102 protein-coding genes, 3 tRNA genes and 4 pseudogenes (1 of these 109 running past the window's edge) are annotated in these 115343 nt (G+C 54.8%); 69 read left to right on the top strand and 40 right to left on the bottom strand.

Going from position 1 to position 115343, the window contains the following annotated elements; translation table 11 throughout:
* Positions 1-278 carry the final stretch of a hypothetical protein gene (locus ACI5GA_RS08775; RefSeq protein WP_421422572.1) on the top strand. It extends 559 nt beyond the left edge of the window, so only the last 278 of its 837 coding nucleotides appear in the window; its start codon lies off the left edge, out of view; its stop codon occupies positions 276-278.
* 683 nt (positions 279-961) lie between these two features.
* Here the strand turns inward: ACI5GA_RS08775 and ACI5GA_RS08770 are convergent.
* The gene (locus ACI5GA_RS08770; protein WP_421422571.1) at positions 962-1267 is read right to left on the bottom strand and encodes a hypothetical protein; all 306 of its coding nucleotides are present in this window, start codon (positions 1265-1267) and stop codon (positions 962-964) included.
* A 261-nt stretch (positions 1268-1528) separates the two neighbouring features.
* On the opposite strand from ACI5GA_RS08770, the gene ACI5GA_RS08765 reads away from it, so the two are divergent.
* Positions 1529-1945, top strand: coding sequence for a GNAT family N-acetyltransferase (locus ACI5GA_RS08765; protein WP_421422570.1), 417 nt, complete (start codon positions 1529-1531; stop codon positions 1943-1945).
* A 99-nt stretch (positions 1946-2044) separates the two neighbouring features.
* Here ACI5GA_RS08765 and ACI5GA_RS08760 read toward each other — a convergent pair whose 3' ends face one another.
* Together ACI5GA_RS08760 and ACI5GA_RS08755 are read right to left on the bottom strand one after the other, a co-directional pair.
* Positions 2045-4660 carry an NERD domain-containing protein gene (locus ACI5GA_RS08760; protein WP_421422569.1) on the bottom strand — a complete coding sequence of 872 codons (2616 nt, stop codon included), beginning with the start codon at positions 4658-4660 and terminating at the stop codon, positions 2045-2047.
* A gap of 91 nt (positions 4661-4751) precedes the next feature.
* The gene (locus ACI5GA_RS08755) at positions 4752-5429 is read right to left on the bottom strand and encodes a DUF5710 domain-containing protein (protein WP_421422568.1); all 678 of its coding nucleotides are present in this window, start codon (positions 5427-5429) and stop codon (positions 4752-4754) included.
* Between the two features lie 693 nt (positions 5430-6122).
* Here ACI5GA_RS08755 and ACI5GA_RS08750 point away from each other — a divergent pair.
* Complete coding sequence (locus ACI5GA_RS08750; protein WP_421422567.1) at positions 6123-8279, top strand: AAA family ATPase; 2157 nt, start codon at positions 6123-6125, stop codon at positions 8277-8279.
* Positions 8280-8522: 243 nt separating this feature from the next.
* On the opposite strand, the gene ACI5GA_RS08745 is transcribed toward ACI5GA_RS08750, so the two are convergent.
* Positions 8523-9146, bottom strand: coding sequence for a hypothetical protein (locus tag ACI5GA_RS08745; RefSeq protein ID WP_421422566.1), 624 nt, complete (start codon positions 9144-9146; stop codon positions 8523-8525).
* 496 nt (positions 9147-9642) lie between these two features.
* The gene (locus ACI5GA_RS08740) at positions 9643-10542 is read right to left on the bottom strand and encodes a hypothetical protein (protein WP_421422565.1); all 900 of its coding nucleotides are present in this window, start codon (positions 10540-10542) and stop codon (positions 9643-9645) included.
* A 142-nt stretch (positions 10543-10684) separates the two neighbouring features.
* Between ACI5GA_RS08740 and ACI5GA_RS08735 the strand changes: the two genes are divergently transcribed.
* Entirely contained in the window at positions 10685-10930 is a 246-nt protein-coding gene (locus ACI5GA_RS08735; RefSeq protein ID WP_421425456.1) for a helix-turn-helix domain-containing protein, read from the top strand.
* A 173-nt stretch (positions 10931-11103) separates the two neighbouring features.
* On the opposite strand, the gene ACI5GA_RS08730 is transcribed toward ACI5GA_RS08735, so the two are convergent.
* The 3 genes from ACI5GA_RS08730 to ACI5GA_RS08720 are packed head-to-tail and all read right to left on the bottom strand — an operon-like array spanning position 11104 to position 12408.
* Complete coding sequence (locus ACI5GA_RS08730) at positions 11104-11472, bottom strand: hypothetical protein (protein ID WP_421422564.1); 369 nt, start codon at positions 11470-11472, stop codon at positions 11104-11106.
* Between the two features lie 8 nt (positions 11473-11480).
* Complete coding sequence (locus ACI5GA_RS08725; protein WP_421422563.1) at positions 11481-11930, bottom strand: hypothetical protein; 450 nt, start codon at positions 11928-11930, stop codon at positions 11481-11483.
* The gene (locus tag ACI5GA_RS08720) at positions 11917-12408 is read right to left on the bottom strand and encodes a hypothetical protein (protein WP_421422562.1); all 492 of its coding nucleotides are present in this window, start codon (positions 12406-12408) and stop codon (positions 11917-11919) included. Before ACI5GA_RS08720 ends, ACI5GA_RS08725 begins: the two co-directional genes overlap by 14 nt.
* 123 nt (positions 12409-12531) lie before the next feature.
* On the opposite strand from ACI5GA_RS08720, the gene ACI5GA_RS08715 reads away from it, so the two are divergent.
* Together ACI5GA_RS08715 and ACI5GA_RS08710 are read left to right on the top strand one after the other, a co-directional pair.
* Positions 12532-12828: a helix-turn-helix domain-containing protein gene (locus ACI5GA_RS08715; RefSeq protein ID WP_421422561.1), complete on the top strand. Its 297-nt coding sequence runs from the start codon at positions 12532-12534 to the stop codon at positions 12826-12828.
* Between the two features lie 222 nt (positions 12829-13050).
* Entirely contained in the window at positions 13051-13338 is a 288-nt protein-coding gene (locus ACI5GA_RS08710) for a hypothetical protein (RefSeq protein WP_421422560.1), read from the top strand.
* A gap of 383 nt (positions 13339-13721) precedes the next feature.
* On the opposite strand, the pseudogene ACI5GA_RS08705 reads toward ACI5GA_RS08710, so the two are convergent.
* A pseudogene (locus tag ACI5GA_RS08705) lies at positions 13722-13937 on the bottom strand (DUF5710 domain-containing protein); the annotation flags it as partial.
* A 472-nt stretch (positions 13938-14409) separates the two neighbouring features.
* On the opposite strand from ACI5GA_RS08705, the gene ACI5GA_RS08700 reads away from it, so the two are divergent.
* Entirely contained in the window at positions 14410-14772 is a 363-nt protein-coding gene (locus tag ACI5GA_RS08700; protein ID WP_421422559.1) for a hypothetical protein, read from the top strand.
* Between the two features lie 343 nt (positions 14773-15115).
* On the opposite strand, the gene ACI5GA_RS08695 is transcribed toward ACI5GA_RS08700, so the two are convergent.
* The 4 genes from ACI5GA_RS08695 to ACI5GA_RS08680 all read right to left on the bottom strand — a co-directional run bounded on the left by ACI5GA_RS08695 (position 15116) and on the right by ACI5GA_RS08680 (position 19647).
* Positions 15116-15424 carry a hypothetical protein gene (locus ACI5GA_RS08695; RefSeq protein WP_421422558.1) on the bottom strand — a complete coding sequence of 103 codons (309 nt, stop codon included), beginning with the start codon at positions 15422-15424 and terminating at the stop codon, positions 15116-15118.
* Between the two features lie 332 nt (positions 15425-15756).
* Positions 15757-16467, bottom strand: coding sequence for a hypothetical protein (locus ACI5GA_RS08690; protein WP_421422557.1), 711 nt, complete (start codon positions 16465-16467; stop codon positions 15757-15759).
* Positions 16468-16819: 352 nt separating this feature from the next.
* The gene (locus tag ACI5GA_RS08685; protein ID WP_421422556.1) at positions 16820-17803 is read right to left on the bottom strand and encodes an HlyD family efflux transporter periplasmic adaptor subunit; all 984 of its coding nucleotides are present in this window, start codon (positions 17801-17803) and stop codon (positions 16820-16822) included.
* Positions 17804-18945: 1142 nt separating this feature from the next.
* A complete protein-coding gene (locus ACI5GA_RS08680) occupies positions 18946-19647 on the bottom strand; it encodes a Crp/Fnr family transcriptional regulator (RefSeq protein WP_421422555.1) in 702 nt (233 codons plus the stop codon).
* 167 nt (positions 19648-19814) lie between these two features.
* Between ACI5GA_RS08680 and ACI5GA_RS08675 the strand changes: the two genes are divergently transcribed.
* From ACI5GA_RS08675 to dld, 11 genes are all read left to right on the top strand, one after another.
* A complete protein-coding gene (locus ACI5GA_RS08675; RefSeq protein ID WP_421422554.1) occupies positions 19815-20594 on the top strand; it encodes a hypothetical protein in 780 nt (259 codons plus the stop codon).
* 391 nt (positions 20595-20985) lie between these two features.
* Entirely contained in the window at positions 20986-21696 is a 711-nt protein-coding gene (locus ACI5GA_RS08670; protein WP_421422553.1) for an XdhC family protein, read from the top strand.
* A gap of 250 nt (positions 21697-21946) precedes the next feature.
* Positions 21947-23650, top strand: a complete 1704-nt coding sequence (locus ACI5GA_RS08665; protein ID WP_421422552.1) for a hypothetical protein — start codon at positions 21947-21949, stop codon at positions 23648-23650.
* A 151-nt stretch (positions 23651-23801) separates the two neighbouring features.
* On the top strand, positions 23802-24245 hold the full coding sequence (locus tag ACI5GA_RS08660) for a response regulator (RefSeq protein WP_421422551.1): 444 nt from the start codon (positions 23802-23804) through the stop codon (positions 24243-24245).
* A gap of 311 nt (positions 24246-24556) precedes the next feature.
* Positions 24557-25345, top strand: coding sequence for a hypothetical protein (locus tag ACI5GA_RS08655; protein WP_421422550.1), 789 nt, complete (start codon positions 24557-24559; stop codon positions 25343-25345).
* Positions 25326-25736, top strand: coding sequence for a hypothetical protein (locus ACI5GA_RS08650; RefSeq protein WP_421422549.1), 411 nt, complete (start codon positions 25326-25328; stop codon positions 25734-25736). Before ACI5GA_RS08655 ends, ACI5GA_RS08650 begins: the two co-directional genes overlap by 20 nt.
* Positions 25737-28157: 2421 nt before the next feature.
* On the top strand, positions 28158-29114 hold the full coding sequence (locus tag ACI5GA_RS08645) for a LysR family transcriptional regulator (protein WP_421422548.1): 957 nt from the start codon (positions 28158-28160) through the stop codon (positions 29112-29114).
* A 647-nt stretch (positions 29115-29761) separates the two neighbouring features.
* A complete protein-coding gene (locus tag ACI5GA_RS08640; protein WP_421422547.1) occupies positions 29762-30040 on the top strand; it encodes a YtcA family lipoprotein in 279 nt (92 codons plus the stop codon).
* Positions 30041-30054: 14 nt separating this feature from the next.
* On the top strand, positions 30055-31107 hold the full coding sequence (gene mdtN / locus ACI5GA_RS08635) for a multidrug transporter subunit MdtN (RefSeq protein WP_421422546.1): 1053 nt from the start codon (positions 30055-30057) through the stop codon (positions 31105-31107).
* 119 nt (positions 31108-31226) lie between these two features.
* Positions 31227-33110 carry an FUSC family protein gene (locus ACI5GA_RS08630; RefSeq protein WP_421422545.1) on the top strand — a complete coding sequence of 628 codons (1884 nt, stop codon included), beginning with the start codon at positions 31227-31229 and terminating at the stop codon, positions 33108-33110.
* Between the two features lie 513 nt (positions 33111-33623).
* Positions 33624-35390, top strand: a complete 1767-nt coding sequence (gene dld / locus ACI5GA_RS08625; RefSeq protein ID WP_421422544.1) for a D-lactate dehydrogenase — start codon at positions 33624-33626, stop codon at positions 35388-35390.
* 185 nt (positions 35391-35575) lie between these two features.
* Here the strand turns inward: dld and ACI5GA_RS08620 are convergent, their stop codons facing one another.
* Positions 35576-36280 (bottom strand): Crp/Fnr family transcriptional regulator, encoded by a 705-nt coding sequence (locus tag ACI5GA_RS08620; RefSeq protein WP_421422543.1) that lies wholly within the window; start codon positions 36278-36280, stop codon positions 35576-35578.
* A 168-nt stretch (positions 36281-36448) separates the two neighbouring features.
* Between ACI5GA_RS08620 and ACI5GA_RS08615 the strand changes: the two genes are divergently transcribed.
* The 9 genes and pseudogenes from ACI5GA_RS08615 to tnpC all read left to right on the top strand — a co-directional run bounded on the left by ACI5GA_RS08615 (position 36449) and on the right by tnpC (position 44656).
* Positions 36449-37354 carry a hypothetical protein gene (locus ACI5GA_RS08615; RefSeq protein ID WP_421422542.1) on the top strand — a complete coding sequence of 302 codons (906 nt, stop codon included), beginning with the start codon at positions 36449-36451 and terminating at the stop codon, positions 37352-37354.
* Positions 37355-37575: 221 nt separating this feature from the next.
* Positions 37576-38028 carry a (2Fe-2S)-binding protein gene (locus ACI5GA_RS08610; RefSeq protein WP_421422541.1) on the top strand — a complete coding sequence of 151 codons (453 nt, stop codon included), beginning with the start codon at positions 37576-37578 and terminating at the stop codon, positions 38026-38028.
* Between the two features lie 10 nt (positions 38029-38038).
* Entirely contained in the window at positions 38039-40231 is a 2193-nt protein-coding gene (locus tag ACI5GA_RS08605) for a molybdopterin cofactor-binding domain-containing protein (RefSeq protein ID WP_421422540.1), read from the top strand.
* 10 nt (positions 40232-40241) lie between these two features.
* Entirely contained in the window at positions 40242-41459 is a 1218-nt protein-coding gene (locus tag ACI5GA_RS08600) for a c-type cytochrome (RefSeq protein WP_421422539.1), read from the top strand.
* 65 nt (positions 41460-41524) lie between these two features.
* Positions 41525-41661, top strand: a pseudogene (locus ACI5GA_RS08595) (short-chain dehydrogenase); the annotation flags it as partial.
* A gap of 245 nt (positions 41662-41906) precedes the next feature.
* The gene (locus ACI5GA_RS08590) at positions 41907-42131 is read left to right on the top strand and encodes a DUF6555 family protein (protein ID WP_421422538.1); all 225 of its coding nucleotides are present in this window, start codon (positions 41907-41909) and stop codon (positions 42129-42131) included.
* A gap of 273 nt (positions 42132-42404) precedes the next feature.
* A complete protein-coding gene (gene tnpA, locus ACI5GA_RS08585) occupies positions 42405-42725 on the top strand; it encodes an IS66-like element accessory protein TnpA (RefSeq protein WP_421422537.1) in 321 nt (106 codons plus the stop codon).
* Positions 42722-43057 carry an IS66 family insertion sequence element accessory protein TnpB gene (gene tnpB / locus ACI5GA_RS08580; protein WP_421422536.1) on the top strand — a complete coding sequence of 112 codons (336 nt, stop codon included), beginning with the start codon at positions 42722-42724 and terminating at the stop codon, positions 43055-43057. The genes tnpA and tnpB overlap by 4 nt, the downstream gene beginning before the upstream one ends.
* Positions 43058-43120: 63 nt before the next feature.
* The gene (gene tnpC, locus ACI5GA_RS08575; protein ID WP_421422535.1) at positions 43121-44656 is read left to right on the top strand and encodes an IS66 family transposase; all 1536 of its coding nucleotides are present in this window, start codon (positions 43121-43123) and stop codon (positions 44654-44656) included.
* A gap of 1395 nt (positions 44657-46051) precedes the next feature.
* Here the strand turns inward: tnpC and ACI5GA_RS08570 are convergent.
* Positions 46052-46615 (bottom strand): TetR/AcrR family transcriptional regulator, encoded by a 564-nt coding sequence (locus ACI5GA_RS08570; protein WP_421422534.1) that lies wholly within the window; start codon positions 46613-46615, stop codon positions 46052-46054.
* Between the two features lie 149 nt (positions 46616-46764).
* Here ACI5GA_RS08570 and ACI5GA_RS08565 point away from each other — a divergent pair, with 149 nt between their 5' ends.
* Positions 46765-47469 (top strand): glutathione S-transferase, encoded by a 705-nt coding sequence (locus tag ACI5GA_RS08565; protein ID WP_421422533.1) that lies wholly within the window; start codon positions 46765-46767, stop codon positions 47467-47469.
* A gap of 529 nt (positions 47470-47998) precedes the next feature.
* Here ACI5GA_RS08565 and ACI5GA_RS08560 read toward each other — a convergent pair.
* Positions 47999-48658, bottom strand: coding sequence for an FMN-dependent NADH-azoreductase (locus ACI5GA_RS08560; RefSeq protein ID WP_421422532.1), 660 nt, complete (start codon positions 48656-48658; stop codon positions 47999-48001).
* A 28-nt stretch (positions 48659-48686) separates the two neighbouring features.
* Positions 48687-49169 carry a GNAT family N-acetyltransferase gene (locus tag ACI5GA_RS08555; protein WP_421422531.1) on the bottom strand — a complete coding sequence of 161 codons (483 nt, stop codon included), beginning with the start codon at positions 49167-49169 and terminating at the stop codon, positions 48687-48689.
* 91 nt (positions 49170-49260) lie between these two features.
* Here ACI5GA_RS08555 and ACI5GA_RS08550 point away from each other — a divergent pair, with 91 nt between their 5' ends.
* Positions 49261-50697: a PLP-dependent aminotransferase family protein gene (locus ACI5GA_RS08550; protein ID WP_421422530.1), complete on the top strand. Its 1437-nt coding sequence runs from the start codon at positions 49261-49263 to the stop codon at positions 50695-50697.
* Here ACI5GA_RS08550 and ACI5GA_RS08545 read toward each other — a convergent pair.
* Both ACI5GA_RS08545 and ACI5GA_RS08540 read right to left on the bottom strand, forming a co-directional pair.
* The gene (locus ACI5GA_RS08545; protein WP_421422529.1) at positions 50690-51169 is read right to left on the bottom strand and encodes a carboxymuconolactone decarboxylase family protein; all 480 of its coding nucleotides are present in this window, start codon (positions 51167-51169) and stop codon (positions 50690-50692) included. The genes ACI5GA_RS08550 and ACI5GA_RS08545 overlap by 8 nt on opposite strands.
* Positions 51170-51353: 184 nt before the next feature.
* Entirely contained in the window at positions 51354-52400 is a 1047-nt protein-coding gene (locus ACI5GA_RS08540; protein ID WP_421422528.1) for an AraC family transcriptional regulator, read from the bottom strand.
* Between ACI5GA_RS08540 and ACI5GA_RS08535 the strand changes: the two genes are divergently transcribed.
* Both ACI5GA_RS08535 and ACI5GA_RS08530 read left to right on the top strand, forming a co-directional pair.
* Entirely contained in the window at positions 52399-53364 is a 966-nt protein-coding gene (locus ACI5GA_RS08535; RefSeq protein ID WP_421422527.1) for an oxidoreductase, read from the top strand. The two genes, ACI5GA_RS08540 and ACI5GA_RS08535, sit on opposite strands and share 2 nt — an antisense overlap.
* Positions 53365-53697: 333 nt before the next feature.
* The gene (locus ACI5GA_RS08530; protein WP_421422526.1) at positions 53698-54111 is read left to right on the top strand and encodes a DUF4279 domain-containing protein; all 414 of its coding nucleotides are present in this window, start codon (positions 53698-53700) and stop codon (positions 54109-54111) included.
* A 640-nt stretch (positions 54112-54751) separates the two neighbouring features.
* On the opposite strand, the gene ACI5GA_RS08525 is transcribed toward ACI5GA_RS08530, so the two are convergent.
* The 3 genes from ACI5GA_RS08525 to ACI5GA_RS08515 form a co-directional block, all read right to left on the bottom strand.
* The gene (locus ACI5GA_RS08525; protein ID WP_421422525.1) at positions 54752-55003 is read right to left on the bottom strand and encodes a hypothetical protein; all 252 of its coding nucleotides are present in this window, start codon (positions 55001-55003) and stop codon (positions 54752-54754) included.
* 947 nt (positions 55004-55950) lie between these two features.
* Positions 55951-57135, bottom strand: a complete 1185-nt coding sequence (locus ACI5GA_RS08520; protein ID WP_421422524.1) for an ATP-binding protein — start codon at positions 57133-57135, stop codon at positions 55951-55953.
* Positions 57125-57940 carry an alpha/beta fold hydrolase gene (locus ACI5GA_RS08515; protein ID WP_421422523.1) on the bottom strand — a complete coding sequence of 272 codons (816 nt, stop codon included), beginning with the start codon at positions 57938-57940 and terminating at the stop codon, positions 57125-57127. Before ACI5GA_RS08515 ends, ACI5GA_RS08520 begins: the two co-directional genes overlap by 11 nt.
* A 312-nt stretch (positions 57941-58252) precedes the next feature.
* On the opposite strand from ACI5GA_RS08515, the gene ACI5GA_RS08510 reads away from it, so the two are divergent.
* Together ACI5GA_RS08510 and ACI5GA_RS08505 are read left to right on the top strand one after the other, a co-directional pair.
* Positions 58253-58726: a hemerythrin domain-containing protein gene (locus ACI5GA_RS08510; protein ID WP_421422522.1), complete on the top strand. Its 474-nt coding sequence runs from the start codon at positions 58253-58255 to the stop codon at positions 58724-58726.
* A gap of 95 nt (positions 58727-58821) precedes the next feature.
* A complete protein-coding gene (locus ACI5GA_RS08505) occupies positions 58822-59046 on the top strand; it encodes a DUF6555 family protein (protein WP_421422521.1) in 225 nt (74 codons plus the stop codon).
* 94 nt (positions 59047-59140) lie between these two features.
* Here ACI5GA_RS08505 and ACI5GA_RS08500 read toward each other — a convergent pair whose 3' ends face one another.
* The 7 genes from ACI5GA_RS08500 to ACI5GA_RS08470 are packed head-to-tail and all read right to left on the bottom strand — an operon-like array spanning position 59141 to position 65452.
* Positions 59141-60514 (bottom strand): ATP-binding protein, encoded by a 1374-nt coding sequence (locus ACI5GA_RS08500; RefSeq protein WP_421422520.1) that lies wholly within the window; start codon positions 60512-60514, stop codon positions 59141-59143.
* Complete coding sequence (locus ACI5GA_RS08495) at positions 60511-61173, bottom strand: response regulator (protein ID WP_421422519.1); 663 nt, start codon at positions 61171-61173, stop codon at positions 60511-60513. Before ACI5GA_RS08495 ends, ACI5GA_RS08500 begins: the two co-directional genes overlap by 4 nt.
* 10 nt (positions 61174-61183) lie before the next feature.
* Entirely contained in the window at positions 61184-61825 is a 642-nt protein-coding gene (locus tag ACI5GA_RS08490) for a tetratricopeptide repeat protein (RefSeq protein WP_421422518.1), read from the bottom strand.
* Entirely contained in the window at positions 61822-62631 is an 810-nt protein-coding gene (locus ACI5GA_RS08485; protein ID WP_421422517.1) for an SDR family oxidoreductase, read from the bottom strand. The genes ACI5GA_RS08490 and ACI5GA_RS08485 overlap by 4 nt, the downstream gene beginning before the upstream one ends.
* Entirely contained in the window at positions 62618-63307 is a 690-nt protein-coding gene (locus ACI5GA_RS08480) for a TenA family transcriptional regulator (protein ID WP_421422516.1), read from the bottom strand. Before ACI5GA_RS08480 ends, ACI5GA_RS08485 begins: the two co-directional genes overlap by 14 nt.
* Positions 63304-64785 carry an AMP-binding protein gene (locus ACI5GA_RS08475; RefSeq protein WP_421422515.1) on the bottom strand — a complete coding sequence of 494 codons (1482 nt, stop codon included), beginning with the start codon at positions 64783-64785 and terminating at the stop codon, positions 63304-63306. Before ACI5GA_RS08475 ends, ACI5GA_RS08480 begins: the two co-directional genes overlap by 4 nt.
* Complete coding sequence (locus tag ACI5GA_RS08470; RefSeq protein WP_421422514.1) at positions 64775-65452, bottom strand: thermostable hemolysin; 678 nt, start codon at positions 65450-65452, stop codon at positions 64775-64777. Before ACI5GA_RS08470 ends, ACI5GA_RS08475 begins: the two co-directional genes overlap by 11 nt.
* 176 nt (positions 65453-65628) lie before the next feature.
* Between ACI5GA_RS08470 and ACI5GA_RS08465 the strand changes: the two genes are divergently transcribed.
* Positions 65629-66165 carry a cytochrome b gene (locus tag ACI5GA_RS08465; RefSeq protein WP_421422513.1) on the top strand — a complete coding sequence of 179 codons (537 nt, stop codon included), beginning with the start codon at positions 65629-65631 and terminating at the stop codon, positions 66163-66165.
* Between the two features lie 994 nt (positions 66166-67159).
* Positions 67160-67378 carry a hypothetical protein gene (locus tag ACI5GA_RS08460; RefSeq protein ID WP_421422512.1) on the top strand — a complete coding sequence of 73 codons (219 nt, stop codon included), beginning with the start codon at positions 67160-67162 and terminating at the stop codon, positions 67376-67378.
* Between the two features lie 119 nt (positions 67379-67497).
* On the opposite strand, the gene ACI5GA_RS08455 is transcribed toward ACI5GA_RS08460, so the two are convergent.
* Positions 67498-68259: an SDR family oxidoreductase gene (locus tag ACI5GA_RS08455; protein ID WP_421422508.1), complete on the bottom strand. Its 762-nt coding sequence runs from the start codon at positions 68257-68259 to the stop codon at positions 67498-67500.
* 390 nt (positions 68260-68649) lie between these two features.
* Here ACI5GA_RS08455 and ACI5GA_RS08450 point away from each other — a divergent pair, with 390 nt between their 5' ends.
* The 6 genes from ACI5GA_RS08450 (at position 68650) to ACI5GA_RS08425 (ending at position 74999) form a co-directional block, all read left to right on the top strand.
* Complete coding sequence (locus tag ACI5GA_RS08450; protein ID WP_421422511.1) at positions 68650-69348, top strand: FadR/GntR family transcriptional regulator; 699 nt, start codon at positions 68650-68652, stop codon at positions 69346-69348.
* A gap of 92 nt (positions 69349-69440) precedes the next feature.
* Entirely contained in the window at positions 69441-70631 is a 1191-nt protein-coding gene (gene lhgO, locus ACI5GA_RS08445) for an L-2-hydroxyglutarate oxidase (protein ID WP_421422510.1), read from the top strand.
* Positions 70632-70673: 42 nt separating this feature from the next.
* Positions 70674-72011: an MFS transporter gene (locus ACI5GA_RS08440; protein WP_421422509.1), complete on the top strand. Its 1338-nt coding sequence runs from the start codon at positions 70674-70676 to the stop codon at positions 72009-72011.
* A gap of 155 nt (positions 72012-72166) precedes the next feature.
* Positions 72167-72928 (top strand): SDR family oxidoreductase, encoded by a 762-nt coding sequence (locus ACI5GA_RS08435; RefSeq protein WP_421422508.1) that lies wholly within the window; start codon positions 72167-72169, stop codon positions 72926-72928.
* Between the two features lie 63 nt (positions 72929-72991).
* Positions 72992-74062: a D-cysteine desulfhydrase family protein gene (locus ACI5GA_RS08430; protein WP_421422507.1), complete on the top strand. Its 1071-nt coding sequence runs from the start codon at positions 72992-72994 to the stop codon at positions 74060-74062.
* Position 74063: 1 nt separating this feature from the next.
* On the top strand, positions 74064-74999 hold the full coding sequence (locus tag ACI5GA_RS08425) for a LysR substrate-binding domain-containing protein (RefSeq protein WP_421422506.1): 936 nt from the start codon (positions 74064-74066) through the stop codon (positions 74997-74999).
* A gap of 437 nt (positions 75000-75436) precedes the next feature.
* On the opposite strand, the gene ACI5GA_RS08420 is transcribed toward ACI5GA_RS08425, so the two are convergent.
* Positions 75437-75613 carry a GNAT family N-acetyltransferase gene (locus ACI5GA_RS08420; RefSeq protein WP_421422505.1) on the bottom strand — a complete coding sequence of 59 codons (177 nt, stop codon included), beginning with the start codon at positions 75611-75613 and terminating at the stop codon, positions 75437-75439.
* A 410-nt stretch (positions 75614-76023) separates the two neighbouring features.
* On the opposite strand from ACI5GA_RS08420, the gene ACI5GA_RS08415 reads away from it, so the two are divergent.
* From ACI5GA_RS08415 to ACI5GA_RS08400, 4 genes are all read left to right on the top strand, one after another.
* Positions 76024-76344 (top strand): hypothetical protein, encoded by a 321-nt coding sequence (locus tag ACI5GA_RS08415; RefSeq protein WP_421422504.1) that lies wholly within the window; start codon positions 76024-76026, stop codon positions 76342-76344.
* Between the two features lie 382 nt (positions 76345-76726).
* Positions 76727-77128, top strand: a complete 402-nt coding sequence (locus ACI5GA_RS08410; protein WP_421422503.1) for a hypothetical protein — start codon at positions 76727-76729, stop codon at positions 77126-77128.
* Between the two features lie 576 nt (positions 77129-77704).
* A complete protein-coding gene (locus ACI5GA_RS08405; RefSeq protein WP_421422502.1) occupies positions 77705-78409 on the top strand; it encodes a hypothetical protein in 705 nt (234 codons plus the stop codon).
* A gap of 244 nt (positions 78410-78653) precedes the next feature.
* Positions 78654-79076 (top strand): hypothetical protein, encoded by a 423-nt coding sequence (locus ACI5GA_RS08400; protein ID WP_421422501.1) that lies wholly within the window; start codon positions 78654-78656, stop codon positions 79074-79076.
* Positions 79077-79424: 348 nt separating this feature from the next.
* Here ACI5GA_RS08400 and ACI5GA_RS08395 read toward each other — a convergent pair whose 3' ends face one another.
* From ACI5GA_RS08395 to ACI5GA_RS08375, 5 genes are read right to left on the bottom strand one after another with little or no spacing between them, the layout of a single operon-like run.
* Positions 79425-80741, bottom strand: a complete 1317-nt coding sequence (locus tag ACI5GA_RS08395; protein WP_421422500.1) for a site-specific integrase — start codon at positions 80739-80741, stop codon at positions 79425-79427.
* Positions 80741-81745 (bottom strand): hypothetical protein, encoded by a 1005-nt coding sequence (locus ACI5GA_RS08390; RefSeq protein ID WP_421422499.1) that lies wholly within the window; start codon positions 81743-81745, stop codon positions 80741-80743. The genes ACI5GA_RS08395 and ACI5GA_RS08390 overlap by 1 nt, the downstream gene beginning before the upstream one ends.
* Positions 81745-83775 carry a tyrosine-type recombinase/integrase gene (locus ACI5GA_RS08385; protein WP_421422498.1) on the bottom strand — a complete coding sequence of 677 codons (2031 nt, stop codon included), beginning with the start codon at positions 83773-83775 and terminating at the stop codon, positions 81745-81747. Before ACI5GA_RS08385 ends, ACI5GA_RS08390 begins: the two co-directional genes overlap by 1 nt.
* The gene (locus ACI5GA_RS08380; RefSeq protein ID WP_421422497.1) at positions 83768-85741 is read right to left on the bottom strand and encodes a hypothetical protein; all 1974 of its coding nucleotides are present in this window, start codon (positions 85739-85741) and stop codon (positions 83768-83770) included. Before ACI5GA_RS08380 ends, ACI5GA_RS08385 begins: the two co-directional genes overlap by 8 nt.
* 51 nt (positions 85742-85792) lie before the next feature.
* On the bottom strand, positions 85793-86611 hold the full coding sequence (locus tag ACI5GA_RS08375) for a deoxynucleotide monophosphate kinase (protein ID WP_421422496.1): 819 nt from the start codon (positions 86609-86611) through the stop codon (positions 85793-85795).
* A gap of 107 nt (positions 86612-86718) precedes the next feature.
* Here ACI5GA_RS08375 and ACI5GA_RS08370 point away from each other — a divergent pair.
* The 4 genes and pseudogenes from ACI5GA_RS08370 to ACI5GA_RS08355 all read left to right on the top strand — a co-directional run.
* A pseudogene (locus ACI5GA_RS08370) lies at positions 86719-87078 on the top strand (dTMP kinase); the annotation flags it as partial.
* Entirely contained in the window at positions 87071-88057 is a 987-nt protein-coding gene (locus ACI5GA_RS08365; protein ID WP_404640463.1) for a DNA polymerase III subunit delta', read from the top strand. The pseudogene ACI5GA_RS08370 and the gene ACI5GA_RS08365, both read left to right, overlap by 8 nt.
* Before the next feature lie 39 nt (positions 88058-88096).
* Positions 88097-88453, top strand: coding sequence for a PilZ domain-containing protein (locus ACI5GA_RS08360; protein WP_037011754.1), 357 nt, complete (start codon positions 88097-88099; stop codon positions 88451-88453).
* A gap of 15 nt (positions 88454-88468) precedes the next feature.
* The gene (locus tag ACI5GA_RS08355; protein ID WP_404640465.1) at positions 88469-89257 is read left to right on the top strand and encodes a TatD family hydrolase; all 789 of its coding nucleotides are present in this window, start codon (positions 88469-88471) and stop codon (positions 89255-89257) included.
* 228 nt (positions 89258-89485) lie between these two features.
* On the opposite strand, the gene ACI5GA_RS08350 is transcribed toward ACI5GA_RS08355, so the two are convergent.
* On the bottom strand, positions 89486-90619 hold the full coding sequence (locus tag ACI5GA_RS08350) for an aminotransferase class V-fold PLP-dependent enzyme (RefSeq protein ID WP_421422494.1): 1134 nt from the start codon (positions 90617-90619) through the stop codon (positions 89486-89488).
* A 76-nt stretch (positions 90620-90695) separates the two neighbouring features.
* On the opposite strand from ACI5GA_RS08350, the gene ACI5GA_RS08345 reads away from it, so the two are divergent.
* From ACI5GA_RS08345 to ACI5GA_RS08250, 20 genes and pseudogenes are all read left to right on the top strand, one after another.
* Positions 90696-91352: a TetR/AcrR family transcriptional regulator gene (locus ACI5GA_RS08345; RefSeq protein ID WP_404640469.1), complete on the top strand. Its 657-nt coding sequence runs from the start codon at positions 90696-90698 to the stop codon at positions 91350-91352.
* Positions 91353-91497: 145 nt separating this feature from the next.
* Positions 91498-92466, top strand: coding sequence for a GTP 3',8-cyclase MoaA (locus ACI5GA_RS08340; protein WP_421422493.1), 969 nt, complete (start codon positions 91498-91500; stop codon positions 92464-92466).
* Between the two features lie 280 nt (positions 92467-92746).
* On the top strand, positions 92747-93352 hold the full coding sequence (locus tag ACI5GA_RS08335; protein WP_404640473.1) for a DUF4823 domain-containing protein: 606 nt from the start codon (positions 92747-92749) through the stop codon (positions 93350-93352).
* A gap of 10 nt (positions 93353-93362) precedes the next feature.
* Positions 93363-93926 carry a DUF1285 domain-containing protein gene (locus ACI5GA_RS08330; protein ID WP_421422492.1) on the top strand — a complete coding sequence of 188 codons (564 nt, stop codon included), beginning with the start codon at positions 93363-93365 and terminating at the stop codon, positions 93924-93926.
* Between the two features lie 89 nt (positions 93927-94015).
* Positions 94016-95026, top strand: a complete 1011-nt coding sequence (locus ACI5GA_RS08325; protein WP_421422491.1) for an aspartate-semialdehyde dehydrogenase — start codon at positions 94016-94018, stop codon at positions 95024-95026.
* Positions 95027-95142: 116 nt separating this feature from the next.
* Positions 95143-97935: a FimV/HubP family polar landmark protein gene (locus ACI5GA_RS08320; protein ID WP_421422490.1), complete on the top strand. Its 2793-nt coding sequence runs from the start codon at positions 95143-95145 to the stop codon at positions 97933-97935.
* A 236-nt stretch (positions 97936-98171) separates the two neighbouring features.
* Positions 98172-98996, top strand: coding sequence for a tRNA pseudouridine(38-40) synthase TruA (gene truA, locus ACI5GA_RS08315; RefSeq protein ID WP_404640488.1), 825 nt, complete (start codon positions 98172-98174; stop codon positions 98994-98996).
* Positions 98997-99055: 59 nt separating this feature from the next.
* Positions 99056-99676, top strand: a complete 621-nt coding sequence (locus ACI5GA_RS08310) for a phosphoribosylanthranilate isomerase (protein WP_421422489.1) — start codon at positions 99056-99058, stop codon at positions 99674-99676.
* Positions 99677-99970: 294 nt separating this feature from the next.
* A complete protein-coding gene (gene accD, locus ACI5GA_RS08305; protein ID WP_404640480.1) occupies positions 99971-100891 on the top strand; it encodes an acetyl-CoA carboxylase, carboxyltransferase subunit beta in 921 nt (306 codons plus the stop codon).
* Positions 100888-102194 (top strand): annotated as a pseudogene (gene folC / locus ACI5GA_RS08300) (bifunctional tetrahydrofolate synthase/dihydrofolate synthase). The gene accD and the pseudogene folC overlap by 4 nt, the downstream one beginning before the upstream one ends.
* Positions 102178-102870, top strand: coding sequence for an SPOR domain-containing protein (locus ACI5GA_RS08295; RefSeq protein ID WP_404640481.1), 693 nt, complete (start codon positions 102178-102180; stop codon positions 102868-102870). Before folC ends, ACI5GA_RS08295 begins: the two are co-directional and overlap by 17 nt.
* 260 nt (positions 102871-103130) lie before the next feature.
* Positions 103131-103718: a CvpA family protein gene (locus ACI5GA_RS08290; protein WP_404640482.1), complete on the top strand. Its 588-nt coding sequence runs from the start codon at positions 103131-103133 to the stop codon at positions 103716-103718.
* A 12-nt stretch (positions 103719-103730) separates the two neighbouring features.
* Positions 103731-105239, top strand: coding sequence for an amidophosphoribosyltransferase (gene purF, locus ACI5GA_RS08285; protein WP_404640483.1), 1509 nt, complete (start codon positions 103731-103733; stop codon positions 105237-105239).
* 30 nt (positions 105240-105269) lie between these two features.
* The gene (locus tag ACI5GA_RS08280) at positions 105270-106481 is read left to right on the top strand and encodes an O-succinylhomoserine sulfhydrylase (RefSeq protein WP_421422488.1); all 1212 of its coding nucleotides are present in this window, start codon (positions 105270-105272) and stop codon (positions 106479-106481) included.
* A gap of 23 nt (positions 106482-106504) precedes the next feature.
* Positions 106505-107269, top strand: coding sequence for an SDR family oxidoreductase (locus tag ACI5GA_RS08275; protein ID WP_404640489.1), 765 nt, complete (start codon positions 106505-106507; stop codon positions 107267-107269).
* Between the two features lie 290 nt (positions 107270-107559).
* Positions 107560-107635 (top strand) — tRNA-Val (locus ACI5GA_RS08270).
* 78 nt (positions 107636-107713) lie between these two features.
* Positions 107714-107790, top strand: a tRNA-Asp gene (locus ACI5GA_RS08265).
* A 123-nt stretch (positions 107791-107913) separates the two neighbouring features.
* Positions 107914-107990: transfer RNA gene (locus ACI5GA_RS08260), tRNA-Asp, on the top strand.
* Between the two features lie 247 nt (positions 107991-108237).
* Entirely contained in the window at positions 108238-109503 is a 1266-nt protein-coding gene (gene aroA, locus ACI5GA_RS08255; RefSeq protein WP_421422487.1) for a 3-phosphoshikimate 1-carboxyvinyltransferase, read from the top strand.
* 146 nt (positions 109504-109649) lie between these two features.
* Entirely contained in the window at positions 109650-110486 is an 837-nt protein-coding gene (locus ACI5GA_RS08250; RefSeq protein WP_421422486.1) for a DUF2242 domain-containing protein, read from the top strand.
* 196 nt (positions 110487-110682) lie between these two features.
* Here the strand turns inward: ACI5GA_RS08250 and ilvA are convergent, their stop codons facing one another.
* The 3 genes from ilvA to ACI5GA_RS08235 form a co-directional block, all read right to left on the bottom strand.
* Positions 110683-112227 carry a threonine ammonia-lyase, biosynthetic gene (gene ilvA / locus ACI5GA_RS08245; RefSeq protein ID WP_421425455.1) on the bottom strand — a complete coding sequence of 515 codons (1545 nt, stop codon included), beginning with the start codon at positions 112225-112227 and terminating at the stop codon, positions 110683-110685.
* Positions 112228-113024: 797 nt separating this feature from the next.
* A complete protein-coding gene (locus tag ACI5GA_RS08240; protein ID WP_421422485.1) occupies positions 113025-114065 on the bottom strand; it encodes an AraC family transcriptional regulator in 1041 nt (346 codons plus the stop codon).
* A gap of 3 nt (positions 114066-114068) precedes the next feature.
* On the bottom strand, positions 114069-115208 hold the full coding sequence (locus ACI5GA_RS08235) for a carbon-nitrogen hydrolase family protein (RefSeq protein ID WP_404631668.1): 1140 nt from the start codon (positions 115206-115208) through the stop codon (positions 114069-114071).
* Between the last annotated feature and the right edge of the window lie 135 nt (positions 115209-115343).

Genomic DNA, 115343 nt, shown 5'->3' with positions numbered 1-115343 from the left:
ATGTGGCGAATAGCGCCGACGCGCTTCGAGACCTGCGAAATATAGCTGCTGAGGCCGGAGTTTATCTGTACATCGGCGGTGGGATGACTCATTGGCATGAGGTTCGGGAAAAGCGCTCCGTGTACCTATCAGATCTGGCCGAGTCGCTTGCTGAAGCGGCGAATATTGCGGACCTGATCACCATCGTTTATCCAGGTTCTAGCGAGAATCAGGTGTGCGTGTTCGATCCGAGATACACCGCGCCATACCGGGAGGCATTTTCTCTGCCAGATTTGTGATGCGTTGGCGTGTGTCTGTCGAATGGGAAGCTGCTAGACCGATCATGCCAGTCAATGGCGGGCGAAGGGGAGACTTGAATCCAGCCTTGCGAAGCGCGTGCCGCGAAGTAGCCGGTGGGTGGTTGTAGAAAGCAACGGTTCGTGAAGTGTCAATGAGGGCCTGGCGATGGATGACCGGTATCGAGGTTGGCAGCCGCTAATCGACCAAATGCGTGCGGCCTGTGCAGCGCATGGCGTGCAGGTTCATATGAAGCCGAAAAATGGATACCTGGCTGTTGGGTTGCTGGCGCATGCCCCTCAATAGCTTCAAGCGCTGGCAGAACTGGTAGAGCAGCGCTCGGACCGCACATGCCAATCGTGTGGTGCTGAGCCAGCGTTGGAGACGGTTATGGAGGGCAGCGACTGGATCATGAAGCTATGTCCCGTATGCCAGTGTGTTCTTTCGAGCGAGCCGCTGTGCGGAGGTCATCAGAGGGTGTAGCTCGCCGGGCCCTGATGACATCCTCTGCTGGTCAGGAGAATTGCGTATACCCGTTGCCGGAGCTTCTTCGCAGAAGAGGCCAGGTGGGTTGGGCGTGGCCTCTTTGTGATCATGGTCATGCCTTGTGCAGGGCAACGGACGGGGTTACTCACATCGGAACTCCTCATGGACTCCTGAGGGCCCAAAGGCATCGGCTGGCGCGTCACTGATACTTGCTGCGTGATGCTACCAGCACATCAAGGCGCTTAAAGATCAGATCCAGGTCCTCAGCCGCGTAGCGCTTCTGCATCTTGCCGTATTGCGCCATCTCATCGTTGGGAACCTCAATGTAGTCGAGGCCCAGCGCTCTGGCCGCATTCCCTGCATTTGTGGGGTGTAAAGCATGCCCGTAGAGGGCTCTGTAGCGCTCTACGATTTCGGTTGCACTCAACGTCTCCTCATTCGGGCCTATGGCTTTGGCCATCGCAGAGCCGGTCGCAGGCGCCTTTTTATCATCGTGTCTCATCATGTCCCGAGTACAAGTCCATCAGCGGATTCCGAAGCGGAAGGGCATGCCAGATTCGAAAATACCTTAGTTTTGAGTGTGGCCACTGGCCTTGGCGACTTTTACCTTATGCGCTTACGTCGGTGATGCAAAGTCGAGATTGGCTGCGAGGCAACAGGGCATGCCAGACTTGGACGTTTCCGCGTAGCCCAGCGAACGGCTAGCTATCAGTGGCAGTGTGATGCGACGCTATTGTTTGAAATTGAGCCTGCTGCTTGTGAGGACGTGACAGTGCTGACCACATCCGAAATATTTGCCTCTGGAGAGCTGCATGACCTCTGCCTCCGCGAGCGGTATCTCCGAGGATATATCCCTAAGACGCGGTCTTTCGTGGTTTTACGGAACGGTGCGGAAGCAGGGTTGCTCATCTACGAACATGGAGAAGCGTCAGAAGGCTACATTTACGAAATTTTCGTCCTTCCCGAAGCCAGGAGTGGAGGGGTAGGAGCGTGGGTGCTTGCACAGGCCGAGCGCATCGCATCTGAGCTTGGATGCACGAGCGTCAAACTGACGGCGAGATCCTTGGATCGAGAGCAGTGTACTGATGAGGCCCTGATCGCATGGTACGAGCGCAAGGGGTACGTCCGGTGCGATCCAGATAGCTCAGACTTGACCAAGAGCCTTTCGCACCCCTTTGAGTGATGGCGCTGCTGACCAAGGGTATTGGAGCGACACTGGCTTGGGCCAGGTCGAAAGTTTCCAGGGGGCGCCATATCCAGCATGGCATGCGACTCGACGGGCTTATCCGCCCTCCACAATGCTCGTAGGGCCTGGTTCGATTTGATCGCTGCCTGCAACGTCCTTATCTATACCCTTATCTCCAGTGGCCGTATCGCTCCCGTCTGACTGGTTGCTCCACGGCACAGGGGCCTCGTCGTCCTCCACTGGCGAGTAAAAGCCTTTGCTGATCTTCTTCATGTAGCCTTTCGAATAGAACGTGCCCATCGCATTAGCGAAAAATTTCCTCCACTCGGTTGAAGAGATGGATTTGAGCCCGTTGAAGCGATCATATAGTTCATCCGCGAGGGCGTTAGCCTCCATCACTGCTCCAGGTCTGGCGGTGGCAATTCTTACCTGAACGAAAATATACGCGATCAAGTAGAATCTACGTCCGCCTGGAAGCTGAACTTTTAGCACGTTTGAGCGTTTCTTGTTGCGTTCGGCACGGTATAGCGCAGCGGCGGCGGCAATGTTTAGCGGCAGATCAGGTTGCAGTTCACGGATGCGATCTTTCGCCAGCTCTCCGGACACGACGCCATCCATCAGTTTGATCTCATCTATTATGGATTGCTCTGGAAAGGGCGACCTATCTGCTTTTGTTTCACAAAGTGCACAGCTACGCCTGCTATCGAAAGAATGCGGTGTTAAAGCGTCGCATTTTTTGCATGCATTAAAGTCTTGCGTCTTTGTCAGATAAGAATCTGGAGAATCTATAGGGTCTGGCGATAATGAATCAATCTGAGCTAGGTGTAGGTAGGTTTTTGAGCCTTTCAGCCAATAAAAAATGGGCTGAGTTAGGTTGTGCACCAGATGGGCGATCCACATTTCCACAATGGACTGGTTGTCGTTAATCTCAATGAGCCAGGCTTGCCAAGATGTGGCCCAAGAGATATTAATGCTCGCGCAACTCAATTGCATTCTTTCTGTGGTGAGCGCAATTCTGTTATGGATAAACAGTTTTTCCTGCTCCTCCTCCAGAATTTTCAGGTTTTCAGGAACGCTTTTTAGTCGGCTTCGAAATATCTCGTCGTTAGACCAGTTGTCACTGCTTGAGTTGTAGATGGCTATGCATTTTGAGGTCGCCCGAGAGTAGGCACTAAACAATTCAGCGGTATCAAGCAGCTCCGCGCCAAGAATCAAGATGATAGGCGCTTCTAAACCACGGAATTTCGTGATGGTTTCGCAACGTGGTTTCTCTCTTACCAAATATTCAATGTATTGTCTTGAGAGGAACTTTGGAATCAAAACTACAATGTCTTCAGGCTGAATTCCGTTGTTGATGAGCTTTTGCCTGATCTGAGATATTTTCAGGCATGGATCTGCGGTAATTATCTCGACAGCAGTGTCCTGCTCCAATACCCGTGGGGTCGAATGTTGGAGTTTGGGTGGCACCGCCTCTTCGAGAATGCTGGTGACTGCCTTTGGCATCCGCATAATGATGGTGAGTGGGAACGGATCAACGCCAAGTAGCTCGCTGAGGCCTTTCAACGGGATGTTGTCACGCTCGTACGGGAAGACCTGCGTCTCGTCACAAAAAAACGCCTTGGGCTTATCCTGGAACCACTTGGTAAGGGTTTCACACCAGGATGGGAGGAGGGCTTGAGACTCGTCGACAAGCAGGGCGCTGTAAGCGGCCATACGACCTTGCTCAATAGCGTTGTTAAGATCGAGCACGCATTGCTGCCTGTACCAGTCGTCTTCTTTGCCTGGCTCGCTGGTGCGGCCTAAAGCGTGGCGCGCCTGGCCACATAGACCGTGCCAGGTCACTACATCGCAGCCTTTTGAATCAGCAAGCTGGGTGCGTACATACTCCGTGAGCTTGTTGTTGAACGAAACCACCAGCACCTTTTGCTTCTGGGCGGCTAGTCGCCGTGCAGTTTCGATCACGATTAGGGTTTTCCCGGTTCCGGGCCAGCCGGTCACCAGCGAGGTTTGGCTCTTCAGTACCCTGGTTACAACTGTGCTCTGCTCTCCTGTCAGTTGGAGCCACTGCTTGTTGTCGAAGATGATGCGGCTGGCCCAGCATCGCCTACCGTCGATTTCTGGCGTGAGGTATTCAATTACGCGAGCGGCGCGAGACTCCCCCAGATCCGAGTTACCCAAGGCGACTTTCCAGTAGTCCATCAAGTCGATGATCCGCTGCGTAACGTTCGGCATCTCGCGATAGTCGATGTAGAGCGGTTGTTGGGGACCAGATGTCGTGTCGTACATGCCAGGCGCGATTGCCTTTCCTGCGAAATCGGAGTCCGGGAAAATAAATCCGTATCCGATCCGGAGGTACAGTGCCGGATCCGACCCTAACCATCTGGCGATTCCATGCACGTTGTTGCGAGTCTGACCAATGGGATCTATCGAGTAGTGATTCTTGAGATGCACGAACTCGTTATTTTTGACGCCGTATATGCCGCTCTTCACTTCGAGCACGAGCAGCCCTTTCTCCGGATGGATGATCAAGAAGTCAATCTCGCCGGTTGGTTTTGCCCGAGGATCGACTTTTCTCACTGCGGAGGAGAGCCATGGAAGGCTATGAATGACAACGTAGTCGTCCGGTAGCTCCGCTTTGAGAATGGTGTAAAGATCTCGCTCACCTTTGCTCTCGGTGCCACGAGGTCCGTTATCCGGGATCATCCTTGCCATCGATACAGCGCCTTCTGCTTACGGGTCCCAGTACCGCAGGCGGACCTGAATCTTGTCAAGTCGTCGGCCAGTGCGGGTTTTGATTGGGTAATTAGGGTTGTTCGCGCACCTGCATCCAATCGAAGAAATCATCAGTGGCGTAGCCAACGCTACAGTTCGCGTCGAACCGTTCATTGATTTTGATCAGCGTCATTCGCTGAGCTTCGTGAGGGGCGGTCGGGAAGAAAGCTCCACCAGGTTCGTCATGCATGAAGAAATCTCCAAGCTTTGCACCGCAGTGTTCGCAGTGGTTCATCCAGTAACGACGCCCTACAGTCTTGCTGTATGCCAGTTTGAATTTGTCAGTAAAGCGCTGGATCTGCTTCGTCACCGATGGGGATAGCGTATCGACGTTTGAGACCGTTCCGCGATGCCCGCGAAGCTTCCATTCACCGAGATTGCTGGTGAGTGCGAAATCTTCGTCCTCATCGATGTAGTAGTCGAACTCCTCGTGTCGCTCGGGCAGCTTGAACGAGAACACGCGGGTCAGGTTCGAGCAGCCCCAACAGCTCGAAATCGACTCGATGACGTAGTAATAGGGCGCTCTTATGTAGAATTCTGGACCGTGCTCCAGGTCGGCTTCTTGGGTGACCGGCAGCCATCGGGTCAGTGGGCCGATCTCTACGCCTTCGGGGATGTACCAGGTCTTCTGGGACGGATCCCATCGGGCACCGAGTGATTTCGCCTCATCCTTTTCTGAGAATGGGACGGCGAGGTTGATCCTTTCCATGCCTGTATCCATACGTTTTGCTCATGAGTAAGCGCAGAAGCCCATGCCAGAGCCTCTGGTGTTGCCTGAAGGCTCAGTATCTCAGAAAATCATTTTGTAGGTAGAGGGCATGCGGTGCCAAAGAATGGGCAGGTAATGGTGGTGCATGGTTTTCCATCAGGCCTTCAAGCCCGCTGCGCGGAAAGTAGCCAGTGGGGTTGGCTTGGGGGGCCGTCAGGCTCATGGCCAAGGTCAGCCCCCAGATGCCTGAGCAAAGCTTCCTATCGGTCTCTGGGCTGCTCATCACAGGCATCGTTAACCTATTTTTATCGTTAACTTCCCAGCTTAACGGAAAAATAGCTTTACGATCTCATCCTGTTCCAGGCCGGGGAGAGCCCGCGTGTCGGTCCTTTACCGTGTTTGAATCGCTGACAAATCATGCCTAGGCCATCTCATGGCGTCCTTTCTCGCCGGGAGCCTGACCAGCACTGACGGAGAGGCTCCGAAGCTTAGGTGCTGCTCTTTGCCTCCGTTGGATGGTCCCAACAAGTCGGCTTGAGCTGCCCAGCCCCTTTAAATCCCAGGGCCAGCAGGCGCGAGGCAGAGTCGTTCGGAGGATCCCTAAGGTCAGCTGGCAGGTGTATCTGTGCTCGCCTATGCTCGTGTTGCCAACAAAGATGGCGTAAAGCCACTTAGCACTCAGGAGTCAGGCGCGTGATCACGGAATTGAACATCGATGGCGTTACCAGCTACAAATCAAAATCAACCCTTTCACCTACCAACAAAACGTCCCTCATTTACGGGCTGAACGGTGCTGGAAAGAGCACCATCTCTGAGTTTTTATACAATCATACTGATCCTAGGTTCGCTAAATGCAGCCTGAAAACAAGTCAGCCATGTGAAATCTTGGTCTATAACCAAAGCTTCCTGAATGACTACTTTTACGAGGAGGATAATTTAAAGGGAATTTTCACCCTCTCGAAAGAGAACAAGGTTGCACTTCAGCAAATCGAGGCTGAAACCAAAGAGCTGGATAAGCATCTGGCTGCGCAGCAAGCTAATTCAGAGCTTGCGACTCAAAACACCACCGCGCTCGACCAGGAAAAGTCCAAGGCGAGCAGCAAGATCTGGGAGATTAAAACGAATTTCGCAGGCGGTGACCGTGTTCTGGAATTCTGTTTAGATGGCTTGAAAAAGACAGAGCTTCTATTTCAGCATATTATTGCTCTGCCGCTACCGGAGGCCGCACCTGGTTATACTGCTGATGATTTGAAAGCCGAGGCTTCGTCAATCGAGGGTGAGGGTGCAGCCCCGTTTGCAAAAATCCCAACCCTTTCGGCTGGCTGGTTTGGAATTGAGCGGGATTCGCTCTGGTCCAAGATCATCGTTGGTAGCCAAGAGGGTTCAGTTGCTCAGTTCATTTCCAAGGCAGGGAATTCTGATTGGGTAAAGCAAGGGCTTCAGTACATTGAAGATGATCAGGACCCTCAAGCTTGCCCGTTCTGCCAGCAGGAGACGATTACTCAAAAAGTCATCGACTCGATCCGGCAAGTATTCGATGAGGCCTATGAACTGGATGTTAATCAGCTGGAGTCATACAAGACACGGTATGAAACGCTGACCTCAAGCCTGAATTTTCAGGATATTTCGAACTCACCGCTTGCCAGCAAGGACCTTGTGGACGCGTGGAGCATTGCATGCGAAGCTCTGAAGGCGTCAATCCGCGAAAACGTCCTTCTCATCGGCAACAAGCTCAAAAGCCCAAGCACGCCGGTTGCCCTCACAGACACTCAGCCTGCCGTCAACATGATCAACGAATTGATCGGCGGTCTGAACGAACTGATCGATGCCCATAACACCAAGCTGGCGAACAAGAAAAAGACTCTGGATGACATCAGGTCGCGTTTTTGGGCTCTGATGCGATGGGATTATGACCAGACAATTTCTGCTTACTCACAGTCAGCTTCTGAGCTTAACGCTAAGGCTAAAGAAATCAGCCAGGATGGCATTAAAATAAATGCTGAGGTGGCGGCTTCAAATAATAAGCTTGCCGCTCTTAGGAAACAGACCGTTAATATCGAAGAGTCCATTGAGAACATTAATGCTGGGCTGGTAGAGATTGGCATCGATGGCTTTTCTGTGGTGCCGTACGGCGATGATTTCTACCGGGTTTCGAGAGCAACTGATCAGGCGAATGCGTTCCACTCGCTAAGCGAGGGAGAGAAAACGGTCATAAGCTTTCTGTACTTTATGGAACTTTGCAAAGGGCAGAAGACAGCTACAGCGGTGCCTCAAGCCAAAGTCGTGGTGATTGATGATCCAATTTCCAGCCTTTCTCACCTCTATGTGTTCAATATCGGCCAATTGATAAAAAAGTACTTCATTAATTATGATCTCTATAAGCAGGTCTTCGTATTGACTCACAGTTTGTATTTCTTTTATGAGTTAACGCATACCAATAAGGAGAATCGTGCGAAGAGTCAACATCTGTATAGGGTATTCAAAAATACGAATGGAAGCTCCGTCGTTCCGATGAAGTATGAGGAGATTCAGAATGATTACCAATCATACTGGTCAATCATAAAAGACCAAGCCTCGCCACCTGCTCTGATTGCGAACTGTATGCGAAACATTGTCGAGTATTTCTTCAATTTTGTTCAGAAGAAGGATTTTAATAATGTTTTCCAGAAGCCAGCCTTGTCGACTGATAAATTTACGACGTTCTACAGGTACATGAACCGAGAGTCTCATTCTTTGGGTCAAAATATTTTTGACATAAAAGAATTTGATCATGACGTGTTCAAGGACGGCCTCAGGCTGATCTTTGAGGAATGTGGATATGCTGAACATTATCAGGCTATGAGCAAGTAATCAGCGCTGGACCGGGCACTCGGGCGAGTCCTGATCGAGTGCCAGTCCAGCCTATATCATTCCTACGGTGTTTGAGAGCAGTGCAGGCGCTGAAAAGGTGTCAGTGGGGGTGTTGGTGGGTTGATAGGCTTCCCATACGCATCTGTGATGCCAGCTAGGGTGCTTTCGGCATGGTAGTGCCGTACCGAAAGCGTTTTGCCTTGATTGCAACTCTCTTCTGCTGGCGTTGAGGCTCTGGAGCGGTTACTGACGTAGTTGTAGCCAATCGCGCTCTAGCGCAGCAGTGGATTGAGCGACGAGGCCTTCTTCGCTGCGCCGGATGAAGAACCGTATGATCACCAAGGCAATGATCAACATCACGCCTATGACGATATGGTAGTGGACAGTGTCCTCCAGCGTTACGCCCTTGTTAACGAAGGCAAGGCCCCCGAAGCAGAACATGATCAGTCCCGCCAGCCTGCTGCTCGCGATGCCGTAGAATCGCCTGCCAAACCAACTGTATCCCGTCGCCAAGCCGTACAGGCCGCAAACCAGCGCCGCCATGTAGCCAATGACTGGGATGTTGAGCACGAGCGCTACCCAGAGCGCACTCCATTTGACCTGTCGGCCAGCCACTTCTACCGGAATCTCCGCGCTTCTCTTAAAGGCAATGATCTGCTTGTCGTTCAAAAAGGCGAGGCCGATCCGAGATCCTGGATTGAGCGGTACTTCGCTGTCCGTGAGCTTCACCTGCCGGACCGACTGAGTCTGCAAATTTTTGAGCCAGGCTTCCTTTTGATGCGTTGTAGTAATTCGCTCTGCATCTCCGTGAATGGTACTCGTTGCGTCGGCGCTAAGTACTTCATACACTGCGGTAGTAATCGTCATTTAATGTCCTATTGCCGAGCACTTTCGACTTCATTGATGATTCTGCAAAACTCACTTGAGGCGCCGGATTCTGGTGTGTAGATCCCGGCAGACGCTACGAATACCAAGCTGACCCGAGAGCCGGTTCCTGATGGTTCAACTATTGCGTTCAGAGGGGCACGTTTGTTACTCAAATTGACGTTCTGAAAAGCAGAAATTATTCCTTTGCTATCATCAGCGCTTTGAATGTAATAACCATCACGTGCAAGAATCGTGTAGAGTTTTTTGTATGCCAATGTGCTTGGTGTGAGAAAGCACTGCTGAGGTCGAGAACCTTTTTCCAGTGAATAGGCTGCCTTCCGTACGGAAGTTGTCTTCGCATCCATTCATTGTTGTAGCGTGTGTTGAGCAGCCTTGCAGAACGATAGCGGCGCCGAGGGCATACAAAAGGCGGTACATTTCTTTCCCTTTAGATTGGGGTAATTCGGATAGCTAATACTGGAATAGAGATAATCGATTACAGTTTCTGGGAGACGATGACATCGCCAGACTGATTGTCAACGACATCTACACGTTGAGGGGCAACCAGCACATAGCGATTTTCGAATAGCTTTCCGCCAAGCCGCTGACGCTCTATGCTTTGTACATAGCCATAGACAACAAGATGTGATCTTTCACGATTGGCTTCGACTTTCTTGGCAAGGTTTTCATCAGTCATACTGAAGAAAACCTTTGAGCCACCCACGACACCTACGTTGAAATCCGCCATTGTCCGGAGAAAGCATCGTGGTTTAGGAGCGCGGCTGAAAGTTTGCGGGTTTCGTGTTTCTTCTTTGGTGTATTCCAGCTTATCTGAAAACAGACATGCAGATACTCCAAAGCCTTTTGAATCAAAATTATAAGGGTCCAGATGGTCGCGGGTAACGATTTTCACCAAACGTTTGTCTTTTCCAACCTTGGCAGCTTCAGTCTTGACAATATTAATGACATTTTGACCAAGATCGCGCTTACGGAATGCGTCATCTGTTGTGATGATGCCGTAGCCATTTTCGTACAACGACGCGTTGTCTAGTTTCATGCTCGGTGCGATCTGATCCGTCACCGATTTGATGATCTCCTCGGGAGTTTCTTCCCAACCTCTCAACGCTGTGTAGTAACGCAATGGGGCAATCGGCGTGAGCAGATCGTGGTAATCCGAATCTGCACCAGGCGCAGCAGCTTCATACTCGACCTTGAGCGGTTGATTCTCCGCAGCGATCTGAGCAATTGCCTGGAGATCTTCTTTGGTTTGTGCCTTTGCTGGCGCTGTTGCCTGATGCTTTGCGGGCTCTTTTTCGCTGTCGGAGCATCCCACGAGGGCTGTGCTGCCAAGGCCGATCATGACGGTGATGGCACAGCGTTTTATTGCAACCTTCATTTTGCGTTCCTTCCTTGCTGGGGGATTCAACGTCTGCCGGACCTCACCAGACGGTCCAAGGACCATGGTCGATGAACTGATCATCGAAAATGGGTCGTAAATGCCGTGGTCCTAAATGCATGATAACTGCGAGATTTTTGCAATGGCAAGAATCTCTGCGGCATCTGATAAAGACGGGGACCTCACGCGGTTGGGGGCGGCTATCCGTGCGCGGAGAAAAAGTCTCATGCTGTCACAGGAAGCCCTTGCTGACGCTGCCCAGATTGATCGTGCGCATATGGGGAAAATTGAACGTGGAGAGCGTAACGTAACGTTCTTGAATGTCGTTCGGATCGCTAAAGCGTTGAGCTGCAAGCCTTCTGAAATAGCGATAGATGCTGGAATGTGACCAAGCAACAGACCGTTGCCCAGCCGCCAAGCCGGATTATTTCTACACGTACTGCGTGATCCAGTTGTGAATGACGCCAGGCTGTTCCAACCAAGCAAAACCCACTGGCGTTTTCTGCGAAGCGGCTTTTGTTGACCAGCTTCGCTGATAGCTGCCAGTGGGAGGTGTCTCATTCAGGTATCTGCTTCGTGATTGCTGCATCTCGTTCGCATCCAACCTCCGCTGCTGATCAAGCGCCCAGGGCCTCCACATTCTTCACATACCTTCTGACTGAGTGCCTCGGCTGCTGAAACGTATGCAGCTACTTCTGTATCTCCGCCAACGTAATACACTCTTAACGTGCCGAATTTCTCTTTGATTTGAACAAACCGTATGCCCTTGGTCCCCTGAGGGAGTTTGACCTGTGCGACCTGCTCGCAAAGTGTTTCAATCAGCCCGAGCCAGCCAGTTCGACATTCAAATCCGAACGTCCCGTTTGGCCCCGGCCTAAAAAACGTTGGATAAGCAGAGCAAATCTTCTTGTCAGCATCATCGCTAATCATTTCTTCTCCTAGGTTGGTGAGCTGAGATCGCTCGGATATCCCCGTGGGCGCTTATCCAAACGAGCAACTAGCTCGCCTGAATACAGTCGTTTGAATGCTATTCGGCTTCCTTCATCCCATCCGAGCGCTTCGGCAGCGCCTGGCATCAGAACTACGGCCATCCGCTTGTTCGGTTGTCTTTCGACAAACCCGTGGTGTACGCCATTTGCAGGATGTTCAAGTGCCGCGCGCATGATTTTGATGTCTTCGGGAGAGGCTGGTTGTCTGTGTGCAGGATCGATTACGAAATACGCGGCAATTCGAGTCGAATGATTTTCCTCAGACCAAAGCACATCATGAAAGTCTCGATATAGAGTGCCCTCTGGCGTGACCCTTAGACCCAGATCTCGCAAGGCTCTGTGACGAAAGAAGCTGTCGATTCGATCACGGATGCGTAACCAGAGATCAATCGCCTTCATAGGAGATGTCATCCTGATCATCGCCCCACAGCAATCGCCCACCTTCTTTCTTTTCGACTTCAGGGCTCGTGTGATGGATGTCTCCGTCAGCAAGATAATATCGGTGTTGTGAGTTGGTGATCGATTCTTCACTTCCCGAGTATGCATTCATACCCGGAGTGAAGCTTAATATTTTCAAAACCTCCTGGATTGTGTAGCCGGGAGATACAGCCGGGTCATGATAAGCATATTGAATGCTTGCGATATTCACCGACGCATTCCAGGTATCTTGGAGAAAAAAATCAAGCTCTCCCGGATTCATTGTGATGATAGAGAACCGATCCACGGCTTGGCTGCCTGCCACATCGACTTCTAAGTTTATTATTAGATATGGTTGAATTCCTTCACTCTGCTCAATGTGAACCGTCGATATATAATTTCTCGGTCTGATGAGTTTACCGCTCTCGGAATGCCTCCGCATTCGATTGACAAAAAACATAGCGACTCCTTGAACTGGCACCTTGGCCGTGCGTGCGTGCCAGAAGGGCCTGCATGATGCGGAACTATAGTTCCTACGTGCCGCATTCTGCAAGTGCTCCAATGGTGTTTTTGAGTGTTGGGCATGGATAGAAATCAAGCTTTTGCGAGGGTTTTCAGACGTTTACGATCTGAGAAAGGCATCGCCCAGGCCGATTTTGAGGGTGTTGCGACGTCTCGTTATGTTAGGAAACTGGAAAAAGGGCTCGCCACTCCCACCCTTCTAATGCTGGAGAGCTTGTCTGGAGAGCTTGGGCTCAGCGCCGCCGCGTTTGTAGCATTGACACTTGCTGAAACTGAAAACGGTATTGACCCAAACGTTTTGCGAAGCGTGGTCGGTGAGCTTGAAACGTTGATAAAAGGCGGCTCCGATAAGGCATAGGTCGGGCGTATGTTGGTGGTCGCCATCCGACTGGCAGGTGAGCGTCTTGGTATGAGCAGCGAGTGGCTCTGGATAGAGAGGCGAGCCGCCTCGTAGGCGAGCAGGGGAAATTCGAGGCAGCAAAAGCCGCTCCGGAATGAGCTTCTGGTACAGTTCGAGGTTGAGATTTGATGGCATTGAGTCCTCATGAACTGACTTTTGATACCAGGTTTTCATCACCTCATGAACATTTTTTCTTTTCGTGCCGATGCGATTGATCACGTGTTTGAGCTGATGCGTTCACCAGGCATGCGCTCAGTGCATCGATTGACGATACTGCCAGACCAAATCTTTCCTGATGTCGAGGTCGAGTTACTGACCGAGATGTCTGCTACCGAGCTGATGCAACTGGTGGCAGGCGTTGATAATGCACATGTCATCGCAGATACGCTTCGCCCCTGTGATCTCAAATCAAATCCGCTACAGCGCGGCGAGGATTCAGATCTGCTACCTGCCCAGCCGGAGTTTTGATGGATGGTCAGCAATTAAAAGAATGAAGCTGCCACGTTCTTGGATTATTACTTAAATGATGCGCTTGAAACAGACTATGCCGTGATGCTCTGCGCGCCTTAGGGGCAGGCAAAACTCATTTTATCACCAGCTACCTCAAAGCCCGGTCGCAACGTATGCCCAAGAAGAGAGGTCCGCGTCACCTCTACGTGAGCCTCTACGGCGTGACATCAACTACGGCGATCAGCGATCAATTCTTTGCCCAGATCCACCCCGGATCAATTCGAAGCCATCGAAGGTATTTGGCAGCTTCGTATCTGGCTTCATTGAGAAGTTTGCGGGTGCCAAGAACAGCGGCCAGATGTTGAGGGATGTTTTGCTGCGACTAAGGGGCAAAATCTTGGTCATCGATGGCCTTGAACGTTGAACGAAAACACGCGGGTAAGGTTGGAGCATCCCCAGCAATCTGAAATCGATTCGATGACGTAGTAATAAGGCGCTCTGACGTGAAACTCTGGACCGTGCTCCATGTAGGCGTGTTGTTTCACCGGCAGCCATCGAGCCAGCAAGCCTATCTCGACTCCTTCAGGGATGTACCAGGTTTTTCGAGTTGGGTCCCATTTGGCACCGAGTGATTTCGCCTCATCCTTCTCTGAGAATGGGACCGTGAGATCGACCCTATCCGTGCCCTGATCCGTACCTACTGCTCATCTGTAAACGCGAAGACCCATGCTAGAGCCTACCGGTATTGCTTGCTCGCTCAGTATCCCAGAAAATCGTGGCGTTGGTAGAGGGCATCCAGTGCCAGAGTTGGACAGGCAATGGCCGTAGGCGAGCGTGATGCTTGGGATTTCATTCGGGACTCCTGACCCGCTACGCAGAAAGTGCCCAAGGCGGGCGGTGCAGTCGATGACGCGTGATCTGATATCCACTCGTAGGCTTAAATCGTTAGCAACTCTGTCCGATTCTCAGTCCGTCAAGGAACATCATCTTGAGTAGTGAACACCAAGAACTGCCGCAGGAGCATGCTGGAAGTGCTCATGCACAAAGCTTTATTCATACATCGAGGCTACGCGCGCATGGAGGCCTCGGATGAGCCTGATCGTCGAAGTCCTGCAAGGTTTCGCCGCTGTGGGCGCACTCGCGTTCGGCTATGTGAAGCTTTCGGCTGCCGAGAAGATTAGCGCTCACTCATTGCTAAAGCGAGCCGCGATTCTGTCTGCCATGGGGATTATCGCCGCTACGTCGGTGTGGCACGTCATGACGTTTGCTTTTGGTGACGGCTTGCCAAGCCGAAGGGAAATACTCTGGCTGCTATTGAATCTCTGGAATGCGACCATCTACACGATTTTGGGCATCGGCCTTTTCGCTTACTTGCTAAAGCAACCGCTGCAACCTTCAGATGATGGGGTAGGTGATGTTACCACTGATACTGACAACTCAGGTCCGAAATGACACTTGCCGATTCTCCGGTCGGCCTGGATCATTGGTGAAAAGGATTGAGCATGGTTTATGTAGCGGATGAGCGGTTGGGTTCGGATTCGTCCATCAAAACTTGCCTCAACCTTCGGCTTGCATTTTTCGGGGGCTGTTCCGGCTCGTATGTACAAGTCCAGAAATGTGTTGTTAGATTGATGTGATGGAACGTTCGCGATATGCAATAATCCTGTTGAAGTTGGGTGTTGTACGTTTAGTTTTCAGAGTTGCGACTAATGAGTGTGAAATGATAAAGCCATCACCAAAACGTCGATGATGGCTTTGTTTTAGAACGTGCTAATCATGGGTAGGTTCAGGGAGGTTAAAGTGCAAACTCAATGAATTTACCATTGCTCTCAAGCATCAGCGCAACGTTTACTGTAGGACGATACTGTGCGGGAACTCTGTCAAGAATTGGCTCGATTTTTTCACAGATCTGTTTGCGCGCGTGCTCTTTACGTCCGGCCTCACTTACACCATTGGCAGTCAAGATACCGGTAAATGTCGTTTCAATGTGATCGACTTTATCCCAATCATCATCGAAATTGGCCATTTCTTTGCGCACGAAATCAGCAAAGTCTTCTGCTTTCTGACTTTTAGCAATGCTTTGATGTACAGAGTACGTAAGCATGAAATAGCAAATCATAAGTCACCCTCTCGCTATCTAAGTTCTATTAATTTTTTCGCCTCGCCCGAGCGGAGAGGATCAATGTTTTTTTTGAGGGACGTAATACCGAAAATAGCAACTAATAAATTTGATAAGGTGTGGTTTGTTTTTATATTGAGCGGCAAACGTCCATGGTATGAGCAGCCTGCGGCCATCAAAAAAACTAACCAATACACTTTGTTCACCTCCTTTCAATCGTATCCTCGATGAAGTTTTGCCTTGAAAATCCTGCGTTTGTTTCAAGAATGACTTTGGCTCTCTGCATGAAATGGGAAGCATATTCGGCTCCGCCTAACTTAGTAGGCGTGATAGTCAAAGCGCGAGCTTAGGTAAGTTGCCTCGTTGTCAGTTATGAATTCGTTGGCTAGCCGGTGTAGCCCCTCTTTCTGCACATCTTTGAAGTTGAAAAACTCTTTTCTGATGGCTTTTAACACGGTGTCGGGTATTTTGTTAGTTATTTTGTGTGCTTTATGGTAGACGCTGCTAGGGGCATTCAAAGGAGTGTTGTGTGATTTCAGCCCAGCGACCGGAGTGATGTAAGAGTCGTAAAAGTCTTCAGCAAATTTAACCGCAACACCTTCTTCTATGCAGGCGACGGGATGCTTATATGTGTCGGTCGGGCCTAGCAAATGTAACGTCTCATGTGCTAGCTCGTAAAAAAGCTGTTCCCAGGTCCTGATATATGAGCCAAGGCAGATTATATATTTTATTTTTGGATGATCTTCCGTTGCCAGAGTGGCTCCGACGAACGACCTGGGCTGGCGAACAAACGCTGGGCGCATACATATTCCGTCGTGTTCTACACTGCTATCGCCGTATTTTTGTTCGGCTAGGTTAAACAATAGCGCACATATACACTCAATCAGATAGCTGTTCACGGGGTGGCGAATGTTGGAGTCGATATAGTCGGTAACTTTTTCTAGGTTGTCCAAAACCTTTTTCGCATTGCCATGTTTGGCGACTATGTCAGTTGCCATCTTAAGTAGGACGAGCTTAACCCAATTCATCTTAATTCCTTGTTGATTTCGCTCTGGCAGCGATGGTGTATACGTCTGGTCCTATGCTTCTAAGTTCCAAAAAACGCCACCGGCCGAGAGTCAGTAAGAGGTCGTGAGTTGGGCAGTACTACAAGGATGCTGCATATTTAATTTTTTGTTTTTAATTGAATTCTACGTAGTGAGCAGATCCTGCCCGTCCACCAATTTCACCTATAATCAAACTAGAGCTATGATCCCAAGACGCGGCTCGTCTACCCGCGAGATCCAAAGTTAGAGCGTTTGGCCTTCGACACGAATGTGTACAGGAAAACTTTGTGAAACCCGAACCCCATTGATGGTTCTTGCGACTTTCGGCAGACCATTAACCTGAACTGCCGTCGGGGAATGCACCGTATCCAATCGAGTCGACGACACCTGAAACCCGTTCGCCGTCGTCGCTCATCAGGTAGAAAGTACTGCGGCTGCCCGCGAGAATGCTACCAAGCTCACCCTCTCTGAAAATCGCTACGACGAACCAATGCTGGATGTCAATCAGGCTGAATACTGGATGCCCTGCCGAGGCGTACTGGCCCTCTGAAGTCTTTGGCCCAACGAAACGTCCATTGAAGGGGGCCTTCACAATGCGGTGTTCGAGATCAAGCTCAGGGTGAGCGATCTGGGTAAGCACTCCCTCTCGTTGCCCCACTAAATCATCTGCCCCACTGATTGCGGCAGTGGCCTCTTTGGCTTGCAGCGCTGTCGAATGCAATTCTGCACTCGCAGCTTTGACAGATGTTTTAGCTTGGTCCAGCTGCACTTGAGATAAAAAACCAAGGTCGTGCAATTGCTCAAGTTGTCTTGCCGTATCTGCATTTTGAGTAGCTGTCGCCTTCGCTCGCTCAAAGCTGGCATGCACGGCCTCAGAATTGAGCTGCTGCGACTCGACGCGGCGCTGGCCGAGCATGAATCGTCTGTCCACGGCTTGAAGCGAAGTCCGTGCTTGCTCAAGCGCTATCTGGTAAGGACGAGGATTGATAAGCATCAGTACCCGTCCCCACTTTATTTCTTGGTTTTCAGTGATGGGCAGTCTTGGTAGTTCTTTGCTGACTTCAAGCGTGACGTCGATGAGGTTTGCGAAGCCATATGCGTCATCCGTTCGCCGGGTGGTGTTCAGGCGCAATCTGACTGCCACAAGCAGCACAAGCAATACGCTTGAGAGGCTAACAATTGCTAGGCGCCTGGGCGCCTTCCCCGCGACATTCGTTTTCATGTTCAAAGGTTCCGGCGAGACGTTGAAAAACAACAGCCAGGCGCTCAGCGCAACGATGCTGGTCAGCAGAAATTGGGAGAGGGCTGGAGGGCCCACCACGGACTTGCGCCGTACCGGTTCACTAACGAATGGAAAACAAGACTAAACAACACCTCGTCCACGATGCAAAACAACCTATCCGGGAAGTACACGCCCAACATGGTGATCGAGGGGGCTTCCTACAAGCAGTAAGGAGCAGGAGTGTGGTCACCGCTTTAAGCGCTTGAATAATCTTTTTTCGACCTTCGGCCATAGATATTCCTGCTGCATAGACGATGGGTTGGTGTAGGGATCGGACCTGGTTCGCCTAGACTCAGGCGGTCATTGCGTCCGAATTTAAAGTTTTACCTATTAGCTAGGGCCTGAAGCATATTTATCGTTGTTTATGCGTAAGCGTCGACAGTAACTCACATGTGGCTAATCGAAGCCCACATGCTTCCGTCCAAAGCGTTCAGCATGAGCATTCGCAGCCATCGTTGTGACTGGTCAGTCACTTTACTTCTGCGAATCTCCGGATCAGCACACTTAAGTGAATTACAACGGGTATACTTAATCAGTGCAAGGCTCGGGGTGGGCCACCCTCGCGCAGGTTGTTTTCCGCGACAACTTCTCGCCGATTGTCTAAACACCTCTCTGAGTGAGTCATGTCTCACCAGAGAGAAAATCTACTCATAGTTATGTTGACACATGCTCAAACTCTGTTCGAAGCTCCCGTTGTACGTGAAACTTATGTTTCAATATTATTACCGCTTTCATCAGTGTGACGTGCAGTCGCTAACCTATGTCCATAAAATGAGCCAGTCAACTCCTATTTATTAATCTTCATTTGTAAAATTTTGTCTGTCGGGCGCCCGACAGTTTTCTGCGAATGGTGGTGGGCAGCTAGGCAGCTCAACCCGTGGGTCCATTCGATGCAATCGGTTTTAGTTGATTTTTGCTGAAACTATCCTGCACCGCCGTACTGTCGGTGGGTGTGTTGATTAGGATTTACAGCGGTTGCTGGTTCAGAGATGGAGCCTCAGGACAGCGATCAACGCTAATTTCAGATCGCCAATCATGTTGAAAAAACAGCAATACGCACGGTCCGATTATTGTAAGGAGGCCCCTTTTCGAAGGGGCTCCCCAAACCTCGATTCGTCAATTACGACCATATAGCTTTCTTCGATCTACAAGGTAAGCTATTGATCCTGTTAGACTTATCAATCAGAGCCCATGAGGCTTGCAGCCTTCAGTCGGTCGTAATCCCTGATCTCGATCTCTCCAAATTTCAGCGCGATGATCCCCTGAGTCTCCAGGTTTCTAAGCAATTGGTTGGTGGTTTGTCGGGTTAGCGCAACCATGGATCCTAAAATGTCTTGAGACAGGCGCAAGCTGGTTTGTTTTTCATTGATTCCGCAGTAGCCACTCGCGATCAGCAAAAGACGACTGGCTAATCGCTGTGAGGCAGACAGTAGGTGCATCGATTCATGGTTTTCAAATGAAACCCGAATTTTTTGTGCCATTAGGATCCCAAAATAGGACCAGTACGCCGGTTTTTTTTCCAGCAGCGTTTTCAACGCTGAGCTTGGAACATGCAGTGTGGTGACATTACTGATTGCTGAAGCGTCATTCGGCCTTGGCAGTCCGTCAAACATGGAGATTTCGCCGATCCAGGCGGTGGGGCAGAGCACGGCATGCAATGCTTCCCTGCCGTCCGCAATAACCGATCCCACTGCTACTGCGCCTTCAAGGATGGCGTACAACCCTGTAAAACTGTCGCCACGCCTATAAAGGCGCTGGCCCTTTTTAACTTTAACTAGATTGGAATGATCAAGCAAATAGTCCTGTAATTCAACGGGTAGGTTCCCATACCAAGGGGTGGTTGATAGTTGCGCTCGGTAGCCCTGAGTATCGTAAAACATTTCGCACCAATGTGTCGGTTAGCCGACAGATAGAACTGTATTTTGGATGGATGATTAGGTTCGAGGATAAGTAAGGCAGCTGCCGAACCCAGCTGCCTACTACGCTCCCCGCACGGTTGCCCTGCAATTGTTAGGCAAATAGCATAGTTTTTCCGAGGAAACTAATAGTGGAGCATAAGAAAATTTCAGGTTTGGTCAATATCGTCAAGTTAAACCAAGCTGCTGAAATCCTCGAAGTCGCACGTAACCGCACGATAAATCGTGCGTTCGCGTCCCAGTCCCCCTTTCTCGACTGGCTGCTAATCGGTCGCATCCTCAAAGTGCTGTCGTACAAGGGGCAACGGTTCCCCACGATGGGTCCGAGAACGGCCATCGGTCGGAACAGCCGACAGCACGACTTCTGGCGCAGGCTAAATCCGGCTGCTCCCGAGATCCGCGCCAGGCCCGACTACCCCGAACCATTAGCGGAGTGGGTGAAAAATGCGAACAGGGACGCTCCTGTCGGCCTGCTTTTTCAGCAGGCAATCGGTCGTCTTCTTAAGCCTACCTCCCAGGCCGATGCGACAACGTGGGGCGCTGGTAAGTTGATCGCCGGTCCGCTCCCGCCAGGGAATACGTGGCGCAATCTGCGTTGGAAACTAGCCAGCAAGGTGACCCAGGCCAAAGCCATGCTAGCTTCAAGGGGCAACGATGACCTGTCCGGTGTTCATGGCCTCAGTGTGGCTATCCATAACATCTTCAAAGGCATGTATCAGATGCGTGATCGCTACGCCGACTCGGTGCACCGCGAGGCGATGACACCGGCAATGATCCGGCATCTGTGTCTTTACGCACCAGGGGTAGTTCTTCACGGAGGCAACAAAAAATGTGAAGGGCAGAGGAAGCCTTTGTTTGGCAGGCACGCTTCTCCTTCTGGAGTTCGAAAAAGCCAAGCAGACGGACGGTGATGAGTTCATCGTTCTGGCTAACTCGTGGAGCCGATACCCTGCGGAAGATTGGGTGCCCGCGCTGTTGGAAGGCCTATGACGGCGCGCCACACTGACTCCCGATCATAGCCAATAAGTCTGGACTCAAGGTGGAAATCCTTGGGGCTCAGAAACATAGCAACGCTGGACTGGGATTGTCAGGGAGTCAGGGAATAGCACCTAGAGCCATCGGTTCTCGCTATAGGGCCGCTGCTTCCCGAAAGTATTAGCAGGACACGTGTCGCCGCGACGGGGGACCGCTTGACGGGGTGACGCAAGACGCAGAAGTCAGTTACTAACAAGACGACCTTTAGACCAATCCAGATTAGTCGTCCGGCAGGCTCATCTTTCGAGATAGGGAATAGAAGTTCTCATGGAGAGGCTTATGACCAGCAACGTCGAACACGATCTTGATGTCTCTGACAAAATGCCGCTGCTCTGGGTTTTACGAAATGTCGTCGGGCTGACGGGGACCAAATGCCGTTGCGGAATAGGCCAATGCGGGTTTGCACTATCCACGGGGACGGCCGCACAGCACTATCGATTTGGAGTCTGGATCTCGGGCGATTTGCCCTCATGTGCTTACAGGCGATTTATTCATCAGGTCAAATGCGCAGATATTAATTGTCGTGAGGCTAACGAAACAACTGATCGTCGCAGGTCTTTCTCCATTAGCAGGCTTTGTCTAGTGTTTGCACTAGCTTTTGGCTACGAGTTGAATATCTGTAATCCGCGCCCTGAACCATTCCTGAAGGCGTCCATGACGTTGCCAAGGGCCAGAGTATTTTATGTTTCGCCTGCGATCTTCATTGCACGAGGTGGGTGCCATGTGTCCACAGCGGTTGTAGCACTTACCCGGGACCCACGACGGGATGACCTGACATTGATAGTCAGAACACAGGCGTTTTTTACATCGGAGCAAATGGGGTCATCAAAGACAATATCAAAGCAAACGGAGCGTCTGGCAAGGACCACAGAATTACTCCGCGAGAAATATAGTATTGCCGCTCCTATCGGCCTACACCTGGACAGCAAGACCCCAGCAGAGACTACCATTTGTGTGATGGCGTACATATGCGCTTAGGAGTGCAGTTAACCGTGAAGTTTTATAGCGCTTGCGAAAGGCGAAGTGGGACCATGAACATTTTTCCTCGTCAGCCTCAGGTTTATGGCACTACTTAAAATTCTGCATTTCCACTGCCTTCACCCGACCGACGTTCGAAGCAATGAGGGGGTAGTAGTGCAGCGCTTAAATTGTCCATGTTTTAGGTTTTTGATTTGCCAGGCATGGCAGGACGCCGTTGTCGATATAATAAAATTTTTGGGGGTTTTCTTTGATTTGGTACGGTTTAAGTAATGGTCAACTCCGCACTCTGCGAAGAATGTTGGAGGCGCCGCTGGAGTTTGATCCTGTTGAGTTCATTGAGCGTACGTTTGACGAGGGCGATCCCAGGCAAACAGATGAAACTCATGCATTGGCCAAAGCTTATAACGATTTGAGGAAGCAGCTTCTTGCATCACTCGGCGAGATTTATTTCGGGCTGAATAATACGTCAAAGTTAAATTTAGATAATTTTCACAAAGACTCGGCTCCTTTGGTGTATGAGTGTTATTCGCACCCTCACGATAAATTCCTTGAAAAAGCACTGATTCTGAAGTCGTGCGATGGAAATAATTTGCATCTGGATCGGATCTTAGATTCTTTCAAAATCAAGGAGTGCGTTTGGTCCACGCCAAATGCCGGAGTACATCAGATTATAAAGCTGTATTTTTTCAGTGAAGTTCTTTTCATGCTGTTGACTGGAACAGCTATCGCTATCAAGCAAGATGGACATGTTCTAATATCACCTTCCTCTCCCGAGGTTACAAAGCAGCTTCACCGGAAGTGGTTTGCAAACAGATGGGAGCAGAATAGCTGCATTGCAAACATTGCCTATATTGACCGTATACCCAAAGGTGCAGATGAGTATCGGTGGTTTCCAGCTGCAATTACAATGCTAGGCGCAGGGTTGGCAGATAAGGTTTTTTTCTTACCTGTAGAAAATCTACCTCGTAAATTGGACCGAAGCCAAAGTGTCCAGTGGATCAAGAAACTTTGCAATTTAGCAGTGCTTTGTATGTGGTGCCAAACGAAGAATGATATGGCGTATGCTCCTAATGAGCTAATTCATAAGCTTGATATTTCGAGAGAGGACATAGCAAAAATCAGATATTATTCTGACGCGCAGTCTGAGCCGGATAAGGTGTTTGCTATTAGGTCGAGAGGGATTTCCGTAGGCAATCCTAGTATTACCACTCAACTGAGGAAAACAATAAATTTTATAGCAAATGAAGTATCTGAAGGTGCCTTAAACAAGATTGTAGGCGACTATTTTGAAAAGGTCTGTGTTATTGATTTCTTTGCCAATGAAGAGATCGGTAAAAACTATCGGGTTTATACTGGTTTCGTTTCAGGAGATGTGAACGATCATTCCTTGAGACCCGACGTAGATTTAATCATAAAAGATCTGCATCGCAGTAAGTTTTTTTTCACACAAGTTAAGTATGCGCGGATTGGAGGTAAGGCATATATTTCGGGGGATATTGATCATCTAGTCTCGGGACCGTTTCACAAAGGGGTTCAGCAGTTGTTAGATGCTAGAACGGCGCTGCTGGAGGGGAAGCTGAATGATATTCTCAGCGAGAAAGGGCTGAATGAATGCACGGCGGATAATTCACATTTTTTACTGATTCACAACGTTTATAATTTTGATTTTACATTGTGGCCACAAGGGATTGTTTCTTACGAATGGAATAGCCTCAGAAACATTTTGAACTGCGGGTCAATATTCTATGGTCTGAGTAATCGACCGGTGTCCACGTGGCAGCACAGTGGTGTCTTGCCTCTCGAAGATCCAGATGCTCTCATTCAGCATTATGTAGCTAATGCGCCTGACAGCGTGGTCTCATCAATTGGGACGATTTTCGAGGCTGATAATCTAGTCGTGCGTACTGATCTAGGTGGCACCCAGATTCAGTGCCAAGGCTTAGGGCTCTAGTTGAAAACTCCAGCAATGCGCCATGAGCGTAGCTCAAGTCCGCGCTCACTTTGCGCAAGCCGCTTTAAGGGCTTTTATACGCTGCGTGTGATGGTCTAGAGGGTACAGGTAGCTTGAAGTTTTCGAGATAACAAAAATAAGCTTGCCTTTAATGATGGTCTCGTTATTAGGGCGCGGTTATGCCGCCGTATTTGGGTGTGAGATGCCGACGATCTTGATTATCGATGACGAATACCTCATTGCTGACAGCTTGAGTTTTGCCCTGGAGGATGAAGGTTTTCTGACGGTAAGGGCTGAATGTGCCCGTAAAGCTCTCGACATATTAGCCAGCAAGAGGCCCGATCTCATTATCACAGACTACCTGATGCCTGGTATGACGGGCCTGGAATTCGCTGAAACCGTAAAGGCTCGCGAACAAGTCTCGCATATCCCCATCATGCTCATGAGTGGCGCTCAAGCCTATATTGGTTTCGGAAGGCCGGACCTATTTGTTCACGTGCTAGAGAAGCCGTTTGATTTTGAGACTGTGGCCAACCTCGTCTATTTTTTGTTGACGGCGTCGCACGTACATAAGCGATTACCAAATCGGGAATAGCAGGGGAGTATTGGGCCTGCTGGCTTGCTCTCGAACCGATGAGCAAAACCACAGACCTCTAAGCCTTGTAAGCTGACGCGCTTCAGCCCTCTGATTAGCATGGAAGCGAACTTTCAGCATTATGCTCTGTTCTTTGAGCGGGAGAAGAGTTCATGTCACATCTGCGTATCTGCACCAATTCATCGTATCGCCACCCGCAGGGGGAGGGACGTAATCGGCGTGATAGTGGGTGGCTTCACATCAGTTTTATGACATTTTCAATCGCTGTTCAAATAAACAGTACTTCCTCAGAATATATTTAGGGGTTCACCTTGGCAGCATTATTTACGGCAACGGCACTCAATGAACTTAGCGCTGAAATTGTCATTTTTGGTGCCGCGCAGAGGAAAGCGGGGCGCTTAAACGAAGTTGGCTGGAGGAAACTCTTCAATGTAGTGAAGTTGCTAGGTAGCACTGGAGAGCTTCTCGCATCATCGCTATTGATGGAAGCGAATATGCATGGGATTAGAGGCGACGCCGTACAAGCGAAAATTGTTATCAACAAATATTACGCAATCTACGGTGATACATCAGCTTGGTATGTAATCAGAGCAAGCATGGCTCGGATATTCGGTGGCCCACAGCTTATTTCCCAGATGCTCGCGCGCGCATTTCCGCACGGAAATTTAACGAGATTGGAAAATATTCTAGAGATTTGCCAAGTTTCCGGGTTTTACCGAAGCGCCTATGTAATATTGCAAAAGATAGCCGAGATTGATCCTACTCGCTTCCAGCAATTGGTCAATACCATGCCGGAAGTTTTGCCCGCAGCCCGGTACATTGAGAAACACAGCTTGGATGAAGTGAAAATTTCCGAGCGAATCTTGGCACTAACTAAGTTGGTTAATGATTCAGGCTACATGCTCAGAGCGTCTAGAGTTTTAGTCGGTGAGTTTGGGATTGTCTATGAAGTTATCGTGGATGAGGATGTTGATAAGCTTGTGCATCTAAATTTCGTAGTGTATGACGTTCTTGCCAGTCAATTTGACTTCGATTACTCTGAGCACATCAGCGTAGGTGTTTCTCCGATGGAAAATGACCATGAAAGTAATTGGGTCTGATTTTCTAGATCTGGCTGAGACTAGATTGTTAGCAAATGATATTAGTGAGTTCGAATTAAGATCTACAGGCAGCCGTGTCTATTACGGTGTTTACTATAAGGTCAAAGAAGTGATTGAAGAGAAAGGGCTTTTCGCTGTCGATATGGATTTCAATGAACTTAAAGCGTCAGCGATATGGGTACTTCATGGCCTCGGAACTGAAAATTCCAAATCACTGGCGGAAGGGGTGCAGTCAATAAAAAAATTTCGATATCTTTGTGATTACCAGTTAAGCGGAAACATTGGGCCTCAGCGTGCAAAAATGAAACTCATGGAGGCTCGGTTGCTTGTAAAACGCCTTGATCGACTCCGCGCATCCAGTCCAGACATTGCATCGTATAAAAAGGACTGAGAAGTGAGTTTGGTGCCCATTAGATGGCAAGCACTAGTACCCGGTCCTCGCCGAATTATGCCTCTCGCCTTCCGCAACTGCTTATCGAAGCGATTAGCCATGATCAGCAGATTTCGAGCCATAGCGGGCTTCTTGCGGGCAAAGGATCGACCTTTCATATAGCGATTCTTGATGGTTAAAAATCCAACACCACCTCGCAATGTCTGAGTTTGAAAAAAGTCCGTGTGTCGATGGTGATCATCCAGCATTGTGAGGTAGCCAAGCTATACTCGCTTGGATAAAGCTAGGTACGAACATGGATGCAGGGGGCGGCCGTTTGCAGGTCTTTGGAATCTAGATTTTTTTACGTGATATTGACTTTGGCCAGTGCTAGGGGCCATAAGCGCTTTGGTGTTTTTTTGTTTTTATCAAGTGAAATTACAAAGAACGCAGCGTGCGCTCTTAGCGGTACAGATACAGCGGGAGCGCAAACCATGCTCACTACTTTCACATGTAGCCAGGCTCGGCGACTACTCAGTCGTCTGATCGTATTGGCCGCTAGGGGCTACGCATTCGTCATCACCAACAAAGGACGACCGGTGTGTACGCTATCAGGCATTCTGAATGAATAGGGTTGCTTAATCCCATTCGAGGTAGCTCAGGCCTGTGAGTGGCCATCCGCAAGCGAAGGCTATCGACTTATTACGGACGTTCATACGCATGCCGTAGGGAGCCTTTCTCCTTCCAACCCAGCGCGTTTTCTCAGCGTCAATTAAGGTAGTCAATTCGGGAAGGGAGACCGTTAACAAAGTAGGGTAAATATTCAATTGAAGCCGTTATACACCATTTTCTGGCCTGGCCGCCCTTACGGTTAATCAGGGTTCGCGCCACATATGATTTTCGAAAATCTATCGCCTAAGGAGGAAATAGGTATTGCAATTATGAGTACCAACGCAGAGTTACCGGCCCTCCTTATTTTGTACGCTGTGCCGAACGCATGGTTCAAGACGTAAGGCTCTCTTGGTTTCGGTATGTAGCACCACTAAAAGTCATCCTGCGGATTCTGATGTTTTTGGGAGCAGCCTCGCTTTATTGGGTAATCGTATTGGTCCAATTACTAGTCCTTTGGACATCTAATTGATTCAGCCCAAGACGGCGATGATCCCTTCGTCTGTTGTTGGCGATCTCTACCAGCTGGAAAAGTAGGATGGAACTGCATGCCATCACGTTGGCTAATTTTGGGAAGCGGTCTACGTCCCAAGATACCCGCTGCGCGGAATTGGCCCAGAGGGGTTGCCAGGTCACAGCGGTCGCTCTAGAAACGCTTCCTGTTGGGACGGGCATGTCCTACGACTTCTTCACCGTTCGCATAAAGCGTGGCATTTACTAGTGTTCCGCCCAGAATCGCATCAGCGTGAAAGATATCACCATACCAGTCTTGGCGTTCATTCTCGTGGAGTGGACCGAGCTGGAACATTAAACACATAGTAGTGCTGCCCCACGGGTAAATTCTTGCGCCAGAGCGCGAGTGCTGTTTGCGGTTTCTAGCCTTGAGGTGGGAAATATTTTATTCCGCATATGTCGGCTTCCCGACAGTTAATAAGCCATCCTTGGACTGATGATTAGCAGGATTCCAGGTTTCAACGCGGTCACCGCCTCTACAGATTGCTCAGAGCACAACCGAGGATGAGCATGATGGCGAGCGGGGTCGCCAATTGCCTATGGTCTATTTGCTTATACCGATCAGAACAGGGGGCTAGAAAAGCAGGGTCTGCCCAGAGGTAGGTTTATCACTCAGAACCTACCAGCCCTAGACCGATTACAGAGATCAAAGCCCATGCAAAAACGTCGACCGCACACTTTATCCTGCGTCCGGTTAAGCACACCCATCACACCGGGCAGGAAGATGAATGACCGCAAAGCCAGCGAAGATCAATCTAGCAATTGTGAGCTTTCCTGTTCTTCTCGTCGCTTGTAGAGACAGCGCTTCCTGTTCTAGTGGTAGGTGCCTATTTCTTAGATTGGCTATTTTTACATCGTGAGCGGGCTGCTATTCAGTCTTCTTGTCCACGGCTTAGTGCATCGCCACGGCGCAGGCGCGGGGTGGTGACGTCCAGCGCTTATCCCAGTTTACTGACGACTGTCGTTGCGCTGGGTGACTGGCCGGTGTTTTTCAACGTTTGATCGTAACCTTTGAAAATGCAAACGAAGGCCACGGCGGAGGCTTCGCACCTGTGCTGCGTAGTGCACTGGTTTGGCGCTTGGGAATGGCACCGGCAATGGACGGCAGATACGCATTCGGGAATACCATTGGCGTCACGCCAGCGGCCGGTGGGCGACTCCTAGAATTGCTCGTCAGTGAACAACAACGCAGTAAGCGACAAGTGTAAAACGGCAGAGATAAACCAACGGAAATGGCTTCTGAGTGAAACAGGAGGTGTCATGAATATGTTGAACTGTATGCGTGCTTTTGTGTGTGTGGCCCAGACAGGCAGTTTCACTGCCGCTGCCGCTCAGATGCAGACCACCACCGCTAGTATCTCAAGGTCAGTCGCCAATCTGGAGTCGCATCTTCAGACGCGTCTTCTTCAACGCAACACTAGACATGTCGCGCTCACAGAAGCAGGAAGCGCCTATTGTTTACGGTGCGAAGACATACTGGCTTCCATCTTGCTGGCAGAGTCGGAGATGGAGGCCGTGCACGATAAGGCGGTAGGCGTATTGAAGGTACACACCATGCCAGGAGTGGGTACTAGCTTCCTGATAGACGCCATGGTCAATTACCAAAATAAGCACCCTAGCGTCTCGTTCGATTTCCATCTCGGCAGCTATCTACCAAACCTAATAGAGGAGGGGTTCGATCTGTCTGTTGTGGTAGGCACAGGACTGCGTGATTCGGCTAACGTGGCGCAGCAAATAGGAGCGCTCTCCAGCACGCTTTGTGTTTCGACGCAGTACCAAATGAGGTTCAACCTGCCGGAGATTGTGGATGAACTGGATTTTCATGATTGCCTGATGCTCAACCATTCACAGCATCATCGAGGTAATTGGCTGTTTTATGGGCCCTATGGTGCTGAATCGATTTCTCCGAAAAGGGTCCCATTTCAATTCAACTCTGCTGACGCAATGCATGCAGCAATAACGAGGGGTATGGGGATTGGCATCCTGCCCAATCATTTGGCGCTTCCAGGGATTCAGGCCGGAAATCTGATTCGGGTATTGCCAAGGCATGATGTACCTGATCTGGATGTCTACGCCGTCTACCCGTCACGGCGGTACGTCAGTGCGAAAGTTCGGACTTGGATCGATCACCTACGCAACGACTTGCTCAATGTTCGAGCCGTTCAGGACTGCAAAATGAAAAATGTAGAAATGCGAGCGCGTGTTTCACTGGGCTAAGGCGTTCGCGGGGCTGGCAAGAACTCATTACTACATCAGGGGCGTCCCACGCCAGTAAGGTGCATGAGGATTTTAGGCCATAGAGCGCGGACTGTAGATTTCAACAGCTCGTCGATGGCGTGAGTCATGGACAACTCGTCACGGATCGTATTCAGCCATAGAGAGCTATCGCCATACCTGTACCGGTGATGGCTCTTGTGGAGTGGGCTAAACTGGAATGGTCGAGAGAGAGTCGCCTAGGTCAACAGGCTAATTCTTTCACCAGGAGGTGACTGCTGATTGCTGTTTTTATCCTTGACCTTAGGAAACATTTCATCTCGCGTGTGTCGGCTTCCCGACAGTAAAGAAGCTCTTTTTGGATGGATGATTACGCCTAATAAAATTTCGGGTGTCTGGGCGGTTATAACCTTTCCCGATTACCCCAACCACGAAAGAGGAAAGGCATGATGGCCTGGCGGGATCGCCAGCTGCCGGTGACTTGATTGCTGAAGGCGACCAGGGCCGGGGACCCAGAGCAGGGCGTACCTAGAGGTAGACTTATCCCACTTTACCTAGCAGCGCTCTGCCTAAACCCACCGTTGGTAAAAGAAACACGGTACGCCCGATCCGCGTCCGGAAACAACCCATCACACCGGGCAGGAAGATGAATGACCGTAGGCCGAACAAAGCTGATTCCGAGTCTAACAATCGCGACCTCTTCACTTCTCCTCGTCGCTTGTAGCAACGGCCCTTCTGTCCCCGTGTTAGGCGCCTACTTCCCAGATTGGCTATTTTGCATTGTGGGTGGGGTGCTATTCAGTCTCCTCTTCCACGCATTAGTGAACCGCTACGGCGCAAGTCAGTGGTGGGGACCTTCAGCGATTACACAATTTCTACTGACGACCATCGTCGCGCTGAGTGCTTGGCTGTTGTTTTTTCACGTCTAACTGGAACCATTGATATGACAACGAATGCCACGGTGAAGGCGTCCAGGCGTCTAGTGGTTGTGAGCCTGCTGGTGATTGCATTTGTTCTACTTATGGCAGTGGTCTGGCGACTGGACACAGCACCGCGAACAGATGACGCATACGCCTTCGCTAACACCATTGACGTTACGCCAGAGGTCAGTGGCAAGCTTGTAGAGCTGCCCGTCAGTGAGAACCAGGAGGTCGAGTCCGGGCAGGTGCTTATGCGGATTGATCCAAGGCCCTACCAAATAGCGCTTGAGCAAGCACGAGCTTCGCTTCAAACCTTGGACAAGCAAATCATGCTCGGTCAGCGCCGTGTCGATTCTCAGCAGCTCAATTCTGAGGCAGTGCATGCCAGCATCGAGCGAGCCAAGGCAACAGCTGCACAAAATGCCGATACCGAGAGAAGGCTTGAGCAACTGCATGATCGTGGCTTTGTGTCGCAGGAACAGCTTGATCAGGCTAAAACCTCTGCCAGAACCGCCAGTGCAGATTTACATACGACTGTATTACAAGCCAAGCAAGCAACGGCTGCTATCAGCGGAGTAGACGACTTGGTAGCGCAACGAGAGGGAGTGCTGGCGCAAATCGCTCGCGCAGAGCTTGACCTTGAGCGCTGCCTTGTGAAGGCACCTTTCAAAGGACGCATCGTTGGGCTGAATACTTCAGAAGGACAGTATGCCTCGGCAGGACACTCGGTATTCAGTCTGATTGATACTCGTCATTGGTTCGTCGTAGCCAACTTCCGAGAGGGCGAACTGAACGGCATCCATACAGGCAGTCGTAGTACGGTCTACCTGATGAGTAACAGCGGCTACAGATTTTCTGGTGTTGTAGAGTCGATTGGGTTCGGTGTATTCCCCGACGACGGAGGCTCTCAAGTGAATGGCTTGCCTAAGGTTGCGAGGACCATCAATTGGGTTCGCGTTGCTCAACGTTTTCCCGTACGTATTCGTGTTGAAAGCCCCGATCCTGCGCTTTTTCGAATTGGTGCTTCAGCAGTAGCAGTCATTGACGCTGACGAGCCAAAAGGCAAATCGCGGTGAGCCATGCATGGCCCGAACGAGGGTGGGCTTTTCTCGCCACGGAGTTGGCGAGCTATCCCGGACGTGGAAATGCTGTACTACGTAGCCTGATGGGATGTTCGATTGTAATTATACTGTCCATGACCCTTGAAGTGCCGCTATTGTCGCTTTCACTCGTCATTGTTTTCTTTGTCAGTCAGTCCAACGTGGTGCTCACAAGGATTACGGGCATCTTGTTTGTCGCAGGGATTACAGCTGCGGTAGCGGTCTCTGTCCTCCTGCTCAAACTGACCTATGGTTACCCTTTGCTGCGCATCCTCGGCGCCAGCGTCGTATTCATCGCGAGTATGTTCGCGATGCGTGCGACGCGGCTAGGCCCTGTTTTTTTTCTTGTCGCGATTGTCACCATATTCATTCAGAGCCAAGTCGACCTAATTGCCCAGCCTGAGAGGTTGTTGCGCCTCTGCTTATGGGTATGGGTAGCGGTGGTTTATCCAACGTTGGTGATGCTGCTGATGAATACGCTGCTGCTTACGCAGCAGCCGCAGAGACAACTGTGCGACACATTGGAAAGGCAGGTGAGCCAGATAGAGGCTCGTTTGAACGCCTTGGTTGCTGGGAGAGTTTATGAAGCCAGAATACTTCCTGGTCAAGTACAGAATGGAATGCTCAGCTTGCATAAACTGCTCAAGTTTTCTTCAATGCGTGATGAGGTTTCGAAGAAGAGCGAGGCTGAATGGCTCGTACTGATCACGGCGGTGTCTCGGCTCTATGCTGCTGTGGCGAGTCTCTCTTCAATACCGGACGATTTCAGAACGCTGACGCAGGTCCAAGCCCAATGTTCCAAACTTGCAGAGATGCTACATAGGCATGGAGGGGGGGCGTTAGCTGGCATGCAGTGCCCCATTCTGGAGTGCTCGTCAGTTGATCCAGCTTTAAGAGAAATATGCGACGCACTGCGTATGCTCAGGACCAGAAGCGATGCCGCAAGCCGACCATTGACCAAAGTGGCTGACCCCCTTTTTGCAGCTGATGCGTTTACCAATCCAAACTACCTTCAATTTGCGGTTAAGACATGGATCGCCACTTGCATTTGTTATGTTTTTTACAGTGCGGTGGACTGGTCGGGCATCCACACCTCCATGCTCACCTGCGTGATTATTGCATTACCCAGTTTGGGCGCAGCTATGCAAAAGGGCCTCCTGCGTTTGTACGGATGTTTGGTGGGCAGTGTCCTGGCTATGGCCTCCGTTGTATTCATCATTCCGCTCATAGACAACATAATCGGACTCCTGTTGATGAGCTTGCCTATCATAGGCTTGGGAGCGTGGGTTGCTGCGGGGTCGGAGCGCATCAGCTACGCGGGCGTTCAGATAATGTTTTGCTTCGCCTTGGCTTTGCTTGATGAATTCGGACCAACCACTGACTTAACTGAAATACGAGATCGAATAATTGGTGTGGTTATAGGATTGCTGGTCGGTACCTTCATTCAAGCTGTCCTTTGGCCTGAACGTGAAGGTGACGGTGTAGCCCGGAGATTAAGCGATGCATTAACTGCGGTAGTGGATCGATTGCGCATTTCAACTGATCATCCTTCAGGTGCAGACGAGAAGCTACAGGCACTGAATCTGCGTTCTTCAGCGCAGGTCGCAGTTTGCGAGTCATCATTAGCGAGAGTGGCCTTAGAGCCCGGCTGGCGGCAGGGCGATCAAGAGGATCTCATCATTGCCGCTCAAACCCTTTTGGCTCAGACTCGAGAGTTTCATCTGCTGAGTGATCAATTCATGCGAGCGTACTTCGCACGGGCTGAGTACACACCGCAGCTTATGCAGGACGTACTGGATCGTGATCGCGAAAATATGGCGCTGTGGCTGGAAAAATACATAGCTTGTTTAAGGGGCAGCTTGGAGCCATCAACGATACTAGGTGACTATCCGCAGCTAGAGTCAAACTCTCACCTAGACCCTTTAGCGAGCAGAATGGGTGAGATGGCTGCATTAGGGCGATCTCTTCCGATGTTATAGGTTTTATCAATTCGGTTACCCCCTTAAGCAGAAATGGGCCAAGCAGAGACAGACGTTGTCGCTTTTCGGATGTACGGTCATACCTTGAATCTACTTGTGCATATATGCGTGCTGATGGGCATCAAATGATGCGATTTGGCATCCATAAGCTCTTTGTGCGTGGATTGGCCGAAAAAACCGAGCTTCTCTATTGGTAGAAATATTGCTGAAGGAGTCGAACATGCTCAGCGCTGATGCCGGAAACACTTCGCCGCAACACTTCCGCTCAAAGCTTGGAAGCATAATCCGATCCTCAGAGTATTGCGAATGGAAGGTAAAGATATGCTGATTGTTCACCTAACTTCCCGTGCGAGTTGCGATTCATCTGGCTAGACGGCCTAGGCACTTGGCAGTGATCGTTAAGGAAGTGCTTTACTTGTGCACACATTTTACCCTGCGGCTCGTTTTTATGCCTAAAATTGGACGGCAGACTATTTAACACCTGGCAAGCATAATTCTTTGGAAGGAGTCATCATGTCATCAGCGTCAACCGTGAACATCACAGGTAACACTCATGCCTATCGTCCCCTGATTGATAAGTTAATCAAAATTTGCGGTTCCAAGCACGTCTTGACCGAGGCAAGCCAAACCAAACGATACAGAACCGGAATTCGATTTGGGTCTGGGAAAGCGCTCGCAGTTGTGCGACCTGGAACTCTGGTAGAACAGTGGCGTGCCCTGAAGGCTTGCATCGAAGCTGGCGTCATCGTAATCGGTCAGGCGTCTAATACCGGTCTTACTGGTGGCTCCACGCCAGACGGAGATGATTACGACCGAGAAATTGTGATCATCAGTACAGCTCGAATTAAAAAGATCTACCTGATTGAGAATGGTGTTCAGGTGATCTGTCTTCCCGGTGCAACCTTGGATCAGTTAGAGAAGGCATTGCTTCCACTGGGCCGCGAGCCACATTCGGTGATCGGCTCAAGCTGCATCGGTGCGTCCGTATTTGGCGGCATTTGCAACAACTCAGGTGGAGCGTTGGTTCAGCGCGGACCCGCGTACACCCAAATGACCGTTTTCGCCCGTGTGACTGATGAAGGCAAGCTCGAACTGGTCAACCACTTGGGACTTCAAGTTGAAGCCACCGAAGAGGAGTTTTTGGGACTATTGGACGATGGGAACTTCAAAGATTCCGACATCATTCACAACGAAAGCGTCTGTCACGATCATAACTATGTAGACCATGTGCGCCAAGTCGAGGAACCGACTCCAGCGCGTTTCAACGCTGACCCGAACCGCCTGTTTGAATCTTCCGGCTCAGCAGGCAAGGTCATGGTGTTTGCAGTACGGTTGGACACATTCGAAGCACAGAAGAACGCCAAGGTATTCTACATCGGTACTAATCATGCCGACGAGCTGACCGCCATACGCCGCGCGGTTCTGGCTGATTTCAAACATCTACCAATTTCAGGTGAATACCTTCACAGGGACGCTTTTGAAATTGCGGAGAAGTACGGCAAAGACACTTTTTTGCTCATCCATTACCTCGGAACTTCACGTTTACCTGGTCTCTTCGCGCTGAAAGCTAAATTTGATAGCTGGTTTTCAAAATTATCATTCCTGCCCTCAAATTTCACTGATAGGGTGATGCAATTCGCGAGTACGCTCTTCCCCAACCACCTTCCGAAACGCTTGCAGGAATATCACAAAACATATGAGCATCACTTGCTACTCAAGGTCAGCGCCGAAGGCGCAGAGGAGGCGCGCCAATATCTGAATGACTATTTTCTTGAAGCGAGTGGTGGTTATTTCGAATGTAGTGAAGAGGAAGGCGAGAAGGCTTTTCTGCATCGTTTTGCAGCAGCAGGCGCTGCAAATCGGTATCGGGCAGTGCACACCCGAACTGTGGAAAACATCCTGGCTCTGGATATCGCGCTACCGCGCAACGAGCGTGAGTGGTTTGAGCATCTCCCTGCTGAAATCGAAAAGCCGATCATTCTCAAACTCTACTACGGCCACTTCCTGTGCCACGTATTTCACCAAGATTACATCATCCAGAAAGGTCATGACCCAATGGCGCTGGAACACCAAATGTGGAAGCTACTGGACAAGCGGGGAGCGGAGTATCCCGCCGAGCACAACGTAGGGCATCTCTACTATGCGAAACCAGCGCTCCGAGATCATTACAAGACGCTTGATCCTTGTAACTGTTTCAACCCAGGCATCGGTCATACATCCAAATTTGCTTTCTACGACGACCCTGCCGGGGGCAACCGATCATCTCAGTTCAATCATTAACGTCAGTGAATTGTCACCAACACTGACTGACTAATAGCCGACATCAGTACCACCATCTTAAAATTGATGTAACGGTCTTCAGTCGAGCAGGCGGCATGGCGCTGCCTGCCATCGATTTAAAAGGGTGTCGGGTATGCTTACTAAGAGTTGCTGCATTCTTGCCGTATAAAAAACAGTTTCATGCATTAATGGATGGCGTTTCCAAGACTGGCTGCCCTAAGGCGTTCAAAGTCACGGATTGTAATCTCTCCAACTTTCAAGGAAATGATACCCTGACCCTCTAAATTTTTAAGCAGTAAGTTGGTAGTCTGTCGAGTCAGAGAAATCATAGACCCTAATGTATCCTGCGCGATCTTCAAGGTACTTTGTGTTTGCGAGATTCCACTGTAGCCACCGGCAATCAACAGTAGGCGGCTTGCCAGTCGCTGAGCGGCTGAGAGCAGTTGCATAGATTCGTTATTCTCGAAAGAAACGCGAATCTTCTGCGCCATCAACATACCGAAGTAGGCCCAGTATGCGGGCTTGTCCGCAAGCAGTTTTTTAAGCGCTGATCCATGTACGTGGAGTACCAAAACGTTAGTCATGGCTAACGCGTCATGCGGGCGTGGCAGCCCGTCGAACATCGAAATCTCACCGATCCAGGCGGTGGGGCCGAGAACGGCATGCAAGGCTTCTCTACCGTCTGCGACCACTGTACCCATTGCTAATGCTCCGTCGAGGATGGCGTACAGACCGGAAAAGCTATCCCCTCGCTTATAAAGGCGCTGGCCTTTGCCTACTCGTACTAAGCTGGAATGGGCAAGCAGATAGTCTTGCAAGTCAGCAGGTATGCCTCTGTACCACTGCGTGACAGCTAATTGCGGCCGATAACTTTGAATTTCGGAATGCATTTCGCACCAATGTGTCGGCTTGCCGACAGAAAGAAGCAGTTGTTGGACGGATCATTAGGGGGCAGGACAAGCAAGACCAGTGCCACGCACGCGCGTTGGTCTTCGTAACCCCCGGACAATCCCTAGCGCTCGCTGGGAATAAAAGCATAATCTCTCCGAGGAATCATCGTGGAACACAAACATATTTCCGGCTTAGTCGATGTCATCAAGGTCGACCAACCTGATGAGATTCTGAAGGTCGCTCGGGACAGCAGTTTTGATCGAGCGTTTGGGCCGTCCAAGCCAATCCTGAATTCCTTACTCATCAGCCGCATCCTTGGAGTATTGTCCTACAAAGGGCACCGATTCCCCGCGATGAGTGCAAAGAAGGCAAACGGCAGAGCGCGTAAGCAAGATGATTTGTGGCGTAAGCTAAACTCGGAGGTTTCCGAAATCCGTTCCGGCCCTCAGTTCCTGGAACCGCTAGCAGAGTGGACACGAAATGCGAATAGCGACATTGCTGTCGGTCCGTTGCTTCAGCAGGTTATTGGCCGGTCGTTCAATCCTAATTTTCAGGCCGATGCGCAGACGTGGGGCGCTGCTCAGGTAATTGCCGGGTCCCTGGCACCTGGCAACACCTGGCGGAATTTGCGGTGGCGTTTATCTGGAAAGGTTACTCAGGCGAAAGCGTTGCTCGCTTCGAAGCTCAACGATGACCTAGCTGGAGTCCACGGCGTCAGCGTGGCTATCCATAACATTGTCAAAGGCATGCATCAGATGCGCACTCTTTACAAGGATGAGGCGCACCGTAATGCGATGACCCCGGAAACGATTGGACATCTTTGTCTCTACGCTCCGGGAGTCGTTCTTCGCCAAGCCACAGAGGAAGGTGAGCTGGGCGGTTGCCCTTATTCCTCGGGTACACTTTTCCTCCTGGAGTTGGAGAAAGCCAGGCAGGTAAGTGGAGATGAATCGATGGTTTTCCTCGGGGATACATGGAGTCGCTGCCCGGCAGAGCAATGGGTGCCTGCACTGCTGGAGGGTGTATGGCGGCGAGCTACAACGGCGAGTGGTCATGGACCTATAGGCATCTGAAGGTAGAGGGATCTGACACCCCCAATTACTCGATCTGCTCGGCGGCGAGCACTATAGCCGAGTGAGCGCAGATGGATTGTCAACTCTGTCCCCCTTAGTGTAGGGGGACATCTGAGACGATGCCTCTAACCTACAAGAGCCGACACTAGCCCAACGGCTTTGGAACCCACTATTCAGTTGTCCGACAGACTCGTCATGAGCGATGAGTCCCAGAGGTTGTCATGCAGAAATTGATGATCAACAACGTGGAGCACGAGTTAGATGTCCCCGACGACATGCCCCTGCTCTGGGTTCTGCGCGACGTTATAGGGTTGACCGGAACCAAATATGGCTGCGGTATCGCTCAGTGCGGCGTGTGCACAGTGCACCTTGACGGCCATGCCACGCGCTCCTGCGTGTTGCCAGTCAGTGCAGTAGCGGGTCGAAAGGTAATCACTATCGAGAGTGTCGGTGAGCAAGCTATCGGCCAGGCGGTGCAGAAAGCTTGGCTGGAACACGAGGTTGTCCAATGTGGTTACTGCCAGTCTGGACAGATTATGTCTGCTGTTGCGCTGCTGAACGAGCACCCTAAGGCGACCGATGAGCAGATCGTTGACGCCATGTCGGGCAATCTTTGCCGTTGCGCTACCTATACGCGCATCCGGGCAGCCATCAAAAGCGTCAGTCAGGCGTGAGGCAATAACCATGTCCGAGCATCAATCATTTTCAGCTGTCCTGTCGCGTCGGGCGCTGCTCAAAGGTAGCGCGGTCCTTGGTGGTTTGGTCGTCAGCGCCTACCTGCCGCCGATGGTTTCCCGCAGTTTCGCTGCCGACGTTGTTAAGAGTGCTAACTTGGGTGACAACGCTGAAAAAGGCTATGGCGCGTTTGTGCGCATCGACCACACTGGCGCAGTCACCGTTATCTCACCGAAAATCGAAATGGGCCAAGGGGTTCAAACAGGCATTGCGATGATGGTTGCCGAAGAGCTTGAGGTGCCATTAAACCAGGTCAGAATAGCCGAAGCCCCGCCCAACGCAGCTCTGTACACCGACCCTTTGCTGACCTTCCAGGCCACCGGTGGCTCAACGTCCACCCGCTACACGTGGGAGCCTTTGCGCAAGGCTGGGGCAGGGGCGCGCATTGTGCTGATTCAGGCAGCTGCATTGCGCTGGAGTGTTGCACCAAGCCAGTGCCGCGCAGAGAACGGCCGGGTGTTGGGGCCGAACAATCAAAGCGCCGGGTACGGTGAGCTTGTGGATGAGGCGGCGGCACTACCTCTCCCCAGCGAAATCCCCCTAAAGCCTGTCAGCGAATTCAAGGTGCTCGGCAAGCCCGCGCAGCGTCTGGATACACCGAGCAAGGTAAACGGCAGCGCGAAATTCACCATCGATCTCCAAGTCCCGGACATGCTGATCGCCTCCACACGGACCTGCCCGGTCTCAGGCGGCAAGCTGCGCGATCTCCAGAACGAGGCGCAAGCACGGGCGATCTCGGGAGTCAGAGATATCGTGCGACTAGACAATGCTGTGGCTGTGACGGCCACCAATTTCTGGGCGTGCCAGCAAGCGCTCAACGCACTAGAAATCGAGTGGGAAATGGGGCCGCATTCCACTCTTAATTCGGCGCAGCTCGATAAATCCCTATTCGAAGCCAGCGCCGGAGATGGTGTTTTTGCGCAGAAATCAGGTGATATCGCAAGCGCGCTAAAAAGTGCCCCAAACACATTCGAAGCCATCTACGAGCAGCCCTTCCTGTCGCATTCCCCACTCGAACCAATGACGTGTGTCGCCCATGTCCGAGCTGACGCGTGCGAGTTATGGGTCGGCTGTCAGGCTCCGGGACTTGCACAGATGGGAGCAGCCAAAGTCAGTGGGCTCCCAGTTGAAAAGGTTGTGATTCATAACCAACTTATCGGAGGCGGTTTTGGCCGACGTCTAGAATCTGACTTCATTTTTCAAGCGGTGGATATAGCCCGAAAGCTAAGCTATCCGATCAAGTTGATCTGGAGTCGTGAAGAAGACATGACTCATGATCGCTATCGCCCGCACTACGTCGACCGCCTCAGCGCTGCCCTGGACAAGGACATGCGCCCAGTGGGGTGGGAACATCGTATTGCCGGTGCATCAGTGGTCGCTGCCTATCTTGGAGGGCTTCCTGAGGATGGGGTCGATTTCGATGCCGTTGAGGTCGCGAAAGATCCAATCTACACATTATCAAATCTGCAAGTTCGGTACATACGGCACGATCCGGAAGTGATTCCTGTTTCTTGGTGGAGAGGTGTCGGGCCACTGCGCAGCACTTATGCGGTCGAGTGTTTTATTGACGAGTTGGCTCACAACGCTAAGGCCGATCCTGTGAAGTATCGCCTTGGCTTGATGCAGTCACAGCCTCGTGCCCAAGCCGTATTGAGCAAAGCCGCCGAACTCACACAATGGGACAAGCCTTTGCCTGCTGGATCCGGTCGCGGCGTCGCAGTGACGGCAGTATTTGGAAGCTTCGTTGCCACCGTTGTGGAGCTGGAAAAGCAAGGTGAGAAGGGCCTGCGCATCAAGCGGCTTCTCACGGTTATCGACTGTGGTTTTGCGAACAATCCAACCTCGGTGACCGCACAGATGGAAGGAGGCACTTTATTCGGCCTGTCAGCGGCCCTGTTCAATGAAATCCTAATCGAAAACGGGCAGGTTCAGCAGACCAACTTTCATCAGTACCGACAAATTCGCATGAGCGACGCGCCACCCGTGGAGGTGCATATCGTAGACAGTGTCGAAAGCCCTGGAGGGGTTGGGGAAACCGGCGCAGTTCCTGTAGCAGCAGCACTGGTGAACGCACTTTATGCAGCAACAAACGTGCGCGAACGCCGCCTGCCATTGAGCCGCTCGGGTTACTTCACTGTTTGAGGAGTGCGTCATGAAACCTATCTATCATGCACTTTTGCTCATGGCCGTTTGCTGGACCCTCAGCGTTGATGCGAGTGAAATGGCCATAGTTAGCAAGGGTGAATATCTAACACGTGCTGCTGACTGCGTGGCTTGTCATGCGGTGCCGGGAGGAAAGCCGTTTGCAGGGGGGCTTGAGTTCAAGCTACCGTTCGGCAGCATATTTTCACCCAATATCACCCCGGACAAAGAAACCGGAATCGGTAACTGGACTGACGATGAATTCGTTGAGGCGTTGCAAAAAGGGGTGGGCAAAGATGGCAAGCATTACTATCCAGCCTTTCCATATACGTCGTACACCTTGATGTCACGCGAAGACATTTTAGCCATCAAGGGATACCTGTTCAGTTTGGAGCCGGTAAGGCAAGTCCCCCCAGAGAACACCCTTTCGTTTCCATTCAATCAGCGGTGGGGAATGATGTTCTGGAATGCCCTCTTCGCGCCCAACGAGCGATTTACGCCCGAGAGCAAGCAGTCTGCTGAATGGAATAGAGGCGCATATCTGGTTCAAGGACCTGGCCATTGTGGAGAGTGCCACACTCCACGAAACCTCTTTCAGGCAATGAGTTCAGGCAGATCATTAGCTGGAGCCGAACTGGGGAACTGGCGTGCCTACAATATCAGCTCTGACGTTCAACACGGCATCGGCGCTTGGCCAGAAGAGGCAATCGTAAGCTACCTTTCCAAAGGTTTCGCACCTGGTTTTGGCGGGGCGGGCGGGCCGATGGCCGACGCGGTGGAGCACAGCTTGCGTTATCTGAACCCTGAAGACCTTAAGGCCATTGCGGTCTATCTCAAGGGTACTCCCGCGCGAGCAGAGGGGGTTCCAAGGCCGACTCTTGTAATCAATGACTCCGCTCTGCAAAAAGGGGTTGGGCTCAAGCTGTTCAATGACACCTGCGTAGCGTGTCACCAACTCGACGGGAGCGGCAGACAGTCACCGGCTGGCGGGCTTGCCGGGCTGAAGACTGTAAACGACCCTACAGGTAGAAATCTAATAGCCACCTTACTGGAAGGCCACACCCCCAATTCAATGAGAGCAGATCAGCGAATGCCCAACTTTACGGGAAGTTACAGTAACGAAGAACTCGCGGCGGTGAGCACCTTTGTCCTTCGACGATTCGGTCAAGCTCAAGGTCAGATCAAGCCAGATGATGTTGCTAAAAGTAGGGCCAGCGCTCTTCACTGACGTCGGGTCTAGTAGAGCCTTCTTGGGCAGTTGATTGTTCGGGGAGGCGCCCTATGGCTGCGTCTGCGATAGGTGGAATTCCGCTGGGCCGGCCAAGCCTCAAGAGGTCGCTGACTTGATCGCCTTCTTCGCGCCCCCACGAGCCACCTCAATCTCAGGGGCCGAGCACCGTATCGACGGAGGTACCGTTTCGACGCTATAACTGATTCAGGGCAGGTCATTACGGCTCGCGTTTTCCGAATACCCGGAAAGCCCGGAGCAATGGGGGACGCGAGGAAGAGGTCTGTAAATCAAGCCGCCCTCGTCGCAACACCCAAACGCATACTATCCCCAATATCCCACCATGCCATCCGATTGGTCTGCGTACCTATCTGTTTTAAATAGGGAATTTTTGGCTTGTCCGACAATCCTTGGTATAGATCACCGCCTTTCAAGGAGCAACACATCATGTCCCAGGAATTTCATTACCGGATCGCCTATTTGCTGAACGGCGTCTATAAAACGTTCTTCATACGCGCGTCCAAAATGGACAACGCTGAGGCGTGGCACTGGGCAAGCGTCGACGCTGGATTCGGCCAATTGCCCAAGTATCGCTCTGACCCTATCACCAAACTCAGCAAACCTCAGGCAGAGAGATTTGGTATCACTGGCGTCGAGTGGGGGCGGGCATGACTACATCCGATCAACTCAAGGTGTACGAGATCCATTTTCTCTACTAAGGCGCTAAGAGGCAGGTCACTCAGCGCGCACCATTCCTGTCTGAGGCGAATGCGTGGTGGACCGCGGCTGTCGAATCGGGAATATCGGCAGCCACGCTTCTCTCGTTCAGCATCCTGAGCTTGGTGGTAAGCGTCCGGCGAACTCACCTTCCGAACTCCAGCTTTAAGGGCGATGGTGTCCGCGTATTTTTAAGCGGACGCGATCACCCTAATCGCCAGGATTTCCATGCGCCAACGAAGCTCTTATCCGAAGCCTTTCAAAGCCCAGGTCGTTCAGGAATGCCTGCAACCTGGTGCCACCGTGTCCAGTGTCGCCATCAGCCACGGCATCAACGCCAACGTCATCCGTAAATGGATGCCGCTCTATCGAGACCAATCCGCGACAACTTCGCTACCGCCCTTTGTACCACTGAAGGCTGCCCCTAAACGGCTAGCTGAAGCGTCGGTGATCATTGAGCTACCCATGGCTGGGCAAGTGATCACGGTGAAATGGCCGACCTCAGATCCCGAGGGCTGTGCGCAATTTATCCGGGCTGTCGCTCAATGATCCGCCTTGATGCGATCTGGCTGGCCACCGAGCCAATGGACATGCGCGCCGGTACCGAAACCGCATTAGCCCGTGTGATCGCGGTGTTTGGTGCGGTGAAGCCGCACTGTGCTTACCTGTTCGCCAATCGCCGGGCTAACCGAATGAAAGTCCTGGTGCACGACGGCGTGGGCGTCTGGCTTGCAGCGCGACGACTGAATCAAGGCAAGTTTTACTGGCCCGGCATTCGTCATGGCAGCGAGGTCGAACTCGACAGCGAACAACTCCAGGCCTTGGTGCTGGGCCTGCCGTGGCAGCGCGTCGGTGCAGGCGGTGTGATCAGCATGCTGTAAACACCGGCGATTTGGCCGGTCTACATGTCGTCGTCCCATGCCTGCTCTGGCACAATCGGCGGCATGACTTCCTCGCTAAACCTCGACCAGATGAGCCCGGAACAGCTTCGTGCCTTGGCGGCACAGGCGTTGCAGTTGCAGTCCCAGATCGAGGCGATGAGCAAGAAGATCCAGAGCGATCAAACCGTCATTGAGCAGCTCACTTACGAAATTGCCCTGCTCAAACGGCATAAGTTTGCCAAGCGCAGCGAGCAAATCAGCCCGGCGCAAAGCAGCTTGCTTGATGACTTGCTCGACATAGACCTTGAGGCTATCGAGGCCGAGCTAAAACAGCTCCTTCCAACTGTGCCACAAGCCGAACCACGGCAATCCCCGAAACGTGCGCCATTGCCGCCGCAGTTTCCACGCACGGTGATTCGCCACGAACCTGAAAACACACAGTGCGTCTGTGGCTGCCAACTTCAACGCATCGGCGAAGACGTAAGTGAGAAGCTTGATTACACACCGGGTGTATTTACCGTCGAGCAACATGTGCGTGGCAAATGGGCCTGCCGTCAGTGCGAAACACTGATCCAGGCGCCGGTGCCGGCGCAGGTTATCGACAAAGGTATCCCGACCGCAGGCCTGCTGGCCCACGTCATGGTGGCCAAGTTTGCCGATCACTTACCACTGTACCGGCAGGAGAAAATTTTTGGTCGCGCCGGGCTGGCCATCGCTCGCTCAACCTTGGCCCAGTGGGTTGGGCAAACTGGCGTGCGACTCCAGCCACTGGTCGATGCACTGCGTGAAGCGGTGCTGAGCCAGGGCGTGATTCACGCCGATGAAACACCGGTGCAAATGCTCGCGCCGGGCGAGAAGAAAACCCACCGCGCCTATGTATGGGCCTACAGCACGACGCCATTTTCGGCGCTCAACGCGGTGGTGTATGACTTCAGCCCACGCCGCGCAGGCGAACATGCGCGCAACTTTCTGGGCACCTGGAACGGCAAGTTGGTCTGCGATGACTTCGCGGGTTATAAAGCCGGTTTTGAGCAAGGCATCACTGAAATCGGCTGCATGGCTCATGCGCGCCGCAAGTTCTTCGACCTGCATGTCGCGAACAAAAGTCAGCTGGCCGAACAGGCGCTGCACTCGATTGGCGGTTTGTACGACGTTGAACGCCAGACTCGGGATATGAGCAACGAAGACCGTTGGCGAATACGTCAGGAAATGGCGGTACCGATCAGCAAAACACTGCATGACTGGATGTTGGCTCAGCGCGATCTGGTGCCCAACGGATCAGCCACGGCCAAAGCCCTTGATTACAGCCTGAAACGCTGGGTAGCGCTGACGCGCTACCTGGACGATGGGGCCGTACCCATCGACAACAACCAGGTCGAGAACCAGATCCGACCCTGGGCACTGGGCCGCTCGAACTGGTTATTTGCCGGGTCGTTGCGCAGTGGCAAACGGGCGGCAGCGATCATGAGTCTGATCCAATCAGCGCGCATGAATGGGCATGAGCCGTATGCCTATCTCAAAGATGTGCTGATGCGGCTGCCGACGCAGCGGGCCAGTGATATCGGGCAATTGCTGCCGCATCAGTGGGTGTCGGCCTGAATCACGCTGAGTTGGTGTGCGCTACGGAACACCCTTTCTTATCGTGTCGGGTCATACGAGTTGAGTACGGCATCCCACTGCATTTCATGGTCTTCGACCGCAACATTCCATTCGCAGCCAGACACCGCGATACGAATGTCCGATAAGCACTTACACCAATGTTGTATGCCGACCCATGATGCGTCCGCTTGGTTATCAGGGAGCTTAGTGGCGCCCGAAAACACGAGGCCCTTCTTTAGAAAACGACTTGGCTCCAGGTTGGTTGAGAAATCGAATGACTCCCAATTAAGGCCAGAGCCGAGGGAGAGGAATCGTTCGATTTGATCATCTACACAGTAGCGACGAACAATCTCCTCAATAACGGTTACCTCGCTCGAGCTGAGCGGGGCCTTTCGCCTAGCAGTGTAATAGATGGATATTGCCAAAATGCACCCTCAGAGTCGGTAACTGAAATTGGGGTAAAGGATACCGGGCTTGCGTCCGTTCGACTACGTAAGGTGTGTTAGCCGGACACTTACGCTTGGTGGTAATGCGGGGGAGAATCAAGGCATATCCGGGGTGCGCTGGAGTCCCGCGATGGGGAGCAGGTAGGCGCTTTAGTTGCTGGTATTAAGGGCGTGGCGGAGCGACCAGTGGTGGCCTTAAACTTGAACCATAGTGCCATCAGCGATTCCAACGTACTCGATGGCAATTTGCCTTATCGGTAGCCGGGCCACGGTTGGTAACGAGTCCCTCTACTTGATCGTCACCCGACCTACGTTTAGGGACCGTTATGCTCAATCATTCGGCGAGTACCACACTGCTGCACGCAATTCTCAAAAATCAGCACGCAATCACGGACGCGCTTTCCGTTCTGGCTGATTGGGTCGCTCATTCCTGTGGACACGAGGGGCGTGAGGTCGCAGAGACAGTCCGAGGAGCACTGCGAAGTATTGAGGAAAATCGGGCGCTGATCGGACTCAGTATCAATGAGCTTATGCGAGGTACAAGCTGAAGGCCAATAAACGTCATTGCTGTCGGGCGGCCGATTTCTGCCGGGCGATAACACTTGGCTAGTTTAGGATGCCTTCACCCTTGGCCAATTTCGCGAATCGGTTTACTTCCTTCAAAACCCGCTTTACGGAGTTGCTTCGGAGGCAGCTTTCGACCCAATGCAGACCCTCGCAAAGGTCTCCACATGCTCAGACGCATCCAATGATAAAGCTGTTTTCTTTCCGTGAAATATCCTGCCGTCATCGGCGGCGGTTGTAGCCAAGATACCAGCGTGGGATACAGAAAACGTGCGCGAAGCATCTCAGAGAGTTTTTAGGAAACCTCCACCATCGTTGCAGACGGTTCTATATCTGGCCGCCGCAGCACTGGACGCAGGCGCATGGAGACTGTGCCGTTAACCAATCAGGCTGGAATCAACCCTGCTTCCTTGTAACTCAACATCAAATCGTCAAATAGATTGATGCCTTCTGAGGTCCGCGCAATAAGCTGCGCACCCGCAACCGCAGTGTATATGGCGCGTGCACGGCGCTCGCAGGCCGGCCCAACGTCCCAACCAGCATCTGCTAGGACTTCGGCAAGCCATCTCACATTAACATCCGCATAAGTCTTGACCTCTTTGGCGACCTGATCAGGCAGATCTTCGTATTCTGCGGCCATGAAGCTAGACAGGCAGAGCCGGTTATGGTCCTTCAAAGATCTACGAAAGATGGAGGGATACAGATGTAAACACTGTAGTGGATCAGAGTTAGAGGCCCGTATCTCTTCAAGCACTGCCAGCGTGTCCTGCCAGTAGCGTTCTGCGACGGCAGCGCCTAAATCCGCCTTGCTCGCGAAGTGGTAGTAAATGCTTGCGTTTTTGATCCCGACCTCTTCGGCAATGCTACGGAAATTGATACCGCTGTATCCATGTAGCTGTGCTGCGAATCTCGCCGCAGCAAGGATGGCCTCTCGGGCGTTGTCACTCATGTCGTAATCCTCACCTAGGATTCAAAATTGGTTTGGCGTCCATTCTACTCGCCGCAAAGCTGCCTGCCAATTGACAGGTAGGGGGGGTTGACAGGGTGCACAATTCAGCTCAGTCTCTGCCTACCAATTGACAGGCAGGTAAATCTGACATGACTACTACACAGCAATCCGTTGAGGCTTCCTCTATTCCCTCGATGAAAATCTATGACTGGTTCGATGGCCCGTACCCAGCCCGGGTACGCATCGCTCTTGCTGAAAAAGGGCTGTTGCCGAAAATCGAATTCGTTTCGGTGAACCTGTGGACCGGCGAGCACAAGGAGGCTGAGTTCCTTGCCATCAATTACTCCGGCACACTTCCTGTACTTGAGCTGCAAGATGGGACGTTAATTGCGGAATGCACCGCGATTACCCAGTATCTGGACAGCTTGGACGGTAACCCGGTGCTTACAGGAGGAACGCCTCTGGAGAAGGGGTTAATCCATATGATGACCAAGCGCGCTGAGATCGAGTTCCTCGATGCCGTGAGCGTCTATTTTCACCATGCCACCCCAGGCTTGGGGCCAAAGGTCGAGCTGTATCAGAACGCCGAGTGGGGCGCAAAAATGGGCGAGAAGGCGATCCGAGGCATGCGTTATTTCGACAATCTGCTCAAAGGTCAGCCATTCGTTGCCGGCAACAAGTTCTCGATGGCGGACATCGCTGTCTTGGGCGGCATGATCTTCGCCTCATTGGTGAAACTGCCGGTACCTGACGAGTGCGTCGCGTTGCGAGCGTGGCATGCCAACATGCAGAGGCGCCCTAGCTATCAAACCTGGCGAGCACTGGTCGAGCAAGGCGCCCCAAAAAGCGAGTGACGGAGTCTGGGGCATCCACTGCGGCCCTAAGCAGTGGATGCAGCCGTGGCGTACTGCGCCATGCCCTAGCTCCTTATCGGCTAGGTTCAATCAGGCACTTTTTGTTTATCAGGCTTTGACCTCCAGCCTGGCAGCTTCCACCTCCAGGCTTTACTCGTCGGCAGAGAGCTAAGAGGTCATCAACTGGCAAGGCACGCGATCTCTTGACATGAATTCCTCGACCTGACCTGGATCGCTCGTCTGGGTCGGCGCCAGAGCAGTCAACGGACGAGCTTTACAGGTTTCGTCGCTCAACCTCGCAACAGCAGGCAGCAACTGATCGAAAACATTGCCATTCCCGGGCTCGGAATCACGATCACAAGCGCTCCCGGTTTCCTGAGCAAGATGAAAACCCATCAGACCGTTGTCTGCTTCTGGCCGATATCTGCCGGTTCGTAAAAGTCGGCCAGACGGGCATGCGTTCACCCCTAGCTCAGTTTGCGAAGCGATCTATGCCCCTGAGTTCTGTAGGTCTTCAGGTTGTTATCTCTTAAACCGCAGTCTCAAGCCCCCTGAGAAAGAACCCCTGCACGTCGCAGTATCCGCTATCTCGCCCCGCCATCAGCGACTCTTCACCCCGTGCCGTGCCCTCGACGGTGAAGTAGTGCACCTGATGGAGACCGACAGTGGTGAGCACTGCCGATAAGTAGGGACGCAGAAAGTCGGGTTGGCGTGCTTTCTCACCGCTGATGTAGCCGCCGGTAGCGATGGCCACGTAAACCGGCCGATCCGCCAACGTTCCCACCTTGCCTTTAGCGGTGCCCATGAAGGTTTTTCCGACACGCACCACGTGGTCAATCCATGACTTGAGTGGGGCAGGCACGCTGTAGTTATGCATCGGCGTGGCGATCAGCAGCACGTCGCACGCTTCTAACTGATGGATCAGTGTGTCGGAGCGGTTCAATGCGCCTTCGTGGCTGTTGATGGCTGCCACGCTCTGATTGGCCAAGGTCTGAGCGTAAGGCGCGTCGACTGGAGCCAGGTTATTAAGGTCTGCATCTGTCAGTTCGATACCGCGTCTGCCCGCCTGTAAGGCCAGGGCGCGCAGTATCTGTTGGGACAGTTTCAGGCTTTCGGATGCGCCACCGTTTGGGCTGGCAATCAGGCGCAAAATGCGCAAAGGGGCAAGGGGCTGCTGAGTCGATGTCATGGTGTTGCCTCCTGAAAAGGTGCTGTGGTTATGGCGCATCGAACTGTTTTTGAAAGCGCAGGGCGCCGGTGTACAAGCCTTCGCGGAAATAGAAGCGTTGTGCCCGAGCGTTGGCGAGACCGGTGTCGAGTACCAGGCGTGAGCAACCGCTGGCGCGGGCCAGACGCTCCAAGGCCCGCAGCAGCCGAGAACCCCACTGGCCGCCACGCTGAGCCTCAGCGGTGACTAGGTCATCGACATACAGGAATGGGCCGTAGATCAGGTTTTCCTGTAGGCGATAACCTGCCAGCGCCACCAACGCGCCAGCGTCGAAGGCACCCACCAGGCGATAACCGCCGGTACCCATGCGCTCGATGCGGCTGATGAAGTCGGCTTCGCTCACCAGATGTGGACGCAATTGCTGCATCAGCGGGTAAGCGACTCGCAGGTCGTGAGCGCTGTCCAGGGGATGCAGGGCCGTATCGGCCAGGTCGAGTACGCTGGGTATGAAATGCTCGGGTGTGAACGTCATGGGAGGAGACCTGATTGAGTAGGTGATGGGGCTATCCTGGACTATCCTTGCCTCACTTTATTGAGCCAAGAAATGGGATATGGGCTAGGCCATGATTGCTCCCCTCGCACCGCCTTTCGCTCCCCTGAACGAGCGACCGGGTTCGCCTCTCTACCGCCAGTTGTATGACCGGGTGCTGGCCGCTATCGCTGCTGGCACGCTTTCGCCGGGCGACCGCTTGCCGTCGGCGCGAGCCTTGTCCAAGGAGCTGGGTGTGGCCCGTGGCACCATCGAGCTGGCGTATTCGCTGCTGACCAGCGAGGGCTATCTCCTCGCGCTCGGGCAGAAAGGCACAGTGGTCAATCCCGAACTGCAAAAGCCCCTGGCCTCGGCCAGCACGTTGCCGGTCAGCAGTAAGGTGATTGAAGATTCCCCGGACGCTCTCTGGCGGCCACCGCAACTGTTGCCGTTCCAGATGGGCGTGCCAGCGCTCGATGAATTTCCGCGCAAGATCTGGGCGCGCCTTGGGGCTCGCTATCTGCGCGGGATGCGTTTGGGCGATCTGGACTATCCGGCGCCACACGGTCTACCTGCGTTGCGCAGTGCCATCGCCTCGTATCTGCAAGTGTCACGAGGCATCGATTGCGGTGCTCATCAGGTGTTCATCACCAGCGGTTGGCGCAGTAGCCTGTCGCTGATCGCTCATACCTTGTTGCAACCCGGCGAGCGCGCTTGGGTCGAGGATCCTGGCTACCCCACGACCCGTCAGGTGCTCCGCCAGTTCGGCATTGAACTGGAGGCGGTGCCCGTTGATGCCGACGGAATGGCTGTGGAGCATGCCATTGCTCGGTCCCACGCCGCCAAGGTCGTCATGGTGACACCGGGGCATCAGAGCCCGCTGTCTATGGCCCTGTCGTTGCCTCGTCGACAACTGCTCTTGGAGTGGGCGGCCCGTAACAATGCCTGGATTGTCGAGGACGATTACGACGGCGAGTATCGCTATGTCAGCCGCCCCCTGCCGGCGCTGGCCAGTCTGGATCGCAACGGACGTGTGCTGTATGCCGGTACTTTCAGCAAAGTGCTGTTTCCCGGTATCCGCCTGGCTTATCTGGTGGTGCCCCAGACTCAAGTGGCTGCGTTTGAGCGCGTGGGGCGGGCGCTCTTTTCCGCCAATTCGCCATCGATCACTCAGACGCTGGTGTCTGAGTTCATTGCCGAGGGGCATTTCACTCGCCATATCCAGCGCATGCGACGGCTCTACAACGAACGACGGGCGTTGACCATCGAAGCGCTGGAGCGGAGTTTGCCGGGGGGAATGCAGGTGGAGCGCTCGCCAGGCGGTATGCACATCGTGCTGCGATTGCCTGAGGGCGTCAGTGATATCGCCATGGCCGAGCAGTTGCTGGCCAATGGCATGTCGGTGCAACCGTTGTCGCGATGGGCCCTGGCGTCACGGCCTCAATCCGGGCTGCTGCTGGGCTTTACCAACTGCGCCACGGCCGCCCGGGGCGAGCAGCTTGGCGCGCTGATAAGTAAGGCCCTCAGTTGAGATTGGCCTTGGTCAGGCCGAACATTTCATCCGATGAACCGGGGATCGCCTGAAACGCCACATTGAGCCGGTTCCAGCCATTGATGGCGACAATCAGGAATGACAGGTCCGACAGTTGCTCCTCAGAAAACTGCTCACGCACGCTTGCATAAACGTTTTCGGAGATGCCATGGGGTGGCAGTTGGGTCAGGGCTTCGGTCCAGGCCAGCGCCGCGCGCTCCACGGGCGAAAACAGCGGCGATTCACGCCACACAGCGATGTGGTGAAGACGCAGCTCACGCTCGCCATGGATCTTTCCCTCCTTGACATGCATGTCCACGCAGAATGCACAGCCGTTAAGCTGCGAAGCGCGCAGCATGATCAGGTGGGAAAGGTCAGCCAGCAGCGGCTTCTTGCTGAGTTGCAACGTCAGCTCCACCAGTTTGTTGGAGGCTTGAGGGGACAGTTTGAAGTAATCGAGACGGTTGTTCATGGTGGTCACTCGCAGTGGGTGGGTGTTTGCTGGAGCCCACTGTAGTCATGCTTGGCCTAGCCACACAGAGCCAAGAAGATGCCTTTCAACTAAGCCATGATGAGTCCGATCCGAGATATGTTCTGCTATTTACAGAGTGTGTTTGAGGCAGGGCATCAGGTCGAAAGCCGTCATTTCCCAATCGTCACCTTCGGCGGTCTAGCCGATCAGCGCTCGACGCGTATTCCCTATGTACGTCGCGCCGATACTGCCCGGGCGATTTTCCGTGAGTCCGGCGAAAGGCGACGCCAAACGCAGCGTCGGACAGATACCCTAACGACGCGGCGACTGTCGCCACGCTGTCACGGCTTGCGCACAACCTGGATGCCGCGACTTGCATGCGCCAACGCGTCGCGTACTCAACGGGTGATTGCCCCACTCGAATCTTGAACAACGCTGCGAAACTGGATCGCGACATACAAGCGATCTCCGCCATCTGTGCCAATGTCCAGGGTTTCTCCGGAGCACCATGAACAGCGCGCATCACGCTGGCGATTGCAGGCTCGCGTAGGCCCCCCAGCCAAGACAAGTCAGCAACATCGGCGGTGTTGATGTGATGGCGCAGTGCGTGGATGAAGATGAGGCGAAGCAAGTCATTGCACATGGCGTGAGCCCCTGCTTGCGCCGATTGCCATTCTTTGTCCAGTTCATCCAGCAACCAGGCAAATGACGATGCCGCGCCCGAGGCTACGCGGATGATGATCGCAGGCGGCAGTAATGACAGAAGCTCGCTGGCGCCGGTGCTGATCAGGGAGACACTGCCGCCCAATAGCTCCACGTCGTCTCCGGCTCCCAGCGTGGCAAGTGAGCTGGATTTTTCAAAGGCATCGGAGGCGTTGACCGCTTCGTATTCTGGGTCGCTGGACAAAATGAACGGGGTGCGAGAAATCACGAAGCAATCGCCCGCCTGTAAACGATGAGCCGGATAGCCTTCAATGCGCAGCCAGCACTCACCGCGTCGCACGACGTTGAATTTCAGCTCGATCGGACGAAAACGCAGGGCCCATTGCCCACCCGCCTGCAAGCGTACGGAGCATGCAGCCCGAAGCCCTGCCAATGCGAGCACATCGGATAATGGATCTGAACCGGGGTTTTGGATGATCACGACAGAATCCTGGACTTTTTGAACTATTTCGTCCGGGGATCTTAAAGAACAATGGGGGCTAACGCCAAGCCACGAGGATTCCATCATGACCGCGGACCAGACACCTGTACTTTCTCCCTTCACTGCCGCCAGTACCGCCGCCGACGTCATGGAAGGGGTCGACTTCACGGGACAGCTCGCCATCGTCACCGGTGGCTATTCCGGGCTGGGGTTAGTCACGGCAAAAAGCCTGGCGCGGGCAGGGGCTCAGGTCATTGTTCCGGCCAGAGACGTTGATCGTGCGCACAACGCTTTGGCAGGTGTCGAGGGTATTTCTGTTTACCCGATTGACCTGATCGATGCCGATTCCATTCAAGCGTTCACCTCGCAAGTCGTTCGACACGGGCAACCGCTCTCGCTTCTGATCAACTGCGCCGGGGTCATGGCCTCACCGCTGGCACGCGACATCGACGGACACGAAAGCCAATTCGCGATTAACCACCTGGGGCACTTTCGTCTGGTATGTGGCTTGTGGCCGGTGCTCGCGGCGGCTGGGGCGGCCCGAGTGGTCGCCGTATCGTCGCGGGGGCATCACATTGCCGGTGTCGACTTCGACGACATCGACTTCACTCATCGCGCATACGACAAGTGGGCTGCCTACGGTCAGTCGAAAACCGCCAATGCGCTGTTCGCGATGGGGCTCGACCGGCGAGGTGCCATTCAGGGAGTACGCGCGTTTTCGCTGCACCCCGGTCAGATCCTGACGGACTTGGGGCGTCATCTCAGTAGCGCTGAGATTGCTGCATTTGACGTCTTCGATGAAAGTGGCCAGCAAAAGGTTGCACCGGAAATCGGCCTCAAAACCTTGGAGCAGGGCGCGGCAACAGGGCTGTGGTGCGCAACCAGTTCTGCGCTGGATGGCAAAGGCGGCGTCTATTGCGAAGACTGCAATATCGCACCAATCAACGAACCTGAAATGGGTCGCAAGGGCGTTGCGAAATGGGCTGCCAATCCGGAGTACGCCGAGCAACTCTGGCAGATATCCGAGGGCTGGACAGGGATGTCGCTGTGAAAGGACTCAGTGCGCCAATATTTTACTCCGATCAGATAAGCACGTCGGTCAGCGTGTAGTCCAAAATAAGCTTCCAGCAAAGCATCACCCAGCGTGGCATCAGGTCGCTTTTGGCAGATAGCCGCCTTTCTTGGGTGGCTGCTTTCGACCCATTGCGGACATTGGAAGCTTTAATTGATCTGCGTACTGAGGTGTAGTCCTCGGTGATAGGCCGACTTTTCGATTATTTTTGAAGGAATTCTCTTCTTTTATGCCGTGGTAGATTGGCGGTTTCCCGAAGCGGTTCTCCGCTAAAATCGGTGGAGGGCTTTCTATAGGGAGATCTTGGAATCCATGCCCACATTAGACAGAGGCGTTGCAGCACTTCGTATATTTGGGGACGATCTTGATCCGGAGGAACTGAGCCGCTTGTTTGGCCGTTCCTATACAGACGGATGGGTCAAGGGAGATGAGTTTTCAACGTCATCCGGCGCGGTTGTTACTAAGAAAACTGGCGGGTGGATACTCGAAGCAGAACCGGTTGAAAACGCAGATTTTGATGGCCAAATTTTACGGCTATTGAGCAGTGTCGACGTTAGCTTAGATGTCTGGGCATCGGTGGCGAGTCGATTTGAAATGAACATATTTTGTGGATGGTTCATGCGCGAATCTATCGAAAGTGTCACGATTTCGCCTCAGATAATGCGAATGCTCAGCGACCGTAGCATCCCTCTTTCGGTGGACATTTACGCTCCGGCATATGATTGAGTGAAGTCGCCTCGCGCGAAAAAAATGGTTCGCTCACGTTGAACGTGGCCAGAAGCGCCGGGCTCGATTTCCCTCAGAGATGCACTGTTTCTGCTCACCTCATCAAATCGCCATGGTCGAGCATATCGTATGACCATTCTTATTTGAGCCCACAGCAGCGAGGAGGCTGATCCGTTAGCAAAGTTTTTCCTGAGGGGGGAATAACGTAAATTTTCACAACACCTGCTCCTGCGACCCCTTGGACATGTACCTTGTAGATAAGGTATGCGGGGCACCCGCTGGAAGGAGCAACTGAGGTCAACCCAATTACTGATGTCTTCTCTACAGTGCCAAAGCGCGAATGATCCGGGTCACTGGCCCGAATGTACGCTTCGACCTTGGACAAATCAGGGTTCTTCTGTAGCCAAAGCAGGAAAAACTCGTGACCGATCATGGCGAACAGGCAAATAGCAATCGCGAGTTTTACTGTCTTCCCTTTCAAAGGTTGTAGTCCCTGAATCAATTTAAGCAGAGCATCGCACATTCAGACTTGCTGAAGACGAGTGTCCGCTTCTGGCCGATAGCTGCCACTCGCGCCAGCTACCTCCGAACGGCGCTTTAGAGCAGATCATGTAAGCCACTGAGCCACCTGCGGAAAATATCAGACGCCGCGCTGATTGAGTGACGTACGAGTGTCTACCCATAATTCTTGGACTTGGCTATTTAGCTGGCGGCATACGCGTGAGTCCAATGAACCGCAATCTTGAAGCGCCTGGATGTAACCGCAGCAGAATTGATAGCGCTCCCTGCCAATGGCGCTGGATGAACTGTCCTTAATTTCACGCAATGCACTCAACCAGGTGGCGTAGATCGAGTCAGGTAATCCCGAGGGAAGGCCGTAGCGATCAGTCATGTCGTGTTTCTCTCGAAGAATGGCAGGGGGCGCTCTTGTGATTATTTTTCCGGAAATATCAGCGCGCGTGCATGGGCAAGGTATCTTAGATCATGACATGGCCTTTTGGCATCCAGCAGATGTACAACGTGTGGTGCCCATCAGAGGAGTTCGCTTGCACCCAAGCGAGAGGGTCTGTGAAATCTGGGAACCATGCGATGCGCATCTCATCCATTGAAGACCGTACCGCATTGCGATGACGAATGATGACCGCCAACGAAGATCTGATCGCATGGAACCAAAGCTGGAGGATTACTGGCGGCATAATCTCTTGCAGAAATTGCTATGCAGAGCAGCCGGAAGCTTTGAAGCTTGATGACTTCGTGCATGCTCCAGGCTGTGGGCATGCTGGGCAGCATGCCCGACCTTGGGAGGAACTGGACTTGATTTGTGAGCGGTTTCGATGACGAGTTTTTTCTGAACTAGAGATTAGCCGCGTGCCTGCACCACCGTTTTTGCCCACAGGCTAAAGGACTCAAGCATCCAACGAGATTCGCTAAACGTATGACGTGGTCCGTTGGATCTATGCGCATAACGAATGTCTCCCAGCAGCCCTTAATGGACATCGTTTAATGCATCCTATGCGGCGGCAGGGAATATTCTGGGAATGGGCAGATTGCATGCTCATCAGTCAGAACCGGACTGTACAGACGGCTGAAGGACTTCAACTGGACGTTCGGGTCAGAACGTCTCGACAGGGTATCGTCCAGGTCTTTTATCGGTGTCTATCTGAGCACCGGTGAGATGATCGTCGAGGAGTATTACCCAAACCTTTTGGACCACGGCCAAGGCCTTGCGCTGGTTTGGGGGGAAGAAAGGGCGCGCCAGATCTCAGTTCTGAATCCCGTCCCGTATTAAGTGGGATTTAGCTGGTTCCACTAGCGAGCGGCGTGATTACCACCGGTGAATTACGAGAGCCGATCCGATGGAGTGGCGGGGAAACTGACGGTGAATAGAGTGCCGCCAGCGGTATCGGAACTCACACTGACATCACCGCCATGTGCTTTCGCAATCTCCCTGACAATGAACAGGCCTAAGCCGACGCTTCTCACTTCGTCGTCGCGGGCACTATGGCGAGTCATTGGCTCAAACAGGCTTCCCATCGCTGATTCGGGAATGACTGATCCCCAGTTCTGTACAGATACCGTTGCGATACCGCTTTCCAGCATGGAGACGATGGTTATTGGTTGATGGGGATCACCGTACGCCACACTGTTGGCTACCAGGTTACCCACCAGTTGATGGATACGGTCGGCGTCCAGTTCGACTTGTCCCGTACCTATCGATTGGTGCCGGATTTCTGCATCGGGAAAGGCCAGTCGAAGCTCACTAACGCTGCCGTGAACCACTCCGTGCAGGTCTGCTGCCGAACGCGTCACGCCGATGCCATTTCCCACTCTGGCCAAGGCAAGATCCAGAAGGTCGGCGATCATACGCTGAGCCCTATTGGACGACCTGGCGATGTGCTCCAGCAGCTTCGCCTCCTTGGGACTACGTTCACCTTGGGCCAGCATATCTGTGGCCATCCCTATTGCTGTGAGCGGATTTTTAAGATCATGGCTTGCAATGGCAACCATTTGCTCGGCAAACAAGGCCCGCCGTTGTGACTTTTCGTAGGCGACGTTCAAGTCTGCTTTGGTTTGTCGCAGTGCCGATTCAACAGCCGTTTTTTCCCTTAGCAGTTCCTCCGCATGTTTACGTGCGCTGAGCAATTCGCGCTCGTATCTGTCGCGATCGGTGGTACCAAACAGAGCTAGTTCGTAGAACACCCCGCTCGCATGATCACGACGAACACCATTGAGAAGCATGGTGAGGGTGCGTCCGTCACGATGGAGCAAATCGAGTTTTACCTCGGCCACTGATCCTTGCATCTGCATCAGGGGAGCCCAATGGGTCTGGTGAAAGATGCGTCCGCCCATGGTGAGCAACGTCTGGAAGCGCCGCTCTTGCAACTCTGACTGCTTGAAACCCAACCACTCGCAGAAGATTCGATTGGTGCGCAGGATCAATCCGTCTTGCGTAGTGACGACCAGGCCGCAGGGCGCCCCTTCGAAGAGTGTTTCGAAATCCGGTACAGGGAGATCAGTTGACATGCACGCCTGCCCACGGCAACAGGAAAACGTCCATGGCGTCAGAACATGCACTTGGCGAACTCATATGTGGGCAGTGGCCCACGTTGGGGACGAGGCACAGCGTACTGGCCGGCAAGGCTGCATGAAGGTATTCACCTACGGCAACCGGCGCGATGAGATCTTCGGTCGATTGCAAAATCAACGTCGGAGTTAGCAGACCTGCGATATCCGCTCGGTTATCCGACATGAACGTGACACGAGCGAATTGCTTGGCGATATCGGGTTCGCTTCGACAAAAACTGTTGGTGAGTTCCTCGCTCAGAGCAGGCTGCCCCGGCGCCCCCATGATGACCGGAGCCATGGTGCTCGACCATCCGAGGTAATTGCTGTCCAGGGTATCGAGGAGAGAGTGAATATCTTCGAGTTTGAAGCCACCCACGTAATCGCCCGAGTCAATGTAACAAGGCGATGGACCGACCATGACGTGAGCGGTGATTCGGCCTGGGACCAAACGGTCTGCGAGAGCACCTATCATCGCGCTCACTGAGTGGCTCACCAGGATGACCGGGCCAACAGCGTACTTATCAATGATTTCGCTCAGATCCGCTGCGTACCCGGCAAGTGCGCTGTACTTCTCTGAATCATAAGCGCTGAGGTCAGACTGGCCTGCGCCAACGTGGTCATACATCACCACCCGAAAGCGTTCGGTGAAGTGGCGATATAAGTAGTTCCACATGGTCTGATCACAGCCAAAGCCGTGAGAGAAGATCAGGGTCGCGGGACCATCCCCATGGACGGTGACGTTGTTGCGGTGGCAAAGGTCCATTGAGCGATACCCGGCTGGCCAAAGCCACGGTGGCTACGGTAGGCCAGATAGTGCGCGACGTGAGAAACGGGAGCAAGTGGAGCAGGAGATTTCATGGGGGAAAAAGCTAGATCAGGCAGCGTTATTGCACTATTCATTCGTGTAGATTCGTGCAGTAAGCCCGATATCAATATGGACTATTTTTCGTAACCCGCTGAAATCGATATATAAATTCCTATTTTTCCGATGGCACGGCCGCTGCAACGTAGTTGGAGCTAGTAGCAGGACAGGCATCCAGACCCGTTCGCTCACCGTGATACCAGAGGAAATACTATGAACGCCATCGACCTTCTCAAAGCCGACCACGAACGCGTCAAGGCCATCCTGACTCAGTTGAGCGAATCCACAGAGCGGGGCGTGAAAAAACGCGTCGACCTACTTGCAAAGCTGGAGATGGAAATCACTATTCACACCAAGCTGGAAGAAGAGATTCTTTATCCGGCCTTCAAAGAGGCTGGATCGAAAGAGCAGGACATCATGTACTACGAAGCCAAGGAAGAGCATCGCACGGTCGATTCTTTGGTCCTCCCAGACCTGAAAAACACCGACCCCTCCACACCAGAATTTTCGGGTCGTATGAAGGTCGTCAAGGAGCTGCTGGAACACCACATCGAAGAGGAGGAGTCCGAAATGTTTCCTCAGGCGAAAAAGCTTCTCGGCAAAGCCAAGCTCGACGAGTTGGGTGCGCAAATGGAAGCCATGAAAGCCGATTACAAGAAAGCATCGCTGTCTGGATTAGCTGCGTAACCCAAATTGTTACTGCGCCCAGCTCTTAGCTGGGCGTTTTTGCTTCTGTTCGCTGAGCAATGAACTAATCAGATCCATCGCTCCAGGAGTCTTTTATGCCCCGGTCAACTCACTATCGAATCGATTACCTGCTTCACGGAGCATTCAAATCATTCCGCATCTATGCGGACAACATGAATAATGCTGAAGCATGGCATTGGGCAACCGTAGACGCAGGGTTTGGCCAAATTCCCAAATATCGGCTCGATCCTGCTCCGAAGCTTAGCAAGCCTCAGGCAGAAAAGAGGGGAGTTACGGGCGTCGAGTGGACGAATACTTAGCCATTCTGCCGCGTGAGAAGGACGCGAGCGTCCGCTTTCGACCCATAGCGGACACTCGACTCATGCAAACTTCATCGGTCTCTGTCTCACCAAACTATTGCGAGGCAACAGAAATCGCGAGGATGGCAATCAAGCCTGTAGGTACGCTGTTTTCCAGTCGAACCGCGCCGCCGAGGCGCATTGCCACTGTTTGTACGATCGCCAGGCCTAGCCCGACACCTTGGTCATTTCCTTTGCTGTAGAAGCGCTCAAAAAGACGTTCTCGGTCACATTCACTGATGCCTGGCCCCTGATCGGCAATACTCAGCTCAAAGCCGTCATTTTTAAAAGCCAAGGCGACGTTGATCTGCCCGTTCGATGGCGAAAAATTCACCGCATTCGTGATCAGATTCTGGAGGGCGATGTCGATGGCCGCGAAATCAGTACTCATCGGGTGCTCTGGTTCGCTGCACTCAAAAGACAGCTCCAGACCTCGGCTCAAGACCCACGGGGTCATCTGCGCAAGGCATTCGCGTACCGTAGCGACGAGGTCTCCCGGCTGGATCTTGATCGGGCCAGCGCCCGGTTCAAGCCGGGCGATCGTTAGCAACTGGTTGACCAATCGTGTCGTACGGTCAACACCTACGACAAGATAGTTCAGCGACTCGCCCCGTTGCTCGTCGTTTTGTGCCTCCAGCACGTTTTGCGCGTGTACTCGGAGCACCGCAAGCGGCGTGCGCATCTCGTGAGCAGCATCGGCGATGAAGCGCCGCTCACGGCTCAGCACTTCCTGAATCTGCCCCAGCAGCCGGTTCAGGGCTGCCTGCATCGGTTCGAGTTCGCTGGGCAATGGCGCCAGTTGCAGAGGCTCCAGTGAGCCTGGATGCCGTCCACGCAATGTGGCAGCCAGATCCGCCAAGGGCTTTAACCCCCAACCGATGGCCAGCCAGATGGCGGCCATCAACAACAGGCTCCCGATGAGGTTGGGAAGTACGGTATGGCGCACGATTCGATTGACCAGATCGGAGCGCACATCATCGCGCTCGCCCACCCAGATCAGCAGGTTATGCGTCTCGTCCTTGAGCACAAAGGTGCGCCACTGATGTTTTCCCAGATCATTGATATCGCTGAATCCGGTGTAGGTCGGCGCCCGAGTCAAGCTTGGCGCGCTGGGAGTATGCACCAGCAGGTTGCCATGAAGATCCCACACCTGAAAGGCGATCTTGCTCTCGTAAGGGTGACCATCGATCTTGGGTTCTGCCTGCCCCAGCGCCTGATTGAAGGCCTGATACAGCTGGGCGTGCTCCTGGCGCGCCAGCGGCATGCGCATCACGCCTTGGAGTAACCGGGCATTGGTGGCGAGTTGCGCGTCGTAGACTTCGGCGATCTCATGATTGCTGTCATGGATATTGGCCAGCGTCAGGATCGTCAGACCGATTAGGACTAGGCCAATGATGAGCGTCAGGGTACGACGGCGTATCGAGTTCAAAGACGATCCTCCACCAGATAGCCCACTCCTCTGATCGTGCGAATCAGCTCACTGGAAAACTTCTTGCGCAGGTGGTGGATATGCACCTCCAGGGTGTTGCTGTCGGCTTCTTCGTTCCAGCCGTAGAGCAGCTGAGTCAGGCGTTCGCGAGTCATTACCCGGCCTGGGGGAGACAGCAGCTCATGCAGCAACTGGTACTCTTTAGGGGTCAGGGAAACGGGCGTCGCGTGATAGCTGACTTGCTGCGTTGCGGGATCGAGCCGGATGCCGGCATGCTCGATCGCCACCTGTGCGCGCCCTGCGCTGCGCCGCAGCAACGCGCGCAGCCGCGCCTTGAGTTCATTGAGGTCAAAGGGTTTAACCAGGTAGTCGTCAGCGCCGGCATCGAGGCCTGCAATGCGATCTTCGGTGGCATCGCGTGCGGTGAGAATCAAGACGGGCAGGGCAGAACCGGTCTCGCGCAGGCGCCTTAGCACCGACAGACCGTCCAGCCTGGGCAGCCCCAGGTCGAGTATCGCCAGATCGAACCCTTCGCTGAGCAGCGCATGCAGCGCACTGCTGCCGTCTTTCACCCAATCGACGGTGTAACCCTCCCGACTCAATGCCTGGTGAATCCCTTCACCCAGCGCGACATCATCTTCGATCAACAGCAATCGCATGCAGGCTCCGCTATTTCAGCTTCTTGTTCACGTCGACCAGCAGCAGCTGGATATCCTTGCGTCGGCCGCCGTCGGCCAACTCCCGACCGGGGCGGGGTGCTGCTTGCAGGGCTTTGTCCAGTGCGGCTTTGGCTTCAGCATAGTGCCCCTGGCGGAAAAGATGATCGCCCCAGAAGTACAGCGGGTCGATGCCGTTGGGATTGATTTTCAACGCCTGTTCCAACAGACCTTGAGCCTTGTCTGCGTCGCCAAAGCCGATGGGCCAGCCGGGCACTCGATCATACAGCGCAGCGAGACTCGCATAGGCGGAGCCTTGCAGGGCGGAGGGATCCAGCGACAGCGCCTTTTCCAGATCAGCCTTGGCCTGTTTGACCTTGCTCAATGCGCCGAGCCCGCCTTGCGCACCGGCCCAGCTACTGGTGACGATGCCTGACCAGATCCAGGCTTCGGGAGCATTGGGTCGCTCCTGCTTGAACTGAGTTGACTGGGACGCCAGCTTCTCGAATGCGGCGACACGCTGGTCTTCAGGCAACTGATACTGAATGTGTGCCCATTCCTGTTGAATGGCTGACAGGCGTTGTTGGTCAGGGGCATCCAGGGCCCAGGCGGGTGTAATGAACAACGAGAGCAGGGTGATCAGCAGGGCTTTCATGGTTTAGGTTTCTCCTCAAAAGGCGTGGTGCTCAATCGACGAATCAGCGGCAGGTGCTTGCGCAGGGAGCGATCAACCACGGCGGGCAGCAAACCATTGAGGCGCACAAAAAATCGCTCCGGCCAACCGAGGTAGAGTTCGCGCTGATTGCCGACAATGGCGCTGACCACGGCAGCGGCGACGGTCTGAGGGTCGTCTTCGTTGCTCTTGAGGGCCGTATTCAAAGCGCGTGCCGCTGGGCCGTTCATCGAGGTGCGGGTCGCCCGTGGAGCCACGTACAGCACTCCGACCTGCGTATCCGCCAACTCCCGGCGCAAAGCTTCTGAGAATCCGCGCAGGGCAAACTTGCTGGCGCAGTAAGTGGCGTATCCGGCGTAACCAATCGATCCGAAGGTCGAGCCGACGTTGACGATCATCGCGCGTTTGACACTGCGCAGCATGGGCAGCATCAGGCCTGTAAGCAGGATCGGCGCATGCAGATTGATGTTGAGCATCGCGTCGATCTCACGGCTTGGCAGTTGCTCCAGCATCGCGAAGTGATTGACCCCCGCCGCATTGATCAGCAGGTTGATGCCCTCCATGGCCTGTGCTGTCATCAGCACATGCTGACGACCTTCGGGAGTGGTCAGGTCAGCTTTGACCCAGTGCAGCAAGTGGGGGTACTGCATCTGCAACCCGATCAGGTGTTCCTGATGCCTGGATACCGCCAGCACCTCTGCACCGTGGCTGCATAAGGCTTCGGCGATCGCCATGCCGATTCCTCCGCTAGCTCCGGTCAATACGACACGGGCTTCAGACAGACGCATGAGCGGATTCCTTCTCAGGTTCGGCGAGCGCGGCAGGCAGTTGCCGGAACATGTCGGTGTACAGCGCGTACACCATTTTCGACGCCCGAATCACTGCCGCCTGATCTTGCGGATCGTCCAGACGATCCATCAGTTTTCGGTAGGTTTCCATGTGCCCGACGTCAAGGCTGCCGTGGGAACTGAGGTAACTGAATGCAGTGGACGGCAGATCAAGACGTTGTTGAATGCTACCCGCCGCATGGGTCGCCAAGGCGATACTGGTGCCTTCCAGGACATTCACCATGCCGAACAGACCCACGGGATTGCCGCGGGCCATCAGGTCATAGAGGTAAGCGACCATCAACTCGATGGGCTGGCCCGGCGTGCCGTCACGTACCGCGTCGGCGTCAGCACCGCAGGCGAGCAGGTCGTTGAGAATCCACTGCTCGTGCCCGTATTCATCCTCGATGTACTCGCACACTGCACCCCGCAGCCACTCCAGCCGTGAGGGCAGGCGCGCGCCACAAGCCATCATCAATGGCACTGTATGGCGTACGTGGTAATAGGCCTGGGTCAGGAAGGCTGTATAGCTCTCTAGCGTCACCTGACCAAATAGCGCGTGGTGAATAATCGGCAGATTGAACAGCGTTTCGCGCTCGGTGCGCGTAGCGTTTTGCAGCGTCTCGAAAAAACTCATGATGGATGATCCTCGGCTCGTGCGGGCTCGATAAAAAGATGTCGGTAGTGCGCCAGAATGGCTTCGCGCTTGGGCCGGCCATTGGCGGTGGCCATGCCGTTACCCGGGCTGAATGGCTGCTCCAGCCGTGTCCAGCCATGCACCCGGGCATAGTCAGGCAACGCCTGATTAGCCTGGGCGACGGCATCGGCGATTTGCAGGTCAGTGGTTTCAGGGCGCAGCGGCCAGATCAGCGCATGGTTGTGGGCCATCGCTTCGCCGTAGACGAATGCCTGGCCGATGCGACCGCGTTGAGTCAGTTCAGCTTCCACCCACTCGGGGTTGACGTTGCGTCCATAACTGGTGACGAACTGATGCTTCTTGCGTCCACGCAGATAGAGATAACCGTTGGCATCGAACTCACCCAGATCACCGCTCGGCCACCATTCAGGCACAGGGCGGGTGTCGCCGAGATAGCCCAGCATTCCAGACCCAGCAATCAAGACTTCACCGTCGTCAGCCAGACGTATCTGCACATGCGGCAATGTTTGGCCGACGCTGCCAGGGTGATGCGCACCAGGGCGATTGAGTGCGACTACCGAGGCGCATTCGGATAGTCCATAGCCCTCATAAACGGGTATGCCGGCCAGTTCGGCGCGCAGCAACAACTCGTGGCTGACCTTGGCGCCTCCTACAGCAACGAAGCGCAATTCACTACTGTCGAATGCGCCGATTTCACGAGCAGTGACCAACAGCAACAGCAGTTGCGGCACCAGAATCATGCTGTGCGGATGGCGAAGCTTGAGCGTAGAGAGAAGCCTCGGCAGATCCACGCCGCTTGCACCCCGCATGCCCAAGGTGCGCTGGCTGGGCAGACTGATCATGGCACCGGCGTACAGCGCCGCATAGCAACCGATGTTTTCCAGCAAAATGGCCAATGGCAATAATGAGAGATGGTGACGAGGGTGTTGCGACTCGCTGGCGTGATGCAGCTCGCGGGCAACGGATAGCACGCTGTCGGCGCTCAAGCAGACGCCCTTTGGCGTGCCGGTAGTGCCTGAGGTAAAGGTCAGCTTCGCGGTGCCCGCTGGAAGCGGCGAGGGCTCAGCCGCAGGCCTGATCCAGAAGCCATCGCGGGATTGAAAACCCGCTTGCTCCATTTCATCTTCATGGTCGATGCCGCCAATGACCAGGTCGGCCTGACTTTGTGCAAGGCAGTGAAGGCGCTGACCGGGGGTGAAAAAAGGCGGTAGCGCTAGGCAGGCAAGTTTCTCGAACAGAATCGCCAGATCCCAGATCATCAGGTCAGGCCCATTCTCCAACGAGACAGCGACCACCTTGGCATTCATGTCGCGCAGTATCTGCTGGCGCAACCGAATTTCAGCGTCCAGCTCGGCGTAGTCGAGCTTGAGTTCGTCGCCCCATAGGGCATAGGCGTGTGGCTGACTGGTCGCCAGCTCTGTGATCCGCTGGCGAAAAGCGTTCAGTTCAGGCGACATGACAGCTGCGCTCCAGGGTCAGTGGCAGGCCAAATCGCTCGAACACGCCGCTGTGGCTCAAATGCAAAAAGCCGGAACGTATGTCCCCAACATGTACGCTGGGCTGGGTGTCGTAGTAATTACCCCAGTCATGGCGATCCTCACCCAATCGCAAGGGGTCGGCAGCGCACAACGTGACAGGGCGCAGACCCAAGCGATTAAAGCTGTTGACCAACCCGGCATTGCCCGTGAACGCCACCCATTCCAAGCCCCCCATCGCCAGTAACCAAGTGATGGTAATGATGCTCAGCCTCGCACTGCCCAAATTGCTTGCGGCCAGGTTGCCGACCTCGACAATACCCTGGCGATCGACCGGTCGTGCCGCGAGGGTCTCGATGGCACGCTCGACCGGCTCATCCAGATAGTGCTCAAGAAACAAGTCGCCAGAGGTTGCCGTGCGTACACCTGCGACTGCACACAAGCTACCCGCGCCATCGTTCAGGCCAAACAGCTCAGGCATGAACTGACGGATCTCTGCGTTGTGGGCTTTGCGAAAACGCTGCTGGATAAAGGCTTCGAAACCTTCGCGCAGTGGCTCCTGGGCCAGAGCGCGATGGAGTGAGAGGGCGGGGGCTTCGGGGGTTCCGAAGCTCAACGGTAGACAAACATTCCAGTCCAGACCCTGCATGGGTGAGGCTCCTCCCCAGTGGTGAATGGAGGGGAGTATCAGCGCCGATTCTTAACGAAGTCTGAAGGTGAGAAAAATGGGAGCACGCAACCCTCTTCAGATTTCCTTAAGACAGCTGCGGCACAGTCCGACCGCCTCCAAGGCAGTTCATCCACTTCTTGAAAGCGAGCACCGGCATGACGTCACCTTTACCTCGTTACTCAAAACTCTCCATGTATTTGCATTGGCTAATGCTTGCGCTGTTTGTCGGCGTCTATGCTTGCATCGAACTCAAAGGGCTGGCCCCACGCGGTAGTACATTGCGCTCTGCACTCCTGGGCTTGCACGGGCTGTTTGGTCTTTCGATTTTTGCGCTGGTCTGGATCCGCTTGCTAGGGCGCCTGATGTACAAGGCGCCAGCGATAAGCCCCAGGCCGCCCGTATGGCAGATCGGGCTCTCTCATGTGGTGCACGCGTTACTGTATGTCCTGATGATCGCCACACCCTTACTGGCATGGCTGATGCTGGCTGCTGGAGGAAAACCTGTGCCGTACTTCGAGTTTTCCATGCCGGCGCCTATTGCCCTTGACCCAGCACTGGCCAAGCAAATCAAAGGCTGGCATGAATGGTTGGGGAGTCTGGGCTACTGGCTGATCGGACTGCATGCGGCGGCGGGCCTGTTCCATCATTACTGCGTGCGGGATAACACGCTTAGACGGATGCTGCCTCGATAGACAGCAAAGTACGCACGCCCGATAGCATCACAATGCTCGGCAGGCGAGGCGGTAAACGGTTGGTTTACCATTCCGACCGATGCTCAGGCCGACAATGTAAGGGCCGATGGCTTCGAAACCGATTTCGGTTTGAACACTGTACCCAGGCCCGATTTTGACCAAGTCGCCGTCGGCTACCAGGCGTTCAACGTCTGGGTAGGATGATTGCTTCGCAGTCCCGACCTCTGTGGGGTGTCGAGATCTTTTGGCAACTGACATACGGAGGTATTCCTATTATGTTGGTGAACGTCCGCATCCACTGGACAAGCAGTAGGTGATTCATCAACTTGAGCGAATGCGAGCCACCGCAAACAGGATCGGCATACTGGATTCTCGCTGGATTAGGTATTGATTATATTTAAGCCACCCATCACATGCGCCACCTTCAGGTTTGGGGAGAGCACTATGACTCTGAACCGAGGTTAGATTGCTCAGCGCGCATGATGTATCCCTTGGCTATCAGACGTGCCTGCCGTAATCCCCATTCGAGGGCTTGGCTAAGATGTTCGCCATCTCTATTGTCGTAATAATGTTCATGGATGCGTAGGCCTTCAGCCGTGTACACGCCTACGAAGAGCTGAGTGCAGACTTCCCAGGAAAGGCGGCTCAACACCTCGATTTGAACGTCAGGGCCGAGCGATTCGTTGTGCCGCATACACTCGATGTCTGGGTCAAACCACTTTCTGAATTCGGCACCTCGATTTTCCATATCTGCCCTCTACGTAATCAATAGCGCCGCAAGGTTTTTTTAATCAGCCCATGAGCAGCGATTCAGGCGTTGCTCCCAAGTTAGAGAGCGGACGAATAGGGTTCATCATAGGCTGCTTCGGCCAGTTGATGTTGTATTGGTGTAATGACCGCTTTTGGCCGATAGCGGACTGTTTGCTTGGGACAAGCTTGAAGGTTCGGTAGCGAGTCGTTACGTTTCGGTCGTCTTGCTGATGGTAGTCCGTAAATGGAAAACGATTCGTCGTTGCAGATTGAACGCGCCGCTTATGAAAAGTTTAGGCGCTTGTGGAACTTGGGAAACTTCGAGCAGCAACGACTTGGCCAAGCGTTCTATAACCACTTCGAACTGCACAAAATTACCGATCAGGCTGCATTGCGTAGCCTTTACGAAGCAGATGGCGAGAAAGCGTCGAGCTTGATCTTGAGGCTTTTCCATCTGCACTGAATGGCCGCTTTCGATCCAAAGCGGACGCCGAAAGAGCTGTGATCACCGCGAAGCAGAAAATAATCCGTGAAGTCTGTTTCGAATGGGCCGTCGGCCAGGTAGCTGACGGCCCTCCCGAGTTAGAACTGTGACAACCCGCCGTCAACTACGATCTCGTCACCTGTGATGAAAGAGGCCTGATCGCTGGCCAGGAACAGCACAGCCTTGGTCACCTCACCAGCTTCGCCAAAACGTCCCAGCGGTACGGATGCTTCGATCCCAGCGGCCACCTCCTTCAATTGTGCGTCCGACAGGCCCAGCTTTCCGTGAAACGGTGTGCTGATCGGGCCAGGACTCACTGCGTTTACCCGGATACCACGAGGTGCCAGCTCGGCGCCGAGCGTGCGCGCCAGTGAGCGGACGGCGGCTTTGGTGGCCGAGAGGATCGACAGGCCAGGGGTGCCAACCGAATTGAGGAATGACGTGGTCAAGATCACGCTGGCACCTTTGCTGAGCAGCGGTGCCGCTTTCTGTACGGTGAAGAAGGTGCCGTTGAAGTTCAGCGCGAACTGCTCATTGATTTGCGCCTCGGTCACGGCTTCGAGCGGTGAAGCAGTGCCAGCACCTGCATTGGCGAAGACGACATCAAGGCGGCCAAAGCGCTCGGAAATTTCGCTGATAACAGCGTCCAGAGACTCTGGCTTACGCAGGTCAGCGACGAGCACCAGTGCCTTCTCACCCAACTCTTGGCGAGCTTCATCCAGGCGCTGGACAGTGACGCCGGTAACGATCACCTGCGCACCCTGTGCAACGAATTGGCGTGCGGTTTCCAGGCCAATACCCGAAGTGCCTCCGGTGATCAGCACGATTTTATTGTCGAAGTTACGGTTGAAGTGAGTCATGGTCATTTCCTCGGTCTGGATAGTGAATTAGCCGTTGATGTCTGGCGTGGACTCACTATCCAAAAATCCGAATTTATCGACAAACCACAAGAACTTGGCGGCCACAAAAGAAAAACTTCTGTGCAAGGAAGGGCACTTTGAACCTGGTCAGAGCGTTGTGATGAAAATTTCTTCCAAGAGTAGCCTCCACACTTACCCCTCTTTTGCTGGGGAGGTCCTGACACAGGAAACCGACAAAGACATCGAAGATACTTAACCTCGTCCCCGCTATCCCAGCTCCCTGGACGCTTGCGACGACTAGCATGACCCTCGTTTTACGACCGGCTCGGCCCCTTGCAGGATCAACAATTCAGTGACAGTATATTTGTCAGACAACCTGATGAATCCACCATGCTTGAACTCACCCGACCTGATACCCTCGTAGAACGTGTCGTAGCTGCCATCCGCGCTGAAATCGGTGCAGGGCGGTTGCCTGCCGACGCTCGCTTACCCACAGAACATCAGCTGTCCGAGCAGTTGAACGTGAGTAGGTCTGTCGTACGCGAAGCGGTCTCGCAGCTCAAGGCCGACGGTGTGCTGGTAAGCCAGCGCGGCAACGGGTCATTTATTTCAAAGAATCCCACTGGAACGGTTTTCAGGCTTCCTGGTGCGTCCAAGGGTGTGGCCGATCTTGCGCAGTTGTTTGAAATGCGTCTGTGGATTGAAATTCAGGCGGCCAGCGTTGCGGCTGCGCGTCGCAATTCAGCAGATCTGAAGAGGATGCAAACCGCGCTGAATATCATGCAGGATCACCCAGATGATTACGCAAAATCATCCGCCGCTGACGTGGACTTTCACCAGGCCATAGTTTCGTCATGCAAAAATGATTACTTCATGGCATTTCATGATTTCTTGGGCGGCCAGTTGGCCCAAGGGCGGTTGATCGCCTGGCAAAACTCGGCGCGACTTCCTGGGGGCGCCAGGCCTGCCAGTCACGAGCACGCCAACATGTATGCGGCCATCGAGTCAGGTGATCCCCAGGCAGCTGCCGACTGTGCTCGTGCGCACCTTGAGTCCGCTGCCATGAGATTCGGCATCACCTTGACCTGAGCCCAGATGCGCACACCTTAACGTGCGCCAATATATGTCTGACAACCTGATCTTTGTTCATATTTGTCTGACAACCTGATAAGGAGTGTGTGGTGATTTACGACTACTGCGTGATAGGGGGCGGCATTGTTGGTCTGGCTACAGCGATGCAATTGCTCAAGGAGCGTCCGGGCTCATCGCTTGTGCTTATCGACAAAGAAGACGACCTGGCTCTTCATCAAACCGGCCATAACAGTGGTGTCATTCATGCCGGGGTTTATTACGCTCCTGGCAGCTTGAAGTCGACGCTTTGCAAGCAAGGCGCGTTGGCCACAAAAGCGTTTTGCAAAGACAACGGTATCCATTTCGAAACCTGTGGAAAGGTCTTGGTCGCTACCAATACAGTTGAATTGGAGCGGCTGGGAGCGCTGGAACAACGCGCCCTACAGAATGGCCTAGAGGTTCAGCGGCTTGATGCCGACGCTTTGCACGAGCGTGAGCCTAACATCGTCGGCAAAGGTGGTCTGTTCGTTCCAAGCACAGGAATCGTCAACTATCGCCAAGTTTGTCTGGGCATGGCTCGAACCATCAAAGCTGCGGGCGGAGAAATTTGGCTGGGGCAAACCGTCAAGGGTATTCAGGAAACAGATCAGAGTGTGCATGTCTGCTCTGACGGTAATACCTGGACAGCGTCCAAATTGGTGGTCTGCGCAGGTTTGCAGTCCGACAGGATGGCCAAGCTGGCCGGTTTGAAAATTGAGCACCAGATTGTGCCCTTCCGGGGTGAGTATTTTCGCCTGCCTCCCTCGAAAAACCGAATCGTCAATCATCTCATCTACCCAGTGCCGGATCCGGATTTGCCGTTTCTCGGAATACATCTCACGCGGATGGCTGATGGCAGCGTGACCGTGGGCCCGAATGCAGTGCTTGGCTTTGCCAGAGAAGGCTACAAGAAATTCTCGCTCGATTTGCGTGACGTCGCCACTTATGCGTCGTTTCCAGGTTTTTGGAAGACGATCAGGGCCAATCTCAACTCCGGGCTCTCGGAGATGAAAAACTCTCTTTTCAAAAGCGCTTATTTGGAGCAGTGCCGTCGTTACTGTCCCTCTCTCACCCTTGAAGACTTGCAGCCTTGCGAAGCAGGGATCAGAGCACAGGCCGTCATGCGCGACGGGACACTGGTACACGATTTCCTTTTCTTGCAAACGCCCCGAATGCTGCATGTCTGCAACGCACCTTCTCCAGCTGCCACGTCTGCGATCCCTATTGGGGAGATGATCGCCGACAAGTTGCTGAACGCTTGACGCTTCGACTCTAACAACAATGACCACCCGAGGAGCAACCCAATGAGTACAAAAAGCGCTCTGCCTCAACTTGAAACCGATTTTGAGCGAAAGACCCGACTGCGCAAAGTAGCTGCGGCAACCATCGTAGGCTCAATGCTTGAGTGGTATGACTTTTATCTCTACGCCACGATGGCAGCCATTGTATTTGCGAAAGTTTTTTTCGATCCAACCAATCCTCAGACCGCTAGTCTCCTGGCGTTCTCTACGTTCGCGATTGGCTTTGTCGCAAGGCCGTTTGGTGGTGTCTTGTTTGGGTACTTAGGAGACAAGTTTGGGCGCAAACGCATGCTCGTCGTTACGTTCTGCTTGATGGGCGTATGCACGACGTTGATAGGCCTGATCCCCGGATATGCGACTCTTGGCATTTGGGCGCCGATTCTTCTAGTAGCGATCCGGATCGTACAAGGTCTCGGAGCTGGCGCGGAATTGGCGGCCGCAGCAGTGACATCTTATGAGCATGCAGCAGAAAATAAACGTGGGAGCCAGGGAGCATGGCCAGCATTAGGGCTGAACTTAGGTCTTTTATTGTCTTCACTGACCATCTACGCGCTCAGCCAGGTGGGCGAAGATTTCCTGATTAATGGCGGCTGGAGAATTCCGTTCGTATGCAGCATCGTACTGGTAATGGTTGGACTTTGGGTGCGAAGCAGTATCCCGGAAACACCTCAGTTCGAGGAATTGAAACACTATGCTGAGCATCGGATGGACATAACCAAACAATCACCGCTGCTCATGCTGCTGAAAAACGACTTCAAAGGGCTGCTCGTCGTCCTTGTCGTTGCGATTGGTTACAACGCGCTTAGCTACATTTTCAAGACTTTCTCGTTGGCTTATCTCACCCAGTACCAAGGCGTTTCCGCTGGAGTAACGTCGTTGGCCGTGACCATCGCGAGCCTTATCGCGATATGCATGGTGCCACTCTTTGGAAGGTTATGTGATCGCTGGAGCAGTAAGAAGGTTCTGATCGTCGGCGGCTTGGGCGCTGCTTTGTTCGCCTATCCATTTTTGTCGCTGCTGGGATCAGGTCAGACTTTCCAGATTTGTGCCGCGATAGCGGTGGCCACTGGCATTCTAGCCCCTATGATGTTTGCTCCTCAGGGAGCATTTCTGAGCCGTCAGTTCCCGACCCAAACCCGCTCCTCTGGGGTCGGAACAGGACGGGAGATTGGTACTGCGATTGCGGGTGGTCTAGCCCCCCTTGGAGCGCTATCGCTAGTTTCGGCTTCCCCTACTCATTCAACTTCAGGCGTAATGATCATCTTGATCATTTCTGGTGTTGTCGTTGTGGTGGGATCGCTTTATGACCAAGGGCGAAGACATTCAACGGCTAAAAATTGACATGGATCTGATGCCGTACGGACTTAAGGTATCAGCATAGTTTTTCTTTTGTGGCTGCCAAGTTCTTGTGGTTTGTCGATAAATTCGGATTTTTGGATAGTGAGTCCACGCCAGACATCAACGGCTAATTCACTATCCAGACCGAGGAAATGACCATGACTCACTTCAACCGTAACTTCGACAATAAAATCGTGCTGATCACCGGAGGCACTTCGGGTATTGGCCTGGAAACCGCACGCCAATTCGTTGCACAGGGTGCGCAGGTGATCGTTACCGGCGTCACTGTCCAGCGCCTGGATGAAGCTCGCCAAGAGTTGGGTGAGAAGGCACTGGTGCTCGTCGCTGACCTGCGTAAGCCAGAGTCTCTGGACGCTGTTATCAGCGAAATTTCCGAGCGCTTTGGCCGCCTTGATGTCGTCTTCGCCAATGCAGGTGCTGGCACTGCTTCACCGCTCGAAGCCGTGACCGAGGCGCAAATCAATGAGCAGTTCGCGCTGAACTTCAACGGCACCTTCTTCACCGTACAGAAAGCGGCACCGCTGCTCAGCAAAGGTGCCAGCGTGATCTTGACCACGTCATTCCTCAATTCGGTTGGCACCCCTGGCCTGTCGATCCTCTCGGCCACCAAAGCCGCCGTCCGCTCACTGGCGCGCACGCTCGGCGCCGAGCTGGCACCTCGTGGTATCCGGGTAAACGCAGTGAGTCCTGGCCCGATCAGCACACCGTTTCACGGAAAGCTGGGCCTGTCGGACGCACAATTGAAGGAGGTGGCCGCTGGGATCGAAGCATCCGTACCGCTGGGACGTTTCGGCGAAGCCGGTGAAGTGACCAAGGCCGTGCTGTTCCTGGCCAGTGATCAGGCCTCTTTCATCACGGGTGACGAGATCGTAGTTGACGGCGGACTGTCACAGTTCTGATTAAACGGACCATCGGTTGTCTAAGCCGGTGGTCTCGTTCGTTCTCATCAGGAGCTTCTTGCGATGAAACACTTAATCAAAAACGGCTTCGCAGGGTTTCCGTACGTTGACCTTGTAGGGGGGCCAACCAGGCTTCAGCGTGCAGAGAATCTAGAGGCAATGCTTCGGCGCGAGGGCATTAACGCCGGGATATATCTTAAGCGTGATGACCTAATGCCGTTAGGCGAGGGGGGAAATAAACTAAGAAAGTTGCAATACCATCTGGCGGCTGTTCTGAATAATGGACAGGACACTGTGATCACTTTCGGAGGTGTGCAATCAAACCACGCGCGACTCACGGCAGCGGCGTGTGCGAGACTTGGGTTGGAATGCCATTTGGTTCTTTCGCAGCAGGTAGATATCCGGACTGATGAGTTTCAGAGCAATGGAAACCCGTGGCTCAACCGTATCTACGGTGCGTCCAGTCATTTGCTGGACAGGGGAACGTCCCCACAAGCATTCGCGGAAATTCTTGCTGAGAGACTGTCCCGTCAAGGCAAAAAAATAGCAGTAATCCCCACGGGCGGATCGACCCCCCTTGGAGCGTTGGGTTACGCCGAGTGCGCGGCTGAGATCGCCGAGCAGGTAAAAGCGGCTGGGTTGAATGTCAAAAATATTTCGATGGCTAATGGCAGCAGCGGTACCCAGGCCGGACTCACGGCGGGATGGATTTCGCAAGATAAAGGCTCCGACATTATCACTGGATATGCGGTCATGGCGGACCAGCAAGATACTCTTGGCACTACTACAAGACTGGCGTCGCAAACGTTGGAGTTCATCGGACGAGGGCATTTGACTGATGCTCTCTCAGTTAATGTGGATGCCAGCCAGTTGGGCGCTGCGTATGGGCAACCCACCCCGAGAATGGTCGAGGCGGTGGCATTACTGGCCAGAAGCGAGGGCATCCTGTTGGACCCTGTCTACTCAGGCAAGGCGTTCGCGGGCTTGCTTGAGAAGCTCCGATCTGGGATGTATGGCTCAGGTGATGATGTCATTTTCCTCATGACAGGTGGCGTTCCAGGTCTCTATGCCTACCAAGGCGCACTTGAAGAAAGTTTTCTCACGCAGGCAGTGTCCCCAACCGGAATTCAATGACATGCGAGCCCCTCGTCATCTCAACGCATTACGAGCCTTTGAGGCCGCCGCCAGGCATCTCAGTTTTGTGGGAGCAGCTCAAGAGCTGAGTGTAACTCCAGCTGCGGTAGGCCAATTGGTTCGCAGTCTCGAAGTTAGCTATGGAATACCCCTGTTTCATAGGCATAGAGCGGGACCGTCGCGGCTGGAACTCACGCCTCCGGCGATTACTGCGCTCGCCCAGCTTCAAACGGCGTTCGACATGATGACGGCTGCTGTCGAAGGGCTGCGCAAAGGAGCTGCGCCGGATACTGTCACGGTCACGACTCCTCCCGCATTTGCCGACAAATGGCTGCTAGGGCGCGTCGAGCAGTTCCAGAGCCTCTATCCCCAGTTCGAACTGATGCTACACACCGATGGACGCCTTATTGACCTAGCGGCAGAGCGCGTTGATCTTGGAATCCGTTTCGGACATGGAAAGTGGCCGGGGCTAAGCGCTACACACCTGATGGAGGACACGTTCTTCCCCGTCTGTAGCCCTGCATTACTTGAGGGTGAAAATCCTCTTACCTCTCCTGAGATGTTGTGCCATCACGTTATAATTCGTGACCTTTCGATGAAAGACACGCCTGCATTCCCTACGTGGGAATCTTGGCTGGAGTACGCAGGCCATGACGTTTCGCTCGGCAACCGAGTGCTGAAGATCAACGATTCAGCAGCCGGATTGCAGGCGGCCATGGCAGGAAGCGGTGTCGCTCTTGGCCGGAGCAGCCTGGTGATGGGGGATCTGAATGCTGGACGCTTAGTGAGGCCTTTTGGAGAAGCTCAGACGAGCCCGTTGGCGTACTACGTCGTGCATATCTCCAAATCCGAACCTTCAGTGGCAGCACAGGCATTCAAGGACTGGTTGCTTGATGCAGTTCGACATCCATGGCCTGAATGCTCAATCACGCCATGATGGGGATTAGGCACACAGCCAAATATTGCAAGACGAGGTATCGAGTTAGTCAAAGCCTTCCGTGAGCTGTGGTGCCGCTCTCACATCAACGAAATGATGCTCCCAACTTTTCCTTGGAATGGCAAAACTTGCCAAGCCAGGTAGCTACGCGCCTGTAGACGGGCGCTGAGGCGCTAAATGTCCGCTTCTGGCCGGTAGCTGCCTCTGGGTTACGGACATCGTAAGCCTAAATTTTCGTTAACCTCAGAGCTTAACGATAAAGCAGGTTTACGATCACTAGGGGGGGCACTGCGGGGCGCTTCTGGTCGAGACGTGGCAAGGTCAGAGGTTTGTGAGCTGCATGATGTGCGTCGCCTCCGCGTCTTCGGTTCGTGCGAACCCGCAGCACAGGTAAAAAAGCGCTTCCCTACGCACTGTCGGCGTCAAGACGCACAGTTTCAAAAATGCAAAGCGGCGTCGGCAAGCAAGACGCTTAACAGTCGTCTGCCAACCTGTTGCCCGCGTGACGCAGGAGTCACATAAACACGCCGCAGCCTGCCTGTGCGGGCGTGAAGGAATGGATCAAGAGGCAGACCTCCAATGCCCACCAGTTGCCGATCTAAATACGCTGCCATCAGGCATTCGCCTACCGCATCGAAGCGCTTGGTGCCTGAATGTCATTCAGAGGTCAGCCGGGTGATGAACCTAAAGCCTTCTGCCACTGCCTCTTTTTCAAGGATGGGAATTTATGGTGGCAGGTGCGTGACCTGACGAAGCTCCATTTGCGGTCAATCCTCCCTAATGGGTACGAAACATTTCTGAGTTGCCAAGAGATCTTGCTGTGCTCACTGTGGGCACGTAAGTGTCAGCTTTTTCGACCCAATAGATGAAGTTTGTAGCTTTGGTGAATGTAGTTACGGGGGCTATACCTTGCGGAATCCAGCCAATATGGATCAGAAACGACGGCAGGAAGGCTGAAACGATAGCTGGTCATTCAATGCTGGTAATATGTAGCTAGCTAATCGGCACGCTCACGGAACCTCAGATGCACGACGATTTAACAGAAGAACAGATGCGCCAAGCGTTGTTCGGCAGCGCCAATCCGCTTTCCACTGCCACGGCAAAGCCTGCGTCAGAAAGCAGTGCTCCTTCACCATTCAAGGCACCGTTTAAACGGAGCGCAGCAAAGCCGTTCACTCCAAGACTGCGGGTTGTTCTTCAGGTTGGGAATGAATACGAAGGCAAGACTTACGAGCTTGTGCCCGAAGCAGATACGCTGAGCACGCTTTTGGCTCAGCAGGAAGCTGTAAAGGCCGCCAAAAAGAAGTACAAATACGTTGAAGTTATCTCTGTAAAACCGATGTAATTCGAATTGCGGGTTGCCAATGGCAGAGCCCGCTGCGCGGGAAGGGGGCCACTGGGGTTGGATTGGCCAGCCAGCCAGTGCTACCCATGGCAGGCTTGATCCACCGAGGAGGGGCATCACCTGCACCTGCCACGATGCGTCATCGCACCCATTTCCACCGCCATCAGGTGAAAGCGATCTACACCAGTACAAACTGTATTCTGACAAGAGCATCGCGAATTTGAAGAGCCATGGCGTGGTCGTGTCGCATCTTGCGCTTAACGATCAGTCGACTGCTGGCAAGCCAGAGTCCCACGATCTTTGATCGAGGAGATACGGTTACGTTACGCACCAGTCGTCGCTCAGAAACGTCTGTGGCGAGCTTGGAGATTGGGAGGGCGCAATGCCATATCATTACGAAAATTTGGCGATCCTTTTTGGTGATACCTATCCGTCAGTTTTTGATGATCCGCGTAGCAGCCTACCTGCGACGTGCGGACCAGGTTGGCTATCTCTGATTGAGACGTTTTGTTCGCTTGCGCACGCTCACAATCTGCAAGCTGGTTCGCCCGCCAAACTGTACAAAGTCACAGAAAAATTCGGCGCACTGCACCTAATGGTCGAAGGGGCTTCCCCAAAAATCGAGGCAATGGTGGAGTTCGTGCATAGCCACTCAACCCGCGTTTGCGAAGTCTGCGGGGGAGAGGGTGCAATGATTTATCGTGACGATTGGCAGCGCACCCGCTGCGAAGCTCACGATGCACTCGCCTTCACCCTGTCTTCAGGGCCGTGGTTTGAAATCTAAACGCTGATCGCTGCCTGGCATCTGCTGCTTCTTTGGTCTCATGCGATTCGGAGGTGATAAAGTTCGCCCCTGACCACAGCTGCACGACTTTTTTAGCCACGCAGGCCGAGTACCCAGCCCAGATATGAATATTTTTGCCTCCAGGATGTTTTCGACCTAGCGCTGTCACCTGGCATCAAAGCTATCCAGCATTTGACGATTCATCCGGACCAGGTATTTCCGGACGTGGAGGTCGAGCTTGTAACTGCAACGACTGAAGCTGAATTGCGGCGTGTAATCGCTGCGCTCGATGACGCTCATGTGATCGATGACACGCTTCGCCCGTGCGACCTCCGGTCCAACCCGCTTCAGCGCGGTGAAGATCTGGACGTCCTACCTGGGCTGCCAGAGTTCTGAGCCGTGTAGATAGGAGAGCCAAGCATACGGCGTCGGCCACCACAGCTGATATCGTAAAGGCTCAAGCGGCCATGCCCAGCTCACGAACTTTCGCATGAGACCCAATTCGTGCTGTTCACCAGCATTGTCACGTGGTGAAGGCCAAAAGGAAATTCTGGACAGCTTTCAAAAGGAAATGGAATGAGTGAAATCAATGTCCCAGCTGACCAGCGGAAAGCTATCGCCGCTCTGGATGTAAGCCGTCTCGACGAGCTTCTCGATCAATGCTTGAGGGAAGAGCGTCTGGTGGGGCTGAGTGATCTTCGTCTCTACGACTGTGGCGACTACATTCGCGAACAATTGAGGATATTTGAGAAGGCTGTTCAGGGGCATTCGGCGGCCAAAGCACCGAAGAAGCGTGCTCAAACAGAGCATGATGTTCGGCGGGCGGGGAGTTCGTTGATTTCTGCTGTGCACCAGATGCAAAGCAGGATCGAGCGAGAGCAACGGGAGGATGAGCTGTTTGTTGTCGATGACAATGTCGGCCAGCCGTATCTGCACAGCAATCGCCTATCAGTGTCTGTCAGCTATCGGTGGCGTAGCCAGGCCAGCGAGCCTTGGGAGTTTGGCAGTATCAAATTCACGCATACGCATCAGTTTGCGCCTGCGTACCTGTCCGCCCAGCCCAGAAGAAAACCCAGTGCCGCAGCTCAAGCCACGGCGAAAGAGGCGGAGTTGTTCCAAGTCTGGGATCACCTGCGTCGCTTGGCACTGCACTCTGTCAAAGAATATTTCCAGAAGGGCGGCGATGGGAGCAAAATTCCTCAAACCTTCCAGGCCAAGCAGGATACCTACGGCGGCGGCTTGAACAATTTCAGTGCTTCGTTCTGGAATGACAGGCGCTAGGCTGATCATCCAGTCCATCAAAACGGCTCAGAAGGCATGCGACTTGGCTAGACGTAGAAACAAGAAACCGCACTCAGGTACTGCTAGCAAGCCAGAAAAATTAGGTGTCCTTAAAAAAGCTTGCCTAGCGGTCGTAGCTGCAACCGGTGCGGTTTTTTTGGCTGCCTACACGAGCCTTATCACGGCGTACGTCGGGCCATCGTTCAGCTCGGGCGTTGAGTGGGCTGAGGATTACTTTTTTCCAATGTCTGCTGATGAGCGAATCGTCGTCCGAGCATTTTTTTTCATCACTCATAAATCCGAGACTCGGCATTCGGGCGAGTTGATGGGAGTCTCGTTGAACGGGACTGACTGCCTCCGCTCTGGAGGAGCCAGCGATTACGACCTGTATGACCTAGAGGGTGAAGTCTCTTACACCAGCGCTCTGTTGCGCGCCACGTGTCTACCTTCAGGCAGGACGAAAGTGACAATTACACCGCGCAACGGCAACCCGGTGGTTCTGTTCAACGGCTTCATTGACGGCAAGGAACAGGTAGAAATCGGAGGTGTTGCGGGTAGCTACGAATACGGGATGCTTACGGTTTCAAATGTCGGCACAAATGAGCCGACTGGGCCACTGGTTCCAGTCAACCAGACGCCTTCTGCGCTTGCTGACGGAAGGCCATGAAGAACCGAGGCCAGATTCTCGCCAAGTGCTCTACAGTGCCTCTGAGGGGGCTGCATGCGTAAATAATGAAAGGAGGGGAAGACCTAGGGGCATTCGGTACGCGGTTTTTGCTTCCTCAGAGCACAAGTTCCCACGTTACCCTTGCCACCCGACAGTCGTCACCTTGTGCTCTTCGGCTAAGCGCCAACTGAAAGTCATCCTTTGGGGCAATGGCATGGGCAGGCAGTTGACATTGCGATGTTCAACTTGATCATACGAAGGATTTCCTAATTACAGAAGCGAAAGTCTTGATTCCATAAAACTAGTTTTTTGCTAACTTACATCTTCCGCATAGCTGCTTCGCTTAGGTTAGCTAACTTTCCCGGCATCAGTCAGTTTCCCGTTTTCTATCTGACCAATTACCGCGTGCACTCCAGCATGCGCCTGTGTGATCAGCTCTGTCGTTCTTCCCTTCGCTGCCCCCATCATTACGCGTGCCTTATCGACGTAGTGAGCGAAAGTGGTTTCAAGGTCTGAGTGGCCCATCTGTGTCTTTAGAGCCTCTCCGCACGCTGCCCAAAGATAGTCTACGGCCTTAGTGAGCAGATCATCTCCAAAGAATTGGATCAAGAAAATCGTTGGCCACCAATGGCGTGAGTCATAAAACACGATGCTATCTCTGAAACCTTTATAGTTTTCTAGGGCTTTTTTCTTAGCAGCCGTTCCCCGCGATGTAGTCATTTTGGGGGTAATCGGCACACCTTGCTCATTAAGAAAGAGGACTGATAGAGGGCAATCCTTCCCGTAACGTTCCTTGTAACGCTTACGCCGATCATCGTATAACGGCTTGATATAGCATTCGTCGAGCATCTTGAGATCGTCACGATGAATGACAATGGTTCTTGTTTTGTTACCCTTGCTGCCATAAGCGGTATACTCAAATGTCAGTTTTTCACTGTCCATTTCGGAGTACGGGAGTATGTGGACGTTTTTTCTGTCACCAATGTACGGAAATTTGCACAGATCAATTGGGCGCATGGCTGTGCCTAGAGCAAGCTTGAACATAACTGCATATGCAGGATCTACGAAGCTCGTAAGGTACTGCCTGATTTCTTCAGAAGTGATCAAGGAGTTGAAGGCGAACTGTCTGGCTTCTTTGTCTAGTACGCGGATATTTTTGGCATTTTTGGTGACTCGTGCCTTTGCTTGAATGTAAGCGAGCATCCTTTCAGACTTAAAGTTTGCAATGCAGGTTTTTAGCTGCACATTGACATTCGTAAGGTAACCGTTGTTATTGAGCCAGTGGAAGTACCCAAGCAAGATTTTGGCGTCCTCATAGATGGTTTCTGAGGATGGGCTGGATGACTGTTTTGCGATTCTTTCGGTTTGCCTTGACACCTGCCACCTACGAATATCGAAATTGGTGACAAGAGCGTGGTAGTTGGCCACTTCCTTGTTTGCGAAATTCGGCTCGGTCGATAGAAAACGATAAAACATCGAGAGAATGCTTGAATATCGGTTCGATGTGTTCAGCGATGACCTGGCTTCATTCATAAGGAACAGGTTCGCATGACTGAGTAAGCAATTTATTTTTGGCGTTTTTGCAATCAGCACATACTGCCGGATAGCAATTCCAGTATTCGGGTCTTGATACTCAATCACCTGGCGATCTATGACTAAACTCATCAATCACCTTGCCTTACTTTGAAATGCCTGACTTCCTCATAACCGTGGGCTATGCTGATCAGGTCTGCATTGTCGGCCTGACCTAACTCTTGAGATGGAATGTTGCTAAAGAAAAATTTGCGCTGGCCGCTGGTTTCTTTATCCGAAAGCATATAGGGAATGTGTACTGACACCTTCTTGGTTGGCGGCAGTTTGCTGATGAACGTGCTCAGCATTTTTTTATCAAATATTGGAAGTCTCACGATGATGTGCTTGGAGCTGTCGCTGGGTTTGAATGAGTCAAAGAAAATACTAAATCTGCTAACGTAACGCTCAGCAAAAATGATGATTGAACACCCTGAGTCCGCAGCGAGTGCTTTGATGGACTTGTAAGCGATTTCTAAGGCTCTGTCTTTTTCGTCGTAAAAATCATCAATCTCCCCTGAGCTGGCGTAGGCCTTTATGGCGGCGGTAAGATCGAGGTCTACTTTGAATTTCGGACCACTACCTGTCGCGGCCCCGTCCTTGGATCCGTTGATGCCAAGACGCTCGTTTTCTAAGGCAAGCTTGGCGCGGCTTAGCTCAAGCTCAAGTTGGTTGTTTTGAACCTTCATTTCATTCGCGTAAAGGCTCTGACGCTCAAGGTTGGCGCGGACATCATTCGCAGCATGGGCTGTGATGTCTCCAATCATGAGTGTCGTGATGTGGTTCTTCAGGGCTTCCTGCATCTTCTTTTCATGCTTGGACTCTACTAGCTTCAGCTGATCCTGAAGGTTTTGAATTGTCACCTGATTCTGGTTGATCAGCTCATAGGCTAGCAGGGTGCCTGTGCCGCTAAGCAGGTCAGCCAGCGGTTTTGCACCGCTGGCGTAGTCTTTCAAGTCACCGTAATAGCGATGGAACGCCTGTCGGGAAATACCAGCTCGGACCGATAACATCTTTACACCCAAGGAGGTGCCAGGGGATTCCGTATGATGCTCAATGATCAGCTGTACGAGCCGCTCGTGTGTCTTGTTGTTTCTCATCACGCTACCTCCACCGCAGGAATCAGGTGGGCAGCATCCAGCGTGGCAATAGCAGTGTTTGGATCCTTCGCCTGCAAGTTTTCCAGGTGAAATTTGTGAGCCTCAATCCTGGCCGCAATCTTCCTGTAGGCCTTGGGTGGTAACCCCTCAGCACCAGCAGCTAGCAGAGATTCGTAGAAGCGTACGTTTTCTCGCAAGGATGTTTCTGCTTTGGCGACTACGACAGCGTTTCGACACTCAACCTGACAGTTCGACGGGTTGGGGTAAATCCGGCCTTCTGGGAGCACTTGCCCCTGAAGGCATGGCGGAGGAGAACGCCTATCGAGTTCGGTGCCTGTAATGCAGTACGTTCCTACAGCAGTCCTGCCAACGAAGAATGGCGTGCCTGAGCTGAGGAGATGTGCGATGTAGACCAGAATGGATGTCTTTAGGCGCTTCCCCTTGAATTCCTCAGGGCGCTTGTTGATTTGCGATGCAAGCCGCTCAGCAGGCTCACCAGATGAGGCTCCATCTCGGACCGCAGTCACGATTTCATGAAACTCTTTCGAGTAGCTTTCCTCCAGCGCCTGCGCTACGGCTTTAACCATGTAGGGGTTTCTAGAGACGTACTGGAGAGTCATCTTGTAGCTGTGGTGACCAAAGAGCATGCGGATCAGATCGATGTTTCGCTCGCTCCGATTGATCAAAATTTCAGCAATTGTCTTCCTGAACCGATGCGGATGAATCCGATCTACACCGCACGGCTCTTCTAACTCTGATGCAAGCTTGCCTACCTGAGCAGCGTTTCCAGCCTCAATCGAGATATTTGCAGACGCTTTTTGAAATACCAGGCCTTTTTTGTAATAAGTCCAGAGGCTACGCAGCTCTTTGAAATCAGTCAGCATCTCCCCGACAAAGCCGGGAAGCGGTAGTCGCTCAGTTTCTCCGTTATAGTTCGGGTCGTTCGAGGTCTTGAAACGCGTGATATCGACCCAGAAGTGCCCGCCTTTGTCCTGGACGATGGCATCAAACGTCAGCACTCCCAGCTCGTGGTTTCTCATTCCCGTTACAAGTGCAACGAACACAAATACTGCGCCACATACCTTGTCAATTGCCTGGGCAAATTCAGCGACCCATCTGTAGGTGAAGACCGGCCTCCCGTCGTGAGTCCCATCCGTGCGACTGACCGTCAGGACCTGGATACCATCGATCTCGATGGTGAGTGCGTTCTCAATGTCGGGTTGACGCTTTGCACGCCTAACTACGCCCTTGTTGAACTCTGTTATTCCAGACTCAACAAGAAATTTCTTGGCCTCAAGCAGACGAGGCATCGCTCGTTGAACCCAAAACAGCGAGTGGTTGACCAGTTTTTCCAGTTCGTCTTCCGAGAATGGAATCCAGGATTGGATGGAGCCGGTGAAGAAATCCATTACGTCGCGGCTTCTTTCTCGGGTATCCACGCTCTGGACTGAGTTGTGCAGACACAGGTCTATAGGAAGAAGCTTCTGGGTCGACAATTCTGTCCAGCTACGCAGCATGAAGAAAAGATGCGCGTAATGACTTGGCATTTTTGATGCCTTGGCATCGTCTAGGGCTCGATTCACCATCTTGGTGGTCACCATCGCGAGATGAGCCGGAATGGCGGTCAGCCGGTTCGGCGTGAGCAAATACATCTCGATCAGACGGTAATCAGATGCCCGCTGAATAGTCGTCTTAAATGATTTAATGCGTGCGTAGGGCGTGAACGCAGGCAGCATGTGATAGAGGATTGCACGCCTAAGATCGTTGCTGCCGGGAACGTCGGAGCGAAAGTGAATGCCCGCTCCGCTGCCTGGATACCGCCAAACGGATGATGAATAGTGGGAGCGTGGTGAGATCGGGAAATTCCCATCGGGGTAAATCTCCAGCTTCGCTCTTAGGCCGCTTCTCGCAGGCGCCGACGCATCGCTGGTCTCTGCCAGCAATGATGCGAAGCGCTCAAGCGCAGCCTCATCTGCATCATTTTCGAATTCCTCAATGATCCGATCCTGCATCTCGATGTAATCAGACATTGGCAAGCTCCTCGTCGAAAATCACTCGCAGACTGGAAAGGTCGCGAGGCAACAAGGGCCAGTGCTTTCTCCTGTATCGGGCAGCAGCGTTTACGGCGTCTTCGTCGTGACAGTCCTGAATCAAGTAGTCCAGGATCTGCTTCTCCCACTCCAGATCGGCGTTGCGTGAGCTGCCGGGTTCTGACTCAAGCTCGTGCTCGATATGCGATAGGCGCTCCAGCAGATAGGGCAATGAGTCCTCAAAGAGTCGGATTCGTGAGCAGCCCAGGCATTTCTCAAATCGAAAGCACCGTTTGCCACGAGCTAGCTCCTTCTCGTGTCCACTCCAGTCTGGGGAGAGCTGGTTTTCACAACCCCACATGGGACGGTCGTGGCCAGGAATCGTGAACAGTCTGATGGCTGCTGACGCCTGATCATTTGCTCTCTTGCCGAGCAATCCGCGAAACTGACCGGTGATCAATAACTGTACGACTGCATCCAGTTCCTTTCTGAGGCGATCCTTGCGCTCCTTCATCGCTGTACCGGAGCTGTCGTAAAAAATGTCGGTAGTGGATTCGTCGGAGTGTCCGAAGTGATTACTGATCATCGCCTTTGGCATCGTGCCTTTCTGGTGCATCTGCCAAGTAGGTCGTAACCGACGTGTAAGATCACTTGTTTTTGTTAACCGTTGACCATTCTCGTAAACCTCGTATTCACGAAGAAAGGTTTCGATGCCGCATTTCCATGAGTTGACGATGTTAATCGATGAGTGCCTGCTACCGTTTTTGAACCAGTCGCCCTGAGCGCGCAAGAACAGAAAAAGCTCATTTCTCTCAAAACCGACGTTTTGCACCGGATCACTATCGAACGCGTAACTTTGCAACGGTTTTGATAGCTTACCGGCAAGAATGATCAGATTGTATATGGAATACTTGTCTGTCTTGTCGCTATTGGCAGTCATTGGCTTCGGAGCGTCATATGGTAATCCATTGCCCTGAGATCTAAACTTTTCAGAAAAAATGACTGCTAGGTTTTCATCCAGTGTTCCGTTAAGAACGTGTTCAAAGTCATCGCCGTCAAGCGACAGTACGCTTTCTTTGTTCCATCCAGTCTGAAGCATCAGAAATAGCGCGATAGCGCACTGGTCCATTGATGTTGGGAAGTACATCTCAAGGAGCTGGTCAAAATTTATGTAATCCTTAGTCGCGCCTGGTGACCACCGAAACATATAAGTATGGCAGACGCATTTCTGGATGGTGGTGCAGTCTCGCTTGTAGCTGGTAAGGTTGAGTCTGCCCGTGAATTCATAGATTTCTTCAAGCGACAACTGCATTGGGAAACCATGAGTCAGCAGTGTTTTTGTACTACGGGCGTGATCTGGTTGCCACTTGTATAGCGCTATTGAATTGGCTGGATCGTTGGGTGGGAAGGTCTCAAAGGTGTACGGCACTGCCGCTTCAACAGCTTCCCGCCACTCAAGCTTTTGATACAGCTTGTCGATGTGTGTAGTCAGGGCAGACGTCAACCCCTCGTACGCGTCATCACCGAGCGGCTCCGTTTTTTTCGGCTTTCTCCGGTTGATCGCAGCGATCATCACGACCGGGATCGTGCCAAAGGCTCTTGCCACCGCGTTAGCACACTTCTTCAGCGTTTCCGCGTGCAGGGGGGTCTCACCATTTCTCAGCAGATAGTCTTGAAAGCCTAGCTGGATTTCGACCGAAATATCGGTGAATTGGCTGGGGTGCAGCTCCGGAGGGTTGCTTGCCTTGTGTTCGACCAGGTAGTCAAAGAACAGGCCGAATGCCCGGTTGGTTCCGTAGCCATGTGTATGAGCGATCATTGCTGTGTACCGCACAAAAATATAGTGCAGCGTCATGCATAGATTGCTGTTCTTATCGAAGTACGGGTGCTGTAGGTACTTGGCTGTTATTGTCCTGCCATCCTTTGAGGTGGCAGTGTCGAGTTTCAATGCTTCATCAATCGTCATCCATAAATGCTCATTTCAAAGACGCAGGTTTCTCGCGTCCTGATTTGAGCTTTATACGCGCAATCGAGACCAACCTTCGTCGACTTTTAACCGCAACGATTCAATTGTACCGTTGTTATCGATATGTATGTCAAGAGGGTTAAATGAAATTCCTGCTTCTGAGGAATGGGAATGAACCTTCTCTGCGGAAGTGCGTGCGATATGCCAGATCGTTCCGTTATGCGAACGAAGGTATTCGGCCTCGTTTTCAAAGCGGATGTCTTTGATGATAAGTACCGTTTTGCCCAGCAGGTTCGGGTGCTTGGAGGGTGGTGTTGTGATTGGGCGTGACGTGACGAGCATTGATCGGGTTTGGTCGTAAGTTGGAAGGTCGCGATCAATGTACGCCCTAATGATCGAGAACATTTCAATTGGGCTGTGACGCCAAAAAGAATCTTTTTGATATCTTTCTGATTCATCCCAAGTCTGTTTATCGCTCAGCCCCCAGAACGCTTTAACAGCAAGCCATATAGCTGCATCAGAATGAGAAAGCTCTTTATATAATTTAGAACTATCTATGGTTGAGGAGGGAGGTTGGTTGAGCTGTCGCTCTGCACGCATCAGCCAGTGGTTTGCTGTATGATCGCGCAGCCATTCCGTTCCAGCTCGCTGGAACATCTGGCGAGGAGACATTGCCCAGTCGGTGATGGTTAGCTCTTTCGCTTCGTCAGACCAGGTTTCGCGGTCGGTCAAGCCGAACAAAGCTTGGCAACCCTCTTTTAATGGATCAGCCAGTGCGTATGCTGCCACTTCTGGATGCTCAAGCAGCATCGCTGCAACGGTGTCTTTGCCGGAGCGAGCTTTGGCTGCTAGGCCGATCATGATTGGCATTTACTGGTGGGCACTCCAATGGTTTAACACGGTATTGTATCATGATATCGTGTTTACATGCAATGATTGGGCCATATAAGATGTGTATGTTTACCTCTGACCAGAAACGAATACAAGATGCAACCTACGCCTATCAAGGCGGGGGGCGCGGCCTGTCGGTCGAGCGCATCGCTGCACTGGAAAATTTCGTACAGGGCGACCTGCGCCCGGACCTGACGCTGGTGTTCGATCTGCCGGTGGACATTGGCCTGGCTCGCGCCTCGGCTCGGGGGCGTCTGGACCGTTTCGAGCAAGAGGGGCGTGCGTTTTTCGACGCCGTACGCAGCACCTACCTCAATCGTGCCGCCGCTGCGCCTGAGCGCTATCGCCTGGTGGATGCCGCGTTGCCGCTGGATCAGGTCCAGGCTTCTCTCGATGCGCTGTTGCCAGACCTGCTGAAACAGCTCGCGGATCGTCAGCATGGCTGAGGCCTACCCTTGGCAGGAAAGCCTCTGGCAGCAATTGGCCGGTCGCACCCAGCACGCGCACGCTTACCTGTTGCATGGCCCGGCCGGGATCGGCAAGCGGGCACTGGCGGAGCGGCTGATGCATTTGCTGTTGTGCCAGCAGCCTCGGGGGCTCGAGGCGTGTGGGGAGTGCAAATCCTGTTTGTTGCTGGCGGCAGGCAGCCATCCTGACAACTATGTGCTTGAGCCGGAGGAAGCCGACAAGGCGATCAAGGTCGATCAGGTGCGCGATCTGGTCAGTTTCGTGGTGCAGACCGCTCAGATGGGCGGTCGCAAAGTGGTGCTGATCGAGCCGGTGGAGTCGATGAACATCAACGCAGCCAACGCCTTGTTGAAGAGCCTTGAGGAGCCGTCAGGCGACACGGTGTTGCTGCTGGTCAGTCACCAGCCGAGTCGTTTGTTGCCGACCATCAAGAGTCGCTGCGTGCAACAGGCCTGTCCCTTGCCAAGCGAAGCGACGAGCGTAGCCTGGCTTGCCAGCGCGTTGCCTGATTGCAGCGAAGAGGAACGCGTTGAACTGCTGACCCTGGCAGCGGGCTCACCTCTGGCAGCCGTGACGCTTCAGACGCAGGGCATTCGTGAGCAGCGTGCGCTGGTGGTCGATGGCGTGAAGAAGCTGCTCAAGGGCCAGCAATCGCCAACGCAGCTGGCCGAAGGCTGGAAGGAAGTCCCGCTGTTGCTGTTGTTCGACTGGTTTTGTGACTGGTCAAATCTGATTCTGCGCTATCAGTTGACCGAGGACGAAAGCGGCCTGGGTCTGGCCGACATGCGCAAGGTCGTGCAGTATCTGGCGCAGAAGTCGCCCCAGCAAAAAGTGCTGGCCATGCAGGACTGGGTTCTGTTGCAGCGTCAGAAAGTCTTGTCCAAGGCCAACCTGAACCGCGTTTTATTACTCGAAGCCTTGTTGGTGCAGTGGGCATCTCTGACCGGACAGGGGTAGACTGGCCGCATGACATCAGCATCTACAGAGGAAGTTGAGATGAGCGTCCCCCTGAGTCCGGGCCCGCGTAACGGCATCCTGTCGCTGACCATCAAGGACAAATCGGTCCTGTACGCCGCGTACATGCCGTTCATCAAGAATGGCGGGCTGTTCATCCCCACCAGCAAAAGCTACAAGCTGGGGGATGAGGTGTTCATGCTGCTAAACCTGATGGACGAGCCGGAAAAGATTCCGGTGGCGGGCAAAGTGACCTGGATCACCCCGAAAGGTGCCCAAGGTAACCGCGCGGCTGGCGTCGGTGTGCAGTTCAACGACGGCGACAACACGGCCCGTAACATGATTGAAAATTATCTGGCCGGTGCTTTGAAGTCCGACCGTCCTACCCACACGATGTAATTCATTGCGATTCCCATGCTTGTAGATTCCCACTGCCACCTCGATCGTCTCGATCTCGCTCAACACGACGGCTCCCTGGATAATGCGCTGGACGCAGCGCGAGGGCGAGGCGTTGGCCATTTTCTGTGTATCGGTGTCAGTGCCGACAACGCTGCCAACGTAAAAGCGCTGGCAGAGCGCTATGACGACGTCGACTGTTCGGTCGGCATCCATCCACTCGACATCAAACCGGGTGAGGAACCTGCGCTGGAGTGGCTGCTTGACGAACTGAACCATCCGCGTGTCGTGGCCATTGGCGAAACGGGGCTGGATTACCACTACGAGCCTGAAGCGGCCGAACTGCAACAGGCGTCATTTCGCCTGCATCTGCAAGCCGCCAACGCCACTGGCAAACCGGTGATCGTCCACACGCGAGGCGCGCGTGCCGACACGTTGGAACTGCTGCGTGAAGCCGCGTTGCCTCAGGCAGGGGTGTTGCACTGTTTCACTGAAGACTGGGACATGGCCAAGGCGGCGTTGGACCTGGGCTTTTACATTTCCCTTTCAGGGATCGTCACGTTCCGCAATGCCGACGCCCTGCGTGATGTCGCGAGCAAAGTGCCCGCCGATCGCTTGCTGGTCGAGACCGACTCGCCGTACCTGGCGCCGATTCCCTATCGCGGCAAACCGAACCTGCCGCAATACGTGCGGGAAGTGGCGGAATTTCTGGCGATGCTGCGAGGGGAGAGTTTTGAGCGTTTCTCGCAGCAGACCACCGAGAACTTCAAGCGCCTGTTTCCGCTGGCCCGGGTCAAGGCTGCCTGAGCGCGCCAAATCGCGGGCAAAAAAAACCCGGGTTCTGGGGGGTGAATCCGGGTTAAGACCATTAGGAGTAAAACAAAGACACGCTATCCATTGGTGCCTTTACCGATGCTGGCACTTGGGGGAGATGCCGCACCGACAGATTCAGTATTGGTCATATTCCACGGGCGTCCAGCACACGGTTGTACGTTTTTTAAACAGTTTTGGAATACCCAGTCTGCTGCTGATACCTCAATGCTTGGCAATCGCGCTGACGATGGCCAATGTCTCCTCGATCACCCGCGATTGCGTATAGAAATGTGGCGAAAAGCGGATGCCTGGCCCCCGTGGCAAACACACCACCTGCTGTTGCATCAACTGCTGCCAGACTTGTGCTGACGGCTTGCCATCCAGACTGAAGGTGAAAATGCCCGATCGCCGTGCCGTTTCTCCGGATGAATGCAACCGCACGCCGGTGATCGTGCTGAGCCCCTGTTCCAGCCATGTCACCCGTTCGATAACGGCTTTTCCGACAGCGTCCATGCCCACTTCCTCCAATAGCGAGAGGCTCGCATCCAGCGCCATGGCGCCGAGGGTGTTGGGGCTGCCGCATTCGAAACGCTGCGCGCTGGCCGCAGGTTGCCACTCGTTGCGCCCGTAATCACCGGAGTGCTCCAGCATGTGCCAGCCGAATTCGTGGAGTTTCAATTGCGGTCGCAGCTCGGCCCGGCAGTAAAACACCCCGAGCCCTTCCGGGCTGCACATCCATTTATGGCCGTCCGCCATCGCGAAGTCGCACTGGCTGGCCTGCACGTCGAAGGGCAGGGCGCCGATGTGTTGAATGGCGTCGATGCAAAACAGCACATGCCGTTGTTTGCAGCCGTGCCCAAGGCGTTCGATGTCCAGTCGTGTTCCTGTAGCGAACTGCACCGAACTGATGGACAGCAAGCGCGTGCGAGGATCGCAAGCGGCGAGCAACGCGCCCTCCGGGTCGTTGCCTTTGAGGCTGACTTGAATCACCTCGACGCCTTGGGGCTTGAGCGCTTCCCAGACGACGCGATTGGAAGGAAATTCCTCATCGCTGATGACCACGTTGTCGCCGCTTTTCCAGTCGAGGCCAAAAGCGACAAATGACAGGGCTTCCGAGGTGTTTTTGACCAGTGCGATGTCATCCGTCGACGGAGCGTTCATCAGGCGGGCCAGTCGTCCGCGAAGGCGTTGCTCGACCTTCATCCAGTCCGGATAGTCCCGCGCGCCCCGTAAAACGTTCTCTTCGGCGAAATTCTGGATGGCGATCGCCGTGCGTTTCGGCCAGGGACCGACGGCTGCATGGTTGAGATAACGCAAATCGGTCGCTTGCGCGAACTCTTCTTGAAACGTGGACATGGTCGGATGATCCGTGCAATTTCCCGCCATTTAGGCATAATGTGCGGCTTCGATTTTGACTCCACAGCCTCTTCCTATGCAGAAAGAACCTCGTAAGGTCCGTGAGTTTCGGCGCCGTGAGCAAGAAATTCTCGATACCGCGTTAAAGCTGTTTCTCGAACAGGGTGAAGACAGTGTCACTGTCGAGATGATTGCTGATGCCGTGGGTATTGGCAAAGGCACGATTTACAAGCATTTCAAGTCGAAGGCGGAGATCTACCTGCGCCTGATGCTCGACTACGAGCGCGATTTGAACGAGTTGCTGCACTCTGCCGACGTCGACAAGGACAAGGAGGCGCTGTCCCGCGCCTACTTCGAATTCCGGATGCGCGATCCGCAGCGTTATCGCCTGTTCGATCGGTTGGAAGAGAAAGTGGTCAAGGGCAATCAGGTGCCCGAGATGGTCGAGCAGTTGCACAAGATCCGTGCCTCCAACTTCGAACACCTGACGCTGCTGATCAAAGGCCGCATCTCCGAGGGCAAGCTCGAAGACGTCCCGCCTTACTTTCATTACTGCGCGGCCTGGGCGCTGGTGCACGGCGCCGTGGCGCTGTATCACTCGCCGTTCTGGAGCAACGTGCTGGAAGATCAGGAAGGCTTTTTCCAGTTCCTGATGGACATCGGCGTGCGCATGGGCAACAAGCGCAAGCGTGACCCCGAAACCGGTCATGACCTCAAGCCTGCCACGACCTGAGGCGAGCTTCCTGACGTGATGTCTCCATGGCAGACGCTGTATCCGGCGTCTGCCATATCTTCCCGACCTTTGCCCGGAATGACGCTTGTCAAAAGTTGATTTATGAGTCAGCTTTTGCGCGCTGCACCACTTTCCGGAGTTTTCCATGATCGTTGATCGCCAGGGCCGACGTTTTCGCAACTTGCGAATCAGTCTGACGTCTGCCTGCAATTACGCGTGTACCTATTGCGTGCCGGATGGCAAGCGGCTAGTGGCTGCGCAGCATGAGTTGTCTGCCGAGGCCATGGCGCGAGGCGTGGAATACCTGATCGAAGCGGCGGGCATCGAGCGGCTGCGCATCACTGGTGGCGAGCCGTTGGTGAGTCCGCGTCTGGAGCATTTCTTGGGGCAAATCGGCCGAATGGGTCTGTCGGACGTCAGTTTGACCACCAATGGCCAGTTACTCGCGCGCAAATTGCCAATCCTGCTCGACGCAGGCATTCGCCGCCTCAACGTCTCACTGGATACTCTCGATCCCGCCGCGTTCCGGGCCATTGCCCGTGGTGGTGATCTGGCCACCGTGCTTGATGGCATGGAGCAGGCGAGGGCGGCGGGCATTGCAATCAAAGTCAACATGGTGCCGCTGCGGGGCAGTAATCTGGATCAAGTCATGCCGTTGCTCGATTACTGCCTTGAGCGGGGTTATGAGCTGCGTTTCATCGAGTTGATGCGCATGGGGCATCTGGCGAGCGATCACAACGGCTTTCTTCAACAGTTCGTCAGTCTTGAACAGTTGCTCGCGCTGATTGGTGAGCGCTATGAGTATCAGCAGGCCGACGCGCCGGTGGATGCCACAGCGGTGCGTTATCGCATTCCCGGCAAGGGACACTTTGGTGTGATCGCCAACGAGAGCGTGCCATTCTGCCGGACATGCTCCCGCCTGCGTCTGTCTTCCACGGGTTGGCTGCACGGATGCCTGTCTTCCAGCAATCGCCATTACGTCGGCGACCTGTTCGACAAACCTCGCCATCACGCTTTGCCTGCGCTGCAACGGCTGTTGATCAAAGCGCTGGGAGACAAACAGTCGCTGGCGTTCTCCGGCGGGGCGACGGTGATGAAGATTATTGGTGGGTGAGCCCGGTTTATCCGAAAGAACGTGGGAGATACCAGTGGGAAATGATGTTGGCCGGACTGCCGCATTCGCCACCGAGCCGGCTCCCACAAAGATCGTACCGAATCCAATTTTGTATTAGATGCTGAACCTGTGGGAGCCGCCTTGGCGGCGAATGCGGCAGTCCGGCCAACATAGAAGCTCCCACCTGTAATGCAACTGCGTGAATTCCTGCTGAGCTGGCGCAAAAGCTGCATTACCCGGCCATTCGCCGGTTTTCCGTCGCCGGATTTTGGAGGAAGTAATGCGTAGCCTGGTTTTACTGCTGACGTTTTTGGCACTGAGCGGCTGCATGCACGTCAGCGATCTGGCACAGGGCGCTCATGATGAGCTCAGTGATGCCGGTCTGCTGGATCACAGCTCGACGCGCCGGATCAACAATTTCCGTCTGCAACCAGACTCCTTCATTTATATCGCGCAAGGCGCCTTCGTGCCGCCAGGCGGAGCATACCCGCGGACAAACGTCGTGGCAGAAGAAGCCTTCAATGGCTTCATCGAATACTTCCCGATGGTGCGTCGCGCCCGTGCAGCGGAAGGGCTGGATGAAGCGATGAACGAGGCCCGCGCGGCGGGAGCGCACTATCTGCTGTACACCCGGTTCGCCCGAGCGGACGACCGGATTGGCAACTTCGATGAGTGGTCGGATCAGGAGGCTGTTGACCGGCTCGGCATCGATAACGGTGTGATTCAGTTGATGCTGATCGAAACCAATACCCGCTATCTCATCGATTCAGCGCGCATTCATATGCGCGGCGGCCTGCTGACGCTGTACAACACCAAGCCTGAAGATTTGCTCGGCCCGCCGATGGAGGATTACGCTCGTAGTCTGTTGGGCGTCGAAGCCCGCTGAGGAGCAGCGTATGAGTGGTCCGGGCAAAGCCAACGATCTATTGGCGCAACTTCCCAAGACCGGCAAGGGTTTGCCACCCGTGCACCTTTGGAACCCTGATTTCTGCGGCGATATCGACATGCGTATCGCCCGTGATGGCACCTGGTTCTATCTGGGGACGCCCATCGGTCGCAAGCCCATGGTGCGTCTGTTTTCCACCATCATTCGCCGGGACGGTGATGATTACTTTCTGATCACGCCGGTCGAGAAGGTTGGCATCACCGTGGACGATGCGCCCTTCGTTGCGGTGTTGCTGGACGTCGAAGGTGAGGGTGAGTCACAGGTTCTGCGTTTCACCACTAACGTCGATGATGTGATCGAGGCAAGCGCCGAGCATCCCCTGCGCGTCAGTGTTGACCCGCAAACCCAAGAGCCCGCGCCTTACGTGCATGTGCGCAGCAACTTGGAAGCGTTGATTCATCGCAATGTCTTCTATCAACTCGTCGAGTTGGTGGTGGTCCGGGAAATGGATGGGCAGCGCTGGCTTGGCGTCTGGAGTCATGGCGAGTTCTTTGCCATCGGTCTTGAGCCTTGACCGAAGCACAGCTGGTTTTCGTCAGCTCATTTGCCTGGCTCTCATCTCGCGGTTAAAGTGCCGCCCCCCGAATTTTCTGAGGTTTTTCCATGGGCCAGTCCTTTGATATCGCCGTAATTGGCGCCACCGGTACCGTTGGCGAAACCATCGTCCAGATCCTCGAAGAGCGCGACTTCCCGGTGGGGGCGTTGCACCTGTTGGCCAGCGCGGAGTCCGCAGGCAGCTCGGTCGCCTACCGCGGCAAGAACGTGCGTGTGCGAGAGGTGGATGCGTTTGATTTCGGCAAAGTCCAGATTGCGTTTTTTGCCGCAGGTCCCGCAGTGACCCGCAGCTTTGCACCTCGCGCGACGGCAACGGGGTGTGCCGTGATCGATCTGTCGGGTGGCTTGCCGGTTGAGCAGGCCCCGAATATCGTTCCCGAAGTGAACGGCGACCTGCTGACCCGCTTGAGTAAGCCCTTCCAGGTAGCGTGCCCCAGTTCGGGAGCGACGGCGCTGGCGATGGTGCTCGGTCCGCTGCGCGGCCTATTGGACGTACAGCGTGTGAGTGTCACGGCGTGTCTGGCCGTTTCCAGTCAGGGGCGTGAGGGCGTGAGCGAACTGGCCCGGCAAACCGCAGAGCTGCTCAATATGCGCCCACTGGAACCTCGTGTGTTTGACCGGCAAATGGCATTCAACGTGCTGGCGCAAGTGGGCGCCCCAGACGCGCAAGGCCATGTGCCACTTGAAAAACGTATGGTCAGCGAGTTGCGCGAGTTGCTGTCGCTGCCTTTAATCAAGGTCGGCGTCAGTTGCATTCAAGTCCCGGTATTCTTCGGCGATAGCCTGAGCGTGTCAGTGCAGACCGCTGCTGCATTCGATCTGGCGGCCATTGCTGCTGCGCTGGATTCGGCCGAAGGCATCGATCTGGTCGACGCGGGAGATTATCCGACGCCAGTGGGCGATGCGGTCGGTCAGGACGCGGTCTATGTAGGACGTTTACGCGGGGGAATCGACGACGCCTGCGAACTCAATTTCTGGGTGACATCGGACAATGCGCGCAAGGGCGCGGCGCTCAACGCGGTGCAGGTCGCTGAATTGTTGATAAAAGATGTTGCGTAAAAGATACTTGCCAACAATTCAAAGAATCATTCTAGCTGTGGCGTGTCGAAACGCCCTACGCCCTAGCAGGCTTTATCTTCTCGGTCGCCGGGGAAATTTTAAACAAGGGATGGGCTATGGTTCAGGTTCGTAAACTGGTTTTAGCAATCGCAGCAGCTTCGGCGTTGTCATCGGGGATGGCACATGCGCTCGGCCTCGGTGGTTTGACCGTCAAGTCGAGCCTGAATCAGCCACTGCTGGCTGAAATCGAACTCACGCAGGTGCAGGACCTGAATTCCGCGCAGGTGGTGCCGAGTCTGGCGACGTCCGCCGAGTTCGCGCAGGCAGGCGTCGGTCGCATGGCGATTCTCGACGATCTGGTCTTCACGCCGGTGGTCAATCCCGGTGGCAAGAGCGTGCTGCGTATCACCTCGACCAAGCCCATCCGTGACCCTTACGTGAAGTTTCTTGTGCAAGTGCTTTGGCCGAACGGCCGTGCGCTGCGTGAATACAGCCTGCTGCTCGACCCGCCAAAAGCTTCGCCTCAGGCCGCTGCTGCCGCCACTGCGCAATTGCCGTCCACGGCTCCTGCTTTGGCGCCTGCACAAGCGCCTGCCGCGCAAACGCCGCCACCGGCCGCTCCCGCCCCTGTTCCCGCAGCGCCCGCGGAGCCGAAGTACACTCAATACACCACCGCCAACAACGACACGTTGTGGGAAATAGCTGAGCGGGTGCGCAATGGCGGTACGGTTCAGCAGACCATGCTGGCGATTCAAGCACTCAACCCTGACGCGTTCATTGCGGGCAATATCAATCGCTTGAAGAAGGGGCAGGTCCTGCGCCTTCCCACGCCGCAAGAAGCGACTGCCACGCCCCAGCCCCGTGCGCTTGCTGAGGTCGCAGAACAGAATCGCGCCTGGCGCGACGGCCGTCGTTTGCCGGCCGGAGCGCGTCAGGTCGACGCCACCCGTCGCGAGCGGGCGGGTGCCGCACCTTCCCAGATCGAAGCGAAAGACAACCTGAGCCTCGTCGCGGCGAATGCCAAGCCAGGCGCCAAAGGCGCGGCGGGCGACGCAGATCTTGCCAATAAACTGGCCGTGGCCCAGGAAAGCCTCGACAGCACCCGTCGTGATAACGCCGAGCTGAAAAGCCGCATGGGCGATCTGCAGAGTCAACTCGACAAACTGCAACGTCTGATCGAGCTGAAGAACGATCAACTGGCGAAGATGCAGGCTGCCGGTGCAGCTGTGCCACCACCAGCAGGCGATGCCAACGGCACCGTCAGCCCGAACAGCGCGACCAACCCGAACAATGCCGCCAACCCGATGTCGGCACAGATCGTTCCGCCAGCGCCTGACAGCGCGGGCAAGCCGCCAAATGAAATTGCGCCGGAAGACGCATTGCCGGTCGAAGGCGCCAACGTGACCGGAGCGACGCCGGATCAGCCACTGGCCGTACAGCCTGACGCAGCGAAACCGGACAATCAGAGCGCGCTGGACAAGATTCTCGCCAGCCCGATGCTATTGGGGCTGATTGGCGGTGCGGCCGTTCTGGTTCTGCTGTTGCTGGTATTGCTGCTGGTCCGTCGCCGTAACGCGATCCTCGAAGCCGAAAGACACCGGCAAATGGCGCGTGCACTGTCGGAAGAGTCTGATTTCGCCGCTGACATGAACATGCCCGAAAGCAGTTTCGAGGGTCTGGAGGTTCCTCCTCCTGCGGTAAAGCCGGCACCGCTGGCGGCCGTCATCATTGAGCCGACCCGCGAACGTCCGACCGATGTATTGGTGCAGGCTGAAATTCACATTGCTTATGGCCGTACGAATCAGGCAGCAGCACTGCTGGAAGAGGCCATCAAAGAAGAGCCGCAGCGTCCTGAGCTGCGCCTCAAGCTGATGGAAATCTACGCCCAGCAAGACAACAAGGACGGTTTCGTTGCTCAGGAGCGTCAACTGATTGCCACGGGCAAGAATCACGCTGAAGTCGAACAACTGAAGGCGCGTTACCCCTCCATGGCCGCGGCGGCTGCTGCAGCTGCGGGTGTGGCGGCGGCTGCGGCGCTGGCGGCAGAAATGGACGCCAGATACGTCGAGGATCTGCTGACCGACAAGAGTGAGCCTGAGGTGGCGCACGCACCTGAGCCTTTCGTTGAGCCTGAACCGGCTGCGGAACCTGTTGCAGCAGTGCCGGATGACTTCGATACCGCATTCGACCTGAGCCTGGACGATCTGGAAGCGGCGTCTCCTGCTGAAGTAAGAGATCACAGCGCGCCGGTCGCCGATGCAGGGCTTGATGATCTGGATCTCGATGCGCCGTTCGGCGGTTCTACGCCGGATGACCTGGACTTCGATGCCATTTTGCGTGAGCACACCGAATCTCAGCCGGCGGCGCCCGACAATCTGGAAGATTTCGATCTGAATCTGGCCGAGGACGAACCTGCCCTCAAGGCAGAAGATGATGCGTTGCTGGGCATGAAGGACGAACTGGGCGAGCTGCCGCCTTTCGAAGATACTGCAGATCTGGGTGCAAGCACGTCGGGGCTGGATGACGAGCTTGAACTGCCTGCCGATTTCGACCTGTCGCTGGCCGATGAAATGGAGAGCGACCCGGCATCCAAGGCATTCGCCTCTGAAATCGATGACGTCAATGCCGAGCTGGAGCGTCTGTCGCAAAGTCTGGAACAGCCACCGATCGCCAAGCCGTTCGATGACGCGGCCTTTGGTGAAGACGATGCGCTGTTGGCGGATGACAACGAGCCGGAATTCGACTTCCTGTCGGGCACCGACGAGGCTGCGACCAAGCTGGACCTGGCGCGGGCCTACATCGAAATGGGTGACGCCGACGGCGCCCGCGACATTCTCGATGAGGTGGTGGCCGAAGGTGATGACGGCCAGAAAAGCGAGGCGCGGGAGATGTTGTCGCGTCTGGCTTGATCCGCTCCTTGTGACTTGGAAAACGACCGCTTCGGCGGTCGTTTTCGTTGGTGTGTTCATGCGCGGCGTGCAGTATTGCACCTGGCGGGCGCAGAGTTCCGGCCGTTCCGCAGCGTGCTGACCACTGCCAATGGCGTCTTTTCCCGTCATCCGTATAATGGCCGCCCTTGCGCGCATCCACAGGCTTTAAGCAGTTGGCAATCATGAACACCGAGGCAGAGACAGCGGCCGCCGAAATGGCCGCCGAAGGTTTTTTCAGAATCGCACTGGGCGTGGAGTACAAAGGCTCCCGTTACAGCGGTTGGCAGCGCCAGTCTACGGGTGTGCTGACTGTTCAGGAGACTCTCGAAAACGCTCTGTCGAAAGTGGCCGACTCACCGGTTTCGCTGATGTGCGCCGGGCGTACCGACGCGGGTGTGCATGCCTGTGGACAAGTGGTCCATTTCGACACCCAGGCCGTGCGCAGCATGAAAGCCTGGACCATGGGCGCCAATATCAATTTGCCTCACGACGTCAGCGTGACCTGGGCCCAGGAGATGCCCGCGCACTTTCACGCCCGCTTCAAGGCTATCGCCCGTCGCTACCGTTACGTGATCTACAACGATCAGATTCGCCCTGCCCACTTGGGGCAGGAAATCACCTGGAATCATCGGCCGCTGGACGTCGAGCGCATGGCGCTGGCCGCGGAATATCTGGTAGGCACACATGATTTCAGCGCGTTTCGTGCCGGGCAGTGCCAGGCGAAATCGCCGATCAAGCAGATCCATCACCTGCGCGTGACTCGTCACGGCAAAATGATTGTCATCGACATTCGCGCCAACGCCTTTCTGCATCATATGGTGCGTAATATCGCGGGCGTGCTGATGACCATCGGCGCCGGAGAGCGACCGATCGAATGGGCCAGTGAAGTGCTCGAAAGTCGCGTCCGGCGCACGGGAGGCGTCACCGCCCATCCGTTTGGCCTGTATCTGGTGCAGGTGGAGTACCGCGACGAATTCCCGCTGCCGGAGCGTTATATCGGGCCGCATTTTCTTACGGGCTTCTCAGAACTTGGCGGCTGACGCCCGAAGTTGCATTTGCTAACATCCGGGACTTTCGCAAGGCTTGAGGTATTCACGACATGTCAGCCGTTCGCAGCAAGATCTGCGGGATTACCTGCATAGAAGATGCGTTGGCTGCTGTCGAGGCAGGAGCCGACGCCATCGGTTTCGTTTTTTACCCCGAGAGTCCACGGGCCGTGACCGCGGAGCAGGCGCGGGCCATCATCGCTCAGTTGCCGCCGTTCGTGAGCACTGTCGGCCTGTTCGTCAATGCCGAGCGTGAAGCGCTGAAAGCATTGCTCGATACCGTGCCGTTGGACCTGATCCAGTTTCATGGCGATGAAACCCCGGAGCAATGCGAGGGCTATCATCGCCCATGGATCAAGGCGCTGCGTGTGCAGGCCGGTGATGACATCGCGGCCAGTTGTGACCTTTACAACAAGGCCAGCGGCATTTTGCTCGACACCTATGTTGCAGGGGTGCCCGGCGGCACGGGCGAAACTTTCGACTGGGCACTGATTCCAAAGCAGCTCAGCAAGCCGATCATTCTTGCGGGAGGGCTGACGTCGGCCAACGTGGCGCAGGCCATCGCTCAGGTGCGGCCGTATGCGGTGGACGTCAGTGGCGGGGTAGAGCGGGCCAAGGGCCTCAAGGATCACGACAAGATTCGCGCCTTCATGAGTGCAGTCCACGGGACATAAGCGTTTTTTGCAGCCGGATGGGCCGTCGATGTGACGGCAGACAAGCGGTCGCCGTCCACTAGCCTGCGGCTACGGAATTACGGCAGGTAGACCGCCAAAATTGAACAGGCGAAGACGTATGAACGTCTCGCTGCAGGACACGCGCGGTATCGGCAGAGCAGCGTTGCAGCAGGTCAGGCGCTGGCGTCGATCGTTGCAGGGCTTCTGCGATGCCGCACATGAATTGGGTTTAAGGGCATGCGCATGGCAATCTTGGCCATTGCGTTCACGCCACCGGTACTGGAGAGAGAAAGCATGAGCAACTGGTTGGTAGACAAACTGATCCCTTCGATCATGCGTTCCGAGGTCAAGAAAAGCTCGGTACCTGAAGGCTTGTGGCACAAGTGCCCGTCCTGTGAGGCGGTGCTGTATCGTCCGGAGCTGGAAAAGACCCTGGACGTCTGCCCGAAGTGTAATCACCACATGCGCATCGATGCGCGTGCGCGGCTGGACATCTTCTTGGATGCCGAAGGCCGTCAGGAAATCGGCGCTGATCTGGAGCCGGTTGACCGCCTGAAATTCCGCGACAGCAAGAAATACAAGGATCGTCTGACCGCTGCCCAGAAGCAGACGGGCGAAAAAGACGCCCTGATTTCCATGAGCGGCACCCTGCTGGGCATGCCGGTCGTGTGCAGTGCCTTCGAATTCTCCTTCATGGGCGGTTCGATGGGGGCCATCGTAGGTGAGCGATTCGTACAGGCTGCCAACTACGCGCTGGAGAAACGCTGCCCGATGGTCTGCTTCGCCGCTTCCGGTGGCGCGCGGATGCAGGAAGCCCTGATTTCCCTGATGCAGATGGCCAAGACCTCGGCGGTACTGGCGCGTCTGCGTGAAGAAGGTCTGCCGTTCATCTCCGTTCTGACCGATCCGGTCTACGGGGGGGTTTCGGCCAGTCTGGCCATGTTGGGTGACGTGATCGTTGCTGAGCCTAAAGCGCTGGTCGGCTTTGCCGGTCCTCGCGTGATCGAACAAACCGTTCGTGAAAAGCTGCCGGAAGGCTTCCAGCGCAGCGAATTTCTGCTGGATCATGGCGCCATCGACATGATCATCCCTCGCGGCGAGTTGCGTCCGCGTCTGGGTAACCTGCTGGCCCAGATGATGAACCTGCCGACGCCGAAATTCGTTGCGCCGAAACTTGAACCGGTCGTGGTTCCACCGGCTCCGGCGAACGTATGACCTCACGCTCTCTGAGCGACTGGCTCAGCTACCTGGAGCAACTGCATCCTTCCGCCATCGACATGGGGCTGGACCGATCGCGCCAGGTTGCCCTGCAACTGGGGCTGAATCGTCCGGCGCCCCGCGTCATTACAGTAACCGGCACCAACGGCAAGGGCTCGACCTGTGCGTTTCTGGCTTCGTTGCTGCAAGTGCAGGGCCTCAAGGTCGGCGTTTACAGTTCGCCGCATCTTGTACGTTACAACGAGCGGGTGCAGTTGCAGGGCGTGGAGGCCACGGACGAACAGTTGTGCGCAGCCTTTGAAGTGGTCGAGAAGGCGCGCGGCGACATTTCCTTGACCTACTTCGAAATGGGCACTCTTGCGGCATTCTGGTTGTTCGAGCAGGCGGCGCTGGATGCTGTCGTGCTGGAAGTCGGGTTGGGCGGGCGTCTGGACGCGGTAAACCTGATCGACGCCGACATGGCGCTGGTCACCAGCATTGGCGTCGATCACGCCGAGTGGCTGGGCAATACCCGTGAATCCGTAGCGTTTGAAAAGGCCGGTATTTTTCGTGAAGGGCGTCCTGCTCTTTGTGGTGATCTCGATCCCCCGCAGTCGTTGCTGGATCAGGCGCAGGCCCTGAACTGCCCGCTGTCTTTGCGCGGTCGCGACTTTGACGTGTCTGTCGGTGCAGCGGGCTGGAACTGGTTCGGTACCGATGGCAATGGTCAGCGGGTTGAATTGCACGATCTGCCGCTTCTTGATCTGCCGATGCAGAACGCAGCGCTGGCGCTCCAGGCGTTTTTGCTGTCAGGGCTGCCATGGCAGGCGTCATCGGTTCGCGCTGCGTTGGCAAGCGCTCGTGTGACGGGGCGGCTGGATCGTCGAACGTTCGAATGGCAAGGCAAGGCACTGCACCTGCTGCTCGACGTCGGTCACAACCCTCACGCTGCGGTCTTCCTGGCTGAGCGTCTGAGTCAACGCCCTGTGGTGGGCAAGCGTCTGGCCGTGTTCGGCTTGCTCAGCGACAAGGACCTTGACGGTGTGCTGACTGAGCTGACCGGCTGCTTCGATCAGTGGGCGGTGACACCGTTGCCAACGTCGCGCAGTCGCTCGGCGCAGGAAATTGCGGGCGCGTTGCAGAACCTTGGCGCCACGGTAGCGTCCTACTCCAGCGTCGCGCAGGCCCTTGAGGCGCAATGCGCGCAGGCAACAACGGACGACGAGATCGTCCTGTTCGGGTCTTTTTATTGCGTCGCCGAGGCCCTGGAATGGCTGGCAGACGCGTCACGGAGGAAGTGACACATGGCTTTGCTGGATAGGGCGTACAAGCAGCGCATGGTAGGTGCTTTGGTGCTGATCGCCATTGCGGTGATTTTCCTGCCCATGTTGTTTTCGCGTCAGGATGAGGCTCGCCATGTGCAGGTGGATGCACCGGCTGCCCCGCAGGCGCCTGCCGTTGCGCCGGTCAAGGTCGAGCCGGTCGCGGTGCCTGAGCAGCAACCGCTGCCACAGGAGCCGGTGCCGTCCGACGAAGAGATCACCCAGCCTGTCCAGCCGCCTGCGAGCCAGCAACCGCCATCGATGCCGATCGCACCCGCGCCTGCCCCGGCTAAACCTGCGACCGCAGCACCACAGATGAAAACCACTCCGGTTCCGCTGCCGCCCAAACCTGCGGCTCCTGCGCCCGCACCTGCTGCCCCGGCCGCATCGCCAGCGCCTTTGGCTGCTGACACCAATCGGGTCGATGCCAATGGTTTGTCGATCACCTGGGCCGTGCAAGTGGCCAGCCTGTCCAACCGGGCCAACGCCGATAACCTGCAGAAAGCCTTGCGTACTCAGGGCTACAACGCCTACATCCGCACGGCCGACGGTGTGAATCGCGTATTCGTCGGGCCATTGATCGAGCGTGCAGAAGCGGACCGTCTGCGTGACCAGCTCAACAAGCAGCAGAAGCTCAACGGCATCGTGGTGCGTTTCCAGCCGGAGCGTAAGTAGCCTGATTCCTCTCGCGCTGCGCGTCGTTTTGACGCGCAGCGCGTTACGATCCTCGTAGCGGTCCGGCTTGGCGGCGGCAGCGATTTCAAGGGCGTCACCGTCGGCAAGCCGGACTGCTACAAGGGAATCGGCGCTCAGGGCAACGAATCTTGGCCAAAGTCCAATAGTTGGCGTTAATTGCCGACTACCCTCAATCCCCGCTTACCGCCGCGCGAGCGCTCTGCTAAAATGCGCCGCCTCATCAGTCTGTAGGCTGCAACGTGTCATTTACTCCGGTTGACTGGGCGATCATTGCGATTGTCGCCATCTCCGCTTTGATCAGTCTCAAGCGCGGCTTCGTCAAGGAAGCGCTGTCCTTGCTGACCTGGATCATCGCAGGTGTCGTGGCCTGGATGTTTGGCGGTTCGCTGGCCCAGTATCTGGTCAATTACATCGAAACACCTTCGGCGCGCGTGATTGCGGGCTGCACCATTCTTTTCGTCGCCACGCTGCTGGTTGGCGCCATGGTCAACTTTCTTATCGGGGAACTGATTCGCGTTACCGGGCTGTCCGGGACCGATCGTTTTCTGGGTATGGTCTTCGGGGCTGCACGCGGAGGCCTGCTGGTCGTCGTTGCGGTAGGGCTGTTGAGCCTGGGCCCGGTACAACAGGATCAATGGTGGCAGCAGTCCAGACTGCTGCCACAGTTTGTGATGGTCGCTGACTGGTCGAAAAACCTGATTCTCGGGATGTCCAGCAAGTGGCTAGCCAGCGGGGTCAGCGTACCTGTTGATATCCCGTTCAAGGATCACCTCCTGCCGTCGGTAACGCCGCAGGATGTGATCGGTAAATCCAGTTCCACTAAGTAGGGGTTGTGTCGCATGTGTGGCATCGTCGGTATCGTCGGCAAGTCGAACGTCAATCAGGCGCTGTATGACGCGCTCACCGTCCTCCAGCACCGCGGCCAGGACGCTGCCGGTATCGTGACCAGCCATGATGGCCGGTTGTTCCTGCGTAAGGACAACGGTCTGGTCCGTGACGTCTTCCAGCAGCGCCATATGCAGCGCCTGGTCGGTCACATGGGCATCGGTCACGTACGTTATCCAACAGCGGGCAGCTCGACTTCGGCCGAAGCCCAGCCGTTCTACGTCAACTCGCCTTACGGCATCACGCTGGCGCACAACGGCAACCTGACCAACGTCGAGCAACTGGCCAAGGAGATTTACGAATCTGACCTGCGCCACGTCAACACCAACTCCGATTCGGAAGTGTTGCTCAACGTCTTCGCTCACGAGCTGGCCGTTCGCGGCAAGCTGCAACCGACCGAAGAAGACATCTTCGCGGCCGTGACCGACGTGCACAACCGTTGCCGTGGTGGCTACGCCGTAGTGGCGATGATCACCGGCTACGGTATCGTCGGTTTCCGTGACCCGGATGCCATTCGCCCGATCGTCTTCGGTCAGCGTCACACCGACGAAGGTGTCGAATACATGATCGCCTCGGAAAGCGTGTCTCTGGACGTGCTTGGCTTCACCCTGATTCGCGACCTCGCGCCGGGCGAAGCGGTGTACATCACCGAAGACGGCAAGCTGCACACCCGTCAATGCGCGGCCAACCCGAAATACGCACCGTGCATCTTCGAACACGTTTACCTGGCGCGCCCGGATTCGATCATCGACGGCATTTCTGTCTACAAGGCGCGTCTGCGCATGGGTGAAAAGCTGGCCGACAAGATCCGCCGCGAGCGCCCGGACCACGACATCGATGTGGTCATTCCGATTCCCGACACCAGCCGCACTGCCGCGCTGGAGCTGGCGAACCATCTGGGCGTCAAGTTCCGCGAAGGCTTCGTGAAGAACCGCTACATTGGCCGGACCTTCATCATGCCGGGGCAGGCCGCGCGGAAAAAATCCGTGCGCCAGAAGCTCAACGCCATCGAGCTGGAATTCCGTGGCAAGAACGTGATGCTGGTGGACGACTCCATCGTGCGCGGTACCACCTGCAAGCAGATCATCCAGATGGCCCGCGAAGCCGGTGCCAAAAACGTGTATTTCTGCTCCGCAGCCCCGGCCGTACGCTTCCCTAACGTCTACGGCATCGACATGCCGAGTGCTCACGAGCTGATCGCTCACAACCGTACCACTCAGGACGTGGCCGACCTCATCGGTGCCGACTGGCTGGTTTATCAGGACCTTACCGACCTGATCGAAGCGGTCAGCGGCAGCAAGAAGATCAAGATCGATAACTTCGATTGCTCGGTCTTCGACGGCAAGTACGTGACCGGTGACATCGACGAGCATTACCTGAACAAGATCGAGCAGGCGCGTAATGACGCCTCCAAGGCCAAGAATCAGGCAGTCAGTGCGATCATCGATCTGTACAACAACTAATTCAGACACGTTATCGAAAGGAGCAGCGGCATGACTCAGCAATGGGATGCCGGTCGACTGGACAGCGATCTGGACGGCGTGGGTTTCGATACCCTCGCCGTGCGGGCTGGTCAGCACCGTACGCCGGAGAGCGAACACAGCGATCCACTGTTTTTTACATCCAGCTACGTGTTCCGCACGGCTGCCGATGCGGCCGCCACGTTTGCCGGTGAGCAGCCAGGCAACGTCTATTCGCGTTATACCAACCCGACCGTGCATTCGTTCGAAGAACGCATTGCTGCGCTGGAAGGCGGCGAGCAGGCCGTGGCTACGTCTACCGGGATGTCGGCGATTCTGGCGACCGTCATGAGCCTGTGCAGTGCAGGCGATCATGTGCTGGTGTCCAAAAGCGTGTTCGGCTCGACCATCAGCCTGTTCGAGAAGTACTTCAAGCGTTTTGGTGTGCAGGTGGATTATGTTCCGCTGGCCGACTTGTCCGGCTGGGATGCGGCCATCAAACCCAACACCAAATTGCTGTTCGTCGAGTCGCCGTCCAACCCGCTGGCTGAATTGGTCGATATCGCTGCGCTGGCTGAAATCGCGCATGCCAAGGGCGCGATGCTGGTGGTCGACAACTGCTTCTGCACCCCTGCGTTGCAACAACCGCTGCGTCTGGGCGCTGATGTGGTTGTGCACTCGGCCACCAAGTTCATCGACGGTCAAGGCCGTGCGATGGGGGGCGTGGTCGTCGGGCGCAGCGAGCAGATGAAAGAAGTCGTGGGCTTTTTGCGCACTGCGGGTCCGAGCCTGAGTCCGTTCAACGCCTGGCTGTTTCTCAAGGGGCTCGAAACCCTGAAGATCCGCATGCGTGCTCACTGCGAAAACGCTCTGGAGCTGGCGCAGTGGCTGGAACAGCAAGACGGTATCGAGAAAGTGCATTACGCCGGTCTCGAAAGCCATCCGCAGCACGAACTGGCCAAGCGTCAGCAGAAGGCGTTCGGTGCCGTGGTGAGCTTTGAGGTGAAGGGCGGCAAAGAGGGCGCCTGGCGCTTTATCGACGCGACTCGCCTGATTTCGATCACCGCCAACCTGGGCGACACCAAGACCACGATCACGCACCCTAGCACCACGTCTCACGGTCGTTTGTCGCCGCAGGAACGTGAAGCTGCCGGTATCCGTGACAGCCTGATCCGGATCGCTGTCGGTCTGGAAGATGTGGCTGACCTCAAGGCTGATCTAGCGCGTGGTCTGGCTGCGTTGTGAGTGATGCCGTGAGTGAGTTGACGATGGACGCCGCCCGTGAACACAACGGGCGTGTAGCGCTGGTCACCGGAGCTGCGCGAGGAATCGGTCTGGGCATCGCTGCCTGGCTGATTACCGAAGGCTGGCAGGTCGTGTTGACCGACGTGGATCGCAATCGTGGCGAGATCGTCGTCGGTGTGCTGGGCGAAAACGCGTCGTTCATTGCGATGGACGTTGCCAATGAAGAACAGGTGGCTGCGGGCGTTGCCGAGATTCTTGGCATGTTCGGACGTCTGGATGCATTGGTGTGCAACGCGGCTGTCGCCGATCCACGCAATACTGTGCTGGAAAGCCTCGGGCTGGCGCACTGGAATCGTGTGCTGGCGGTGAACCTGACGGGGCCCATGCTTCTCGCCAAGCACTGTGCGCCGTACCTGCGCGCCCATGGCGGCAGTATCGTCAACCTGAGTTCGACCCGTGCGCGCCAGTCCGAGCCTGACACGGAGGCCTATGCGGCCAGCAAGGGCGGTCTGTTGGCACTCACTCACGCATTGGCCATGAGCCTCGGTCCCCAAGTGCGGGTCAATGCGGTCAGCCCTGGCTGGATCGATGCGCGTGATCCGTCGCAGCGTCGCGCCGAGCCTTTGTCCGACGCCGATCATGCGCAGCATCCGGCGGGCAGGGTGGGGACGGTCGAGGATGTGGCGGCGACCGTTGCGTGGTTGCTGTCGAAGAACTCCGGTTTCGTCACCGGGCAGGAGTTCGTGGTCGACGGCGGCATGAGCAAGAAGATGATTTACGTGGAATAAACACCTGTCGTCGGTCATGCGTTCCCTGTGAGCCGGCTTGCTGACGAATGCGCTGGGCCAGTCAACCTACCTGTCACTGACACACCGCATTCGTCAGCAAGCCGGCTCCCACAACTAAGCGTGTCCGACCGCAGATGCCGATGTATGCAGATGAAACGCAAGAGCGAACCGGGTGTTCGCTTTTTTTGCTTTTGGCTTGCTGCTCAAAACGGCTTTTTTAAAAAAACTTCAAGCGGGCTATTGACTTAGGTTCGGCACCTGCGTAAATTTCGCGGCCTCAGCGAAGCAAAGGGTGATTAGCTCAGCCGGGAGAGCATCTGCCTTACAAGCAGAGGGTCGGCGGTTCGATCCCGTCATCACCCACCATCGTTGAGAAGCTGAAAAGCTTGTTGCAAGACGCTGAAGGTTACTGAGATTCAGCAGGACAAAAAAGTCCACCACTGCGCAGCGGTAGTTCAGTCGGTTAGAATACCGGCCTGTCACGCCGGGGGTCGCGGGTTCGAGTCCCGTCCGCTGCGCCATATTTTACGAATCGGATGTTTCCGGTTCGAGACTGAAAAGCGACAGCTTTTAGTCAGAGTCAAAAGAAACAGGCAGTCGAAGCCGGTTTCAATGAGTTAAACAGACGCAAGTCTGTGCGACACGCAGCGGTAGTTCAGTCGGTTAGAATACCGGCCTGTCACGCCGGGGGTCGCGGGTTCGAGTCCCGTCCGCTGCGCCATACATAGTTTCAAGGCCCTTGAACTCCTTGAAACGACAAAGGAAGCGACCTAAGGGTCGCTTTTTTTATGCCTGACTTTCAGGCCGCCTCGTGCTTTAGGCCGGGGGGAATCCGTCGATACCGCCAACTGCCGTCATTTGGGCCTTCCACCGTGAATGTGGTCGAGGTGCTGCACGGCAGCACGATAAATGCCATCATTGGCGGCTTGTTTGACGCTGCGCTGATATCGACTTTGGAGAGCTGGACCATGGGCATGAACCAAACCATCACTGTGATCCCACCGGGTGTACCGTTGACGGGGCATGTCTCACCACCAGGCTCGAAGTCGATCACCAACCGCGCGCTGCTGCTGGCTGCGCTGGCCAAGGGCACCAGCCATCTGCGAGGTGCGCTGAAGAGCGATGACACCCGTCACATGTCCAACGCTTTGCGGCAGATGGGCGTGACCATCGACGAGCCGGATGACACCAGCTTCGTCGTCACCGGCACCGGCAGCCTGCAAATCCCTGACGGTCCGCTGTTTCTGGGCAATGCGGGCACGGCGGTGCGCTTCCTGACAGCGGCTGTCGCGACCGTGAATGGCAAGGTGACGTTGGACGGCGATCACTACATGCAAAAGCGTCCCATCGGCCCGCTGCTTGAATCGTTGCGCAAGGGCGGCCTGAGCGCGGAAAGCGCCACCGGTTGTCCGCCGGTGACCATTAAGGGCACGGGGGCGATCAAGGCGACCCGTTTTGAAATCGATGGCGGCTTGTCCAGTCAGTACGTTTCGGCGCTATTGATGGTCGCAGCCTGTGGCGCAGCACCGATTGAAGTGGCGCTGACTGGCAAGGAAATCGGCGCTCGCGGCTACATCGACTTGACCCTCGCCTGCATGCGCGCCTTTGGTGCCGAGGTTGAAGTGGTCAACGAAGCACTGTGGCGTGTTTCGCCGACGGGCTATACCGCCTGTGACTACCAGATCGAGCCTGACGCGTCAGCGGCGACCTACCTGTGGGCGGCTGAGGCCCTGACCGGCGGCAAGATCGATCTGGGCGTGGCCGCTGAAGCTTTCACACAGCCGGACGCCAAGGCACAAGAGATGATCGCGCAATTTCCTCGCATGCAGGCCGTGATCAATGGTTCGCAGATGCAGGATGCGATTCCGACCCTGGCCGTGCTGGCCGCTTTCAACGAGACGCCGGTGCGTTTCGTCGACCTGGCCAACCTGCGCGTCAAGGAATGCGACCGCGTGCAGGCCCTGTATGACGGCCTGAATCAAGTGCGCCCGGGGTTGGCGACGGTGGAAGGCGACGACCTACTGGTGGCCGCAGATCCTGGCTTGGCAGGCACGGTCAGCACAGGTTTGATCAACACCCATTCCGACCACCGGATTGCAATGTGTTTCGCGTTGGCGGGTCTGAAGGTGTCCGGCGTGCGTATTCAGGACCCTGAGTGTGTGGCCAAGACCTACCCGGGTTACTGGCGTGCACTGGAGTTCCTTGGCGTGCGCCTGGAGCGTGGCGAGGTCTGATGCTCTACTGCGTAATGCGTCGGTGAAAAGCGCGATGTATCCACATGGTTGCAAACTGCGCGTTGATCCGGCGCAACGCTTGTTGCAGACTTACCGGCGTTTTCTCCGGTCCACTGTTCTGTCGACCTTTTTCCCCGGGATGTTTGATGTCTAGATTACTGAGCTTTCGTACCGCATGCTGGGTATTCGCCCTGCTGGCTGCCGCAGGCTGCTCGTCAAAAAAGCAGGCTGTCTACGAACATGAAAACTTCGACGATGCCGGGACTTTCTCACGCAACTACCCCGTGTCGGATGCTGCGACGTGCGAGGCAGGGCGTCGTGCGCTGCTGAGTCAGGGCTACATCATCACCAGCAGTGATCCGAAGATGATCGCCGGTCATAAAAGCTTCCAGCAGACCGGTGAGACCCACATGGAGATCAGCTTCAACGTGGTCTGTGCGGCGGATGGCGCTGCTGATGGCAAAGCCACCATGTTTGCCAACGCCTTGCAGGATCGTTATGCGCTGAAGAAGGTTAACAACTCGGCGAGTCTGGGGGTGGGGGTATTGGGTTCGGTGTCTATGCCGATCGGCTCGACCGATGACTCTATGGTCAAGGTGGCCAGTGAGACCGTGGCGTCGCCCAAGTTCTATGACCGTTTCTTCGCGCTGGTGGAAAACTTCCTTCCGCCTGAAGTGAAGAAGGCCGCGCACATTGAAGAGAAGCCTAAAACCGATCTGGGCATGCCTGAGCCGGTGCCGGGCAAGGCAGCTGCGCAGACCGAGCAGAAACCGGCCGAAGCGCCTGCCTCTGCACCGGCTGCGTTGGCGACCCCTGCGACGACGCCGACCGCGGCCACCGAGCAGAGCAGCGAGCCGATGCCAGCGCCTGCGGAGCCTGAGCCGGTGAAGGTTGAGACGCCTGCTGAACCTGCGCCTGCAACCCCGGCGGTAACGCCTGCTCCTGCCGCAGAAACTGCCCCGGAGACAACTCCGGCGCAGTAGTTGGGACGTTCGCTATCCGCTTCTGCCCGTAGCGCGTAGGAGCGTCGCTTGCCCGCGATCTGGCGCGAAGCGGCAGCGAAACCGGCAAACGCGGTAGGCCTGAAACACCGCGTTGTGAGGTTTTACGACGGGTTCCCTGTCGATCGCGAGCAAGCGACGCTCCTACGCTGCGCCCAGAATCAAAAGCTGATCAGCGTTAGCCCAGGAACAAGCGGTACGCCGGGTTGTTCGTCTCATCCCAATACGGATACCCAATCTCCGCCAGCGCCTGCGGCACCAGATGCCGCTCGTCTTCCGGCACCACCAGCCCGGCCACCACGCGGCCATCCGCTGCGCCGTGGTTGCGGTAGTGGAACATCGAGATGTTCCATTTCCCGCCCAGCTTATTCAGGAAGTTGAACAGCGCACCCGGTCGCTCCGGGAATTCGAAGCGCAGCACCACTTCATCACTGACCCGCTCCGAATGCCCGCCGACCATGTGCCGCAAATGCAGTTTGGCCAGTTCGTTGTCGGTCAAATCCAGCACCGGGAAGCCCTGCTCAGTGAGGCTAGCGAGCAGCGCCTTGCGCGGGTCGTTTTCCGGGTGGGTCTGCACGCCGACGAAAATGTGCGCTTCGCGGTCGGTGTGGTAGCGGTAGTTGAATTCGGTGATCTGCCGTTTGCCGACGGCTTCGCAGAACGCCTTGAAGCTGCCCGGCTGTTCGGGGATGGTCACGGCAATGATCGCCTCGCGGCCCTCACCCAGTTCGGCACGCTCGGCGACGTGGCGCAGGCGGTCGAAATTGACGTTGGCGCCGGACTCGATGGCGACGAACGTCTGGCCTTTCACTTCGTATTGCTCGACGTACTTCTTGATCCCCGCCGCACCCAAAGCGCCTGCGGGCTCGGTGATCGAGCGGGTATCGTCGTAGATGTCCTTGATCGCCGCGCAGATTTCGTCGGTGCTGACGGTGATCACTTCATCGACGTAATCCTTGCAGATGTCGAAGGTGTGCTGGCCGATTTGCGCCACGGCCACGCCATCGGCGAACAGCCCGACCTGCTGCAACACCACGCGCTCGCCGTAGGCCATGGCCTGTTGCAAGCAGTTGGAGTCGTCCGGTTCGACGCCGATCACTTTGATTTCGGGGCGCAGGTATTTGACGTAGGCCGCGATCCCGGCGATCAGGCCGCCGCCGCCCACCGGAACGAAGATCGCGTCCAGATGCCCCGGGTGCTGACGCAGGATTTCCATGGCCACTGTACCTTGCCCGGCGATGGTGTCAGGGTCGTCGTAAGGGTGGATGTACACGTAGCCCTTTTCCTCGACCAGCTTCAGCGAATGCGCCAGCGCTTCGGGGAAAGAGTCGCCGTGCAGCACCACTTTTCCGCCTCGCGAACGCACGCCTTCGACCTTGATCTCCGGGGTGGTCTTGGGCATGACGATGGTCGCCTTGATCCCCAGCTTCTTCGCCGCCAGCGCCAGGCCCTGCGCGTGGTTGCCCGCCGAGGCCGTGACCACGCCGCGCGCCAGCTCTTCTGCGGTCAGCTGTGCCAGCTTGTTGTAGGCGCCGCGAATCTTGAAGGAGAACACCGGTTGCAGGTCTTCGCGCTTGAGCAGCACCTGGTTGCCGAGACGTTCGGACAATTGGCGGGCGCCCTGCAGCGGGGTTTCCACGGCGACGTCGTAGACGCGGGAGGTGAGGATTTTTCGGGCGTAGTGGTTCAGCAGGTCATGGCTGACAGGGTCATGGGCGAGCATCTGATTCATCGTGTCGTCCCCGTTGAAAGCGTCATGAGGCTCTGGCGTGGGAAAGCGACGGCGAGGGAAGGGCGGATGATGATCATGTCTGGCTCCTGGTTCGGTTTTTTGTGCCCGGGAGACAGAGAGAAAAAACCCGCCTCTAGGGCGGGTTCGGTGCAAGCGTCGGCTAACCCGCCATGACTGGAATGGCGGTAATAATTCGTGGGCTGACGGCGTGCGGGAATGTGTTCATGGGGTGGAAGACTATGGCGGCGTGGTCTTGCGCGTCAAGTGCGAGTTGATAGATATGTAGCAGTCCCGTTTTGATCGTGCCTCATCCTGTAGCAGTCCGGCTTGCTGGCGGCGGCGTACCCAGGATCGCTGCCGTCGGTAAGCCGGACTGCTACGGAGCGCGTTGTGGCGCGAGGAGGGTATGAGGCGTTAGTGAGTGGAGGATTTTTCCTGACCACTTGCACGAATTTTCGCCCTGAGCTACAAATTCGCTTAGCTGGCTATGGATGTTGCCCTATGACACTGACAAGGACTCGCCGGTTAATTTTTCTGTGATCACCTCGTCTATTGTTCAAGAAGCCTTCATGTTTCGTTCATGAGGGCACTTTAGGGTGATGTCTGTGGTCAGTGAAATCAGTCGCTGAAACGACGGAAGAAGACCACCGAAACAAAGAGACCAGCCACGAGGGCATGAGAAATGGACGATTATCAGGAAGAATTGCTGGAGTATCAGGCGTACGAACTCGATCCGATCGAACCTGCCGATGATGCAACAGAGCTGTAAGCAACACGTTTGAAAGAGGTCAGTCCGAATGACGTTGGCTGCGGCGGAACTCCCCGGGAGTCTGGCCGTTCCAGCGTTTGAAGGCCCGCTGAAACGCCTCGGCCGAGGCAAACCCCAACAGATACGCAATTTCCCCGAACGCCAGTTCCGTGTCGCGAACGTAGGTCGTGGCCAGATCGCTGCGGGTGTCATTGAGCACTGCGCGAAACTGCGTTCCTTCCTCTGCCAGTCTGCGACGCAACGTCCAGGTGGGCAGCTTCAGGCGAACCGCTACTTCCTCCAGATCCGGCTCCCTTCCACCGCTCAGTAACGGCCCCAGCAGTTGGGTGATGCGCTCGCGTAGACTGCGCGTGCGTGTGAGCTGCTCCAGTTCCTGTTCGCAGATGTGCAGCAAATGTCGCCAGGTGCTTGGCACATGGTCGGGATTGCGCAACGCGAGACTCTGCTGGCTCAGGCGCAACTGGTTGGTCGGTGCGCCAAAGTTCACGGCCTGCGCGCTCAACGAGGCGTACCCGTGCACATAGGTGGGAGGCTCGAATTCGATGTCCACCTGTTCCGCGCGTATCGACGTGCCTGCCAATGCCGACAATTGATGCAGCCAGCCGCTCAGGATCGAATCCACGACAAAACGGTTGTAATCGTTGTAGGGGCTGATGGAGTAGAAGCGCAGCCAGGCCCCCTGGCTGTCTTCGTGAAAACTCGACTGGCCTCGATAGTTCGAGCCATAGAGCGCTTCGAAACGGATCAGCGTGCGCGCCGCTTCTCGCACGGTGGGCGCCTGAGCTGCCGTAATGCCCGCCAGTCCGGCCTGGCTCAAGCGACTCACCTGACCCATGATCAACCCCAGCGACGGGGTGTCGGTCAGTTCGATGGCCGCGTGGCCCAGTCGCATGTAGCGGGGGATCGACAGACGCGCCCCAGCCTCGCTCAGGCGAGCGGCGTCCAGGCCGTATTGTTCAAGCAGTGGCAGCGGATCATGACCTTGGGCACGCACGGCGTCGGCGAGGCTGTGGACAAAGCCGACCGACAGATCACCCAGACGACCCCGAGGCTTGACCATCGATCACAACCACAGGTTGATCAGTCGCGCGCCGTGGCCGGGCTTGGCCCCTTTGGGGGCCGCGCTGATGGATTGTTCGGCGACATTCTGGCCGCCCCGGCTGGCAAAGCTGTGCCCGGCGCTGCCCTGATCCCAGAATTGCCCGCGCATGAACACGCTGATACCAGCCTTGGCGGTACTGATCGGGGCGAGTGACAGGCGGCGCCAGGCTTCGCCTTCAGTCAGGGGTTTAGGGCCAAGATCCAGCCCTTGGTGCTTGTCGCCGCGCCAAGGCTGCGACCAACTGCCGTTACCTGCGACGAACGCCGGAACGGCGATCAATTCGGCGCCCTGTGCGTTCAGGCGCACGTAATTGTCGGGGTACCAGCTGTCGCTGCCGATCAGCGTCGCCAAGCGCCCGGCCGGGGTGTCGATGACGTTCAGTGGCGCATCCTTTCCGGAGCGTATATAGCCACGTTGATACCAGCTGGGGAACAGTTGCCGTTGAGGCTGGCCGATGGGCAGTCCGTCGCGACCAAACACCACGCTGCTGTTGTACAGCGCACCGCTGCCGACGATCAGTTTGTCGGCCTGCACCTCAGGGCTGGGCAGCACGATGGAGCCGGCCACCAGCGTCACCCCGAACTCCTTGGCCAGACCGCCGAACACGGTTTGATAATCCTGCGCCATGCTGCGTGCTTTCATGCGCAGGCGGGCATCATCCAGACGGCTCTCGCCTCGGGCATGCAGCACGGCATCGGCAAACAGCAACGGGTTGCTGAAGGCCAGCCAGTTCATGGCCTCTTCGATGGTCGTGGCTTGATAGAACTGTGATTTCTCGTCCACGGCAAACAGCCAGGTGCCGATGTGTTCAGGCAGCACGACGATGGTTTTGTCGTTGAGCAGGCCGTGCTCGCGGGCCTGTTGCAGGTACGCGGCCAGCTTGCGATGCAGGCGTTTGACGCTCGAATAGTCGGACGCAAACAGCTCAGGCTGAATGCCTAGCAAATTGCCCCGGTCGCCGGGCTGGCCGTCGTTGACCACCACTTGAATGCGCAGATCGGTGAGGTAATGGCCGACGCGGCGTTTGCTCGTCCACAGGCTGTAACTGACGAGAAGAATCACCAGCACGACAGTGGTGAGTGTGACGAGAACTTTGCGCATGGAGGAGCGGGTGATTGCCTTTGCGAGCCAATGGACAGGAACTGGTACGAAGGCTACGGCAAACCGCTGGTCAGAGGAAGGAATTGCAGGAAAATCGCGGTGCGCGAGCGGGATACCGATTGCCGGTATCCCGCG

The organism is Pseudomonas sp. Pseu.R1, from assembly GCF_045764065.1.
In the GTDB taxonomy this organism is placed as follows: domain Bacteria; phylum Pseudomonadota; class Gammaproteobacteria; order Pseudomonadales; family Pseudomonadaceae; genus Aquipseudomonas.
This window is presented reverse-complemented; position numbering and strand designations above follow the sequence as displayed.

Coding starts and splice junctions, on each gene's coding strand:
- ACI5GA_RS08770 (WP_421422571.1), bottom strand. CDS start 1,267: ATGATGAGACACGATGATAAAAAGGCGCCTGCGACCGGCTCTGCGATG.
- ACI5GA_RS08760 (WP_421422569.1), bottom strand. CDS start 4,660: ATGGCAAGGATGATCCCGGATAACGGACCTCGTGGCACCGAGAGCAAA.
- ACI5GA_RS08755 (WP_421422568.1), bottom strand. CDS start 5,429: ATGGAAAGGATCAACCTCGCCGTCCCATTCTCAGAAAAGGATGAGGCG.
- ACI5GA_RS08745 (WP_421422566.1), bottom strand. CDS start 9,146: ATGACGATTACTACCGCAGTGTATGAAGTACTTAGCGCCGACGCAACG.
- ACI5GA_RS08740 (WP_421422565.1), bottom strand. CDS start 10,542: ATGAAGGTTGCAATAAAACGCTGTGCCATCACCGTCATGATCGGCCTT.
- ACI5GA_RS08735 (WP_421425456.1), top strand. CDS start 10,685: ATGGCAAGAATCTCTGCGGCATCTGATAAAGACGGGGACCTCACGCGG.
- ACI5GA_RS08730 (WP_421422564.1), bottom strand. CDS start 11,472: ATGATTAGCGATGATGCTGACAAGAAGATTTGCTCTGCTTATCCAACG.
- ACI5GA_RS08725 (WP_421422563.1), bottom strand. CDS start 11,930: ATGAAGGCGATTGATCTCTGGTTACGCATCCGTGATCGAATCGACAGC.
- ACI5GA_RS08720 (WP_421422562.1), bottom strand. CDS start 12,408: ATGTTTTTTGTCAATCGAATGCGGAGGCATTCCGAGAGCGGTAAACTC.
- ACI5GA_RS08715 (WP_421422561.1), top strand. CDS start 12,532: ATGGATAGAAATCAAGCTTTTGCGAGGGTTTTCAGACGTTTACGATCT.
- ACI5GA_RS08710 (WP_421422560.1), top strand. CDS start 13,051: ATGAACATTTTTTCTTTTCGTGCCGATGCGATTGATCACGTGTTTGAG.
- ACI5GA_RS08700 (WP_421422559.1), top strand. CDS start 14,410: ATGAGCCTGATCGTCGAAGTCCTGCAAGGTTTCGCCGCTGTGGGCGCA.
- ACI5GA_RS08695 (WP_421422558.1), bottom strand. CDS start 15,424: ATGCTTACGTACTCTGTACATCAAAGCATTGCTAAAAGTCAGAAAGCA.
- ACI5GA_RS08690 (WP_421422557.1), bottom strand. CDS start 16,467: ATGAATTGGGTTAAGCTCGTCCTACTTAAGATGGCAACTGACATAGTC.
- ACI5GA_RS08680 (WP_421422555.1), bottom strand. CDS start 19,647: ATGTTTTACGATACTCAGGGCTACCGAGCGCAACTATCAACCACCCCT.
- ACI5GA_RS08670 (WP_421422553.1), top strand. CDS start 20,986: ATGGAGAGGCTTATGACCAGCAACGTCGAACACGATCTTGATGTCTCT.
- ACI5GA_RS08660 (WP_421422551.1), top strand. CDS start 23,802: ATGATGGTCTCGTTATTAGGGCGCGGTTATGCCGCCGTATTTGGGTGT.
- ACI5GA_RS08650 (WP_421422549.1), top strand. CDS start 25,326: ATGAAAGTAATTGGGTCTGATTTTCTAGATCTGGCTGAGACTAGATTG.
- ACI5GA_RS08645 (WP_421422548.1), top strand. CDS start 28,158: ATGAATATGTTGAACTGTATGCGTGCTTTTGTGTGTGTGGCCCAGACA.
- ACI5GA_RS08640 (WP_421422547.1), top strand. CDS start 29,762: ATGACCGTAGGCCGAACAAAGCTGATTCCGAGTCTAACAATCGCGACC.
- mdtN (WP_421422546.1), top strand. CDS start 30,055: ATGACAACGAATGCCACGGTGAAGGCGTCCAGGCGTCTAGTGGTTGTG.
- ACI5GA_RS08630 (WP_421422545.1), top strand. CDS start 31,227: ATGACCCTTGAAGTGCCGCTATTGTCGCTTTCACTCGTCATTGTTTTC.
- dld (WP_421422544.1), top strand. CDS start 33,624: ATGTCATCAGCGTCAACCGTGAACATCACAGGTAACACTCATGCCTAT.
- ACI5GA_RS08620 (WP_421422543.1), bottom strand. CDS start 36,280: ATGCATTCCGAAATTCAAAGTTATCGGCCGCAATTAGCTGTCACGCAG.
- ACI5GA_RS08610 (WP_421422541.1), top strand. CDS start 37,576: ATGCAGAAATTGATGATCAACAACGTGGAGCACGAGTTAGATGTCCCC.
- ACI5GA_RS08605 (WP_421422540.1), top strand. CDS start 38,039: ATGTCCGAGCATCAATCATTTTCAGCTGTCCTGTCGCGTCGGGCGCTG.
- ACI5GA_RS08600 (WP_421422539.1), top strand. CDS start 40,242: ATGAAACCTATCTATCATGCACTTTTGCTCATGGCCGTTTGCTGGACC.
- ACI5GA_RS08590 (WP_421422538.1), top strand. CDS start 41,907: ATGTCCCAGGAATTTCATTACCGGATCGCCTATTTGCTGAACGGCGTC.
- tnpA (WP_421422537.1), top strand. CDS start 42,405: ATGCGCCAACGAAGCTCTTATCCGAAGCCTTTCAAAGCCCAGGTCGTT.
- tnpB (WP_421422536.1), top strand. CDS start 42,722: ATGATCCGCCTTGATGCGATCTGGCTGGCCACCGAGCCAATGGACATG.
- tnpC (WP_421422535.1), top strand. CDS start 43,121: ATGACTTCCTCGCTAAACCTCGACCAGATGAGCCCGGAACAGCTTCGT.
- ACI5GA_RS08570 (WP_421422534.1), bottom strand. CDS start 46,615: ATGAGTGACAACGCCCGAGAGGCCATCCTTGCTGCGGCGAGATTCGCA.
- ACI5GA_RS08565 (WP_421422533.1), top strand. CDS start 46,765: ATGACTACTACACAGCAATCCGTTGAGGCTTCCTCTATTCCCTCGATG.
- ACI5GA_RS08560 (WP_421422532.1), bottom strand. CDS start 48,658: ATGACATCGACTCAGCAGCCCCTTGCCCCTTTGCGCATTTTGCGCCTG.
- ACI5GA_RS08555 (WP_421422531.1), bottom strand. CDS start 49,169: ATGACGTTCACACCCGAGCATTTCATACCCAGCGTACTCGACCTGGCC.
- ACI5GA_RS08550 (WP_421422530.1), top strand. CDS start 49,261: ATGATTGCTCCCCTCGCACCGCCTTTCGCTCCCCTGAACGAGCGACCG.
- ACI5GA_RS08545 (WP_421422529.1), bottom strand. CDS start 51,169: ATGAACAACCGTCTCGATTACTTCAAACTGTCCCCTCAAGCCTCCAAC.
- ACI5GA_RS08535 (WP_421422527.1), top strand. CDS start 52,399: ATGACCGCGGACCAGACACCTGTACTTTCTCCCTTCACTGCCGCCAGT.
- ACI5GA_RS08540 (WP_421422528.1), bottom strand. CDS start 52,400: ATGATGGAATCCTCGTGGCTTGGCGTTAGCCCCCATTGTTCTTTAAGA.
- ACI5GA_RS08530 (WP_421422526.1), top strand. CDS start 53,698: ATGCCCACATTAGACAGAGGCGTTGCAGCACTTCGTATATTTGGGGAC.
- ACI5GA_RS08525 (WP_421422525.1), bottom strand. CDS start 55,003: ATGACTGATCGCTACGGCCTTCCCTCGGGATTACCTGACTCGATCTAC.
- ACI5GA_RS08520 (WP_421422524.1), bottom strand. CDS start 57,135: ATGTCAACTGATCTCCCTGTACCGGATTTCGAAACACTCTTCGAAGGG.
- ACI5GA_RS08515 (WP_421422523.1), bottom strand. CDS start 57,940: ATGGACCTTTGCCACCGCAACAACGTCACCGTCCATGGGGATGGTCCC.
- ACI5GA_RS08510 (WP_421422522.1), top strand. CDS start 58,253: ATGAACGCCATCGACCTTCTCAAAGCCGACCACGAACGCGTCAAGGCC.
- ACI5GA_RS08505 (WP_421422521.1), top strand. CDS start 58,822: ATGCCCCGGTCAACTCACTATCGAATCGATTACCTGCTTCACGGAGCA.
- ACI5GA_RS08495 (WP_421422519.1), bottom strand. CDS start 61,173: ATGCGATTGCTGTTGATCGAAGATGATGTCGCGCTGGGTGAAGGGATT.
- ACI5GA_RS08490 (WP_421422518.1), bottom strand. CDS start 61,825: ATGAAAGCCCTGCTGATCACCCTGCTCTCGTTGTTCATTACACCCGCC.
- ACI5GA_RS08485 (WP_421422517.1), bottom strand. CDS start 62,631: ATGCGTCTGTCTGAAGCCCGTGTCGTATTGACCGGAGCTAGCGGAGGA.
- ACI5GA_RS08480 (WP_421422516.1), bottom strand. CDS start 63,307: ATGAGTTTTTTCGAGACGCTGCAAAACGCTACGCGCACCGAGCGCGAA.
- ACI5GA_RS08475 (WP_421422515.1), bottom strand. CDS start 64,785: ATGTCGCCTGAACTGAACGCTTTTCGCCAGCGGATCACAGAGCTGGCG.
- ACI5GA_RS08470 (WP_421422514.1), bottom strand. CDS start 65,452: ATGCAGGGTCTGGACTGGAATGTTTGTCTACCGTTGAGCTTCGGAACC.
- ACI5GA_RS08465 (WP_421422513.1), top strand. CDS start 65,629: ATGACGTCACCTTTACCTCGTTACTCAAAACTCTCCATGTATTTGCAT.
- ACI5GA_RS08460 (WP_421422512.1), top strand. CDS start 67,160: ATGGAAAACGATTCGTCGTTGCAGATTGAACGCGCCGCTTATGAAAAG.
- ACI5GA_RS08455 (WP_421422508.1), bottom strand. CDS start 68,259: ATGACTCACTTCAACCGTAACTTCGACAATAAAATCGTGCTGATCACC.
- ACI5GA_RS08450 (WP_421422511.1), top strand. CDS start 68,650: ATGCTTGAACTCACCCGACCTGATACCCTCGTAGAACGTGTCGTAGCT.
- ACI5GA_RS08440 (WP_421422509.1), top strand. CDS start 70,674: ATGAGTACAAAAAGCGCTCTGCCTCAACTTGAAACCGATTTTGAGCGA.
- ACI5GA_RS08435 (WP_421422508.1), top strand. CDS start 72,167: ATGACTCACTTCAACCGTAACTTCGACAATAAAATCGTGCTGATCACC.
- ACI5GA_RS08430 (WP_421422507.1), top strand. CDS start 72,992: ATGAAACACTTAATCAAAAACGGCTTCGCAGGGTTTCCGTACGTTGAC.
- ACI5GA_RS08425 (WP_421422506.1), top strand. CDS start 74,064: ATGCGAGCCCCTCGTCATCTCAACGCATTACGAGCCTTTGAGGCCGCC.
- ACI5GA_RS08420 (WP_421422505.1), bottom strand. CDS start 75,613: ATGGCAGCGTATTTAGATCGGCAACTGGTGGGCATTGGAGGTCTGCCT.
- ACI5GA_RS08415 (WP_421422504.1), top strand. CDS start 76,024: ATGCACGACGATTTAACAGAAGAACAGATGCGCCAAGCGTTGTTCGGC.
- ACI5GA_RS08410 (WP_421422503.1), top strand. CDS start 76,727: ATGCCATATCATTACGAAAATTTGGCGATCCTTTTTGGTGATACCTAT.
- ACI5GA_RS08405 (WP_421422502.1), top strand. CDS start 77,705: ATGAGTGAAATCAATGTCCCAGCTGACCAGCGGAAAGCTATCGCCGCT.
- ACI5GA_RS08400 (WP_421422501.1), top strand. CDS start 78,654: ATGTCTGCTGATGAGCGAATCGTCGTCCGAGCATTTTTTTTCATCACT.
- ACI5GA_RS08395 (WP_421422500.1), bottom strand. CDS start 80,741: ATGAGTTTAGTCATAGATCGCCAGGTGATTGAGTATCAAGACCCGAAT.
- ACI5GA_RS08390 (WP_421422499.1), bottom strand. CDS start 81,745: ATGAGAAACAACAAGACACACGAGCGGCTCGTACAGCTGATCATTGAG.
- ACI5GA_RS08385 (WP_421422498.1), bottom strand. CDS start 83,775: ATGTCTGATTACATCGAGATGCAGGATCGGATCATTGAGGAATTCGAA.
- ACI5GA_RS08380 (WP_421422497.1), bottom strand. CDS start 85,741: ATGACGATTGATGAAGCATTGAAACTCGACACTGCCACCTCAAAGGAT.
- ACI5GA_RS08375 (WP_421422496.1), bottom strand. CDS start 86,611: ATGCCAATCATGATCGGCCTAGCAGCCAAAGCTCGCTCCGGCAAAGAC.
- ACI5GA_RS08365 (WP_404640463.1), top strand. CDS start 87,071: ATGGCTGAGGCCTACCCTTGGCAGGAAAGCCTCTGGCAGCAATTGGCC.
- ACI5GA_RS08360 (WP_037011754.1), top strand. CDS start 88,097: ATGAGCGTCCCCCTGAGTCCGGGCCCGCGTAACGGCATCCTGTCGCTG.
- ACI5GA_RS08355 (WP_404640465.1), top strand. CDS start 88,469: ATGCTTGTAGATTCCCACTGCCACCTCGATCGTCTCGATCTCGCTCAA.
- ACI5GA_RS08350 (WP_421422494.1), bottom strand. CDS start 90,619: ATGTCCACGTTTCAAGAAGAGTTCGCGCAAGCGACCGATTTGCGTTAT.
- ACI5GA_RS08345 (WP_404640469.1), top strand. CDS start 90,696: ATGCAGAAAGAACCTCGTAAGGTCCGTGAGTTTCGGCGCCGTGAGCAA.
- ACI5GA_RS08340 (WP_421422493.1), top strand. CDS start 91,498: ATGATCGTTGATCGCCAGGGCCGACGTTTTCGCAACTTGCGAATCAGT.
- ACI5GA_RS08335 (WP_404640473.1), top strand. CDS start 92,747: ATGCGTAGCCTGGTTTTACTGCTGACGTTTTTGGCACTGAGCGGCTGC.
- ACI5GA_RS08330 (WP_421422492.1), top strand. CDS start 93,363: ATGAGTGGTCCGGGCAAAGCCAACGATCTATTGGCGCAACTTCCCAAG.
- ACI5GA_RS08325 (WP_421422491.1), top strand. CDS start 94,016: ATGGGCCAGTCCTTTGATATCGCCGTAATTGGCGCCACCGGTACCGTT.
- ACI5GA_RS08320 (WP_421422490.1), top strand. CDS start 95,143: ATGGTTCAGGTTCGTAAACTGGTTTTAGCAATCGCAGCAGCTTCGGCG.
- truA (WP_404640488.1), top strand. CDS start 98,172: ATGGCCGCCGAAGGTTTTTTCAGAATCGCACTGGGCGTGGAGTACAAA.
- ACI5GA_RS08310 (WP_421422489.1), top strand. CDS start 99,056: ATGTCAGCCGTTCGCAGCAAGATCTGCGGGATTACCTGCATAGAAGAT.
- accD (WP_404640480.1), top strand. CDS start 99,971: ATGAGCAACTGGTTGGTAGACAAACTGATCCCTTCGATCATGCGTTCC.
- ACI5GA_RS08295 (WP_404640481.1), top strand. CDS start 102,178: ATGGCTTTGCTGGATAGGGCGTACAAGCAGCGCATGGTAGGTGCTTTG.
- purF (WP_404640483.1), top strand. CDS start 103,731: ATGTGTGGCATCGTCGGTATCGTCGGCAAGTCGAACGTCAATCAGGCG.
- ACI5GA_RS08280 (WP_421422488.1), top strand. CDS start 105,270: ATGACTCAGCAATGGGATGCCGGTCGACTGGACAGCGATCTGGACGGC.
- ACI5GA_RS08275 (WP_404640489.1), top strand. CDS start 106,505: ATGGACGCCGCCCGTGAACACAACGGGCGTGTAGCGCTGGTCACCGGA.
- aroA (WP_421422487.1), top strand. CDS start 108,238: ATGGGCATGAACCAAACCATCACTGTGATCCCACCGGGTGTACCGTTG.
- ACI5GA_RS08250 (WP_421422486.1), top strand. CDS start 109,650: ATGTCTAGATTACTGAGCTTTCGTACCGCATGCTGGGTATTCGCCCTG.
- ilvA (WP_421425455.1), bottom strand. CDS start 112,227: ATGCTCGCCCATGACCCTGTCAGCCATGACCTGCTGAACCACTACGCC.
- ACI5GA_RS08240 (WP_421422485.1), bottom strand. CDS start 114,065: ATGGTCAAGCCTCGGGGTCGTCTGGGTGATCTGTCGGTCGGCTTTGTC.
- ACI5GA_RS08235 (WP_404631668.1), bottom strand. CDS start 115,208: ATGCGCAAAGTTCTCGTCACACTCACCACTGTCGTGCTGGTGATTCTT.